At 71.8% G+C, this 112,402-nt stretch carries 104 protein-coding genes and 1 riboswitch (2 of these 105 running past the window's edge); of the genes, 45 read left to right on the top strand and 59 right to left on the bottom strand.

Going from position 1 to position 112,402, the window contains the following annotated elements:
- The 8 genes from ACZ69Q_RS14305 to ACZ69Q_RS14270 form a co-directional block, all read left to right on the top strand.
- Positions 1-431 carry the end of a bifunctional lysylphosphatidylglycerol flippase/synthetase MprF gene (locus tag ACZ69Q_RS14305; protein ID WP_471041345.1) on the top strand. 532 nt of this gene lie to the left of the window's left edge, so only the last 431 of its 963 coding nucleotides appear in the window; its start codon lies off the left edge, out of view; the stop codon is at positions 429-431.
- Between the two features lie 134 nt (positions 432-565).
- Positions 566-1,705 carry an acyl-CoA dehydrogenase gene (locus ACZ69Q_RS14300; protein WP_471041343.1) on the top strand — a complete coding sequence of 380 codons (1,140 nt, stop codon included), beginning with the start codon at positions 566-568 and terminating at the stop codon, positions 1,703-1,705.
- A gap of 56 nt (positions 1,706-1,761) precedes the next feature.
- Entirely contained in the window at positions 1,762-2,889 is a 1,128-nt protein-coding gene (locus ACZ69Q_RS14295; protein WP_471041341.1) for an SDR family oxidoreductase, read from the top strand.
- On the top strand, positions 2,886-4,277 hold the full coding sequence (locus tag ACZ69Q_RS14290) for an aspartate aminotransferase family protein (RefSeq protein WP_471041339.1): 1,392 nt from the start codon (positions 2,886-2,888) through the stop codon (positions 4,275-4,277). Before ACZ69Q_RS14295 ends, ACZ69Q_RS14290 begins: the two co-directional genes overlap by 4 nt.
- Positions 4,278-4,315: 38 nt before the next feature.
- A complete protein-coding gene (locus ACZ69Q_RS14285; RefSeq protein WP_471041338.1) occupies positions 4,316-4,780 on the top strand; it encodes a type II toxin-antitoxin system RatA family toxin in 465 nt (154 codons plus the stop codon).
- Positions 4,752-5,315, top strand: a complete 564-nt coding sequence (locus ACZ69Q_RS14280) for a flavin reductase family protein (protein ID WP_471041336.1) — start codon at positions 4,752-4,754, stop codon at positions 5,313-5,315. The genes ACZ69Q_RS14285 and ACZ69Q_RS14280 overlap by 29 nt, the downstream gene beginning before the upstream one ends.
- Positions 5,312-6,634, top strand: a complete 1,323-nt coding sequence (locus tag ACZ69Q_RS14275; protein ID WP_471041335.1) for an NAD(P)/FAD-dependent oxidoreductase — start codon at positions 5,312-5,314, stop codon at positions 6,632-6,634. Before ACZ69Q_RS14280 ends, ACZ69Q_RS14275 begins: the two co-directional genes overlap by 4 nt.
- Before the next feature lie 43 nt (positions 6,635-6,677).
- Positions 6,678-7,922, top strand: a complete 1,245-nt coding sequence (locus ACZ69Q_RS14270) for a wax ester/triacylglycerol synthase domain-containing protein (RefSeq protein ID WP_471041333.1) — start codon at positions 6,678-6,680, stop codon at positions 7,920-7,922.
- 72 nt (positions 7,923-7,994) lie between these two features.
- Here the strand turns inward: ACZ69Q_RS14270 and ACZ69Q_RS14265 are convergent, their stop codons facing one another.
- The 6 genes from ACZ69Q_RS14265 to ACZ69Q_RS14240 form a co-directional block, all read right to left on the bottom strand.
- On the bottom strand, positions 7,995-8,885 hold the full coding sequence (locus tag ACZ69Q_RS14265) for an SAM-dependent methyltransferase (protein WP_471041331.1): 891 nt from the start codon (positions 8,883-8,885) through the stop codon (positions 7,995-7,997).
- Positions 8,886-8,932: 47 nt separating this feature from the next.
- Positions 8,933-10,486, bottom strand: coding sequence for an ABC1 kinase family protein (locus ACZ69Q_RS14260; RefSeq protein WP_471041329.1), 1,554 nt, complete (start codon positions 10,484-10,486; stop codon positions 8,933-8,935).
- A 116-nt stretch (positions 10,487-10,602) separates the two neighbouring features.
- Positions 10,603-11,190 carry a hypothetical protein gene (locus ACZ69Q_RS14255; RefSeq protein WP_471041328.1) on the bottom strand — a complete coding sequence of 196 codons (588 nt, stop codon included), beginning with the start codon at positions 11,188-11,190 and terminating at the stop codon, positions 10,603-10,605.
- A gap of 22 nt (positions 11,191-11,212) precedes the next feature.
- Entirely contained in the window at positions 11,213-11,737 is a 525-nt protein-coding gene (locus ACZ69Q_RS14250; RefSeq protein ID WP_471041326.1) for an RNA polymerase sigma factor, read from the bottom strand.
- A 159-nt stretch (positions 11,738-11,896) separates the two neighbouring features.
- Positions 11,897-13,657, bottom strand: coding sequence for an NAD(P)/FAD-dependent oxidoreductase (locus ACZ69Q_RS14245; RefSeq protein ID WP_471041325.1), 1,761 nt, complete (start codon positions 13,655-13,657; stop codon positions 11,897-11,899).
- A 54-nt stretch (positions 13,658-13,711) separates the two neighbouring features.
- A complete protein-coding gene (locus ACZ69Q_RS14240; protein WP_471041323.1) occupies positions 13,712-14,368 on the bottom strand; it encodes a hypothetical protein in 657 nt (218 codons plus the stop codon).
- Positions 14,369-14,588: 220 nt separating this feature from the next.
- Here ACZ69Q_RS14240 and ACZ69Q_RS14235 point away from each other — a divergent pair, with 220 nt between their 5' ends.
- The 3 genes from ACZ69Q_RS14235 to ACZ69Q_RS14225 all read left to right on the top strand — a co-directional run bounded on the left by ACZ69Q_RS14235 (position 14,589) and on the right by ACZ69Q_RS14225 (position 17,521).
- Complete coding sequence (locus tag ACZ69Q_RS14235; protein WP_471041321.1) at positions 14,589-15,971, top strand: cation:proton antiporter domain-containing protein; 1,383 nt, start codon at positions 14,589-14,591, stop codon at positions 15,969-15,971.
- 97 nt (positions 15,972-16,068) lie between these two features.
- Positions 16,069-16,599: an SRPBCC family protein gene (locus tag ACZ69Q_RS14230; RefSeq protein ID WP_471041549.1), complete on the top strand. Its 531-nt coding sequence runs from the start codon at positions 16,069-16,071 to the stop codon at positions 16,597-16,599.
- A gap of 52 nt (positions 16,600-16,651) precedes the next feature.
- Entirely contained in the window at positions 16,652-17,521 is an 870-nt protein-coding gene (locus ACZ69Q_RS14225) for an alpha/beta fold hydrolase (protein ID WP_471041320.1), read from the top strand.
- Positions 17,522-17,534: 13 nt separating this feature from the next.
- Here ACZ69Q_RS14225 and ACZ69Q_RS14220 read toward each other — a convergent pair whose 3' ends face one another.
- Positions 17,535-18,365, bottom strand: a complete 831-nt coding sequence (locus tag ACZ69Q_RS14220; RefSeq protein ID WP_471041318.1) for an alpha/beta fold hydrolase — start codon at positions 18,363-18,365, stop codon at positions 17,535-17,537.
- 145 nt (positions 18,366-18,510) lie between these two features.
- On the opposite strand from ACZ69Q_RS14220, the gene ACZ69Q_RS14215 reads away from it, so the two are divergent.
- Both ACZ69Q_RS14215 and ACZ69Q_RS14210 read left to right on the top strand, forming a co-directional pair.
- Positions 18,511-19,395 (top strand): RNA polymerase sigma-70 factor, encoded by an 885-nt coding sequence (locus ACZ69Q_RS14215; protein ID WP_471041317.1) that lies wholly within the window; start codon positions 18,511-18,513, stop codon positions 19,393-19,395.
- 248 nt (positions 19,396-19,643) lie between these two features.
- Positions 19,644-20,405 (top strand): GntR family transcriptional regulator, encoded by a 762-nt coding sequence (locus tag ACZ69Q_RS14210; RefSeq protein ID WP_471041315.1) that lies wholly within the window; start codon positions 19,644-19,646, stop codon positions 20,403-20,405.
- Positions 20,406-20,713: 308 nt separating this feature from the next.
- Here the strand turns inward: ACZ69Q_RS14210 and ACZ69Q_RS14205 are convergent, their stop codons facing one another.
- The 3 genes from ACZ69Q_RS14205 to ACZ69Q_RS14195 all read right to left on the bottom strand — a co-directional run bounded on the left by ACZ69Q_RS14205 (position 20,714) and on the right by ACZ69Q_RS14195 (position 23,843).
- Positions 20,714-21,871, bottom strand: coding sequence for an ROK family protein (locus ACZ69Q_RS14205; protein ID WP_471041313.1), 1,158 nt, complete (start codon positions 21,869-21,871; stop codon positions 20,714-20,716).
- Between the two features lie 134 nt (positions 21,872-22,005).
- Positions 22,006-22,668, bottom strand: a complete 663-nt coding sequence (locus ACZ69Q_RS14200; RefSeq protein WP_471041311.1) for a response regulator transcription factor — start codon at positions 22,666-22,668, stop codon at positions 22,006-22,008.
- A gap of 14 nt (positions 22,669-22,682) precedes the next feature.
- Positions 22,683-23,843 (bottom strand): sensor histidine kinase, encoded by a 1,161-nt coding sequence (locus tag ACZ69Q_RS14195; protein WP_471041310.1) that lies wholly within the window; start codon positions 23,841-23,843, stop codon positions 22,683-22,685.
- A 108-nt stretch (positions 23,844-23,951) separates the two neighbouring features.
- On the opposite strand from ACZ69Q_RS14195, the gene ACZ69Q_RS14190 reads away from it, so the two are divergent.
- Together ACZ69Q_RS14190 and ACZ69Q_RS14185 are read left to right on the top strand one after the other, a co-directional pair.
- On the top strand, positions 23,952-24,872 hold the full coding sequence (locus tag ACZ69Q_RS14190) for an ABC transporter ATP-binding protein (protein ID WP_471041308.1): 921 nt from the start codon (positions 23,952-23,954) through the stop codon (positions 24,870-24,872).
- 3 nt (positions 24,873-24,875) lie between these two features.
- Positions 24,876-25,601: an ABC transporter permease gene (locus ACZ69Q_RS14185; RefSeq protein ID WP_471041306.1), complete on the top strand. Its 726-nt coding sequence runs from the start codon at positions 24,876-24,878 to the stop codon at positions 25,599-25,601.
- An 81-nt stretch (positions 25,602-25,682) separates the two neighbouring features.
- Here the strand turns inward: ACZ69Q_RS14185 and mug are convergent, their stop codons facing one another.
- Complete coding sequence (gene mug, locus ACZ69Q_RS14180; RefSeq protein WP_471041304.1) at positions 25,683-26,228, bottom strand: G/U mismatch-specific DNA glycosylase; 546 nt, start codon at positions 26,226-26,228, stop codon at positions 25,683-25,685.
- A gap of 13 nt (positions 26,229-26,241) precedes the next feature.
- Entirely contained in the window at positions 26,242-27,684 is a 1,443-nt protein-coding gene (gene purB, locus ACZ69Q_RS14175) for an adenylosuccinate lyase (RefSeq protein WP_471041302.1), read from the bottom strand.
- A gap of 326 nt (positions 27,685-28,010) precedes the next feature.
- On the opposite strand from purB, the gene ACZ69Q_RS14170 reads away from it, so the two are divergent.
- The gene (locus ACZ69Q_RS14170; protein ID WP_471041300.1) at positions 28,011-29,051 is read left to right on the top strand and encodes a hypothetical protein; all 1,041 of its coding nucleotides are present in this window, start codon (positions 28,011-28,013) and stop codon (positions 29,049-29,051) included.
- Between the two features lie 82 nt (positions 29,052-29,133).
- On the opposite strand, the gene ACZ69Q_RS14165 is transcribed toward ACZ69Q_RS14170, so the two are convergent.
- The 7 genes from ACZ69Q_RS14165 to ACZ69Q_RS14135 form a co-directional block, all read right to left on the bottom strand.
- Entirely contained in the window at positions 29,134-29,916 is a 783-nt protein-coding gene (locus ACZ69Q_RS14165) for an SGNH/GDSL hydrolase family protein (RefSeq protein WP_471041298.1), read from the bottom strand.
- Positions 29,917-29,998: 82 nt separating this feature from the next.
- Entirely contained in the window at positions 29,999-31,012 is a 1,014-nt protein-coding gene (locus tag ACZ69Q_RS14160) for a hemolysin family protein (protein WP_471041296.1), read from the bottom strand.
- Positions 31,009-32,358, bottom strand: a complete 1,350-nt coding sequence (locus ACZ69Q_RS14155) for a hemolysin family protein (protein ID WP_471041294.1) — start codon at positions 32,356-32,358, stop codon at positions 31,009-31,011. The genes ACZ69Q_RS14160 and ACZ69Q_RS14155 overlap by 4 nt, the downstream gene beginning before the upstream one ends.
- Before the next feature lie 144 nt (positions 32,359-32,502).
- Positions 32,503-32,928, bottom strand: coding sequence for a GNAT family N-acetyltransferase (locus tag ACZ69Q_RS14150; RefSeq protein ID WP_471041292.1), 426 nt, complete (start codon positions 32,926-32,928; stop codon positions 32,503-32,505).
- A gap of 56 nt (positions 32,929-32,984) precedes the next feature.
- Entirely contained in the window at positions 32,985-33,908 is a 924-nt protein-coding gene (locus ACZ69Q_RS14145; protein ID WP_471041291.1) for an LLM class F420-dependent oxidoreductase, read from the bottom strand.
- 46 nt (positions 33,909-33,954) lie between these two features.
- Positions 33,955-36,528 (bottom strand): ABC transporter permease, encoded by a 2,574-nt coding sequence (locus tag ACZ69Q_RS14140; protein WP_471041289.1) that lies wholly within the window; start codon positions 36,526-36,528, stop codon positions 33,955-33,957.
- Between the two features lie 3 nt (positions 36,529-36,531).
- Complete coding sequence (locus tag ACZ69Q_RS14135) at positions 36,532-37,356, bottom strand: ABC transporter ATP-binding protein (protein ID WP_471041287.1); 825 nt, start codon at positions 37,354-37,356, stop codon at positions 36,532-36,534.
- Between the two features lie 216 nt (positions 37,357-37,572).
- Between ACZ69Q_RS14135 and ACZ69Q_RS14130 the strand changes: the two genes are divergently transcribed.
- On the top strand, positions 37,573-37,812 hold the full coding sequence (locus ACZ69Q_RS14130) for a toxin-antitoxin system HicB family antitoxin (protein WP_471041285.1): 240 nt from the start codon (positions 37,573-37,575) through the stop codon (positions 37,810-37,812).
- A gap of 4 nt (positions 37,813-37,816) precedes the next feature.
- Positions 37,817-38,191: a fic family toxin-antitoxin system, toxin component gene (locus ACZ69Q_RS14125; RefSeq protein WP_471041284.1), complete on the top strand. Its 375-nt coding sequence runs from the start codon at positions 37,817-37,819 to the stop codon at positions 38,189-38,191.
- A 41-nt stretch (positions 38,192-38,232) separates the two neighbouring features.
- Here the strand turns inward: ACZ69Q_RS14125 and ACZ69Q_RS14120 are convergent, their stop codons facing one another.
- Positions 38,233-38,919, bottom strand: a complete 687-nt coding sequence (locus ACZ69Q_RS14120; protein ID WP_471041282.1) for a class I SAM-dependent methyltransferase — start codon at positions 38,917-38,919, stop codon at positions 38,233-38,235.
- 101 nt (positions 38,920-39,020) lie between these two features.
- A complete protein-coding gene (locus ACZ69Q_RS14115) occupies positions 39,021-39,707 on the bottom strand; it encodes an esterase/lipase family protein (RefSeq protein ID WP_471041280.1) in 687 nt (228 codons plus the stop codon).
- Between the two features lie 115 nt (positions 39,708-39,822).
- On the opposite strand from ACZ69Q_RS14115, the gene ACZ69Q_RS14110 reads away from it, so the two are divergent.
- The gene (locus ACZ69Q_RS14110) at positions 39,823-42,264 is read left to right on the top strand and encodes a helix-turn-helix transcriptional regulator (protein WP_471041278.1); all 2,442 of its coding nucleotides are present in this window, start codon (positions 39,823-39,825) and stop codon (positions 42,262-42,264) included.
- Here the strand turns inward: ACZ69Q_RS14110 and ACZ69Q_RS14105 are convergent.
- The 4 genes from ACZ69Q_RS14105 to bioB are packed head-to-tail and all read right to left on the bottom strand — an operon-like array spanning position 42,261 to position 46,079.
- On the bottom strand, positions 42,261-42,797 hold the full coding sequence (locus ACZ69Q_RS14105) for a hypothetical protein (protein ID WP_471041276.1): 537 nt from the start codon (positions 42,795-42,797) through the stop codon (positions 42,261-42,263). The two genes, ACZ69Q_RS14110 and ACZ69Q_RS14105, sit on opposite strands and share 4 nt — an antisense overlap.
- 37 nt (positions 42,798-42,834) lie before the next feature.
- On the bottom strand, positions 42,835-43,551 hold the full coding sequence (bioD, locus tag ACZ69Q_RS14100) for a dethiobiotin synthase (RefSeq protein ID WP_471041274.1): 717 nt from the start codon (positions 43,549-43,551) through the stop codon (positions 42,835-42,837).
- A gap of 1 nt (position 43,552) precedes the next feature.
- A complete protein-coding gene (locus ACZ69Q_RS14095) occupies positions 43,553-44,851 on the bottom strand; it encodes an adenosylmethionine--8-amino-7-oxononanoate transaminase (protein WP_471041272.1) in 1,299 nt (432 codons plus the stop codon).
- Positions 44,844-46,079, bottom strand: a complete 1,236-nt coding sequence (gene bioB / locus ACZ69Q_RS14090; RefSeq protein ID WP_471041270.1) for a biotin synthase BioB — start codon at positions 46,077-46,079, stop codon at positions 44,844-44,846. Before bioB ends, ACZ69Q_RS14095 begins: the two co-directional genes overlap by 8 nt.
- Before the next feature lie 173 nt (positions 46,080-46,252).
- On the opposite strand from bioB, the gene ACZ69Q_RS14085 reads away from it, so the two are divergent.
- Positions 46,253-47,380 (top strand): 8-amino-7-oxononanoate synthase, encoded by a 1,128-nt coding sequence (locus ACZ69Q_RS14085; protein ID WP_471041268.1) that lies wholly within the window; start codon positions 46,253-46,255, stop codon positions 47,378-47,380.
- Between the two features lie 80 nt (positions 47,381-47,460).
- Here ACZ69Q_RS14085 and ACZ69Q_RS14080 read toward each other — a convergent pair whose 3' ends face one another.
- A complete protein-coding gene (locus ACZ69Q_RS14080) occupies positions 47,461-47,688 on the bottom strand; it encodes a DUF397 domain-containing protein (protein WP_471041266.1) in 228 nt (75 codons plus the stop codon).
- Positions 47,689-47,697: 9 nt separating this feature from the next.
- Positions 47,698-48,567, bottom strand: a complete 870-nt coding sequence (locus ACZ69Q_RS14075; protein WP_471041264.1) for a helix-turn-helix domain-containing protein — start codon at positions 48,565-48,567, stop codon at positions 47,698-47,700.
- Between the two features lie 213 nt (positions 48,568-48,780).
- On the opposite strand from ACZ69Q_RS14075, the gene ACZ69Q_RS14070 reads away from it, so the two are divergent.
- A complete protein-coding gene (locus tag ACZ69Q_RS14070; protein ID WP_471041263.1) occupies positions 48,781-49,239 on the top strand; it encodes an ATP-binding protein in 459 nt (152 codons plus the stop codon).
- Between the two features lie 4 nt (positions 49,240-49,243).
- Here the strand turns inward: ACZ69Q_RS14070 and ACZ69Q_RS14065 are convergent, their stop codons facing one another.
- Positions 49,244-50,167, bottom strand: coding sequence for a LysR family transcriptional regulator (locus ACZ69Q_RS14065; RefSeq protein ID WP_471041261.1), 924 nt, complete (start codon positions 50,165-50,167; stop codon positions 49,244-49,246).
- Positions 50,168-50,275: 108 nt separating this feature from the next.
- Between ACZ69Q_RS14065 and ACZ69Q_RS14060 the strand changes: the two genes are divergently transcribed.
- A complete protein-coding gene (locus ACZ69Q_RS14060; protein WP_471041259.1) occupies positions 50,276-50,890 on the top strand; it encodes a LysE family translocator in 615 nt (204 codons plus the stop codon).
- Positions 50,891-50,943: 53 nt separating this feature from the next.
- On the opposite strand, the gene ACZ69Q_RS14055 is transcribed toward ACZ69Q_RS14060, so the two are convergent.
- The 3 genes from ACZ69Q_RS14055 to ACZ69Q_RS14045 all read right to left on the bottom strand — a co-directional run bounded on the left by ACZ69Q_RS14055 (position 50,944) and on the right by ACZ69Q_RS14045 (position 52,924).
- Positions 50,944-51,417: a C40 family peptidase gene (locus tag ACZ69Q_RS14055; protein WP_471041258.1), complete on the bottom strand. Its 474-nt coding sequence runs from the start codon at positions 51,415-51,417 to the stop codon at positions 50,944-50,946.
- Positions 51,418-51,420: 3 nt separating this feature from the next.
- Positions 51,421-51,553: riboswitch (cyclic di-AMP (ydaO/yuaA leader) on the bottom strand.
- 419 nt (positions 51,554-51,972) lie between these two features.
- The gene (locus ACZ69Q_RS14050; protein WP_471041257.1) at positions 51,973-52,281 is read right to left on the bottom strand and encodes a hypothetical protein; all 309 of its coding nucleotides are present in this window, start codon (positions 52,279-52,281) and stop codon (positions 51,973-51,975) included.
- A 7-nt stretch (positions 52,282-52,288) separates the two neighbouring features.
- The gene (locus tag ACZ69Q_RS14045) at positions 52,289-52,924 is read right to left on the bottom strand and encodes an ATP-dependent Clp protease proteolytic subunit (RefSeq protein WP_471041256.1); all 636 of its coding nucleotides are present in this window, start codon (positions 52,922-52,924) and stop codon (positions 52,289-52,291) included.
- Between the two features lie 69 nt (positions 52,925-52,993).
- Here ACZ69Q_RS14045 and ACZ69Q_RS14040 point away from each other — a divergent pair, with 69 nt between their 5' ends.
- The gene (locus ACZ69Q_RS14040) at positions 52,994-53,281 is read left to right on the top strand and encodes a type II toxin-antitoxin system Phd/YefM family antitoxin (protein ID WP_471041255.1); all 288 of its coding nucleotides are present in this window, start codon (positions 52,994-52,996) and stop codon (positions 53,279-53,281) included.
- 117 nt (positions 53,282-53,398) lie between these two features.
- Here the strand turns inward: ACZ69Q_RS14040 and ACZ69Q_RS14035 are convergent, their stop codons facing one another.
- Positions 53,399-54,415: an ABC transporter permease gene (locus tag ACZ69Q_RS14035; protein WP_471041254.1), complete on the bottom strand. Its 1,017-nt coding sequence runs from the start codon at positions 54,413-54,415 to the stop codon at positions 53,399-53,401.
- A gap of 112 nt (positions 54,416-54,527) precedes the next feature.
- Here ACZ69Q_RS14035 and ACZ69Q_RS14030 point away from each other — a divergent pair, with 112 nt between their 5' ends.
- From ACZ69Q_RS14030 to ACZ69Q_RS14000, 7 genes are all read left to right on the top strand, one after another.
- Positions 54,528-55,175 carry a TetR/AcrR family transcriptional regulator gene (locus ACZ69Q_RS14030; RefSeq protein ID WP_471041253.1) on the top strand — a complete coding sequence of 216 codons (648 nt, stop codon included), beginning with the start codon at positions 54,528-54,530 and terminating at the stop codon, positions 55,173-55,175.
- A 114-nt stretch (positions 55,176-55,289) separates the two neighbouring features.
- Positions 55,290-55,592, top strand: a complete 303-nt coding sequence (locus tag ACZ69Q_RS14025) for an urease subunit gamma (protein WP_030958538.1) — start codon at positions 55,290-55,292, stop codon at positions 55,590-55,592.
- 10 nt (positions 55,593-55,602) lie between these two features.
- Positions 55,603-55,914: an urease subunit beta gene (locus ACZ69Q_RS14020; RefSeq protein ID WP_471041252.1), complete on the top strand. Its 312-nt coding sequence runs from the start codon at positions 55,603-55,605 to the stop codon at positions 55,912-55,914.
- Entirely contained in the window at positions 55,907-57,628 is a 1,722-nt protein-coding gene (locus ACZ69Q_RS14015; RefSeq protein WP_471041251.1) for an urease subunit alpha, read from the top strand. Before ACZ69Q_RS14020 ends, ACZ69Q_RS14015 begins: the two co-directional genes overlap by 8 nt.
- Before the next feature lie 14 nt (positions 57,629-57,642).
- Positions 57,643-58,317 (top strand): urease accessory protein UreF, encoded by a 675-nt coding sequence (locus ACZ69Q_RS14010; protein WP_471041250.1) that lies wholly within the window; start codon positions 57,643-57,645, stop codon positions 58,315-58,317.
- A gap of 288 nt (positions 58,318-58,605) precedes the next feature.
- A complete protein-coding gene (gene ureG / locus ACZ69Q_RS14005; protein ID WP_471041249.1) occupies positions 58,606-59,283 on the top strand; it encodes an urease accessory protein UreG in 678 nt (225 codons plus the stop codon).
- Positions 59,280-60,044, top strand: a complete 765-nt coding sequence (locus ACZ69Q_RS14000; protein WP_471041248.1) for an urease accessory protein UreD — start codon at positions 59,280-59,282, stop codon at positions 60,042-60,044. The genes ureG and ACZ69Q_RS14000 overlap by 4 nt, the downstream gene beginning before the upstream one ends.
- A 31-nt stretch (positions 60,045-60,075) precedes the next feature.
- On the opposite strand, the gene ACZ69Q_RS13995 is transcribed toward ACZ69Q_RS14000, so the two are convergent.
- The 6 genes from ACZ69Q_RS13995 to ACZ69Q_RS13970 form a co-directional block, all read right to left on the bottom strand.
- Positions 60,076-60,813, bottom strand: coding sequence for a lysophospholipid acyltransferase family protein (locus tag ACZ69Q_RS13995; protein WP_471041247.1), 738 nt, complete (start codon positions 60,811-60,813; stop codon positions 60,076-60,078).
- A gap of 322 nt (positions 60,814-61,135) precedes the next feature.
- Positions 61,136-62,362 carry a PP2C family protein-serine/threonine phosphatase gene (locus ACZ69Q_RS13990; protein WP_471041246.1) on the bottom strand — a complete coding sequence of 409 codons (1,227 nt, stop codon included), beginning with the start codon at positions 62,360-62,362 and terminating at the stop codon, positions 61,136-61,138.
- A 70-nt stretch (positions 62,363-62,432) separates the two neighbouring features.
- A complete protein-coding gene (locus ACZ69Q_RS13985; protein WP_471041245.1) occupies positions 62,433-64,913 on the bottom strand; it encodes a SpoIIE family protein phosphatase in 2,481 nt (826 codons plus the stop codon).
- Positions 64,914-65,098: 185 nt separating this feature from the next.
- Complete coding sequence (gene rocD / locus ACZ69Q_RS13980) at positions 65,099-66,316, bottom strand: ornithine--oxo-acid transaminase (protein WP_471041243.1); 1,218 nt, start codon at positions 66,314-66,316, stop codon at positions 65,099-65,101.
- On the bottom strand, positions 66,313-67,125 hold the full coding sequence (gene ddaH, locus ACZ69Q_RS13975; RefSeq protein WP_471041242.1) for a dimethylargininase: 813 nt from the start codon (positions 67,123-67,125) through the stop codon (positions 66,313-66,315). The genes rocD and ddaH overlap by 4 nt, the downstream gene beginning before the upstream one ends.
- A 123-nt stretch (positions 67,126-67,248) precedes the next feature.
- Positions 67,249-67,773 (bottom strand): Lrp/AsnC family transcriptional regulator, encoded by a 525-nt coding sequence (locus tag ACZ69Q_RS13970; RefSeq protein WP_471041241.1) that lies wholly within the window; start codon positions 67,771-67,773, stop codon positions 67,249-67,251.
- Positions 67,774-67,860: 87 nt separating this feature from the next.
- Here ACZ69Q_RS13970 and ACZ69Q_RS13965 point away from each other — a divergent pair, with 87 nt between their 5' ends.
- From ACZ69Q_RS13965 to ACZ69Q_RS13950, 4 genes are all read left to right on the top strand, one after another.
- Positions 67,861-68,610, top strand: a complete 750-nt coding sequence (locus ACZ69Q_RS13965; RefSeq protein WP_471041240.1) for a LytR/AlgR family response regulator transcription factor — start codon at positions 67,861-67,863, stop codon at positions 68,608-68,610.
- A gap of 2 nt (positions 68,611-68,612) precedes the next feature.
- The gene (locus tag ACZ69Q_RS13960) at positions 68,613-68,975 is read left to right on the top strand and encodes a hypothetical protein (protein ID WP_471041238.1); all 363 of its coding nucleotides are present in this window, start codon (positions 68,613-68,615) and stop codon (positions 68,973-68,975) included.
- A 183-nt stretch (positions 68,976-69,158) separates the two neighbouring features.
- Positions 69,159-70,871, top strand: a complete 1,713-nt coding sequence (locus ACZ69Q_RS13955) for a sodium/solute symporter (RefSeq protein ID WP_471041236.1) — start codon at positions 69,159-69,161, stop codon at positions 70,869-70,871.
- Positions 70,868-72,073, top strand: a complete 1,206-nt coding sequence (locus tag ACZ69Q_RS13950; RefSeq protein WP_471041235.1) for a sensor histidine kinase — start codon at positions 70,868-70,870, stop codon at positions 72,071-72,073. Before ACZ69Q_RS13955 ends, ACZ69Q_RS13950 begins: the two co-directional genes overlap by 4 nt.
- Positions 72,074-72,076: 3 nt before the next feature.
- Here the strand turns inward: ACZ69Q_RS13950 and ACZ69Q_RS13945 are convergent, their stop codons facing one another.
- From ACZ69Q_RS13945 to ACZ69Q_RS13915, 7 genes are all read right to left on the bottom strand, one after another.
- Complete coding sequence (locus ACZ69Q_RS13945; protein ID WP_471041233.1) at positions 72,077-72,247, bottom strand: hypothetical protein; 171 nt, start codon at positions 72,245-72,247, stop codon at positions 72,077-72,079.
- A gap of 12 nt (positions 72,248-72,259) precedes the next feature.
- Positions 72,260-74,221: a serine/threonine-protein kinase gene (locus tag ACZ69Q_RS13940; RefSeq protein ID WP_471041231.1), complete on the bottom strand. Its 1,962-nt coding sequence runs from the start codon at positions 74,219-74,221 to the stop codon at positions 72,260-72,262.
- A 45-nt stretch (positions 74,222-74,266) separates the two neighbouring features.
- Entirely contained in the window at positions 74,267-75,664 is a 1,398-nt protein-coding gene (locus tag ACZ69Q_RS13935) for a DUF6777 domain-containing protein (RefSeq protein WP_471041230.1), read from the bottom strand.
- A gap of 130 nt (positions 75,665-75,794) precedes the next feature.
- On the bottom strand, positions 75,795-76,745 hold the full coding sequence (locus ACZ69Q_RS13930) for a cytochrome c oxidase assembly protein (protein WP_471041229.1): 951 nt from the start codon (positions 76,743-76,745) through the stop codon (positions 75,795-75,797).
- Positions 76,746-76,919: 174 nt separating this feature from the next.
- Positions 76,920-77,945 carry a 6-phosphofructokinase gene (locus ACZ69Q_RS13925; RefSeq protein ID WP_471041228.1) on the bottom strand — a complete coding sequence of 342 codons (1,026 nt, stop codon included), beginning with the start codon at positions 77,943-77,945 and terminating at the stop codon, positions 76,920-76,922.
- Positions 77,946-78,113: 168 nt separating this feature from the next.
- Entirely contained in the window at positions 78,114-78,842 is a 729-nt protein-coding gene (locus ACZ69Q_RS13920) for a type 1 glutamine amidotransferase (protein WP_471041226.1), read from the bottom strand.
- Between the two features lie 23 nt (positions 78,843-78,865).
- Positions 78,866-80,104, bottom strand: coding sequence for a MurT ligase domain-containing protein (locus ACZ69Q_RS13915; protein WP_471041224.1), 1,239 nt, complete (start codon positions 80,102-80,104; stop codon positions 78,866-78,868).
- Positions 80,105-80,216: 112 nt separating this feature from the next.
- On the opposite strand from ACZ69Q_RS13915, the gene def reads away from it, so the two are divergent.
- Positions 80,217-80,768 (top strand): peptide deformylase, encoded by a 552-nt coding sequence (gene def, locus ACZ69Q_RS13910; RefSeq protein ID WP_471041222.1) that lies wholly within the window; start codon positions 80,217-80,219, stop codon positions 80,766-80,768.
- 80 nt (positions 80,769-80,848) lie between these two features.
- On the opposite strand, the gene ACZ69Q_RS13905 is transcribed toward def, so the two are convergent.
- On the bottom strand, positions 80,849-81,493 hold the full coding sequence (locus ACZ69Q_RS13905; protein WP_351194128.1) for a TetR/AcrR family transcriptional regulator: 645 nt from the start codon (positions 81,491-81,493) through the stop codon (positions 80,849-80,851).
- A 170-nt stretch (positions 81,494-81,663) separates the two neighbouring features.
- Between ACZ69Q_RS13905 and ACZ69Q_RS13900 the strand changes: the two genes are divergently transcribed.
- Complete coding sequence (locus ACZ69Q_RS13900; RefSeq protein WP_471041220.1) at positions 81,664-82,893, top strand: acyl-CoA dehydrogenase family protein; 1,230 nt, start codon at positions 81,664-81,666, stop codon at positions 82,891-82,893.
- 142 nt (positions 82,894-83,035) lie between these two features.
- On the top strand, positions 83,036-83,635 hold the full coding sequence (locus ACZ69Q_RS13895) for a thiaminase II/PqqC family protein (protein WP_471041218.1): 600 nt from the start codon (positions 83,036-83,038) through the stop codon (positions 83,633-83,635).
- Positions 83,636-83,718: 83 nt separating this feature from the next.
- Here the strand turns inward: ACZ69Q_RS13895 and ACZ69Q_RS13890 are convergent, their stop codons facing one another.
- The 5 genes from ACZ69Q_RS13890 to ACZ69Q_RS13870 all read right to left on the bottom strand — a co-directional run bounded on the left by ACZ69Q_RS13890 (position 83,719) and on the right by ACZ69Q_RS13870 (position 88,561).
- On the bottom strand, positions 83,719-83,955 hold the full coding sequence (locus tag ACZ69Q_RS13890; protein WP_030054037.1) for a DUF6213 family protein: 237 nt from the start codon (positions 83,953-83,955) through the stop codon (positions 83,719-83,721).
- A 25-nt stretch (positions 83,956-83,980) separates the two neighbouring features.
- Positions 83,981-85,375 (bottom strand): NADP-dependent succinic semialdehyde dehydrogenase, encoded by a 1,395-nt coding sequence (locus ACZ69Q_RS13885; protein ID WP_471041216.1) that lies wholly within the window; start codon positions 85,373-85,375, stop codon positions 83,981-83,983.
- Between the two features lie 76 nt (positions 85,376-85,451).
- Complete coding sequence (locus ACZ69Q_RS13880) at positions 85,452-85,925, bottom strand: NUDIX hydrolase (protein ID WP_471041214.1); 474 nt, start codon at positions 85,923-85,925, stop codon at positions 85,452-85,454.
- Positions 85,922-87,460 (bottom strand): ATP-dependent DNA ligase, encoded by a 1,539-nt coding sequence (locus ACZ69Q_RS13875; protein ID WP_471041213.1) that lies wholly within the window; start codon positions 87,458-87,460, stop codon positions 85,922-85,924. Before ACZ69Q_RS13875 ends, ACZ69Q_RS13880 begins: the two co-directional genes overlap by 4 nt.
- Positions 87,461-87,619: 159 nt before the next feature.
- Positions 87,620-88,561 (bottom strand): NAD(P)/FAD-dependent oxidoreductase, encoded by a 942-nt coding sequence (locus ACZ69Q_RS13870; RefSeq protein WP_471041211.1) that lies wholly within the window; start codon positions 88,559-88,561, stop codon positions 87,620-87,622.
- Between the two features lie 75 nt (positions 88,562-88,636).
- Here ACZ69Q_RS13870 and ACZ69Q_RS13865 point away from each other — a divergent pair, with 75 nt between their 5' ends.
- The 6 genes from ACZ69Q_RS13865 to ACZ69Q_RS13840 all read left to right on the top strand — a co-directional run bounded on the left by ACZ69Q_RS13865 (position 88,637) and on the right by ACZ69Q_RS13840 (position 93,912).
- Positions 88,637-89,209, top strand: coding sequence for a helix-turn-helix domain-containing protein (locus tag ACZ69Q_RS13865; RefSeq protein ID WP_471041209.1), 573 nt, complete (start codon positions 88,637-88,639; stop codon positions 89,207-89,209).
- A gap of 104 nt (positions 89,210-89,313) precedes the next feature.
- Positions 89,314-90,291 (top strand): NADPH:quinone oxidoreductase family protein, encoded by a 978-nt coding sequence (locus tag ACZ69Q_RS13860; RefSeq protein ID WP_471041207.1) that lies wholly within the window; start codon positions 89,314-89,316, stop codon positions 90,289-90,291.
- Positions 90,288-91,469 carry an acyl-CoA dehydrogenase family protein gene (locus ACZ69Q_RS13855; RefSeq protein WP_471041206.1) on the top strand — a complete coding sequence of 394 codons (1,182 nt, stop codon included), beginning with the start codon at positions 90,288-90,290 and terminating at the stop codon, positions 91,467-91,469. The genes ACZ69Q_RS13860 and ACZ69Q_RS13855 overlap by 4 nt, the downstream gene beginning before the upstream one ends.
- Positions 91,466-92,542 carry an acyl-CoA dehydrogenase family protein gene (locus ACZ69Q_RS13850; protein WP_471041205.1) on the top strand — a complete coding sequence of 359 codons (1,077 nt, stop codon included), beginning with the start codon at positions 91,466-91,468 and terminating at the stop codon, positions 92,540-92,542. The genes ACZ69Q_RS13855 and ACZ69Q_RS13850 overlap by 4 nt, the downstream gene beginning before the upstream one ends.
- A 186-nt stretch (positions 92,543-92,728) precedes the next feature.
- The gene (locus tag ACZ69Q_RS13845; protein ID WP_471041203.1) at positions 92,729-93,592 is read left to right on the top strand and encodes a phosphatidylinositol-specific phospholipase C/glycerophosphodiester phosphodiesterase family protein; all 864 of its coding nucleotides are present in this window, start codon (positions 92,729-92,731) and stop codon (positions 93,590-93,592) included.
- A 125-nt stretch (positions 93,593-93,717) separates the two neighbouring features.
- Positions 93,718-93,912 carry a hypothetical protein gene (locus tag ACZ69Q_RS13840; protein WP_217213809.1) on the top strand — a complete coding sequence of 65 codons (195 nt, stop codon included), beginning with the start codon at positions 93,718-93,720 and terminating at the stop codon, positions 93,910-93,912.
- Positions 93,913-93,927: 15 nt separating this feature from the next.
- Here the strand turns inward: ACZ69Q_RS13840 and ACZ69Q_RS13835 are convergent, their stop codons facing one another.
- The gene (locus tag ACZ69Q_RS13835; protein ID WP_471041202.1) at positions 93,928-95,178 is read right to left on the bottom strand and encodes a phosphodiester glycosidase family protein; all 1,251 of its coding nucleotides are present in this window, start codon (positions 95,176-95,178) and stop codon (positions 93,928-93,930) included.
- A 76-nt stretch (positions 95,179-95,254) separates the two neighbouring features.
- Positions 95,255-95,614, bottom strand: coding sequence for a DUF779 domain-containing protein (locus tag ACZ69Q_RS13830; RefSeq protein ID WP_471041200.1), 360 nt, complete (start codon positions 95,612-95,614; stop codon positions 95,255-95,257).
- An 88-nt stretch (positions 95,615-95,702) separates the two neighbouring features.
- Between ACZ69Q_RS13830 and ACZ69Q_RS13825 the strand changes: the two genes are divergently transcribed.
- Positions 95,703-98,849 (top strand): ATP-binding protein, encoded by a 3,147-nt coding sequence (locus tag ACZ69Q_RS13825; RefSeq protein ID WP_471041199.1) that lies wholly within the window; start codon positions 95,703-95,705, stop codon positions 98,847-98,849.
- Positions 98,850-98,879: 30 nt separating this feature from the next.
- Here ACZ69Q_RS13825 and ACZ69Q_RS13820 read toward each other — a convergent pair whose 3' ends face one another.
- The 6 genes from ACZ69Q_RS13820 to ACZ69Q_RS13795 all read right to left on the bottom strand — a co-directional run bounded on the left by ACZ69Q_RS13820 (position 98,880) and on the right by ACZ69Q_RS13795 (position 109,703).
- Entirely contained in the window at positions 98,880-100,106 is a 1,227-nt protein-coding gene (locus ACZ69Q_RS13820) for a cytochrome P450 (protein WP_471041197.1), read from the bottom strand.
- 222 nt (positions 100,107-100,328) lie between these two features.
- Positions 100,329-105,554 (bottom strand): family 43 glycosylhydrolase, encoded by a 5,226-nt coding sequence (locus ACZ69Q_RS13815; RefSeq protein WP_471041196.1) that lies wholly within the window; start codon positions 105,552-105,554, stop codon positions 100,329-100,331.
- Positions 105,555-105,777: 223 nt separating this feature from the next.
- Positions 105,778-106,410, bottom strand: coding sequence for a DedA family protein (locus ACZ69Q_RS13810; RefSeq protein WP_471041547.1), 633 nt, complete (start codon positions 106,408-106,410; stop codon positions 105,778-105,780).
- 100 nt (positions 106,411-106,510) lie between these two features.
- Complete coding sequence (locus ACZ69Q_RS13805) at positions 106,511-107,803, bottom strand: sugar ABC transporter permease (RefSeq protein ID WP_471041194.1); 1,293 nt, start codon at positions 107,801-107,803, stop codon at positions 106,511-106,513.
- A complete protein-coding gene (locus tag ACZ69Q_RS13800; protein WP_471041192.1) occupies positions 107,797-108,570 on the bottom strand; it encodes an ATP-binding cassette domain-containing protein in 774 nt (257 codons plus the stop codon). Before ACZ69Q_RS13800 ends, ACZ69Q_RS13805 begins: the two co-directional genes overlap by 7 nt.
- A 44-nt stretch (positions 108,571-108,614) precedes the next feature.
- The gene (locus tag ACZ69Q_RS13795; protein WP_471041545.1) at positions 108,615-109,703 is read right to left on the bottom strand and encodes a sugar ABC transporter substrate-binding protein; all 1,089 of its coding nucleotides are present in this window, start codon (positions 109,701-109,703) and stop codon (positions 108,615-108,617) included.
- A 306-nt stretch (positions 109,704-110,009) separates the two neighbouring features.
- Here ACZ69Q_RS13795 and ACZ69Q_RS13790 point away from each other — a divergent pair, with 306 nt between their 5' ends.
- Positions 110,010-112,402 carry the 5' portion of a SpoIIE family protein phosphatase gene (locus ACZ69Q_RS13790; protein ID WP_471041190.1) on the top strand. The gene runs 121 nt beyond the window's last position, so the window shows 2,393 of its 2,514 coding nt (coding positions 1-2,393); it begins with the start codon at positions 110,010-110,012; its stop codon lies off the right edge, out of view.

The following is a 112,402-nucleotide window of genomic DNA, read 5'->3' as shown; positions in this document are numbered from 1 at the left end:
GGCTCTTCGTCGGCCGCGTCGACGGCGAAGCGGTCGGCTACATCAACTACTCACCCGTCTACGGCAGCCGCCCCGGCTGGCTGCACGACCTCAGCCGGCGCAGGCCCGACGCGCCGCCCGGTGTGATGGAGGCGCTCAACGCCACCGTCATGGAACACCTCGTCGCCGACGGGGCCGCCTGGCTGCACTTCGGCTTCACCCCGTTCACCGGGCTGGATCTGGAGCACGAAGTGCCCGGTCACAGCCGGATGTTCGCCCGGTTCGCCCGGCTGCTCGCCGAGCGCGGCAAGGCGGTCTACCCCGCCCTCTCCCAGCTCGAATACAAGGAGAAGTGGGCCCCGCACGCGGTCCTCCCGGAGTACATCGCCTTCCTGGGCAAGCCGCGCCTGCCCGCCGTGTGGCAACTGCTGCGCGCCACCAACGCCGTCTGACGCCGTCCGGCCCGGCGGGCGCGCGGTCGTACGGCGTACCGCCCAGCGGACGGAGCCGTGCGACCCACCCGTCAGGAGCCCGCCCGTCCCGGCGCAAGCTCGAGACCACCCCCACCCAGGAGGACCACATCCGCATGAGATTCCTCGAGCGTGAACGCACCATCCTGGCCAAGCTGCTGCCCGACCTGGACCCTGCCCTGCGCGAGACACCGCTCATGGAGCTGGAGCGGCCGGACAGCCCCGGCATCCGGTTCTTCCGGGACAGCGGCGGGCCGGGGCTGCTGGTCCCGGAGAGCCATCAGGGCCGGGGGGCCACGGCGTTGGACGCGCTGGGCGTGCAGCGGGCCATCGGCAGCCGCTCGCCTTCGCTGGCCGTGGCGACCACGATGCACCACTTCTCGATGGCCACGCTCGTCGGTCTGGGCGACCGGGGCGAGGGACAGGGACTGGAGTGGCTGCTGATCGAAGGAGTGGCGGCCGACAACCGCATCATCGCCTCCGGTTTCGCCGAAGGACGCCGCGGCGCCGGCATCCTGGATCCGACGATGACCGCCAAGGTCACCGAGGACGGCGTACGGATCAGCGGCGTCAAACGGCCCTGCAGCCTGGCCCGCTCCATGGACGTGCTCACCGCCAGTGTCCTGGTGCCGCGCGAGGACGGACAGGGGGACGAACTCGCGGTGGCCCTGGTGCCCGCCGAGAGCGAGGGCGTCAGCGTCAGCGCCTTCTGGTCCAGCGCCTTCCTGGCCGGCGCCGAGAGCGAGCAGGTGACGCTCAACGACGTCGTCGTACCGCCGGAGTTGCTGCTGCGGACCGCGGCCACCGCCGACGGGGGGATCGACGAGCTCCAGACGGCCGGGCTGATCTGGTTCCAGCTCCTGATGACGGGCAGCTATCTCGGCGCGGCCTCCGCCCTGGTCGAACGGGTGCTGCTGAACGACCGGATCCCCGAGCACGAACGGGTACGGCTCTTCGTGGAGACCGAGGCGGCGGCAGCCGCCGCCGAGGGACTCGCCCGTCGAGTCGACGCCGGCGACCTCGGCGAATCCGCGCTCGCCCAGGCGCTGTACGTCCGCTACGGCGTCCAGGACGTCATCTCCCGCGTCGCCCCACGCGCGGTCGAACTGCTCGGCGGGCTCAGCTTCATGACGTCCGACGAGGTCGGCCACCTCGCCGCCTGCGCCAACGGACTCTCCCTGCACCCACCGTCCCGGGCCAGGATGACCGGCCCATTCGCCGCCTATCTGGCCGACCGGCCGCTCGCCGTCGCCTGACCGGCGCCGCCACCCATCGCCCTGTGCCGGCCGAGACCTGTTGGGGGAGCCCACCCATGCCGCGACACCTCCCGCGTCCCACCGCCCTGCCCGCACCCAGGACCAGCGCACGCGACCGCCCCACCCTGCTGCTCACCGGAGGCAGCGGCGTCCTCGGACGGGCCCTCATCGACGAGCTGGCCGCCGACCACGACCTGCTCTGCCTGGTCCGCAAGCGCCCCTTGGGCGACCCGCGGGTGCGTGAGCTGCGCGGCGACCTCCTCGCCCCGCGCTTCGGCCTGACCCCGCTCGCCTGGCACGAACTCGCCCTCGACGTCGATGTCGTCCTGCACTCCGCCGCCGAGACCAACTGGCGCATGCGGCCGGCCGACATCGAGCGGACCAACATCCACGGCACCGAGGTCGCGCTCGACCTGGCCGCCCGCGCCGACGCGCCCCTGTACCTGGTGAGCACCGCGTTCGTGGCCAGCGCCCCGAGCGAGGAGGACGCGCGGCGGTTCCCGGGGGCCGCCGCCTATCTCGCCTCCAAGACCAGGGCCGAACAAATGGTCCGCGAAGCCCGCCTGCCCGGCGCCATCGTGCGCCCGTCCGTCGTCATGGGCGACTCCCGCACCGGTCGGATCGCCGGCCAGCAGGGCCTGACCAAGACCCTCGGCTCCATGGTCCTCGGGCAGGTGCCGGTGCTGCCCGGCGCGCCCGAGGCCCGCGTCGACATGGTCCCGCAGGACTACGTCACCCGGGCGATCGGCGACCTCGTCCGCGGCGGGGTGGGCAGCGGCGAGTTCTGGCTCACCGCCGGCAAGGAGGCACCCCGGATCAGGGAGATCGCCGACGCCTGCGCGGAGTTCGCCGTCCGCCGCGGCCTGCCCGCGCCGCAGCGGCCCCGGCTCATCCCCGTCGAAGCGGTGCACCGGCTGCTGCTGCCCATGCTGGAGGGCACCGCCCTGCCCGAGGCCACGCGCCGCAGGTTCCAGCACTACGCGGAGCTCCTGCTGGTGTTCCAGCGCGAGCTCCCCTTCGACACCTCGCTCGGCGGGCCGCACTGCGGCACCCGTCTCAGCCACGCCGACATCCGCGCGGCGCTCGTACGCAACCTGGAGAGCTGGGCCGACGACCGCCCCGCCCTCCTCACCCGCCACCGCACCGCCCGCACCGCCGCGACCCCGACCGAGGTGGCCTCATGACACGCTCACCGGACACGACGGCCGTACGGGCGCAGGAAGCGGCGACGCCGACGACGGCCGCACGGGCGCAGGAGGCCGCGCCGGCGACCGCGGCCGCACGGGTCGAGGAGGCGGCGACGGCGGCTGTACCGGCCCAGGCCACCGACCCCACCGACCCCACCGACCTCCTCGACCTCTACCTGCGCCACATCGGCTCCGGCCGCGCCGTCATGGGCCGGGTGCTCGGTGGTATGGCCGAGGTGCGTTCCGAGGGTCCCTGGATCCATACCGACGACGGCTGCAGGCTCCTCGACTTCGGTGGCTACGGCGTCTTCCTCCTCGGTCACCGGCACCCGGCCGTCGTTGCGGCCGTGCACCGGCAGATCGACGCACACCCGCTGGCCAGCCGGGTCTTCCTGGAACCGGTCGCCGCGCGCGCCGCCCAGGCGCTGGCCGCCCGTACCCCGCCCGGCCTGGACTACGTCCACTTCGTCAACTCCGGTGCCGAGGCCACGGAAGCCGCCCTCAAACTGGCCCGCGCGCACGGCCGCAACGCCATCGTCACCACCCGCAAGGGCTTCCACGGCAAGACGCTCGGCGCCCTCAGCGTCACCGCCAACGCCACCTACCAGACGCCCTTCCGGCCGTTGCTGCCCGACACCACCCAGGTCGGCTACGGGGACGCCGGCGACCTCAAGCAGGCGCTGGCCGCCCGCCGGGACCGGGCGTGCGTCATCGTCGAACCGGTGCAGGGCGAGGGCGGCGTGCACATCCCGGAACCCGGCTACCTCACCGAAGTCGCCGCCCTGTGCCAGGAGTTCGGGGCGCTGCTCGTGGTGGACGAGATCCAGACCGGGATGGGCCGGCTTGGCACCTGGTGGGGCGTGGACGCGGAGGGCGTCCGCCCGGACATGCTGCTGGCCGGCAAGGGGCTCAGCGGCGGTGTCGTACCGGTCGCCGCGATGGTCGCCACCGCCGAGGCGTACGCCCCCTTCAGCCGCGATCCCTATCTGCACACCTCCACCTTCGGCGCCTCCCCGATCGCCTGCGCCGCCGCCCTCGCCGCCGTCGAGACCATGGAGCGCGAGGACACCGTGGCCCGCGCGGCGAGCCTCGGCGCGCGCATCCTCGCCGGTGTACGGGACACCTGTGCGCCGTACCGCGAGATCCTCGTCCGGGACGTGCGCGGACGCGGGCTGCTGATCGGCATCGAGTTCACCGAGGAGCGGGCGGTCGGCGAACTCCTGCTGGAACTCATCACGCGCGGCGTCCTCGTCAACCACTCCCTCAACTCCACCCGCGTGCTGCGCCTGACCCCGCCCGCCGTGGTGGAGGACGACGCGCTCGATCTGTTCTTCACGACGCTCGCCGAGGCCCTGCACACCACGGCTGCCCGTATGGCCGGTTGATCAGAGAAGCCCAGTCCCGGAGAGGAACCGAACCCCCCATGCGTCAAGTGGTCCTGCACGCGATCGCCGACGGCTCGGAACCGGCCGCCGTCTACCACCGCATCACCGACTTCCGCCGCTACCCCGAACTCACCGACACCGTGCGCGAGGTCCGCGTCGACGCGCACCCGGACGGGTCGGTGGTGTCGGACTGGACCGTCTCCTTCCGCGGCGGACTGATGCGCTGGCGGGAACGCGACACGTTCGCACCGGACACGCTCACGCTCACCTTCGAGCAGCTCAGCGGCGACTTCCAGACCTTCGAGGGGAGTTGGCGCTGCGAGCCGCGCGACGGCGGCACGCTCGTCGTGTTCTCCGCCTCCTTCGACCTCGGCATCCCGACCCTCGCGGAGATCCTCGACCCGGTCGCCGAGTCCACCCTGCGGACCAACATCGCCCGTATCCTGGCGGGCCTGGTGGGCGCGGAGGTGATCGATGAGTGCGCCGCCACCGCTCACGGCTGACTCCTCCACGTACTACGACCCCCTGCACGACGACCCCGGCCCCGGCGCCGCCCGCTGCCTCGGCCTCTACGCCAAACTGGCCGCCGGCGTCAGCGTCGTGACGTCTCGCGGCGAGAGTGGGCCGCTCGGGATGACGGTCTCCGCCGTGACCTCGCTCTCGGCCCGGCCACCGCTGCTCCTGGCGTGTCTGCGCGACGGCTCCCGCACCCTCGACGCGGTCCGGGCCCACGGCGCGTTCGCGGTGCACCTGCTGCGCGAGGAACAGCACGACCTGGCAGGCCGGTTCGCGAGCCCGACGACGTCCGCCGCCGAACGGTTCGCGGGCACGCGGACCCGGCAGGTCCTCGGCGTCCCGGTGATCGCGGGCGCGCTGGCCTGGTCGGTGTGCCTGGTGGCGGACGTACGCCGGTACGGCGACCACCACCTGGTCGTCGGGCAGGTCGCCGCCGTGCACGTGGGCGGCGGGCGCCCGCTGCTGTGGCACGACCGTCGGTTCCGCTCGCTGTGCGACCTCGTGCCGGAGGGCACCGGATGACGCCGTCCGGCTGCGGAACCCCGGCCTGGGAGCTGCCGGACCTGCCCGCACAACCCCCGCTGCACGGCACCGTCACCGCGGACGTTGCGGTGGTCGGCGCCGGTCTGGCGGGCCTGGCATGCGCCTACCACCTCGCCGAACGCGCCCCCGGACGCGACATCGCGGTGATCGACGCCGAGGGCCCCGCGGCCGGTGCCAGCGGCCGGGGCACGGGTCTGCTGGGGCCGCGCGCCGGGCCCGCGATCGACCGTGCCGTACGCCGTCACGGGCCCTGGGCCGCGCGCCGGATGCACCTGGCGAGCGTACGGGCCGTGCAGGACGTCCTCGACCTGTGCGGACGGCTCGACGTGCCGTGCGGGCTGCGGCCCGGCGCGCAGATCATGGCGACCCGCGCACCGGCCGGCCTGGCGTCGCTCGGCCGGCAGGCCGGGGCCTACCGTGCCCTGGGTCTGGATGTCCCGGAGCTGTCCGGCGCCCAGGTATGCGCGCGCGTGGGCGTCCCGTACACCGCGGGCCTGCTGCACCGCACCGCCGCCACCCTCGACCCGGCCTCCCTCACCAGTGCCCTCGCCCGCGCCTGCGCCGCCAAGGGCGTGCGCTTCCACGGACGCAGCCCGCTGCTGTCGGTGCGCGCGGGGGAGCGGGGCGGCTGCGAGCTGGTCTTCCCGCACGGCCGGCTCCGCGCCGGTCAGGCGGTACTGGCCGTCAACTCCGCGGCGCCGTCCCTCGGGTTACCGGTCGGCACGATCCTGCCGCTGGAGGTGTACGCCGTCGCCACCGCGCCCGTGAGCGACGCGATGTACGAGGAGCTGGGCGGGTACGAGGGGTACGCCGTCGTCGACGCGCTGCCCATGGCCCCGTACTTCCGGCCGCTTCCCGACGGCGGACTGGTGGCCGGCGGCGGCACGGTCACCCTGCCCAGCGGACTAGGCGGACCCCGGCTGCGCGCCGCCCGGGAGCGGGCCTGGGCGTGGCTGGGCCGCTGGGTGCGGTCCCTGCATCCCGAGCTGGCCCACCTGCCGGTCACGCATCGCTGGTCCGGCCGCGTCGGCATGACCGGCGACGGGCTGCCGGTGGTCGGCCCCGTCCAGGGCCTGCCCGGCGTCTGGTACATCGGCGGCTGCTGCGGACACGGCCTGGCGATGTCCGTGGCCCACGGAGCCCATGTCGCAGGGGCCCTCCTGGGCGATCCGGGCCCCGGGGACCCGCTGCCCTGGCACCGGTCCGCCGCCCCGCGCATGCCCGTGCGCGGACCCGCCCGCCCCCTGCTGCGGACCTACCTGGACGCCCTCGGCCGCTCCACGCGGCGCACCTGCTGACTCCCGTCCCGTCGACACGTCCCAACGACACGGAGGTCGTTCCATGACCCGACGCCCCCTCTCCGGCGATGGCTGCCTGCCGCCGACGCTCCGGATGGGCACCGCGGACGTCGCCTACCACCTGGCCATGCGCGGCAGACCGTTGCCGGTCGCCTTCGTGTTCGCGTTCGGCGGCCGGGCACCGACCCTGGACGCCGTACGCGCGCGCGTGGCCGAACGCGCCCACCGCATCCCGTCGTTGCGCTACCGCATCGCACGGGAGCGTCCGGTGTTCCGGCGCGTCGACGGGATCGCCGTGGAGCGGCATGTGCACGAGGTGTGGCTGCCCGAGGACGCCGACGAGGCGGAGGCCGCGCGGCTGATGCTGACGCGGCCCATGAACACGGGCACACGGCCGCCGTGGGACGTGTGGCTGGTCCACGGCCCCACCGGCGGCTACAGCCTGTGCTACCGCTCCGACCACGCCGTGCAGGACGGCGTCGGCGCGGCCCACACCGCCCGGGACCTGCTCGACGACCACCCCCAGGACGGCCCTTCGGCCCATCGGCCCGCATGGCCGACCGGCGCAGGTCTGGCCGACGCCCTGGGCGACGCCGTGGGCGGCTTCCGCGCGCCCACCCCGAAACCGGCCTTCGACGGGACGAGCAGCGACCGCACCACGCTGTGCCGGGCGCACACCCCGCTGGCCAGGCTGCGGGCCATCGGCCGCGCACACGGCGGCACCGTCAACGACGTCTACCTCGCCGCCCTCTCCCACGCCGTCCACACCTGGCACATGAAGGCGACCGGAACGCCCCATCCGCCGCTGCCCGTCGCGGTCCCCATGTCGGTGCGGATGCCGGGCGAGGAGTGCGCCCCCGGCAACCGGATGGTCACCGCCCGGCTTCTGCTGCCCTGTGACGAGCCGTCAGCGCACCGGGCCCTCGCCCGCGTGATCGCTGCCACGGCCCGCTTGCGCGCGAGCCGGCGCCGCGACGCCGTCCGGCTGCTGCTGGCGGCCACGCCCCGGGCCCTGGGCGCCCGCGTCGGCACACGCATGGTCAACGGCGATGTCGTCGCAGCACCGGCCAGCAGCGTCAACTTCGGAACCGCCCTCGTCCACCAGGGGGCCGCGTCCCGCAGCGCCGCGGTCTTCGCGGGCGTCGCGGCCGGGATCCGCTGCCTGACCACGCTGACGAGCCAGCACGACACCTCCTGCCTCACGGTCGTGCACGACGCCACGCTGGCCACCGCCGACGAACTCCCGGACCTCTGGCTGGCGGCGCTGCTGGAACTGGAGCGGGCCTGACGCGCCCGCCGGGCAGGAGCCGCAGCGCAGGAGCCCCGGGCCGTATCGCCCGGGGCTCCTCCATCGCGTCGGTCACTTCGTCAGCGTGCCCGTCGTCAGGAACGCGCACTTGGCGGCGGCCTCGGTGAGCAGCGGCAGATAGGGGGAGAGCCGCTGGATCACATACGGCAGCGTGAAGAGATCGGCGACGCCGGCCTCCCAGCCCTGCTCCGCCCACCAGCCCTCGGGGTCGGCGAGCTGCCAGTGCCAGGCGATACCGGTCGTGGACAGGGCCTCCAGGAACGGCGCCACGAACGCGGTGGAGGCCGCCTCTGCGTTCACGCACTCGGCGCCGAACGTGCTGCCGGGCGCGGAGAGTTCCGTCATCGCGCCGACGACGGACATCACGGCGTCCGGCCGGAGGTGGTACAGCAGCGTCTCGGCCAGCCACGCCGTGGGCCTGCGCGGATCGAAGCCCGCCGCGAGCAGGTCCTCGGCCCAGGACCCGGCCGGGTCGACGCCGACCGTGCTGCGCCGTCCGCAGGTGGGGCCGGTCCCGTTGAGCACGCGGTCCTTGAACTCCAGTACGGCGGGGGCCTCGACCTCGAAGACGTGCACCCCGGCCGGCCAGTGCAGCCGGAAGGCCCGGGTGTCGAGACCGGCGCCGAGCAGCACCACCTGGCGGCACCCCGAGCGGGACGCGGTCACCAGGTGCTCGTCGAAGAAGCGGGTGCGCACCACGGCCCAGTCGGGCAGCAGGCGTTGCAACGGGCCGTCCCCGGGTGGCCCGCCGCCGAACCGGGCCGCGTGCAGGAAGTCCGCGGCCCAGGGGTCGAGCACGTACGGCGTGTCCCGGCCGCACTCGGCGGCGTGCGCGGCGGCCGTCCACAGCGCGACGCGCGGGAGGCCGTACGACGGTGAGATGCCCTCGGCAAGGGTGCCCTCCGGCACCGGCGCGGGCTGCGGGCGTGCGGTCTCGGGCAAGGAGAACCTCCGTATGGTCGGTGGGCACGGCGGGCGGGTCCGGCGCGTCAGGGGGTGCGGCGCCGGGCGAGCAGGTAGGCCAGCGCGCCCAGGGCGACGAGGCCGCCGGAGGGGCGCACGGGGCGTTGGCCGCCCATAGCGGCGGTGGTACGCGGCTCGTGGACCTGCAACGCGAACTGGCGGTTGGCGATGTCACCGAGCACCCCGCGCATCTGCTCGGGGCTGGTGACGGCGGCGAGCAGCAGCTCCATGGAGTTGCGGGCGAACTGATGCCGCCCGAGGAACTCACGGCCCAGCGCGAAGAGGATCTTCGTCACCTCGCCCTGGAACACCTCCGGGAGCGTGATCTCGGGGGCGAGGCAGCGCACCGAGCCGTCGAGGTTGGCGAAGGACTTGCCGAGCAGCGAGACCGCCGGCGGTGAGCCGATGCCCCGCTTGGTCGCCTTCGCGAGCACGGTCGTGAGGGACACCCCGAAGTTCAGGTCCTCCAGGGAAAGATGGGAGACCTTGGGCACGAAGGCCGCCATGTCGGCGGCGAACGCGGGCATGTTGGACCACGACGTCACCCGCCCCATCTCGGCCCAGTGGTGCGCGAGCCCGGCGCCGTCGTTCTGCGCCAAGGTCATGAACAGCGGCAGCAGTTGCAGACTCGTACGGCGGTCCAGCCGGCCCACCATGCCCCAGTCGATGAGCGTCGCGGGTCCCCCGGGCACGGCGAAGACGTTCCCCGCGTGCGGGTCGGCATGGAAGACGCGGTGCACGAAGTACCCGTGGTACATGAAGCGCAGCAGGTCCTTGCCGATCTCGATGCGCTCGTCGTCGCTGAAGTGGGCGCGGTCGATGTGCCGCACCGACTTACCCGGGGCCAGCGACTGGACCAGCACCCGGGGGCTCGCGTGCAGCACCCTGGGCACCTCCAGCGTGCGGAAGGACCGTACGTACTGCCGGGCCTCGTCCATGTTGCGGGCCTCGCCGGTGAAGTCCAGCTCCGGTTCCATCGCGTCGAAGACGGAGCCGAGCATCGCCTCGATGTCGATGACCTCGTTGAAGCGGGGCGCGACCCGGGCCACGATCCGGGAGGCCCGGCGCATCAGCGCCATGTCCGCGAGCACGCCCTCACGGATGCCGGGGCGCTGGATCTTGACCACGGCCGGGCGGCCGCCGGGCAGCGTCACCCGGTAGACCTGGGCGAGGGAGGCGGCACCGAGCGGGGCGACGGTGTCGATGTCGTCGAACCGCAGCTTCCAGTCCGGGCCCAGATCGCCGGCCAGCATGGGTTCGAACACCGAGAACGGCTGGACGTCCACCTGGTCGTGCAGGTTCTGGAGCTCGTCGCGGATGGACTGCGGCACCATGTCGGGCCGGGTGGACAGGATCTGACCGAGCTTCACATAGAAGGGGCCGAGACTCTCCAGGGCCTGCCGCACGGCCTTGGCCCGCCGTTCGTCGGCCCCGGCGGAGCCCGCGGCGGCCTCGGCCGCTCCCGCCTGCCCCTGTCTCGTACGTCTGCGCAGCCGCGTGGCCTGCCCTACCTCGTCCGCGACGAGGTTCCCCAGCACCTTGACCACCAGCCGCAGCCGATCCCCGACGACAGACGCCATCGTGCGTGATCTCCTCAGATAGAGCGGGTCGCGAGGACCGGTCCGGTGACCGGCCCAGCGGATGTACGTGCCGAGCCGGTCACCGCGATTCGAGCGAACGGGGGCCGCTCTCGGGCCTAGGCGGCCTTGCCGGCCTGGCCCTGAAGCGCCTGGATGAGCTTCGGGATCAGTTCGAGGAGCTGGGCGAGCTGGGCCGGCAGCGAGAGCAGATCGCCCACGCCCTCGGCGGCGTGTCCCACGCCACCCGCCAACTGGCCGACTCCGCCCGCCAGTTGCCCGATCCCGCCGAGCGCGTTCGCCGCACCGCCGACCGCGGCCAGGGGGTTCGCCGCGCCGGCCGCACCCGCGAGTGAGGTGAGCGCGGCGAGGGGACCGGCGGCCCCCGCGCCCCCCGCCGCCGAGGTGAGCGCGGCGAGCGGGTTGGCGGCGCCCGCCGCGCCGGCGGCACCGGCGAGCGCGGCCAGCGGATTGGCGGCGCTGCCCGCGAGCGGATTCGCGGCCCCCGCGAGCAGTGCGGCCGGGTTGGCGGCGCCGGCCAGGGCCGCCAGGACGTTCACCGGGAGCCCGGCCAGGGCCTCGACGGAACCGGTGGCGGACGACGACTTCTCGGGCCGGTTGAGAATGTCGTCGAAAGCCTCCTTTCCGCTGTCGGCCATATTGCCCATGAGGTCCTTGAGAATGTCCTGCATGTTCTTGTTGGACATGAGCGAGTTTCCCTTCGGTTGGTTATCCCGTGGCGTCTTCCATGGCCTTCACGCAGACCGTTCTGAGGCGTGCCCGCCCTCTGGTGAAAGCGGCCTCGGCTGCTTTGAGGGAGATGTTGTGCATTCGGGCGAATTCCGCCGTGGAAATTCCCTTGGACCGGGCGATTATGACTTCCTGCTCACGCCCCCTGAGCTGCTGGACCTGGTCGAGCAGCCACTTGCCGAACTCCTCGTCGCAGACGTCCTCCTCGGTCGTCCCAGGGTCGTCCAAGAAGGCCGTCCGTTGTAACAGACGTCTACGTCGCTCCAGGTCACGGTAGAAATCCGTGCACAGGCGCAGCGCCACGGAGGTGAGGAAGGGCCCCAGGCGGCTGCCGTCCAGGGCGGAGTGCGCGGCCGCCCGGGTCAGCGTCTCCTGCACGCAGTCCTCGGCGTCCTGATGGCTCGGGAGTCGTCGTCGGACCAGCCGCATGAGCCGGTCGCGGTGCTGGGATATGTCGTCCCAGGAGCATTGGGCGGGCGAGGGGCAGGTGGAATTTCGCGCCATATGGAGTGCAGCCCGTAGTCTCTCGATCGAGCAGGGGGAATGGTGGCCCAATTCAGATTTGTGGGCCCCAATTTTTTCCTACCCGAGGTGTCGGGGCGGCAAACCGTAAATCTTTCTTGCGGAATGCGCAGGAATGATTTTCCGGGCGCACGCCCGGTCTTATTTTCGGGAGGGAATCTCCCGGCGCGTCCAGTCGCGGTTCCAGTTGACCCACATGTCCCGCACGGTCTGCTGCACCAGGGAGGAGCCGCGCCGCACGTCGGTGGTGAGGGCCTGTACGGCCTCCTTGCCGACGAGCCGCGCGCCCCCCGTGAAGTACATCCCCCGGACATGCCGGGGCGAGCGGAACCTGCCCCACAGCAGGATCCGCATCAGCGGCCACAGGGTGAACACGCCGGACGGGCAGCGGTCTTGGGGGTCGAGCGTGCCCCACACCGCGGGGCACAGCCCGCTCTCCCGCAGCAGGTCGAAGATGCGTGTCACTGCCTGATCCTTCGTCAGATCGCCGCTGCCGTAGGCGAGTACGACATCCCGGGCCTGCTCGAAGAGCTGCCCGACCCACGGATTGTCGACCCCCTGCAGGCCCCGATAAGGCGCCGTCTCCAACGCGTCGAATGACGCCGGATCACCCGTTTTCTCGAATGCCACCGCGGCCTGGTTCTGCGCGTTCGTCCCGTACAGCGTCGTGATGGTCCACACCCGGTTCCACGCGTTCCACAACTCGAAGTCGTCGAACGACAGATAACTGCACGAGACCAGGTCGTCGTAGAAGCGGAACATCCGCTTGATCCACTGCTCCAGATACGCGAACCGGGCGGTGTCGAAATCATCCGCTCGCACCGCGTCGATGATCCGGTGGCTGAGCGCGTTGAGCGCCATCACCGTGACCGCCAGGCCGCTGGAGAACAGCGGGTCGATGAAATCGCTCGCGTGCGGCAGCAGGCACCACCGGTCGCCGACCACCGTCCGCGACGAGAACTGCGTCCGGTCGGTCGACACATACGGCCGCACCGCCCGTGCCCCCTCGAACTGCCGCGCCACACTGGGGAACCGCCGTACATGCCGCCAGAACTCCTCCTGCGCCGACACCCCCTCGGGACGAGGGTGCCGGTCGAGGTCGAGATTGACGCCGACGCTGCACAACTCGCTCGTGCTGGCGCTGTGGTTGTCGAACGGGATGACCCAGAACCAGCCGCCCTGGAAGAGATGGTGCAGCGTGCCCTGGCTGAACGGGCTGGGCATCCCGTGCTGTTCGCGCGGCGGCGCGACGGTGTCGAAGGGGCGCACGTTCACCATGTGCGTGAAGATGGTGCGCGAGCGCGTGCGGTACGGCGGCTCCTGCCGCAGTCCCAGCCGCTCCGGCAGCAGCGCGCGCATACCGCCGGCGTCGACGACGTAGGACGCCTGGAAGGTGCCCTTCTCCCGGGTGACCAGGGTGACCCCGTCCTCGTCGAACTTCACGTCGTCCACGACGGTGTGGGTGTGGGCGGTCGCGCCGTACGACACCGCGACGTGGAACATGTACGCGTCGACGTCCTGCCGCAGATAGTGCGAGTCGGGTCCCAGCGGTGGCCCCCAGGTGGGGTACTGGGTGCACTCCTCGGCGCGGGCGGGCTCCGATTCGCGGTGGTAGACGAAGCTGAAGTTGCGCTTGACCCCGCAGTTCGACGACACATGGCGGCGCAGTGCCCCGTTGGTCGCGAGGTGCTCGATCTCCGGGACGTCGTAGCGGCGGGCCAGGACCCGCAGGCCGAAGGTGGTCTCGGGGACGGTGGACTCTCCGATGGCGAACCGGGGGTGGCCGCTTCCCTCCAGAAGCAGCACCCGTACGCCGTGGCGGGCGAGGATCGCCGCCAGCATCGTCCCTCCGATGCCGCCTCCGACGATGGCGACATCGAAAACACGCTGGTCGTCTTGCATCTTCGTCCTTTCGCGACGGGAAATGCGCTGTGCCGGGCCGGAGCCTTGCGGCCCTCAGACCGCAACCGGACCTGGCAGTGCCCGGCGCAGCCCGCAGGCGGCCACCCGGGCGGAGAACGACAGGGCGAACCAGGGAGTGGGCGCGAGCGCGGCCAACCGCCCTCGCTCGCCCGGCAGTCGACGGCCACCGCGTCCGGTCACGTCGAGCCAGGCCCCGAAGTGCAGCAGCCGGGCCTCCGGCCCCGCGTGCCGCGCCGGCCGGGGCCGCATGTGCTCGCGGACCGCCCGGGTCAGCGCCGCGCGCCGCGCGTCGTCCACGCCGTGCCCGACGAGGAAACGGTCGAGCAACGCGGCCGAACGGACCGGGAAGCCACCGCGCACCGGCGCGCGACCCCGGGTCAGCCCGGTGTCGTGGAACGCCGTGGCGACGAACAGCCCCGCCCGGTCGTAGTGGAGCCCGCGGCTCTGCGCGTAGGCGTCCGCCAGCAGGAACGTACGCAGCGAGTGCAAGGCGGTGCTCGGCGGCACGAGCCGGTGCAGTTCGCGCAGGGCGCCGGCCACCAGCCGGTCCCCGAGCAGCCCTGCCACGGACGGCTCGGCGAGCAGCGGACGCCACGCCTCCGGCGCCGTACTCCGCGGACCGCCCTCGTCCGGACGGGGGCCTCGCACGTCGTGCGGCTGCGCTGACATGCCGTGCGGGTTCGCGGACATGACGAACTCCTCTCGCATATGCGACGTGCCGGTTGCGCCTGTCTCTTCTCTTTACGCCCGGATCCGGCACGCCCCTGCGCCCGTCCCGCCACCGCCCGGACCTTGGCCGATCTTCGCCCTCGCACCCTCGAACGCGGATACGGCGGGGCGCGAACCCGGCGAACGCGGGCAGAGATCCCCGCGCTGACCAGCCGCCACCGTGCTCGACAAGGAGCCGCCTGTGAAGGCCAGTACGTCCCACCCCGCCGAACCCCCGGCCACCCTCGCACCGCGCCGCATGCTCCTGGGGTACGGCGTGTTCGTCGGGATACCCGTCGGCGTGACGGCGCTGATCCTCGCCTCGGTCGGCTACGCCGGCCCCGCCGGCCACGCCCCCGCCGACTCCGGCGCCGTGCCCCTGTACCGGATTCTCGGCGCCCTCGCCCTGGTGACCGCCTGCGCCGCATGGGCCGGCGCCGTGGCCCGGCGGATCGGACAGCCGCGCGTGGTCGGGGAGATCGCCGTCGCGCTGCTGCTCGGCCCCTCGGTGTTCGGCGCGCTCTTACCGGACGCCCAGCGCCGGCTGCTGCCTCCCGAGGTGTTCCCGTTCCTCAACACGCTGGGCCAACTCGGCGTCACCCTCTTCATGTTCACCGTGGGACGCGAACTGTCGCTGACCGCGCTGCGCCGCGACGGTCTGTCCGCATCGACACTTATCGGCCATTCCGGCATCGCCATCCCGTTTCTGACCGGTGTGCTCGTCGCCCTGGCCCTGCCGGACTCCTACCGGCCCGACGGTGTGGGCGCCGTGCCGTTCGTGCTCTTCATGGGGCTGAGCCTGAGCATCACGGCCGTACCCGTGCTGGCCCGGCTGCTCGCCGACGAGGGCAGGCTGAACACCCGGCTCGGCACCCTTGCGATGGCCTCGGCGAGCGTCGCCGACGTGACGGCCTGGTGCCTGCTGGCCCTTGTCCTGGCGATCGCGAGCGGTGGTTCGCTGACGGCCGCGGCCGTCACGGTCGGCTGGGTCGTCCTGTTCGGCCTCGTCGTGTGGTGCGTGCTGCGTCCGCTGCTCGTGCGCCTGCTCGGCGCGCAGCGCCCCGACGGTCCGATGGCCGCGGCCCGCACGGCCTCCATCGTCCTGGTGACCGTCCTGCTGTGCGCGCTCGCCACCGAACAGATCGGTGTGCACGCGCTGTTCGGAGCCGTGGCCGCCGGCCTCGCCATGCCGCGCACGGAGGCGGTGGAGCAGATCGCCTGGCGGGTGGAGGGACTGACAAGCTGGATGCTGCTGCCCTCGTTCTTCATGGCCGTGGGCCTCAGCACCCGCCTCGGCGCGGTGCACGGGGTCACCGGCTGGCTCATCTGCCTGGCCGTTCTGGCCGTGGCGGCGGCGTCCAAGTTCGTCGGCACGGTGGTGCCCGCCCGCCTGCTGCGCTTCTCCTGGCGGGAGTCGGCGCAGCTCGGCGCGATGATGAACTGCCGGGGCCTGACCGAACTCATCATCCTCAACACGGGACTCGCGGCCGGCCTGCTGTCGCCCGCGCTGTTCGCCATGCTCGTGGTCATGGCGCTGGCAACCACCGCCATGACGGGACCACTGCTGCGGCTCATGGACGACTGACCCCGCGTGCGACGGGGGACCCGCGCGCCGGGCGTGCTCTCGGGTTCCCTGTTCGGGGGAGTTGCCGCGCACGGGGACCGGGCAGCCAGGCACCGTGATCACAGTTCTGAACGCGCACGAACGCGCCCTGCCCGCACCCCTGGAAGCCGTCGGCGCCCTGATCGACACCCTGGGCGGCGCGGAGGACCGGCTGTGGCCGCCCGACTGGCCGCCGGTGCGCTTCGACGGACCGCTGGCCGTCGGGGTGTCCGGCGGCCACGGCCCGGTGCGCTATGTGGTGAGCCACTATGTGCCGGGCTACTGGGTGCGCTTCCGGTTCACCGGACCGCGCGGATTCGACGGCTTCCACGAGTTCGGCGTCGAACCCCTCGACGACGGGCGCACCGTGCTGCGCAACACCCTGGTCCTGCGCCCGCGCGGCGTGCGCTGGCTGGTCTGGCTCCTGGTCGTCCGACCGCTGCACGACGCGGCGTTCCGGCACAGCCTGGACTGCGCCGAGCGCGCGCTGACCGGGCAGGTGGCGTGCCCTGTGCAGTGGGGTTGGTACGTCAGGCTGCTGCGCGCCGCGACCGTCCGCCCGATGCCTCGGCCGGCCGGCCGGCGCGGATCAGGGGCGGCGGGGCCCTGACCGTAACAGCGGGAGAACGAACGATGTCCGCGTGCAGGAAGGACGGATCGCCGTGAGTTTCCCGCAACCCGAGATCCCCGGCATCAACACCGACGACGTCGCCACCGACCTCGCCGAGGCACCGCACCGGCTGGCCGGACTCGGCCAGGCCGCCGTCGCCGGCGTCGTCGCCACCGTCGACGTCGAGGCGGGGGAGGACGACTGGGACCTGCCCCTGACCGAGGAGCATCCGCGCCCGGTGGTGCTCGTGCACGGCACGTTCGGCAACCGCGGCTACACCTGGACCGAGGCCACCGCGCTGCTGCGGCGGGCCGGACATCGCGTCTTCCGCCTCGACTACGGGCAGCACCTGCACCCCGTGCTCTTCGGGCTCGGCGACATCAGGGCATCGGCCGGGCAGCTCGGCCGGTTCGTCGACGAGGTACTGCACCGCACCGGGGCCGCGCAGGTGGACCTCGTCGGCTTCTCGCAGGGCGGCATGATGCCGCGCTACTACCTCAAGGCCCTCGGCGGCGCCCCCAAGGTGCACAACTTCGTCGGCATCGCCCCCAGCAACCACGGCGTCACCGCCCAGGGCCTGATGAACCTCGCGCGTCAGATCCCGGGCGCCAGGGAACTCGTCGAGCAGGGCGCCGTGGGCGCCGTCGTCCCGGCCTGGCCGCAGCTCCAGCACGACCACGCCTTCCAGCGTGAATTCGCCGCCCTCGGCGAGACCGCGGAGGGCGTCCGGCACACGGTGATCGCGACGCGCCACGACGACGTGGTCACGCCGTACACCTCCTGCGCGCTCGCCGAGACCGAGCGCTGCCACGTCAGGAACGTGGTCCTCCAGGACCTCGACCCCGACGACCACACGGCGCACGTCGCCATGCCCTACAACCCGACCGTCCTGAAGGTGGTCCTCGAAGCGCTGGCCGAGTGACGGTATGCCGCCTTCAGCGGCTGCCGTCGAGCAACACCCGGGCGACCAGGGCCGGATCGTCGCTCATCGGCACATGGCCGCAGCCGGGCAGGCGCACCAGCCGGGCCCGGGGGATGATCCGCTTCGCCCGGACGCCCTGCCGGGGCACCAGGATGCGGTCCTTGCTGCCCCATGCCACGGTGACCGGAATCCCCGACACGTCATCGGTGAACTGCACCTCCCTGCCGGAGCGGAGGGTCTCGAAGAAGCCTTCCGCGCGGGCCAGCCCGACCGTCTCGGCGACCACGGACTCGGGCGAACGGCGGCCGGGGCGGGCGTAGATGGTGCTCGTCAGGGTGGCGCGGCCGGCCGCCGAGCGGGACAGCCACTCGACGAGGGGCAGCGGCATGCGCTCGGCGGTCCGCCGCATCCCCGTCAGGACGGTGAAGGCGTACTGCCGCTCCCACTGCGACCAGAACCCGGCCGGGGACAGGGCCGTGACGGAGCGCGCGAGATTCGCGCGGCCCAGGTCCAGGGCGAGCAGTCCGCCCAGCGAGTTGCCCGCGACATGCGGCCGGTCCAGCTCCAGGGCCTCGCACAGAGCTCTGAGCACGACGCTCATCGACGCGAGGTCGTGTCCCAGGCCGTCCGGCAGCGCGGGGGACTCACCGCACCCGGGCAGATCAACGGCTATCACGTCACGCTCGCCGTCGAGGACGGGTATCACCGGGTCCCACACCTGACGGTGGTGGCCGATGCCGTGCAGCAGGAGCAGCGGTTCGCCGGTGCCCACGCGCGCGTAGGAGACGGTCATGCTCTGCGGGCCGTGCGGGGTGGGGACTTTGAAGGAGACGGTGGCGGACATGCTGCTCCTCGGCGGGGCTCACGGGCTGGCGTCGTGTAGACAGCCTGTCAGCAATTGCTACCGACGGGTAGACCCCGGGAGCGAGCCTTGCCGGCCGCGCCGATTTCGCCTGGACACGGCCCGTCGGGTGGGCTGGGATGGTGCCGTGACCACCGGAACCGAGACCGACGTCTTCGAAGAGCACCGTCCCGTCCTTCTGGGTGTCGCCTACCGCATGCTCGGCCGCGTGGCCGACGCGGAGGACGTCGTGCAGGAGGCCTGGCTGCGCTGGTCCGGCGCCGACCGGTCCGAGGTGCGCGAGCCGCGCGCCTATCTGGTGCGCGTCACCACCCGCCTCGCCATCGACCGGCTGCGCCAGGTCAAGGCGCGCGGCGAGACCTACACCGGGCCCTGGCTGCCGGAGCCGTACGTCACCGACTTCGGGGACACCGTCCCGGACACCGCCGAGCGCGCCGTCCTCGCCGACTCCGTCTCGCTCGCCGTCCTCGTCGTCCTGGAGTCGCTGTCACCGCTGGAGCGGGCGGTGTTCGTGCTCAGGGAGGCCTTCGGCTACCCGTACGGCGAGATCGCCGTCATGCTCGACCGCGGCGAGGCGGCGGTACGTCAACTGGCCGGACGTGCCCGCAAGCACGTCGACGAGCGGCGCCCGCGCTACGAGGTCGACCCCACCCAGCGACGCGATCTCACCGAGCGATTCCTGGCCGCCGCCGCGGAGGGCGACCTGGAGGGGCTCATGTCGCTGCTGGCCCCGGACGTCCGGCTGGTCGGCGACAGCGGCGGCAAGGCGAAGGCGCCGCTGCGGGTCCTGGAGACGGCCGACCACGTGGGCCGCTTCATCGTGGGCGCGGCACGCAAGGGCGCCGACGAACTGTCCTGGCGCTTCCTGGAGATCAACGGCGGCGTCGCGGTGCTGGCCCTGTCCGGCGGCAAGCCCGACTCCGTCTTCCAACTGGATGTGCTGGACGGCCGTGTCCAGGCCGTCTACATCATCCGCAACCCCGACAAGCTGCGGTCGTTGGCCTCCTCCTAGAGCGCACCGGCCGGCCCGGCCGGAGAGCCCCCTCGATGCGACGGGGGCTTTGCCGTCATGTAACAAATGCCGTTCTGTACGAACGTGCCGTGAACGTTCCCGGGCGTCACGCGCATGTGTGCACATGGGATGCAGGATTGGTATTGACCAAGGGTGGGGGTCGCCCTATGGTCGCAGATAAGTGCAACAACCTTTAATAAACAAGGGCGCTAAAACGCCGCCGGGCCACGGCGATTGCGGAGGACAGGGTGGGGACCACGCAACTGGAATCGGTGCCGGAACCGAAGTACTGGCATCTGAGGACCGTGCTCAGTGAGGCACTGGACTCGGAGTTCTCCGTGGGCGAGATCCTGCCCAACGAGCGCGACCTGGCGGCCCGCTTCGGTGTCGCCCGGGCAACGCTCCGCCAAGCCCTCGAACAGCTCGAACTGGAAGGCCGGCTCCAGCGCCGCCGCGGTGTCGGTACGACCGTCGCGCCGCCGCGCGTGGGCGTGGCCGTCGGCACCGAGCAGCACGCCTGGCCGGGTGTGGCCGGGGACGTCTGGCAGACCACGGACTGCGCGCTGGTCCTGCCGCCCGCCTCGGTGGCCGACGCCCTGGAGAGCGGCCGGGACGAGCCCGTACACATCGTGCGCCGCTCGCGCGTGACGCACGGCCAGCCCGTCGCCGCCGAGCTGCTCCACATCCCGCAGTCGTCGGTGCCCGACCTCTCCGGCATCGACGCCCCGTCCGGGGCGGCACGCGCACGTGCCGTGCTGCGCGAGCTGCACCGTCTGGAGCTTGAGGGCCAGGACAGCGCCGTCGAGCTGGGCTCGGCCCGTGCGGACGACGCCAAGGCGCTGGACCGGCTCCCGGGGGCGCCCGTCCTCGTCGTGACGACGCGCTACATCGCCGAGGGCCGCACCGCCGCGCTCTCCGTCGCCACTTATCGCGCTGACACCTGCCGGCTGACCTTCGGCGACTCCGGCGGCGTGGAGATCCACGAGGACCCGGAGCGCCGCGCATCCTGACCGCCGCACCGACCCGCACGTCCCGCGCGCCCCGGATCATGTCCGGGGCGCGTTGCTGTCACCGGTATGCGATGGCTACGAGCGCGGGCACAGCGAGGACTGGATCGGCGACGGGCCGTGTGCGAGCGGGGCGGGGCGACGCCCGCATGTAGGCGTGGCCGGGAGGGCCGGTCAGCGGCGGCCCGTCAGCGTGCCCCCACGGGGCAAGTCTGCGCCGCCTTGTCCGTGTGCCCGGGTGGGTCGGCCGGGGCTGTGCCGCCAGCGGGCCGAGGGGGGCGCCGGTTGCGTCGATGGCCCGAGTGGGCCGGTCAGCGGCGGCCCGTCACCGTGGCCTCTACCGCGAAGAGCTGTTCCTCCACGTGGTCGAGGGCGAGCCGTAGTGCGCCTGTCGCGACGGCCGCCTCGCCGAGAAGGGAGAGGGCGACGTTCGGCGGGCGCAGGCAGTAGCGGGACAGTTCGCGCCGCAGGGGCTCCAGTACGCCGTCGAGTCCGGCGGCCCAGCCGCCGACGACGACCAGCTCGGGGTCGAGGGCGAGGACGAGTGCGGCCACGTCGTGGACGAGGCGCTGGATGAAGCGGTCGACGGCCGCGAGGGCCTGCTGGTCGCCCTTGCGGGCCTGGGCGAAGACCTCCGCGACGGCGTGCTCGTCGAGGGGGCGCAGCGGTTCGTCCGTGGTCGACAGCAGGGTCTCCGGCGTCACCTCGCGGCCCAGCAGATGCAGCGCGCCGATCTCACCGGCCGCCCCGCCGTACCCCCGGTGCAACTGCCCGGCGATCAGGGAACCCGCACCCGGGCTCAGCCCGGCCAGCACCATCACCACGTCGTCGGACTCGGTGGCGGAGCCCTTCCAGTGCTCGGCGACCGCCGCCGCGTTCGCGTCGTTCTCCACCAGGACCGGGCACTTGAAGGACCTGCTCAGCCGCTCGCCGAGCCGCAGCCCCGTCCACTCCGGCAGCGCGGCGCCGAGCCGCACGGTGCCGTCCGCGTCCACGATGCCCGGCGTCGCGACCCCCACGGCCCGCAGCGAACCACGGGCGACACCGGCCCGGCGCAGCAGCTCGGCCACCGCCGTGCGCACCCGCTCCAGCCGCTCGTCGGCCGGAGCCGTCTCGTCCACATCCTTGGCGATGGAGCCGAGAACCCGGCCGTCCAGGTCGGCGAGGAGCGCGGCGACCCGGTGCGCGCCTATCTCCACGCCCAGCAGATGACCCGCCTCAGCCCGGAACCGGAACCGCCGAGCGGGCCGGCCCTGACGCCGTACGACACTCTCGTCCGCCGCCTTCTCGACGACGTACCCCGCCTCGATGAGCCCCTCGACGACGCCCTCGACGGTCGGCCGGGACAGTCCGGTCACCCGGGTGATCTCCGTCAGCGTGGCGGCGTCCGTGGCACGCAGCGCGTGCAGCACCACCGCGGAGTTGATCCTTCGCAGCAGCGAGGGATCCCCGCCGGATAGCTGCCCCAACGTCCGTCCTCCCAGCTCGTGCGCGTGTTGGGCGGATGCTACTCGCCGGTGCGAACCCCGGCGAGTGGTGGGCGGGAACGACCTGGCCCCGACGTCCGCAACCACCCGATCCGTGGCCCCGCCCTCGGTCGGGGTCACCCCGGCGCCACGAACCCCGACTCGTACGCCGTGATCACCGCCTGCGTGCGGTCGCGTGCCCCCAGTTTCGCCAGGACGCCGCTCACATGCGACTTCACCGTCTCCGTCCCGACCACGAGCCGGGTGGCGATCTCCGCGTTCGACAGGCCGCGCGCCATCAGCCGCAGAACCTCGGCCTCCCGCTCGGTCAGCCGGGCCCGCTCCAGCAGCGCACGCGCCCCGCGGTTCCCGCCGTCGTCGCCGTACCGAGCGGCGAGTTGCCGCACGGAGGACGGGAACAGCAGCGACTCGCCCTCGGCGACCAGCCGCACCGCGTGCACGATCTCGGCCGGCCGGGCCCGCTTCAGCAGGAACCCGTCGGCACCGGCCCGCAGCGCCTCGTACACGTACTCGTCGTTCTCGAAGGTGGTGACGACGAGGATCTTCGGCGGCTCGTCGACCGTCCGCAGCACCGCGCGCGTGGCCTCGATCCCGTCCAGCAGCGGCATGCGTACGTCCATGGCCACGACGTCGGGCCGCAGTTGCCGCACCAGTGGAATCACCGCGGCCCCGTCCGCCGCCTCCCCGACGACCTCGATGTCGGGCTGCGCCTCCAATACCGCCCGCAGACCCGCGCGTACCAGGGGTTCGTCGTCGACGAGGAGAACGGTGACCGGCATCCGGTCAGCCTAGATCAACTCACGGGTAGCTCCACATGTACCTGCCAGTCACCGTCGGCGGGACCGGTCAGCGCGTGTCCGCCCAGCAGGGCCGCGCGCTCGCGTATGCCACGCAGGCCGCTGCCCCTGCCGGGCCCGGGTATGTCGGCGGTCAGCGCATTGCGGACGTCGAGGGTGAGCGTGCCTTCGGCGACCGCGATACACACGCGTGCCGGGACGGAACCCGCGTGGCGCAGCACGTTCGTCAGCGACTCCTGGAGGATGCGATAGCCCTCCCGGGAGACCGGTCCCGGCACGGAGTCCAAGGGCCCCGTCATCTCGACGTCGACCTTGGTGCCGGACGCCCGCGCGGACTCCAGCAGACGGTCGGCGTCCATGAGCGTCGGCCGGCTGCTGACCGGCCGCTCCGACTCCCGCAGCACGCCGAGGACCCGCTCAAGGTCCTCCAGGGCGGCCCTGCCCGTCTCCTCGATGGCGCCCAGGGCCCGGTCGGTGAAGGCGGGATCACCGGCCGCGCGGGCCGCGCCCGCCTGTACGACCGCCACGGTCAGGGCATGGCCGATGGAGTCGTGCAGCTCGCGGGCGATACGCGTGCGTTCCAGGAGTTGCTCGGTGCGCTCCTCCAGAGCGGCGAGGCGCTCGGCCGGGGACGGGCCCAGCAGCCGCAGCGCGAGTGCGGTGACGAGACGGCCCGAGGCGACCACCGTCACCGCGAGGGCGACCAGCGCCACGGGCACGAGCAGGACGTGCCACCAGGCGTGCCCGTGGAGCACGAACAGCCCGCCCTCCGCGTCGTCCCCGCCGAACGGCGCAACCGCCAAGTCCACGATGGCGAAGAGCAGTTGAGCGGTGAGGGTCGCGGCCGCGTAGCCGAGCACCAGCCGCGCCTCCAGCCAAACGACGAGCCGTCCCCGCTCGCCCCAGGAGGCGGACGGCGCGACGACGATGTCGGTGCTCCGCTCGTCGTGCCGGTGACCGGTCAGCAGCAGCCTGGCCTGGAGCCCCTCCACGGTCCGCATCGCGGGCACCAGGGCGAGCAGCACACCGGCCGCCAACCAAGTCCACCATTCCTCCCGGATGAACAGCAGCATGCTCGGCCACACGACGCCGATGAACAGATGCAGCAGTCGTGTGTACGTCACCGCCCGGCCGAACGGGCGCAGCAAGCGGACCATTTCGTCATCGTGCCAGCCACCACTGACAACGGACCTCCCCCGCACGGGGGAGACGATCTCCACCGGCGGGGGAGGGCCCCGACCCTGTCCTACGGCCAGGCTGCTGCCATGACCAGCATCGAAGTCCAAGCCCTCACCAAGGAGTACGGCAACCGGCGAGCCGTGGACGACCTCTCCTTCACCGTCCTCCCCGGCCGGGTCACCGGCTTCCTCGGCCCCAACGGTGCCGGGAAGTCCACCACCATGCGACTCGTGCTCGGCCTCGACCGGCCGACCGCAGGCACCGCCACCATCGGCGGCCGGCCCTACGCGACCCTGAGCGAACCCCTGCGCCACGTGGGCGCGTTGCTCGACGCTCAGGCGGCACACGGCTCGCGCACCGGCCGCGACCATCTGCGAGTCCTGGCGGCGAGCAACCGCATCCCGGGCCGCCGGGTCGACGAGGTGCTGCAGGAGACGGGGCTGGCGTCGGTGGCCCGTCGCCGGGTGAAGACGTACTCCCTTGGCATGCGCCAGCGGCTCGGCATCGCGGCGGCTCTCCTCGGCGATCCCGAGGTCGTCATGCTCGACGAGCCGTCCAACGGCCTCGACCCGGAGGGCATCATCTGGATCCGCGGCCTGCTGCGCCGCCTCGCGAAGGAAGGGCGCACGGTGCTGGTCTCCAGCCACCTCATGAACGAGACCGCGTCCTTCGCCGACCACCTGGTGGTCCTCGGCCGCGGGCGCCTGCTGGCGGACACCCCGATGCGGGAATTCATCCACGCACGCGTGGAGCCCCGCGTCCGCGTCCGCACCGCTGACGCCGCCGCGCTCAGGACGGCGCTCGACCGGCACGGGCACGACGCCGTCCAGCACGAGGACGGGCACTGGACCGTGCGTCACGCACGCGTGGACGACATCGGCCGGCTCGCCTCGGAGGCGGGCGTGCCGCTCCTCGAACTCGCCGCCGAGGAAGCCACCTTGGAGCAGGCATACCTCGATCTGACGGCCACCGAGACCGAGTTCACCGCACAGCCCCAGGAGGCCTGAACCATGGCATTCGCGCCCGTACTCCACGCCGAATGGCTCAAGATCCGTACGCTCCGCTCACTGCCGGGGGCGCTGCTGGCACTGTTCGCCGTGACCACGGCGTTCTCTGCCCTGGCCGGCGCCGACGGGAGCTCCGACCCCGATTTCGATCCCCTCTTCAGCTCGCTGTCGGGGGTGCTGCCCGGCCAGATCGCCGCCGTCTCGTTCGGTGCGATGGCAATGTCGTCGGAGTACCAAGGGGGCGCGCTCCGGCTGACGCTCGCCGCGGTGCCGCAGCGCGGGCGGTGGTTCGCCGCCAAGGCGACGGCCATCGCCGTACCGGCCCTGCTCGTCGGACTGGTCACCGCCCTCGCGGCGCTCGTCGTCGCCCGCGCGGGACTCGGCACGGCGGCGAGCGGACTCACCGCGGCCCAGCAGGTGCGCGGGGTCCTGGGCTGCGGGGTCTACCTCATGCTCATGTCCCTGTTCGCGGCCGGCCTCACCGCCGTGCTGCGCAGCGGAGTGGCCACGCTGTCCGTTCTGATCCCGTTCATCCTCGTGGTGTCCTTCGTCGTCGGCGACGCAGCGGGCACCGTGGCCGACTACCTGCCCGACAAGGCCGGCCAGATCGTCCTGCACCAGACCCACGACGGCACCCTCGGACCCTGGTCGGGCCTGACGGTGACCGCCCTTTGGACCGCGGCGGCCCTGCTGGTTGGGCTCTGGAGCGTGCGACGCCGGGACGCCTGACAGCACGCCGATTGTCAGTGGGGCCGGGTTCACCGGCCCTCATGACTCGAGCCCTGGGCCCAGCTCAGCCGCGCCCCGTTCTCAGGCCTCGGCCGCCGCCCGCAACCGCCCGTACTCCTCCGCCATCGTCGCCGCCGTCCAATGCGCGTTCAGCCCGCTCGGGTTCGGCAGGACCCATACGCGCGTGTCCCCGATCGTCCGCGTCTGCGGCCCGACCTGGGCCTTGCGGTCGTCGAAAGCCGCCCGGTAAGCGGTGATCCCCACGACGGCGAGCCAACGCGGCCGCAGCCGCCGCACCTTCGTGGCGAGGAGCCGCCCGCCCTCCCGGTACTCGTCCGCGCGCAGCTCGTCGGCCCGTGCGGTCGCCCGCGCGACGACGTTCGTGATGCCGAGCCCGTACGAGAGCAACTCCTCCTGCTCCGACGGCTTCAAGAGCCTCGGTGTGAAGCCGGACAGATGCAGCACCGGCCAGAAGCGGTTGCCGGGCCGGGCGAAGTGATGGCCGGTCGCGGCCGTCATCAGACCGGGGTTGATCCCGCAGAACAGCACGTGGAGGCCGTCCGTGACGACGTCGGGGACGAGTCGGTCACGGGCGGCCGCCAACTGCTCCGGCGTGCAGCGGGTCATACGGGGACCGAGGTCAGAGGATGGCCCCGGGCGTGTAACCGGCGGCCTCCGGGCGCTGCTTCACAATCTCCTCGATCCGGGCGACCACGACGCCGACCTGGTCGGCGGCGGCGCCGGTGAAGGACAGCTTGTCGGCCATCAGCGCGTCCAGCCCGGCACGGTCGAGCGGGATGCGCTCGTCGGCGGCCAGTTTGTCGAGCAGTTCGTTGCGCTCGGCACCCTGCTCGCGCATCGCCAGCGCCGAGGCGACGGCGTTCTCCTTGATCGCCTCGTGCGCGACCTCACGGCCGACGCCCGCGCGCACCGCGCCCATCAGCACCTTGGTGGTGGCGAGGAACGGAAGGTAGCGGTCCAGTTCACGCGCCACGACCGCCGGGAACGCACCGAACTCGTCCAGCACCGTCAAGAACGTCTCCAGCAGGCCGTCCAGCGCGAAGAACGCGTCCGGCAGTGCGACCCGGCGCACCACCGAGCAGGACACGTCGCCCTCGTTCCACTGGTCGCCCGCCAGCTCGCCGGTCATCGAGGCGTAGCCGCGCAGGATGACCATCAGGCCGTTCACACGCTCGCAGGAGCGGGTGTTCATCTTGTGCGGCATCGCGGACGAGCCGACCTGGCCCGGCTTGAAGCCCTCGGTCACCAGCTCGTGCCCGGCCATCAGCCGGATCGTCTTGGCAAGCGAGGACGGCGCCGCCGCGAGCTGCACCAGCGCGGTGACGACCTCGTAGTCCAGCGAGCGCGGGTAGACCTGGCCGACCGAGGTGAACGCCTGCGAGAAGCCAAGGTGCGCGGCGATCCGCTGCTCCAGCTCCGCCAGCTTCGCCGCGTCGCCGCCGAGCAGGTCGAGCATGTCCTGCGCCGTGCCGACCGGGCCCTTGATGCCGCGCAGCGGGTAGCGGGCAAGGAGCTCCTCGACCCGGCCGTACGCGACGAGCAGCTCGTCGGCGGCGGTCGCGAACCGCTTGCCCAGCGTCGTGGCCTGCGCGGCCACGTTGTGCGAGCGGCCGGCCATGACCAGCTCGCCGTACTCACCGGCCAGCTTGCCCAGACGCGCCAGCACGGCCACCGTACGGTCCCGCACCAGCTCCAGCGAGAGCCGGACCTGGAGCTGCTCGACGTTCTCCGTGAGGTCGCGGGACGTCATGCCCTTGTGCACGTGCTCGTGCCCGGCGAGGTCGTTGAACTCCTCGATCCGCGCCTTCACGTCGTGCCGCGTGACCTTCTCGCGCTCGGCGATCGAGGCCAGGTCGACGGTGTCAAGGACGCGCTCGTAGTCGGCGATCGCCGCGTCCGGCACCTCGATGCCGAGGTCCTTCTGGGCCCGCAGTACGGCGAGCCAGAGCCGGCGCTCGAGCTTCACCTTCTCCTCGGGGGACCAGAGCGTGGCGAGCTCGGTGGAGGCGTAGCGTCCGGCGAGGACGTTCGGGATGCGGGGCTTGGCGGGCGCAGAAGTCACGTGAACGGAGTTTACCCGGCGTCCTGAGGGCCCCGGTCGGCGCCGCCGGACGGAGCGGCCCAGGTCAGCGGTGCTTCGTGTGCCGCCCTGCCGCCGGTCGGCGAGACGGACGGTATCGGCGCGGGCGATCGGGTGAATTCCCCGGCCGTCGACGCGTCCCGGTTTCCTGGGGCCTCCACATTTCGTTCATAGTCTGCAAGTCGTGGCGAGTTTGAGCGCGCGGCATCCCGACTCCTGCGACGACCTAGCCAATCCCGGCAATCGATGCCATCGCGTCAATGACCGACGTCGGCTTCCCCATTTCGCCTGAGAGAAAGAAAACGAGAATGCGACAGGCTCTGACCAGGGGATTGATCGTGGCCGCCGCCGCGACAAGCGCCCTGTCCCTGTACGGCACATGCGCGTCCGCGGCCCCACGCGTGCAGGGCGCCGTGGTGAACTCGGCCGCCGCGCTTCCGGGCCATTCGGATCCCTGGGACTCGGACGGGCTGAACGAGCAGTTGGACGAGAAAATCGGCAAGATGCACGAGCAATTCGGCGAGGCGCACGAGAAAGTCCAGGAGGTGAAGGACAAGCTCGACAACCTGAATGTGCCGCGGCCCACTTCCAGCGAGACCACCTCGGGATATGGCAACTCCGGCTACGGCTACGAGAAGCCGAGCACCCAGGGCTACGGCTACGAGAAGCCGAGCGACCACGGTTACGGCTACGGCAGCGACAAGCCGACCGGCTACGGCTCCGACAAGCCCAGTGACCACGGCTACGGCCACGACAAGCCGAGCGACCACGGCTATGGCTACGGCTCCGAGAAGCCTCGTGACCACGGGTACGGCTACGAGAAGCCGAGCGACCACGGTTACGGCTACGGCAGCGACAAGCCCAGTGACCACGGCTACGGCCACGACAAGCCGAGCGACCACGGCTATGGCTACGGCTCCGAGAAGCCTCGTGACCACGGCTACGGCCACGACAAGCCGGGCGACCACGGTTACGGCTACGGCAGCGAGAAGCCGAGCGACCACGGTTACGGCTACGGCTCCGACAAGCCCAGTGACCACGGCTATGGCTACGGCTCCGAGAAGCCTCGTGACCACGGCTACGGCCACGACAAGCCGGGCGACCACGGCTACGGGCACGACGACGACCACGGCTACGGGCACGACGACGACTGCGGCTACGGCCATGGCTACGGCTGCGACTCGCCCACGCCCAAGCCGACCAAGCCGGGGAAGCCGCACCACCCCCACATGCCCGACACCGGCGTCGGTGCCGAGACCATCATCGGCGGCGTTGCCGCCAGTGGGGCGCTGCTGGTCGCCGGAACCGTCCTGTACCGGCGCAGCCGGGCCGCGTCCCGTCAGTCGTAGTGCACGGGGCGCCGGAGTACGGCCCGCAGCGGTCGTGCGGTCCGGCGCCCTCGGGCAGGCGTAGGTCCGGTATCCAGCGGGCCTACGCCGCCGGCCCCTCGTAGGGCAGCAGCTCGGGACGCTTCGCCGGCCGTCCGTCCCCGGAGGACCGTCCCGTCAGCCGTCGGCCTATCCACGGCAGCAGGTGCTGACGCGCGAACCGCGCGTCAGTGACCCGCCGGCTGACCCAGCCAGGCGGCGCCGTGGCCGGCATCGGCGTGCGCCACTCGGTGTCCTCGGGGTCGTAGCCGAGCCCCTGCCACACGGCCTCGGCGACCCGGCGATGGCCCTCGGCCGACAGATGCAGCCGGTCCACGTCCCAGAGGCGGGGGTCGCTGAGCGAGGCGGCGCCGTACAGGTCGACGACGACCGCGCCGTGCCGCTCGGCCAGCGCGTCGACGCAGGTGAACAGCTCCTCCATGCGCGGCCGGAACCGCTCCAGGACCGGGCCCTGGCGCCCCGGGCTGCGCATCAGGACCAGTTGCCGGCACGCCGGGGCGAGCTTCTCCACGGCCTCCTCCAGCAGGCCGCGCACCCGCCCCATGTCGCACTTGGGCCGCAGGGTGTCGTTGAGCCCCCCGACGAGGGTGATCACATCGGCGCCCATCCCGGCGGCCACGTCGACCTGTTCCTCGACGATCTGCCCGATCAGCTTCCCGCGCACCGCGAGGTTGGCGTACCGGAAGCCGGGCGTGCGGGCGGCCATCCGCCCGGCGAGGAGGTCGGCCCAGCCTCGGTAGGAGCCGTCGGGGAGCAGGTCCGACATGCCCTCGGTGAAGGAGTCGCCGACCGCGACCAGGCTGCTGTATGTGGGGTTCGTCTGCATGGCGACAGAAATGGTATCCCGGCTCCATACCCGTCGGTCGGTCGGGCATGGAGGCGGGAACACCACCGACTCGGTCCCGCTGTCAGGCCCGCTGCCCGAACAGCTTCCGGAGCACGTCCTCCATGGTCACCAGCCCGGACAGGAGCCCGTCGCTGCCCAGTACGGCCGCCACATGCGTCCGGCTGCCGCGCATCGCGGTCAGCACGTCGTCCAGGGGCGTGCTCTCCCGCACCCGGGCGATGGGCCGCATGTCCGCCACCTGGAACGGGACGTCGCGCGGGGAGGCGTCCAGCGCGTCCTTCACATGCAGGTAGCCGACGATCCGGCGGCCGTCGTCGACGACCGGGAAGCGGGAGAATCCCGACTCGGCCGACAGCCGCTCCAGTTCCTCCGGTGTGACGCCCACGCGCGCGTAGACGACGCGTTCCAGCGGGAGGACCACGTCACGCACGGGCCTGCGGCCCAGTTCCAGGGCGTCGTGCAGCCGCTCCCGCGCGCGCTCGTCGATGAGGCCCGCCTCGCCGGAGTCGCGCACCAGCCGTGCCAGTTCGGCGTCCGAGAAGGTCGCCGTGACCTCGTCCTTGGTCTCGACGCGCAGCAGCTTCAGCAGGGCGTTGGCGAAGGCGTTGATGGTGAAGATCACCGGCCGTAGCGCCCGGGCCAGCGTGACCAGCGGCGGACCGAGCGCCAGGGCGCTGCGCACCGGCTCGGCCAGCGCGATGTTCTTCGGCACCATCTCGCCGAGCAGCATGTGCAGATAGGTGGCCAGTGCCAGGGCGATCGCGAAGGAGATCGCGCGCCCGGCGCCCTCCGGCAGGCCCACCGCGTGGAACACGGGCTCCAGCAGATGCTCGATGGCCGGTTCGGCGACCACACCGAGGACCAGCGTGCACAGCGTGATGCCGAGCTGCGCGGCCGCCATCAGCGCGGACACGTGCTGCAAACCCCACAGCACGCTCTTGGCGCGCCGGTCGCCCTGCTCGGCGTACGGCTCGATCTGCGAGCGGCGCACGGAGATCAGCGCGAACTCGGCGCCCACGAAGAAGGCGTTGACGACCAGCGTCAGAAAGCCGATGAATAGCTGTACGGCGGTCACCACCCGCCCTCCTTCTCGCTCTGCTCGCTCTCGGCCGTGCCGTCGAGCGGCGCGTGCAGCAGCACCCGTGCGGCCCTGCGCCCGGCGGCGTCCACGACGTCAAGCCGCCAGCCGGCGACCTCGACCCGGTCACCCACGGCGGGGATACGGCCGAGTTCGCTGGCGACGAGACCGGCCAGGGTCTCGTACGGCCCATGGGGGGCTCTGAGGCCCACGCGCGCGAGCTGGTCCACCCGGGCGGATCCGTCGGCCGAGAACAGGGCCCGGCCCTCGTCGTCGCTGCCCGCCGGGGCGAGGTCGGGCGTCTCGTGCGGGTCGTGTTCGTCCCGGACCTCGCCGACGACCTCCTCGACGATGTCCTCAAGGGTGGCCACACCGGCCGTGCCGCCGTACTCGTCGATGACGACGGCCATGGTGCGCTTGCCGGACAGCCGGTCGAGGAGCCGGTCGACGGTGAGCGTCTCGGGGACCAGGAGCGGCTCGCGCATCAGCTCGGAGACGGGGACGCGGGGCCTGCGCTCGGCAGGTACCGCGAGGATGTCCTTGATGTGGGCGGTGCCCACCACCGAGTCGAGGCCGCCGCGGTAGACGGGGAACCGGGACAGACCGGTCGCCCGGGTCGCGTTCGCCACGTCCTCGCAGGTCGCCTGGGCGTCGAGGGCGACGACCTGGACACGCGGGGTCATGACGTTCTCCGCGGTCAGGTCGGCCAGGTTCAGGGTCCGTACGAAGAGCTCGGCGGTGTCCGCCTCCAGGGCGCCCTCGCGGGCGGAGTGCCGGGCGAGGGCGGCCAGCTCCTGGGGGCCGCGGGCCGCCGCCAGCTCCTCGGTCGGCTCCACGCCGAAGCGGCGCACGATGCGGTTCGCCGTGTTGTTCAGATGCGAGATGAAGGGGCGGAAGACCGCGCTGAACCAGCGCTGGGCGTTCCCGACCCGCTTGGCCACGGCCAGCGGCGAGGAGATCGCCCAGTTCTTGGGCACCAGCTCGCCGACGACCATCAGCACGATGGTCGACAGGGCCGTGCCGATCACCAGCGCGACCGAGCTCGCGGTCGAGCGGGAGATCCCCATCGACTCCAGCGGGCCCGCGAGCAGCGAGGCGATCGACGGCTCGGCGAGCATGCCGACGACCAGGTTGGTGACGGTGATGCCGAGCTGTGCGCCGGAGAGCTGGAACGTCAGATTCCGTACGGCCTTCAGGGCGCCGGCGGCACCCCGCTCGCCGCGCTCCACGGCCCGCTCCAGCTCGCCGCGCTCGACGGTGGTCAGCGAGAACTCGGCCGCGACGAAGGCACCGCAGGCGAGCGACAGCAGGATCGCCACCAGAAGGAGGAGCACTTCGGTCATCGGGTCACCTCCGTCCCATGGTCGGACAGGGCGGGGAGGATCGCTCGATGTCTGCTACTGGGAGGCTCGCCCATGGGCGGACGCTCACACCTTTCATTGGGGGGACCGAAGTGGTTCACCAATAGTAAAGGACCGGCAAAGCAGTCAGTCCGTGAGCGGCTTCACCCACCGCCGCCAGTGTTCCTCGGGCGTGTACCCGGCTGCGCGCCAGGCATGATGCGCGGTCTCGTTCCGCTTGAGCACCATCGCGTCGCCCCGGCGACCGCCGAGCCGTACGAACCGCTCCTCCGCCGCTTCGAGCAGCGCCGCACCGATGCCCCGGCGGCGCCGCTCGGGGTGCACCGCCAGCCGGTACAGATGGCAGCGCCAGCCGTCGAAGCCCGCGATCACCGTGCCGACCAGTTCACCGTCCTGCTCGGCCAGGATCAGCGCCTCGGGGTCACGGGCGACCAGGCGTTCCACGCCGTCCCTGTCGTCGCTGATGCTGGTGCCCTCGGCTGCCGTCTTCCAGAAGGCCAGCACGGCGTCGAGGTCGTCGGCCGTCGCGGCCCGTATCCGCAGATCAGTCATGCCGCGATCCCATCACGGCCGGCGTGTCGCGGCGCCGGATTCCGGCATGCGGACGGCTACTTGCCGCGCAGCCTCTCGATCACCGGCGCGAACGCCTCCATGTACGGCTCCAGGACGGTCAGATACGAGAACCCGTACCGCTCGCGCCGGTCCAGCACCTGCGCGGTGATCTGCTCCAGGGTGCCGATCAGGAGGATGGGCAGGGCCAGCGCCTGATCGAGGGTCAGCTCCGGGACCCGGTCCAGGAGGGGCTGGACCACGGCCTCGCGGTCGTTCGTCACGGTCACCATCTGCAGGAGCAGATTCAGCTCGGCCGGCTCCGCGCGGCCCGCCGCGAAGCCGCGGTACCGGGCCACCCGCTCGTCGAGCCCCTCGGCCGTGACGGGGACCAGCCGCCCGGTCGAGCTCTTCGGGTCCGGGTACGCGCCCCCGAACGCCGCGATGTCGGCGTGCTCGGCGGTCAGCCGCAGGACCCGGTCGCCGTTGCCGCCGACCAGCAGCGGCACCCGTGGCCGCTGCGCCGGCCGGGGCTCGAACGACTCGGACCCCAGCAACCGGTCGAGCTCCTCGACGGTGCGCCGCAGATGGTCCACACGCTCGCCGGGAGTGCCGAAGGGCAGCCCCGCCGAGTCGTGCTCCGCCTGTACGTAACCCGCGCCCAGCCCGAGTTCGAGGCGCCCGCCGGTCAGGGCGTCGGTCGTGGCCACCTCGCGGGCGAGCAGCGCCGGGTTCCACAGGCCCGCGTTGAGCACGAACGTGCCCAGGCGCGGCCGTTCGGTCGCTTCCGCCGCCGCGACCAGGGCCGGGAACGGCGCGGGCATGCCCAGGTGGTCGGGGACCAGGATGACGTCGTAGCCGAGATGCTCGGCCCGGCGGCATTTGGCCCGCCACTCGGCGGCCGGGGCGGGGGTCATCAGGTTGACGCCGAAGCGGAACGGACGCGGGCTCACCGGGTGCGACGCGAACAGGGGTTGCGACATGAACTCTCCTCACTTGCGCGGGACTTGAGTACCTGCCGCGATTTCATCACTCGTGCGCGATGGCAGCCAGCACATTCATGCGTGATGCACGCAACGCGGGCAGCAGCGCCGCCACGACCCCCACGACGGCCGAGCCGATCACCACCGCGACGAGCGTGCCCCACGGGATCGCCAGCGCCGTCATGCCCTGCAGCGCCAGCACCTGCTGGGTGCACACGCCCCACACCAGCCCCAGCGCGAGCCCCAGGACCGCGCCGAACACCGCGATCACGACCGACTCCAGCCTGATCATCCGGCGGAGCTGCCGCCGGGCCAGCCCGATGGCCCGCAGCAGCCCGATCTCCCGGGTGCGCTCCACCACCGACAGGGCTAGCGTGTTGACGACCCCGAGCACCGCGATGATGATCGCGAGCCCGAGCAGGGCGTACACGAGGTACAGCAGCACGGCGATCTGGTCGTGCACCAGGTCCTTGTAGTCGGCGATGTCGCGGACCTGCACCTGCGGGTACGGGTCGAGCGTCTTCTCCAGGCCGGCCCGCAGGTCGTCGGCGCTCGTGCCGGAGGCGGCGTTGACGTACACGGCCGCGTCCTGCCCGCCCGGCGCGTACTTCTGGAGGGTGGCCAGGCCGAAGTAGATCCCGCCTTGGCTGCCGAACCCGTCGGCGGACTCCTGGTCGGTGAGGGCGCCCACCGTCAGCTCGGCCGTGCGACCGCCCTGGAACTCGACGGGGACGGTGCTGCCGACGCGTACGCCGTGGTCCTCGGCGAAGTCCTTGTCCATGGCGAGGCGTCCGTCCGCGAGCGCGGCCGCGGAGTCGCCCTGCGCGTAGGTGATGTTGGCGACCTTGTCGAGCTGCGGTTCGTAGGCCGCGGCGGTCGTCTTCACGCGGTCGCCGTCCGGGAGGCGTACGGCGATCGTCGTGAACTGCGAGCGGACGACGAGCCCCACTCCCTCGGTGTCGCGGATCCGTTCGGTGATCTCGCGCGGGAACGGCACGAAGTTGCCGTTCTGCACCACGAAGTCGGCGCCCAGCGTCTTGTCGATCTGCTGGTCGAACGACTTGGTCATCGAGGCGCTGGCCACCGACATTCCGCCGACCAGCGCGAGGCCCACCATCAGGGCGGCCGCGGTGGCGCCGGTGCGGCGGGGATTGCGCAGGGCGTTGCGCTGGCTCATCCGGCCGATCGAGCCGAACAGCGCGGGGAAGGACCCGCCCAGGACCCGGATCACGGGCCGGACGAGCAGCGGTCCCGCGATCACGGTCGCGATCAGCGTCAGCAGCACGCCGAGGCCCAGCAGCGACGCCGCCGACGATGTCTTCGACGCCACGGCACAGCCCACCAGGGCCGCCGTGCCGGCCGCCCCGATCACCGTGCCCAGGATCGCGCGCAGCCGCAGCGGCCGCCCGATCTCGGCGATCTCCGCGTCCGCGAGGGCCGCCATCGGCGAGACGCCCGCCGCGCGCCGGGCCGGGAGGTACGCCGCCACGAAGGTGACGCCCAGGCCGACCACGTACGCGGTCACCGGCGTGCCCCAGCCGATGACCATCTCGTCCGTCCGGATGTTCATGCCCATCAGACCCATCAGCTCGATGAGTCCGACGGCCAGCCCGATACCGGCCGCGAGGCCCGCCGTCGAGCCGACCAGACCGAGCAGCAGCGCCTCGGTGAGCACCGAGCGCCGCACCTGGCGCCGGTCCGCGCCGAGGGCCCGCAGCAGGCCCAGCTCACGGGTGCGCTGGGCGATCAGCATGGCGAAGGTGTTGACGATCAGGAACACGCCGACGAGGACCGCGACCCCGGCGAAGCCGAGCATGACGTACTTGATGATGTCGAGGAATCCGCCGAGCTGCTCGACGTCCGACTCGGCCTGCTCGTCGGCGGTGCGCAGCTCGTAGGCGCCGCTGTCGCCGCCGAGCGCGTCGGCCACGCGCCGCTTGAGCTCGGCGTCGGTGACGCCGTCGGCCGCGTCGAGCGAGATGCCGGTGGCGCCCTTCGGGTCGCCGATCAGCTTTGTCTGCGCGGTCGGGGTGTCGAAGAAGACCAGCGCGGCACCGGGGTTGGTGGTGGTGAAGGTGACGATGCCGACGACCTCGACCGGGAAGGAGCCCTCCTGCCCGATGACCGTCAGCCGGTCGCCGATCCGCACGTCCTTGTCGTCGGCGGTGTCCGCGTCGATCATCACCTGCCGGTCGCCCTTCGGGGCATGACCGGAGGTGAGCTCGACGGGGCTGCGTTCGGTCGGGTTCCAGGCGGTGCCGATCGTGGGGGCGCCCGTGGTCGGGCCCACCGACTCGCGGTCCTTGTCGGCGACGGTGATGCCCTCCACGTCCACGTCCGCGCGGGCCGCAGCGACGCCCGGGACCCTCGCGAGGCGGTCGGCGAGCGAGGCCGGCAGGGTCAGCGTCTGTCCTGAGGGGATCGTCTCGTCGAAGGTCTCCTTCGGGGTGACCGTGACATCGGCGGCGGTCGAGGCGAAGAGCCGGTCGAAGGTACGGCTGACGGTGTCCGAGAAGATCAGGCTGCCCGCGACGAAGGCCACGGAGAGGATCACCGCCAGGGCGGACAGCAGCAGCCGTCCCTTGTGCGCGAGGAAGCTCCTGAGCGTCGCCTTGAGCACGGGTCAGCCCTTCTCGGGCGGCTCTGGGGGAAGGGTCTGGTCGCCTGCCGTGGGGTTGGCGCCGGCGAACAGGCGCATGCGTTCCAGTACGGCCTCCGCCGTCGGGCGCTCCATCTCGTCCACGATGCGTCCGTCGCCCAGGAAGAGCACCAGGTCGGAGTGGGCGGCGGCGCCCGGGTCATGGGTGACCATCACGACGGTCTGCCCCAACTGGTCCACGGCCTCGCGCAGGAACCCGAGGACCTCCAGACCGGCCCGCGAGTCGAGGTTGCCGGTCGGCTCGTCCGCGAAGATCAGCTCCGGCCGGGAGGCGAGCGCGCGGGCGCAGGCGACGCGCTGCTGCTGGCCGCCGGAGAGCTGGGAGGGCCGGTGCTTCAGCCGGTCCCGCAGCCCCAGGGTGTCGATGACCTGGTCCAGCCACTTCTCGTCGGGCTTCTTGCCCGCGATGTCCATGGGCAGGGTGATGTTCTCTGCCGCGTTCAGGGTCGGGATGAGGTTGAACGACTGGAACATGAACCCGATCCGGTCCCGCCGCAGCCGGGTCAGCTCGCGATCCTTGAGCCCGGTGATCTCGGTGTCGCCCAGCCAGACCTGCCCCGCGGAGACGTTGTCGAGACCCGCCAGGCAGTGCATCAGTGTGGACTTCCCGGAGCCCGAGGGCCCCATGACCGCCGTGAAGCGGCCGCGCGCGATGTCGACGTCCACCGAGTCGAGGGCCAGCACGGTCGTCTCTCCCGAGCCGTACGCCTTGGTCAGGCCGCGGGCGCGGGCCGCGACCCCGTCCGCCGACGCGGGGCCCGGGACGTACGGGGCAGGTGCTGTGGACAAGACCGCCTCCTCACGGAACGCACGCAAAGACACTCATCCCCGCCGAGCGTAATGTGATCCACCACACACCGGGTATCCCTCCGAGGTCCCGGTCGCTCTCCGCCCCAGGTCGGGCCCCCGATATCGATGTAAGGGGCACTCTCCCGCGTGGGGGCGCTCTCCCGCTGTGTGGCGAAGCCCTTGCCGGTGCTAGCACTACCGCGCTAGCTTCTAGGTATGGCGAAGACCCAGTTGAACGTGAGAGTGGACGAGGGGACAGCTCGCGCCGCCCGCGAGCGCGCCCTGTCCCGCGGCATGAGCGTCAACCGCTACATCGAGGAACTCGTCAAGCAGGACACCGGCGAGGTCGGCCATACGTTCGTGGAGGCCGCCGCCGATTTCATGAAGCAGTACGAGTCGGTGTTCGTCGAGGAGTTCGGCGCGGACCGCGAGGGCTCCCGCGAAGGTGGCCACTGATCCGTTGAACGAACTGAACATCGACCTCGCCTGGCTGCTCATGCTCGCCGAGAAGAGGACGCCGGGGGACCCCCAGGTCGCCGACTGGGGAGCCCTCGTCGCCGCCGTCGCACGCCATGAGGCCCGGATATTCGACGTCCCCGTATACGACAGCCCGCACGCCCGAGCGGCCTCCCTGCTCCAACTGCTGCTCCACGTCCCCGCGTTGGAGCGCTCCAACGCCATGTTCGCCTCGGCCGTCGCCTACGCCTACCTCGTCGCCAGCGGCCTCAAGGTGGTCACCTCGGCCGAGCGGGTGCGGGACCTTGCCCGGCTGGTGAAGAGCGGCGAGGCCACGGTGCACGACATCGCGCAGGAACTGCGGCAGTGGAGCGTGTGACCACGCCCATGGGCCGGCGACCGGACCGGCGGAGCCGGTGACTACTCGCTGACCGGCGGCCGCCACGCCGTGCCGAGGAAGCAGTACGACGAGGGGAGCGTCGGCCCGTTCTCCGGCATCATCACCCGCCGGTAGGGGCCGAGTTCGAAGCCGGCCTCCCTGAGCGAGGCGACCGGGTCGCGGGACACATGGCAGCCGCCGCTCACCAGCGGCCACACCGTCCGGTCCAGCGCCCGCTGCGTGAGGTGCATCGCGCGCCCGCCGCCCCGGCCGTGCTCGAAGAACCGCACGACACCCCCGGGCCTGAGCACCCGCCGTACCTCACCGAGCGCCCGCGGTACGTCCCGGACACTGCACATCACCAGCGACAGCACCACCGCGTCGAAGGCCTCGCTCTTGACCGGCAGCGCCTCCGCCGCGCCCGGCACCACGTCCACGGGCACCTCGGCGCGCAGGGCGGAGTCCACGGCCATCGTGCGCAGCAGGCGTTCGGGTTCGATGGCGACCACCTCCGAGACGGAGCTCGGATAGTGGGCGAAGTTCAGACCGTTGCCGGCGCCGATCTCGATCACCCGGCCGGACAGCCCGGCCAGCAGCCGGTCGCGGATGTCGGCCATGCCCATCCGGGTCTCGGCGTTGACGCTGATCCGGGCGTAGAAACGGGCGAACAGCGGATGGTGCACGGCATCCCGTGACACCTTGCCGGAACCGGCGGACCGCAGGGCCATGGGGACCTCCCGGGCAGGACACGACTCACCCTGATTGTCCCCACTTACGGGGCCCGCGCACCCCCGCTGTTCGCTCCGACCGCCTTCCGGGCGGCCCGGGCTCAGCCGATGAAGTCCCGGACCTGCTCGTACACGCCGTGGTCGTTGTTCATGTCGGTGTGCGAGACGCACCCGACCTCGACGTTCGTCGCGCCGCTCAGGATCGCGGTCGTGTCGGGCGTGAGCGCGTCGTCGCAGTTCGACCAGTAGCTGGCGTACGACACACTGCCCGGGGTCTCGTCGCCGGAGTTCAGCGAGGTCAGGAACGAGCTGCCGGTGTTCATCTCCGCGCAGGAGGTGTACAGCCACGCACACCATGAGGCGGTGGACGTGCCGTGGTTCACCCCGGCGGTCGAGACGAAGTCGTCGACGTACGACGTCCCGCCGAGGTTCTTGAGGTAGTAGCGGGCGCTGAGTGTGCCCATCGAGTGGACGACCAGGTCGACCTTCGAGGCGCCGGTCCGGGCGAGCACGTTTCTGATCTCGGTCGCGAGCTGCTGGGCGGTGGTGACGTTCGACTGGGCCCAGTCGTACGACCAGGCGTCCAGCTCGGCGGCGGCGTAGCCGTCGGCCTCGAAGTAGCCGGCCCAGTCGTCCCAGCTACTCGCCGAGCTGCTCAGGCCGTGCACGAAGACGACGGGGTTGTGGGTGGCGGCCTGCGCGGGTGTGGGGGAGAGGGACAGTGCCAGAAGGAGCGAGGTGGCCAGGGCCGTGAGACCCGTGGCGATGCGACGCGTGGAGCGCTGCATGATGCCTCCTGAAACGTGTGGGGTTGTCAGGAGTGTCGAGCCGGGTCTACGCGCGCCGCATCGGTGAAATCGCCGGTCTTTACGATTCAAGTAACCCGCCAGTAACGTCATTTGTGTGGTGACTCCGGTGAACCCCCCACCTCTTGACCGCACTTCGCCACCGCAGCGCACGCACGCGTGGCGAGAGCTGGCCGCCACCCTCCCGGAGGGCGTCCGGGTGCGCGTGCTGCGTGCGGTGTACGGCGATCCGCGCGCCGCCGCCGAGCTGGTCCCGCGCCTCACCGACCGCCAGGCGACGGGCGTCGACCCGCTTCCCACCGAGCCGGCCGAACTGGCCCCGATGCTGCTGCGTGAACGCCGGGCGGAGATGCAGGCGTTGCCGGACAACACCCGCCTCCTGCTGCTCCTCGCCGCGGCCGACCAGTACCCGGTCCCCACCGACGCCTTCCTGCGCGCCGTCGTGGCGGCCCGCCTCGACACGCGGTGCCTGGACGCCGCCGAGACGGCCGGGCTCGCGCACTCCGGCGCGGGCGGGGTGGCGTTCCGCGACGCGTGGACCCGGATCGCGGCCTACGAGACGGGCACCCCGGTCGACCGCCGCGACGTCCACCGTCTGCTGGCCCGCGTGCTGCGCGGCGAGGGCGAGACGCCGTCGCGCTCCTGGCACCGGGGCGCGGGCGCGCTCGGCCCCAGCGGACGGCTGGCCGCGGAACTCTCCGCCGCCGCGGGCAGGGCGGCCGGCACGGGGCGCCTGTCGGTGGCGCGGGCGCTGGCGGAGCGGGCCGCAGCCCTGTGCCCCGACCTCTCCGAACAGGCCCGCCTGACGGCCCGAGCCGCCGCCTACGCCTGGCGATCCGGCGACGGTGACCGCGCGCGCCGACTGGCGGCGACCGTCACCGACGACGCACTGACCGGCGTGCTCGCCCTGCGGACGGGAAACGCCACGGAGGCATTCGACGCCCTGCTGACGGGCGCCGGCGCCACGGCCCCGACGGCGTCGGCCCCGACCGCGACCTCCGCCGCCGCGCACGTCCTCGCCCGCGCCACGGAGGCGGCCTCCGCGGAGGCGTGCGACGCCCTGCTGACGGGCGCCGATGCCATCGCCCCGACCGCATCGGCCCCCGCCACCACCCCCACCCCGGCCGCGCGCCCCCTCGCCCCCGCCACCCCGACCGCCTCCGCCACCCAGGCCGCGCACCCCCTCGCCCGCGCAACCCCGGATACCCCGGCCGCGCACCTCCTCGCCCGCGCCACCGAGGCCGCCATCTACACCGGAGACGTACGTCGCCTGCGTGAGGCCGTGCGGGTCGCCGACCGGATCGGTGTCGTGCCGCTCGGCACATTGGGTGGGCTCGTGGCCGCGTTCGACGGGCGGTACGCGGACGCTCGCGACCTGCTGAAGTCGGCCGCCGGGCGCTGCGGCCCCGGCGGTGACCCCACCGTCCTGATCCACGCCGCGATCGCCGCCCTGCTCCTCGGCGACCACACACGCGCGGCCACCGCGACCGTCCGCGCGGCAGCCTCCGCCCGCGCGCGGGGCACGCCGGTGACCGTGCCGCAGGCCATGGAGTTCCGGGCGTACGCCGACTTCTGGACGGGACGCCCCCGGGCCGGCGAGGCCGCCGCGACGGATGCGCTGTGGCTGGCCCACGCCACCGGTCAGGACAACGGCGCCTGCCATCTCCAGGCAGCCCTCGCCATGTTCGCGGCGCTCACCGGGGACGCCGACGTCTGCCGCGAACGCGCCGCGACCGCACGGTCGTACGCCCTCGCCCGTGGCCTCGGCCTGCCCGCCGCCCTGGCCCAGTGGGCGCTCGCCTTCCTCGACCTGAGCAGCGGCCGGTTCGCCGCGGCGGCGGCCCGGCTGCGCGCCCTCGCCGGATTCGGCCCGGGCCACGGCCACCGGGCCATCCGGCACCTGGCCACCCCGCACTACGTCGAGGCAGCCGTCCGCACCGGCGACACCCGGGTCGCCCGCGTGGCGCACGCCGACTACCACCGCTGGGCCGCCGCCGTACGCAGCCCGGACGACCTGGCCCTCAGCGCCCGCTGCCGGGCCCTGCTCGCCCCCGGCGCCGAGGCGGTGGACCACTACCGCACGGCGCTCGACCTGCACTCCCACGGCACCCGCGACTTCGAACGCGCCCGCACGGAGCTGCTGTTCGGCAGCGCCCTGCGCCGACTGCGCCACCGTACGGAGGCACGCGACCGTCTGCACAGCGCCCTGGAGGCGTTCGACTCCTTCGGCGCCCCGCACTGCGCGACACAGGCCCGCACCGAGCTGCGCGCCCTGGGCACCCCGGCCGCCCCTGCGCGGACCGCCCCCGACACACCGACCGCCCGCCTCACGGCCCAGCAACTTCTGGTCGCCCGGATGGCGGCCGAGGGCGCGACCAACCGTGAGATCGCCGTCCGCCTGGCCCTCAGCCCGCGCACGATCGACCACCACCTGCGAGGCGTCTTCACCCGCCTGGGCATCCGCTCCCGCATCGAACTGGTGCGGCTCATCGCCGAGAGCGATGCGAGCGATGCGAGCAACGCCAGTGCGGCACCCTAGACCTGGGAGAACTCACGGGCGAACCCGGCGACATTGCGCGGGCAGGCCCAGATCTCCCGTGTCGTCCGGCTCTCGAACCGGTTGTCCGACTGGTCGCCGGCGTCCCCTTCCGGACGGGCCAGCATCTCCAGCACGCCGAGAAGGTTGTCCAGCTCGTCGTCCTCCGGCATCTCGTCGCACGGATGCTCCTCATGCGCACAGTCCGCCTGCCCGAGAGCACGCTCGACGGCGGCCATCGCCTTCAGCACGCGGGCCTCGGCCGCCGCGTCCGGATCGGCGTGGATCACATAGGGGCCGATGAGCACCAGCCCGAAGGTCCACAGCGCCGTGTCCGGTCCGTCGGCCGCCACGCTCGCCTCCAGGTTTCGCGCACACGCCAGGACCGTCCCCCGGGCGTCGCCGAGGGAGTAGCCCTGCCGGATCTCGTCCCACTCCGCGATCAGGGCGTCCCACTCGGCGGGAGTCGTGGGAGCCGCCGGCGTGGAAGGCGCCTCGTCGTCGTTCAAGTCTTCTACAGCGTCCGCGTTGACCATGATCCTGAGCATGGCATGCGGGTCCGACACTCCGGCCTCAGGGCGTCTCCCGTCCCCGAAACCCCTCCGCGTCCCACGTCCCGAACAGCCGCGGTGCCAGCCAACCCGGCGCCGCCGTACGGAATTCGGCGGGCTCCAGCGCTCCCGCCCCCGCCGGCACCGCACCCAGCAGCGGCGCCCCCGCCACCTCCGGCAGATCCGCGACATTGCACCGCGACGCCAGATCGGCCGCCTCGGGCCAGCTACCGATCACGACACCGAGCAGGTCCAGCCGTCGGCGGCGTAGTTCACGTGCCGTCAGCTCGGTCGTGTTGAGTGTGCCCAGGCCCGCCGTCGCCACCACCAGGACAGGCGCCGCCATCAGCTCGGCCGCGTCGGCCAGGGTGCCGCCCGCCTCGTCGAAACGGACGAGCAGACCGCCCGCCCCCTCCACGAGCACCAGGTCGTGTTCGGTGGCCAGCTTGGCGGCGGCTTCCGCGATCTCGTGCGGGCGCACCGCCGCCCGGCCTGCCCGGCGCGCGGCCGTGCCCGGGGCCAACGGGTCGGGATAGCGCGCGAGTTCGGCGGTCCTCACCCCGCCCGCGAGGCGCGCCACCTCCTGCGCGTCGCCGTCCTCGTCCGGTCGTACGCCCGTCTGCGCGGCCTTCAGCACGGCCACCGACCGGCCCGCGCCGCGCGCAGCCGCGGCGACCGCCGCGGTCGTGACGGTCTTGCCGACCTCCGTGCCCGTGCCCGTGATCACCAGTACCGGCATGTCAGCCCTCCCGTGCCGCCGCGCACACCGCGCGGGCGATCCGTGCGACGTCCGCGTCGCCCGTGACGTACGGCGGCATCGCGTAGACGAGGTCGCGGAACGGCCGCAGCCACACACCCTCGCGCACGGCGGCCGCCGCTGCCGCGCGCATGTCCACCTCGTGGTCGAGCTGGACGACCCCGATGGCGCCGAGGACGCGTACGTCCTTCACGCCCGGAAGGTCCGACGCCGGCGCCAGTCCCTCCCGCAGTCCCGCCTCGATCCGCTTGACCTCGGCCTGCCAGTCCTGCCCGAGCAGCAGCTCGATCGAGGCACAGGCCACCGAGGCCGCCAGCGGGTTGCCCATGAAGGTCGGGCCGTGCGCGAGCACCGGCACCTCGCCGCGCGAGATGCCGTCGGCCACGCGCGCGGTGCACAGCGTGGCGGCCATCGTCAGGTAGCCGCCGGTCAGCGCCTTGCCCACGCACATCACGTCCGGCGTCACACCCGCGTGGTCCGCCGCGAACAGCGCGCCCGTGCGGCCGAACCCGGTGGCGATCTCGTCGAACACCAGCAACACGTCGTGCGCGTCGCACGCCTCGCGCAGCACCCGCAGATACGCGGGGGAGTGGAACCGCATCCCGCCCGCGCCCTGCACGACCGGCTCCACGATCACCGCCGCCAGTTCGTCGGCGTGCCGCTCGATCAGCGAGTGCAGATGCCCGGCGTACGACTCGTCGTACTCGGCCGGCGGCGGGTCCGCGAACACCTGGCGCTGGAGCACCCCGGTCCACAGCTCGTGCATGCCGCCCTCGGGGTCGCACACCGACATCGGCTGCCAGGTGTCGCCGTGGTAGCCGCCGCGCCAGGTCAGCAGGCGCTGCTTGCCGGGGCGGCCCAGCGAACGCCAGTACTGGAGGCACATCTTGACCGCGACCTCGACCGACACCGACCCGGAGTCGGCCAGGAACACATGCTCAAGCCCCTCCGGCGACATATCGACAAGGAGCTTCGCCAGGCGTACGGCGGGCTCGTGGGTGAGCCCGCCGAACATCACATGGCTCATCCGCGCCAACTGCTGCTGCGCGGCCTCGTTGAGCACCGGGTGGTTGTAGCCGTGGATCGCCGACCACCAGGACGACATGCCGTCGACCAGTTCACCCGAGCCGTCCGCGAGCCTCAGCCGCACCCCGCTCGCCGACTCCACGACCAGCGGCTCGCTGCGACCGGGCATCGGGCCGTACGGGTGCCACACATGCCGCCGGTCGAGTTCCAGCAGCTCGGGCACGGTCAGGCCGGGCGCGGCGTGCGGGTCAGGCATTGGGCGCGAGGTCCGTTCCGGCGCCCCGGCGGCGTACGGAGACCAGGTCGGTGCGCGGCTCGTTGGCCGGGGCGGCAGCGGGAGCGGCAGCAGCGGCCGTACCGCACACACCGCCCCCTTCGTGCGACCCGCACCCGGCGCTCTCGTCGGATCCGCAGCCCGCGGCCTCGTGGGACCCGCAGCCCGCGCTCGCGTGCGAACCGCAGCCGCCCCCGGCCGCCTCCGTCCGGTGCTCCGGGAGCGTCACCTGGTCGGTGCCCTCCACCTCGAAGCCGGCGTCGGCGATCATCTCCAGGTCGGCCTTGCCCGCCTGGCCCTCCGTCGTGAGGTAGTCACCGAGGAAGATCGAGTTGGCCAGGTTCAGGGCGAGCGGCTGCATGGTGCGCAGATGGACCTCGCGGCCACCGGCGATCCGTACCTCCACGTCCGGACAGACGAACCGCACCATCGCCAGGATCCTGAGGCAGCGCTGCGGGGTGAGGTTCCACTCCTTGGCCAGCGGGGTGCCCTCGACCGGGATCAGGAAGTTGACCGGCACCGAGTCCGGGTCCAGCTCACGCAGCGAGTACACGACGTCGACCAGGTCCTCGTCGCTCTCACCCATACCGGCGATGAGGCCGGAGCAAGCGGACAGCCCGGCCCCGTGCGCCTTCTGCACGGTGTCGACGCGGTCGGCGTAGGTGTGCGTGGTCGTGATGTCCCCGTACGTCTCCTCGGACGTGTTGAGGTTGTGGTTGTACGCGTCGGCGCCGGCCTCGCGCAGCCGCTCGGCCTGGCCGTCGGAGAGGAGACCGAGACAGGCGCACACCTCGACGCCCTCGTTCTGGTCCTTGATCGTCCTGATGGTCTCGGAGACCCGGTCCACGTCACGGTCGGTCGGGCCGCGCCCGGACGCCACCAGACACACCCGCTTGGCGCCACCCGCCAATCCGGCGGCCGCGGCCTGGGACGCCTGGTCCGGCTTCAGCCAGGTGTACTTCAGGATGCCGGTGGTGGAGCCGAGGCGCTGGGAACAGTAGGAGCAGTCCTCGGGGCACAGGCCCGACTTCAGGTTGACCAGATAGTTGAGTTTCACCCGTCGGCCGAACCAGTGCCGGCGCACCTTGCCGGCCGCGGCCACCACATCGAGCAGGTCGTCGTCGGAAGTGGCGAGGACGGCCAAGGCTTCCTCGCGGGTCGGCAGCTCGCGCCGAAGCCCCTTGTCCACCAGCGTGTTCAGCAGGTCCATGGAAGCTGATCCTGACGTACGGAGGGCGTTCGAGCCAAGGTGAGTTTGCACAACCCTGTCGTTTCGATGTGTGGGTATTGCCACACCGTGGGCGGGCGGCCGTACGGCTAGGGTCTGTCCACTGCCTACAAAAGCGACGTCTGCGGACCGCTCACCAAAGCCCCGGAGGAACCATGGCGTTCGGCTGGATCGACGAGCAGGCGGAGCTGCGCCGCCGCGCCGGGCTCGTACGGACCCTGCGCCCCCGGCCCGCCGAATCGCCGCTTCTCGATCTCGCGAGTAACGACTATCTGGGCCTGGCCCGCCATTCGGAGGTCACCGAGGGTGCGGCGCGGGCCGCGCGGATCTGGGGCGGCGGCGCGACCGGCTCCCGGCTCGTCACGGGCACGACTGAGCTGCACGCCGAGCTGGAGCGCGAGCTGGCCGACTTCTGCGGCTTCGAGGCGGCGCTGGTCCTCTCGTCCGGCTACGCGGCCAATCTCGCCGCGGTCACCGCACTGGCCCCGCACGGCTCGCTGATCGTGTCGGACGCCGGCAACCACGCCTCGCTGATCGACGGCTGCCGGCTGGCCCGGGGCACCACCCAGGTCGTCCCCCATTCGGAGCCGGAGGCCGTGCGCAAGGCGCTGCACACGCACGAGGGCACGGCGGTCGTCGTGTCCGACACGGTCTTCTCGGTCGACGGCGACGCCGCCCCGCTGGCGGAGTACGCCGAGGCGTGCCGGGAGCGCGGAGCGGGACTGCTGGTCGACGACGCCCACGGCCTCGGTGTACTGGGCGACGGCGGCCGTGGCGCCCCGCAGGCGGCGGGGCTCGCGGGCGCCGCCGACGTCGTCGTCACGGTCACGCTGTCCAAGTCGCTCGGCAGCCAGGGCGGCGCCGTTCTCGGCCCCGCCCGGGTGATCGAGCACCTGGTCAACACCGCCCGGACGTTCATCTTCGACACGGGGCTCGCTCCCGCGTCGGCGGGCGCGGCCCTGGCGGCGCTGGGGTTGCTGCGCCGTGAGCCGGAGCGGGCCGCGCGGGCGCGTGCGGTGGCACGCGAACTCCACGCTCGCCTGACCGCCGCGGGTCTGGAGGCGGTACGTCCGGACGCCGCGGTCGTCTCGGTGCGCGCCCCGTCCCCGGAGAAGGCCGTGCACTGGGCGGCCGAGTGCCGTACGGCCGGCCTCGCCGTGGGCTGTTTCCGTCCTCCCTCCGTGCCCGACGGCATCTCACGGCTGAGGCTGACCGCCCGCGCGGACCTCTCCGAGGCCGAGATCGAGCGCGCTGTACGAGTGATCGGCGAGACACGACCATGAGTCGGCGTGACACGGCCCTGCTCGCGCATCGGATGGAACTGATCAGAATCGATCAGGGTTGATCGGATCGGTCAGGGATGTCAGGACTGGAACGCGGCCGTGAAACCCGCCCAGCTCTCGGGGGAGAAGAGCAGCGCGGGTCCGGCCGGGTCCTTGGAGTCGCGCACCGCGAGCAGTCCGGCCCAGGGGCCGGAGTGCGGCCGTGCCGTCTCGACGCAGTTGTTCGCTCCTGTGCTGTAGCTGCTGCGCAGCCATCGCTCACCTGGTAGTTCGGTGCTCGACATGACGTTCCGAGGCAGTGCGGTCATGGTGCCTCCTTACGCGCCGCCACCTAGCGCGGCGATGTAATCCAACGATTCCTCGGGCGAAAGGGCGTGGATCCGAAGGGCGTTGAAGGCCTCCGTGTAGGCCCGGAGGTCTTCTTTCCGTTCGAGATAGAGGCTACTCGTCAAGTGGTCGAGAACAACCACATCCAGATCAGAAGTGCTCGAAAATGAGAAGATAACGAAAGGGCCAGTCAGGCCGATATGCTCACCGGCCCTGAACGGCAGCACCTGAAGGCGGACTTGGGGCAGCCGCGCCGCCTCCATCAGCCGGCTCAACTGCCGCGCCATCACCTCGGGCCCGCCGATCTCCCGGCGCAGCACCGCCTCGTCCAGCACCGCGCTCAGCTTCAGCGGCGGATCCGCGCGCAGCACGTCCTGCCTGGCCAGACGCACCGCGACCAGCGCGTCGAGGCGTTCGTCGGCATCGCCGTCCAGCCCGCCGACCGCGGCCCGGGTCACCGCCCGGGCGTACTCGGGCGTCTGGAGCAGTCCGGGCACCACCGACGTCTCCAGCGTGCGCATCGCCCTTGCCTGGGACTCCAGGCTGATGAAGTCCCGGTACGTCGGCGGCAGCACTCCGCGGTACGCGTGCCACCAGTGGTGCCGGCCACCACCCTCGTCGGAGCCCGCCAACACCAGCAGTAACTCCCGTAGTTGTGCATCCCGTACGCCGTAGACGTCGAGCAGTAACCGCACATCGGCCGGTTTCACCCCGCTGGCGCCGGTTTCGATCCGGCTCACCTTGGACTGGTGCCAGCCCGCCAGCCGGGCCGCCTCACCGCTGGTGAGCCCCGCCCCGGTGCGTAACGCACGCAGTTCTGCGCCCAGTTTCCGGCGACGCACTGCGGGACCGTGCTGCATGGGCTACTCCTTACTCCAACTGAGTCGCCCAAATACGGTCTGCCGTCGCAGAGTTCACCGCTTCGAGCGACAGATATATGCATATCTTGGTGGATCGGCACCCTGACGGCCCTGATAATGGCAGTCTGGCGGCGAAGCACCAGTCCGGGACCGTACTCGAACCATCCTCTCCGTGTCGGACTGCGCTCCCGTTGGGAAAGGGACGACCTCGCCATGGCAGATCATCTGGAAGCATCCGTAACTCTGCCGAGCGATCCCGCTTCGGTCTCCGCGGCCCGGGTCTATGTGCTCACCACCCTCGCGGAATGGGGCCTGCCGCCAGACACGGAAGTCGCCGACACCATCCGTCTGATCGTCTCCGAACTCACCACCAACGCCGTACAGCACACCCTGGGCCAGTCACCCACCTTCACGGTGGACCTCGTGCTCGACCGTGACGAACACCTGCGCATCGGCGTCACCGACAGCCATCCGCGTTTCCCCAAGCGTCTGCCGGCCGCCGTGCAGCAGGACAACGGACGCGGCATGGTCATCATCCGCTGGCTGACCGCGGAGTGCGGCGGCAAGCTGAGAGTGCGCCCCACGCGCGAGGGCGGCAAGACCGTCTCCATCGAACTGCCGTGGACGGTGCCCGCCGCACCGGTCGCCGCCGCGGGACCGCAGGAGTCCTAGCCCTTCACAGCGGCTGCGCCTGCCCGGAGCGGGCGAACGTGCCGCGCAACAGAGCCCGGAAGGCGTCCGCGGCGGGAGCCGCCTCCTCGCCGCGATAGGCGACCGAGATCGTACGGCGCAACTGCCCGCCTTCCAACGCGCGCACCCCCACCGGAGCGACCGACGTGCGCGCCACCATCTCCGGTACGACCGCCACCCCGAGCCCCGCACTGGCCAGCGCGCACACCAGCAGGTACCCCGGCGTCGCCACCACCACCGACGGCATGGCCCCGGCCCCGGTCAGCGCCGCCTCCACACCCCGCCGCGCCGGAGCGTCCGGCGCCATGCTGATCAGCGGCTGCCCGGCGAGCTCGGTCAACGGCAGCCGTGTGGCGCCGCTGGTGAGCACATGGCCCGGAGCGGACACCAGCACCAGCTCCTCGACGAGGATCGGCTCGATGCCGACGGACGCGGGCAGCGGCGTCGGTTCCCCCGGCTCGTAGGTGTGCGTCAGCGCGAGATCGACCTCGCCCGCCGCCACCGCTGCGACACCGGCCGACGGCTCGTAGTCGGCGACCGTCAGCTCCACGTCCGGATGCGCCCGGCGGAAGGCGCTGAGGGCCGGCGGCAGCAGATGGATGCCCGCCGTCTGGAAGGTGCCGAGCCGCAGGGTGCCCCCGGACAGGCCGGTCAGGCGGGCCAGCTCGTGCCGGGCCCGATCCAGCTCGTCGAGCACCAGCCGTGCCCGGGCCACCAGCAGCTCGCCCGCACCCGTCAGCCGCGCTCCTCGGTGGTGCCGTACCAGAAGGGCCGTGCCCGCCTCGCGCTCCAGCTTGGAAAGCTGCTGGGAAAGCGCGGGAGTGGTGTACCCGAGCCGTTCGGCCGCCCGGGTGATCGAGCCCGCCTCCGCGACCGCCACCAGGGCGGCGAGCCGGACCGGGTCGTACATGCGGGCCCTCCGTCCGCCTCAGTCGCATGGCTGCCTTAAGCAATGCTTTAGGACTTCCCATGATATTCGAAATACCTGCTGAAGGCTTGCGCGCGGCAGGCTGGGTCCATGGACGCTCAGCTCATCGCCTTCACCGGGGTCTCCGCCGGCCTGGTCGCCATGCCCGGTGCCGACTTCACCGTCGTCGTACGCAATGCCCTCGTCTCCCGCCGGGCCGGTATCGCCTGCGCGCTCGGGATCGGGGCGGGGCTGCTGGTGCATGTGACGCTGGCGGTGGTGGGGGTCGCCGCGGTCCTCGCCGCCATGCCGGCGCTGTTCCGTGCGCTGCAGGTCGTCGGCGGTGTCTATGTGCTGTACCTGGGCGTGCAGACCCTGCGGCAGCGGCACACCGAAGTGGTGGACGCGCCCGAGGAGTCCGCCGCGCGACCGCTGCGGCAGGGCTTCGTGACCAACGCCCTCAACCCGAAGGCGTCGCTCACGTTCCTCAGCGTGCTGCCGCAGTTCGTGCCCGCGGGCTCTCCCGCGATGCCCAGGACGCTGCTGCTCGCCCTGATCGTGCTGGCGATCGCGCTGGTGTGGTTCCAGGTGGTCGCCCTGCTGGTGGACCGGCTCGGCAGGTGGCTGCGCCGGCCGCTCGCCGCACGTGCGGTCACGCTCGCCACCGGCGCGGCACTGACGGCCTTCGGCGCGGCCCTGCTCGCGGGACCGCTGCTCGCTCTCTGAGGCCCCGGGAACGGTGACGGCGCGTCAGGACGCCGCCACCGTCCCCGGGAAGGTCACTTGACCCGGCCGTACCAGACGCTCCTGGTCCAGATCTTCTGCAACTTGACCACGTCCCCGGTCTTCGGGGAGTGCCAGATCTTTCCCTTCCCGGCGTAGATGCCGACGTGGTAGACGTACGACCCCGAGTGGAAGAACACCAGGTCTCCGGCCTTGCGGTTCTTGCCGGAGATGTGGCGGGTCTTGTTGTACTGCTGGGCAGCCGTGCGGGGCAGCTTCTTGCCCGCCTTCTTGTACGAGTACAGCGTGAGCCCCGAGCAGTCGAACCGGTTCGGCCCGGTGGCGCCCCACCTGTACGGGGAGCCCTTCTTGGAGGCCGCGACCTGAAGTGCCTTCGACGCCGGCGTGGCGGCTTCCGCCTCTGAGGTGAAGCCCGGTGCCACGATCGAGCCGCCCACTGCGGCGATGGTGAGGGCCGAAGCCGTACCGGCCCGGACCATCAGCGACGGGACACGATTGAGCGCAGTCATGCGCAACCCTTCGTCAGCCGCCTGAGAAGGATGACCTGTCGGATTCGGGCTGGCGAAGTTGCCCGGCCGCGTTGCCACGGCTTCACCCCAAGGGTTGCTCGGCTCGAACGAACGTCCGCTCCGGCGACCCGTCTTGCCTGGGTCCTCCACTCCTGCCGATCCACTCCTGTCGACCGGTCATCCGGGCGGCGGCAGGACTCGGCGTCCGCCCGGACCGCCCCGCCGCTGCGGCGGGGGCTTGTCGTCAGACAGGGATCTTGACGCACGGATGAGCGAAATACCCAACGGAATCGGGGGTTTGTGGTGTTACTCACCACTCACCCGTTCGGGTGGGTGGCCCTGTGTTCGAGGGGGTGTCCAGGTGCCCGAGGAGTCCCGGACCAGGGACGGAGCGTCTGATTCCGCCTGGCGGTCATGCCTGTTGCGCAACCCTGACGGCCGCGCAAAAGGAGGGCCGACTACGCCGAAAGGGGGTACGCCGTTTGGTCCGTTTCAGCTCCGTTCCGGACGCCTCGTCAGTGGGTCGGGGCGTCCGGAATCCTGCTGTAGGGGGCGTCAACTGTCGGAGCGCGGGGGAAGCGTGACGCGAGCCGTGCGGCGCTCTCCGTCCAGCACGCGCAACGCACGCGCCAGCGTGGGAGCGTGCAGCTCCGTCTCACCCCGCTGGTGCATCAGCGCCAGCGCGTCCCGCAGCTCGGCCGCCCTGCTCACGAGCGCCTGGGCGGCCCGCAGTCCGCGATAGGTGTCACCGTCCTGCGCCGGGTTGATCCGGCCGAGCAGGTCCACGACGTCGAGATACCGGTCGATCAACTCGCCCTCCGCGCGCGTCAGTGCGGGCAGTGGCGGCAATTCGGGTGGAAGCACCGGCCGCTCACCTCCCTGTCGGCGGAGCGAGCGTTTCCCTGCGGCTGGGGATGATCCGGTCCACCAGTCCGTACTCCAGCGCCTCCTGGGCGTTCAGGATCTTGTCCCGCTCGATGTCCTTCGACACCTGCTCGCAACTGCGCCCGGTGTGACGGGCGAGCATCTCCTCCAGGCGGGCCCGAATCCGCGTCAGTTCGTCGGCCTGGATGGCCAGATCGCTGGCCTGGCCCTCGACCGGCTCGGGCAGCCCCGGCTGATGGATCACCATCCGGGCCCCGGGCAGGGCGAACCGCTTCCCCGGCGTGCCCGCGGCGAGCAGCACCGCGCCGGACGCGCCGGCCTGGCCCAGGCAGATCGTCTCCACGTCGCAGGTGACGTACTGCATCGTGTCGTAGATCGCCGACATGGAGCTGAACGAGCCGCCGGGCGAATTGATGTACAGCGAGATGTCCTGGTCGGGGTCCTTGTGCTCCAGGTACATGAACTGGGCCATCACGTCGTTCGCCGAGGTGTCGTCGATCGGCGTGCCGAGAAAGACGATCCGCTCCTCCAGCAGCTTCGAGTACGGATCCTGCGTCCTGACTCCGGAACTCGTGCGTTCGGTGAACTCGGGCAGTACATAGCGGGCTGACGGTCGGGTCATGGCTCACGCCTCCCTTGCCGGGGTGCCTGTAAAAAATGTACAGGACGTACATGACGTAATGTGGGGAGCATGGCCTACGAGATTCCGGTGACGCAAGCCAGGGCTGAGCTCGCCGATCTGATCAATCGCGTGGTGTACGGCGGTGAGCGCGTCGTCGTGACGCGCCACGGCAAGCCCCTCGTTGCCCTTGTCTCCGCCTCTGACCTCGAACGACTGGAAAAGCTCGGGGAGCCGTCGGAGCTCGCCGAGGATCAGGTGATCAGCGCGGTCTCCAGCGTCCGCGAGGTCGCTTCCGCTCCCCGCGAACGGCAGCGCTTCGGCATCGCCGCCGAGCATCGCCGGTCGAGCCCCTCCTAGTACGGGCCGCCACCGGCTCCGGACATGACGAGACCGTGCACCCCCGTCCGCTACAGCGGGGGTGCACGGTCGGTTCGGTGTGACCGCGGGCGGTGTTCCTCGTGCGCCGGCCGATGGTCAGCCGACGGTGGTCAGTTCCCGCTCCGGTGCGGGCACGCTGCCCGTCGCGCGCGCCTTGAGCGTGCTCCCGAGCAGTACGGCGCCCAGGCCCAGCGCGGCCCACCAGGTCAGGGTCATGGCCGGGCCGATCGCCGCCGCGCCGTCGAAGAAGGACACCGAGCGCAGCAGGGTCGTCCCCGCCCCCGGCGGCAGCCACTGACCGATCGCGCCGACCGGCTCCGGCAGCATCTGCGGTGCCGAGGCGGCTCCCGAGAACGGGTTGCCGATCAGCATGATCGTGGCCGCGGTGACGCCGATGCCGGCGGTGCCGACGAGGGCGGCGAGCCCCGCGACGGCCGCGCTCACGGCCAGCGTCGTCAGGGCGAACACCCCGGCCTCCGCCCACCAGTCCCCGGCGAGCACCCCCAGCCAACTGTGCGCGATCGACGCCGCGACCACGCCGATCAGGGTGGCGACACCGGCCAGGGCGCCGACGGCGCGGATGCCGCGCAGCCCGAGCAGGGTCACCGCCGCACCCGCCGCCATGCCGGCCAGGGCGAGCGGCAGCACGCTGGAGGTCAGGGCCGCGCCGCGCGGGTCGTTCTCCGGCGCGGCCACGACGTCGACGGTCTTGACCTGGGCGCCCTCGGCGGCGGCCTGCCGGGCCACCGCCTGCTGGAGGAGCTGGGCGACGGCCGGGCTCGCCGCCGACGCGGTCAGCAGCTCCGGGCCCTGGGGGGTCACCACGACGGCGCCGTATACGGTCCGGTCCTCGATGGCCTCGCGGGCGGCCGCCTCGTCGGCGTAGCGGTGGATGTCGAAGGCGCCCTCGTGCCGGCCGAGCTGCTGCTCCACCTGTGCGGTGGCGGCGGCCGGTCCCGCGACGCCCAGCGGCAGGTCGCGCGGAGCGGTGCGAGCGGCCGGCCAGGCGAAGGCCCACAGGGCGAGGGCGGCGAGGAGCGGAACGAGGACGACGACCGCGACCAGGCGCCGGGACGCGGCGTTCCTGGGTGGCGTAGCGGACCGGGTGGACATGGGGGCTCCCTGAGGAAACTAAAAAGAATGATCGTTCGTTTTCTCTGTGTCACCACCGTGCTCGCAGCAGCCCGTCCTTGTCAAGAAGGAATGTTCGTTTTAGTTTTGGAGCATGGCCCGCGTATCCCAGGAACACCTCGACGCCCGCCGCCGGCAGATCCTCGACGGCGCCGCGATCTGCTTCGCCCGCAACGGCTTCCACGCCACGTCCATGCAGGACGTGCTGAAGGAGGTCGACCTGTCGGCGGGGGCGGTGTACCGGTACTTCAGCGGCAAGGAGGAGCTGATCGGCGCGATCGTCGCCGAGGTGCTCGGCTCGGTCCGCGAGGCCTTCGAGGAGGCGGCGCGGCAGAGCCCGCCCCCGCCACCGGACGAGCTCGTCGCCTCGGTCCTCGGCCGGACCCTCGCCGCCCGCGAGTCCCTCGTCGTCGACGGCAGGCCCGCCTTCCCGCGGCTCGTCGTCCAGGTGTGGACCGAGACGCTGCGCAACGAGGACCTGGCGGCCGTCCTGCGCGAGGGCTACCTCTCGGTGCGCGCGGCCTGGGCGCAGATCGTCGAGGGCTACCAGAAGGCCGGGATGATGCGGACCGACGTGCAGCCGGACCACGTGGCCCGCACGATGATCGCCGCCGTGCTGGGCTTCATCGCCCAGCAGTCCCTCTTCGGGCCCGCCCCGGTCGAGGTGCTGCGGGACGGACTGCGGGCGCTGACGAGTATGCGTGACGACGACGGCACGACCGGTGGATCACAGCTTGGTTAACGTCCCCGAAACGCGGTCCAACTAGCCTGCCGATCCACGCCACCAGGCACTTTTGCCCGGTGGCCGCGGCAACCGGACCCCGCACGGTCCGGAGCGAGGACTGTGAGGTGGGACGTGCAACTGACCCCGCACGAGCAAGAGAGGCTGCTCATCCACGTGGCGGCCGATGTCGCCGACAAGCGCAGGGCCCGCGGGCTGAAGCTGAACCACCCCGAGGCCGTCGCCCTCATCACGTCGCACATCCTCGAGGGCGCACGGGACGGCCGTACGGTCGCCGAGCTCATGTCCTCCGGACGCAAGCTGCTCACCCGCGACGACGTCATGGAGGGCATCCCCGAGATGATCCACGACGTCCAGGTCGAGGCGACCTTCCCCGACGGCACCAAGCTGGTCACCGTCCACGACCCGATCGTCTGAGGGGGCCTCGATGATTCCCGGAGAGATCCTGTTCGCCGACGGGCCGATCGTCTACAACGAAGGCCGCGCGGTCACCCGGCTCACCGTCCTCAACGCCGCCGACCGGCCCGTCCAGGTCGGCTCCCACTACCACTTCGCCGAGGCCAACCCCGGCCTGGACTTCGACCGCGCGGCGGCCCGCGGCAAGCGGCTGAACATCGCCGCCGGCACCGCCGTGCGCTTCGAACCCGGCATCCCCGTCGACGTCGAACTCGTCCCGCTCGCCGGCGCCCGTGTGGTGCCCGGACTGCGCGGGGAGACCGGAGGTGCCCTCGATGCCTGAGATCTCCCGCGCCGCGTATGCCGACCTGTTCGGCCCGACCGCCGGTGACCGCATTCGGCTCGCGGACACCGACCTGCTGGTCGAGATCGAGGAGGATCGTTCCGGCGGTCCCGGACTCGCCGGGGACGAGGCCGTGTTCGGCGGCGGCAAGGTCATCCGCGAGTCCATGGGCCAGTCGCGGGCCACGCGTGCCGAAGGCACCCCGGACACCGTCATCACCGGTGTCGTGATCATCGACCACTGGGGCATCGTCAAGGCCGACGTCGGCATCCGCGACGGCCGGATCACCGGCATCGGCAAGGCGGGCAACCCCGACACCATGGACGGGGTGCACCCGGACCTGGTCATCGGCCCCGAGACCGAGATCATCGCGGGCAACGGACGGATCGTCACCGCCGGCGCCATCGACGCGCACGTCCACTTCATCTGCCCCCAGATCGCCGACGAGGCGCTGGCCTCCGGCATCACGACGCTCATCGGCGGCGGCACCGGACCCGCCGAGGGCTCCAAGGCGACCACCGTCACGCCCGGACCCTGGCATCTGGCCCGGATGCTGGAGGCGATGGAGGGCCACCCCGTCAACTTCGGTCTGCTGGGCAAGGGCAACACCGTCTCCCACGAGGCGATGCTGTCCCAGATCCGCGGCGGCGCGCTCGGCCTGAAGCTGCACGAGGACTGGGGCTCCACCCCGGCCGTCATCGACGCCTCGCTGACCGTCGCCGACCGGACCGGCATCCAGGTCGCGATCCACACGGACACCCTGAACGAGGCCGGCTTCGTCGGCGACACGCTCGCCGCCATCGCCGGCCGGGGCATCCACGCCTACCACACCGAGGGTGCGGGCGGCGGACACGCGCCGGACATCATGAGCGTCGTCTCCGAGTCGCACGTGCTGCCGAGCTCGACGAACCCGACCCGGCCGTTCACCGTCAACACCGCCGAGGAACACCTCGACATGCTGATGGTGTGCCACCACCTGAACGCGGCCGTGCCCGAGGACCTCGCCTTCGCCGAGTCGCGGATCCGGCCGTCGACCATCGGGGCCGAGGACATACTCCACGACCTGGGCGCGATCTCGATCATCTCGTCGGACTCGCAGGCCATGGGGCGCGTGGGCGAGGTCGTCATGCGGACCTGGCAGACCGCCCATGTGATGAAGCGGCGGCGCGGTGCGCTGCCGGGGGACGGGCGGGCCGACAACCAGCGGGTGCGGCGATACGTGGCCAAGTACACGATCAACCCCGCGCTCGCGCAGGGCCTCGCTCGTGAGATCGGCTCCGTGGAGACCGGCAAGCTCGCCGACCTGGTGCTGTGGGAACCGGCGTTCTTCGGTGTGAAGCCGCAGCTCGTGATCAAGGGCGGGCAGATCGCCTACGCGCAGATGGGCGATGCCAACGCGTCCATCCCGACGCCGCAGCCGATCCTGCCCCGGCCGATGTTCGGCGCGATCGGACGGGCACCGGCCGCGAACTCGGTCAACTTCGTCGCCCCGCTCGCGATCGAGGACGGGCTTCCGGAGCGGCTCCGGCTCGGCAAGCGGTTCGTGGCCATCGACTCCACGCGCGCGGTCACCAAGGCCGACATGCGGGAGAACGACGCGCGGCCCGACGTACGGATCGACCCCGACAGTTTCGCCGTGCACATCGACGGGGAGCTGGTGGAGGCCACACCCGCCGCCGAACTGCCCATGGCACAGCGGTACTTCCTCTTCTGACGGCCGGGACCGCGATGACACGAGCAGCACTTCTCGTCCTGGCCGACGGCCGCTTTCCCGCCGGGGGGCACGCGCACTCCGGCGGGGCCGAGGCGGCCGTCAAGGCGGGACGGATCACCGGGGCCGCGAGCCTGGAGGACTTCTGCCGGGGGCGACTGTACACGGCCGGGCTGGTCGCGGCCGCGCTCGCGGCGGCGGCCGCGTGCGGGGGCGACGCCGTGGAGCTGGACGCCGCCGCCGACGCCCGTACGCCGTCGCCCGCCCTGCGGGTCGCCGCGCGGAAGCTGGGGCGGCAGTTGATGCGGGCCGCCCGGGCCACGTGGCCTTCGGCGGAGCTGGATGAGCTGGCCCGGCGGTTTCCCAAGGGGGCCCATCAGCCGGTCGTGCTGGGGGTCGCCGCTCGGGCGGCGGGGCTGGGGGCCGTCGAGGCGGCGTACTGCGCGGCGTACGAGAGTGTGAGCGGGCCGGCGAGTGCGACGGTGCGGTTGCTGAGCCTGGACCCCTTCGACGCCACGGCCGTGCTGGCCCGGTTGGCGCCGGAGATGGACCGGGTGGTGGATCGGGCCGTGGAGGCGGGGCGAGGCGTTGTCGCGGGTGGGGTCGACGCGTTGCCGGCGGCTTCGGGGCCGTTGCTGGAGATCGGGGCGGAGGTGCATGCCGCTTGGGCCGTGCGGCTGTTCGCGTCGTGATTTCCTCGCCCCCGCCGCCCCTACCCGTCCCTTCCTGAAGGGGCTCCGCCCCTTCGACCCCACCGGGGCTGCCGCCCCGGACCCCGCATCGGCCTGAACGGCCTCGTCCTCAAACGCCGGACGGGCTGAAAGGGCCGCCGAACCCGTCAAGTTCGGCCCGAACGGTCTCGTCCTTAAACCCCGGACAGGCTGGAAGGGCCGCCGAACCGGTCAAGTTCGGCCCGAACGGCCTCGACTTCACAGGCCGGACGGGCTGGAAGGCCGCCGAGTCATCCAAGGAGCCGCCCCATGCATCTCGACCACTCCCACGACGGTCCCTCTGCCGTCAGTGCTGACGCCCGGCGGCCCGACGGGTCGCGGCGGGCGCTGCGTATCGGGCTCGGCGGGCCAGTTGGGTCCGGGAAGACGGCCACCGTCGCCGCGCTCTGCCGGGCGCTGCGCGAGGAGCTGTCCCTCGCCGTCGTCACCAATGACATCTACACGCGCGAGGACGCCGAGTTCCTGCTGCGGGAGGCCGTGTTGCCGCCCGAGCGGATCACCGCCGTGGAGACGGGGGCGTGCCCGCACACCGCGATCCGGGACGACATCTCCGCGAACCTGGAAGCCGTGGAGGACCTGGAGGACGAGGTCGGGCCCCTCGATCTGATCCTCGTCGAGTCCGGTGGCGACAACCTCACCGCCACGTTCTCCAAGGGGCTCGTCGACGCGCAGATCTTCGTGATCGACGTGGCCGGAGGGGACGACATCCCCCGCAAGGGCGGACCCGGCGTCACCACGGCCGACCTGCTCGTCGTCAACAAGACCGACCTCGCGCCGTACGTCGGCTCCGACCTGGCCCGGATGGCGGCCGACGCCAAGGCGCAGCGCGCCGAACTGCCGGTCGTCTTCCAGTCGCTGAGGAGCGAGCCCGGGGTGACGGACGTCGCCGCCTGGGTGCGGGCCCAACTCATGGCGTGGACCGCATGACGACCGCGGCCGGTGGCGTACGGGCGCACGCCCGGATCGTCGCCCGGGACGACGGCCGGGGCGGTACGTCGCTGCCGGTGCTCGACGGCGACGGGCCGCTGGCGCTCAGACGGACCCGGGGCAGCGGGGCCGAGGCGCGGGTCGTGCTCGTCGGCGCGATGAGCGGGCCGCTCGGCGGAGACCACTTCACCGTCGAGGCCGACGTCGAGGACGGCGCCAGGCTGCACGTCGGGTCGGCGGCCGCCACGATCGCGCTGCCGGGCCAGGGCAAGGGCGAGGCCCGCTACGACGTACGGCTGTCCGTGGCGGACGGCGGCGAACTGCGCTGGCTGCCCGAGCAGTTGATCTCCGCCCGGGGCAGCGACCTGCACGTCACGACCCACGTCGACGTCGGTGCGGCCGGGCGGCTGGTGCTGCGTGAGGAGCAGGTGCTCGGGCGGGTGGGGGAGGAGCCCGGACGGCTCGGCAGCCGGATCCGCGTGCGTGTGGCGGGACGCCTGGTGCTCGACCAGGAGCTGGCCTGCGGGCCCGGAGCGCCGGGTGGCTGGGACGGGCCCGCAGGGCTCGGTGGCTGCCGGGCGGTCGGGCAACTCGTCGTCGTACGGCCCGAGTTCGGTGAGAACCCGGTGGCGGCCCGGGTGCTGGGAGAGAACGCCGCGGTGCTGCCCCTGGCCGGGCCCGCCGCCCTGGTGAGCGCGGTGGCGGCCGACGCGCTGCGGCTGCGCGGACTGCTCGACGAGGCGCTCGACGCCCTCGCCTGAGCAGCGCCGCGCCGCTCGGCCGGATGCCGCGTCAGCTTATGGGCAGCCTCGGGAACCTGCGCTCCTTGTCCGCCTTGGCGGCCTTCGCCGCCGCTTCCTCCTCGGCCTTGACGACGGCCGCGTACTGGTCGACGTACTCCTGCTCGGACAGCGACAGGATCGCGTACATGATCTCGTCGGTCACCGCCCGCAGGATCGCCTTCTCGTTCTCCATGCCTTCGTAGCGGGAGAAGTCGAGGGGCTTGCCGAAGCGGATCTTCACCGGGTGGATGTTGGGGATGACCTTGCCGGGCGGCTGGGCCTCGAACGTGCCGATCATCGCGCAGGGGACGACCGGGACCCCCGCCTTGAGGGCCATCACGGCGACGCCGACCTTGCCCTTGTAGAGGCGGCCGTCGTGCGAGCGGGTGCCTTCGGGATAGATGCCGAGCAGCTCGTCCTTGCTCAGGACCCCGAGCCCCTCGCGGATCGCGGCCTGGCCCGCCTCCTTGCCGGTGCGGTCGACCGGGATCTGGCCGGCGCTGCGGAAGAACGCCGCGGTGAGGCGGCCCCTGATGCCGGGGCCGGTGAAGTACTCCTTCTTCGCCAGGAAGGTGATGCGCCGCTTGAGTATCGCCGGCATCAGGAAGTGGTCGGAGAACGACAGGTGGTTGCCGGCGACGATGGCCGCGCCCGTGGCCGGTACGTGCTCAAGGCCTTCTATTCGCGGCCGGAAGACCAGTCTCAGCAGCGGTCCCAACAATACGTATTTGAGTACGTAGTAGAACAAAGGGGCGCTCCTCACTCAGGGGGATCAGCTCGGGCCGCCGCGTTCTGGCAGGTCAACCAGCGTGCCATGGGGAGGCCAGTGTAGGCGCAGGGTTGAGCGGCCGGAACCGGGCCGGTTCGGACCGATACCGACTCATGCCGACTTTCCTGACCGGGTGTCAGGGGGTCGGTGGGCGGCGTCGTTTGCGGGCGGGGAGGACCGCCGGACCAGCCTGGTGTCCGGGACGGGCGCGCGGCAACCGGATGGCCGCGTTTGGCGTGATCACGATCGCGGGGCGGCAGGTGGTCCGTCCTCGCGGGCGGCCGTCGCCGCTGCCCGTCCATCACAGGCGCACGATGATCAGTGCCGTGTCATCGGTCGCGCCGCCCGGTGGCAGCAGCTCCAGCAGGACGGCGTCGGCGAGATCCTCCGGGTCGGCGGTGCGATGGCGGACCAGGGAGTCGGCGAGACGTCCCAGCCCGGTGTCGATGTCCTCGTGACGGCGTTCCACCAGGCCGTCCGTGTACAGCACGAGGGTGGCGCCGCTCGTGTAGGTGGTGACCGCCTGAGGTCGCGGAATCGGCTCGGGGCGGGCGTCCAGCGGCGGGTCGGTGGCCTGGTCGAGGAACTCCACCCGGCCGTCGGGATGGACCAGCACGGGCGGCGGATGACCCGCGCTGCTGTAGGTGATGGTGCAGGCGTCGAAGTCGATGAACGTCGTGACCGCGGTGGCCGATTCGGCGCCGTCGACGACATGGGCGTAGCGTCCCAGCACGTTCAGGGCCTGGGCCGGGCCGTCGGCGACCCGGGAGGCGGCGCTCAGCGCGCTGCGCAACTGCCCCATCACGCCGGCCGCGCCGAGTCCGTGCCCGACCACGTCGCCCACGGATACGCCGATGCGGTCGCCGCCGACCAGGTCGACCATGTCGTACCAGTCGCCGCACACGTTCAGCGCGCCGACCGCGGGCCGGTAGCGCACGGCGGCCCGGCGGGTGCGTACCTGCCGGCGCGGCGGCAGCATCGCCTCCTGGAGGGCGAGGGCCACCTCGCGCTCGCGGGCGTGGGACTGCCGCAGCCGTTCGTTGACCTCCTGGAGCTCACGTGCCCGCGTGTACAGCTCGGCCTCCAGCACCCGCGCCCGGCTGTTGCTGCCCGTGCCGCCGCGCAGCCGGATGAGTTCGGTGACCTCCTCCACCCGGTGCACGACGAGGGTCACCTTTCCGTCGGGGCCGAAGACGGGTGCGTTGACCGGGCTCCAGTAGCGCTCCGACCACTCACCGGGGGCATCCTCGACGTCGTAGCGCTGCAGCGCCATGGCGTCCCGTTCGCCGGTGGTCACCACGCGCATCATCGACGCCTGGAGGTTGCGCATGCCGGTGGCCGTGGTGTCGTTGGGGTTGTCTGGGAAGACGTCGAAGAGGTACCGGCCCACCAGCTCCGCCCGGGGGCGTCCGGACAGGCGCTGGAAGTCCTCGTTGGCATCGACGTAGACCAGCTCCGGGGTCAGCAGTGCCACCATTCCGGGCAGGCACTGGAAGACCGCCTCGTAGTCGACGGCCGTCTCGTTCATGGCTCCCGCCTCACCACCGGGGTCTGACCAGTTTTCCACGTGATATCGCGTATGTATCGATGTACTACATCTATGCCGGTTCGTCAGGTCGAGGTGGTTGATCCGTCAGCGGCTGCTCGGCCCAGATGATCTTCCCTTCGGGGACGAAGCGCGTGCCCCAGCGCTGGGTGAACTGGGACACCAGCAGCAGGCCGCGGCCACCCTCGTCCGTGGTGCGCGGATGGCGCAGGTGCGGGGCGGTCGCGCCGCCGTCGAAGACCTCGCAGACCAGCGCGCGCTCTCTGATCAGGCGCAGCCTGATGGGGCCGACGGCGTACCGGATCGCGTTGGTGACCAGCTCGCTGACCACCAGTTCCGTGGTGAACGCCAGATCGGCCAGGCCCCACTCCGCCAGCAGCCGGGCGGCCGTCTTACGGGCGTCGGCGACGGCCGCCGGATCCGCGGGCAGGTCCCAGTCGGCGACCTGCTCGGTGCCGAGCACCCGGGTGCGGGCCATCAGCAGCGCCACGTCGTCGTGCGGGCGGGCCGGCACCAGGGCGTCCACCACGGTCCGGCACCGGAGGTCGAGCGAGTCCGCGGGCGCCTCGAGGGCGCGCCGCAACCGGTCCCGGTCGCTGTCCCCGGAACAGTCGTCATCCTCCCGCGCCAGCAGCCCGTCGGTGTGCAGGACGAGCGTGCTGCCGGCCGCGAGTGCCAGCTCGACCGCCTCGAACGGCGGGCCGCCGACCCCGAGGGGCGCTCCCTGCGGAAGATCCACGAAGCTGACCTCGCCGTCGGGCATCACCACGGCGGGAGCCGGATGCCCCGCGGCCGCCATCGTGCACTGCCCGTCGACGGGGTCGTAGACGACGTACAGGCACCCGGACCCCACGGACTGGGCGACGGCGTCCTCCTCCGTGCTCGCCTCGACGCCCTCCTCGCGGGCCGACCGTGCGACCAGGTCGTCGAGATGGGCCAGCACCTCGTCCGGCGGCAGATCCAGCGCGGCGAGGGTCCGTACGGCGGTCCGCAGCCGTCCCATCGCCGCGGCGGCGTCGATGCCGTGCCCGGGCACCTCTCCCACCACCAGCGCGACGCGCCCGCCGGACAGTGTGATCAGGTCGTACCAGTCACCGCCGAGGCCGGTCAGCTCGTCGGCCGGGCGGTAGCAGGCGGCGACGTCCACCGCGTCCTGCTCCGGCAGTTGGTGGGGGAGCAGGCTGCGTTGCAGGACCAGTGCGGCGTCGCGCTCCCGTGTGTAGCGGCGGGCGTTGTCGACACAGACGGCCGCGCGCGCGACCAGGTCCTCCGCCAGGGTCAGGTCGTCCTCGTCGAAGGGGTCCCGGCGGCGGTGCCGGAAGAAGGTGGTGACGCCGAGGGTCACTCCCCGCGCGCGGATCGGCACGATCATCACGCTCTGCAGCCCCAGCTCCAGGAAGGTCGACGCCCGGCCGCCGGAGCCGCCGTCCGCCCAGTCCTCGGCGAGCGGGTCGAGACGTGCCTGACGCCAGGGCAAGGCCGTCATCAGGACCCGCATCGGCGGGGATCCGGCGGCATAGGCGGCCACGTCACCGACGGCGAAGGACGCCTCCGGCGCGTTCTCGTTCACCGACTGCTGCCCGGCGCGGCGCAGCGGAACCCCGGCCGGGTCGCCGGACGGCCCGGCGGTGAGCTCGGCGCCCGCCAGCACCGGTTCCAGCAGGTCCACCGAGACGAAGTCGGCGAACATCGGGACCGCCACGTCGGACAGCTCCTGCGCGGTCTGCATGATGTCCAGGCTGCGACCGATGTGCTCGCCGGCCCGGTCGAGCAGGGCGAGCCGCTGCCGGGCGCGATGCCGCTCGCTGACGTCGACAACCGTGTAGTAGACGCCCATCGGGTGCCCGTGCTCGTCCTCGAGCCGGGTGAACGACATCATGTGGGCCGTCTCCCGGTGCGGTGCGGACCGGACCAGACCCACGTGCTCGTAGCCCACCACCGGCTCGCCGGTCTCCAGCACACGGCGCATCTGCGCCTCGATCGACCGGGAGTTCAGACCCGGCTGGACGCTGGCGAGCCGCCGCCCCAGCCGGGTCCGCGCCGGGCCGCCGCCGAACTGCTCCAGGGCGGCGTTCGACCAGACGTACCGCAGATCGGTGTCCACGATCGCTATCCCGACGGGGGACCCGGTGACCATCTGCTCCAGCACGGTCCGGCTCATCGCCCACCCCGGGGCGTCACCCATCTCGGACAGCAGCACCAGCCAGCGCGACGGGCCGGGCGCCTCCTGGGCCGAGGTCACCCGCACCATCACCCTGACCTGCTCCCCGCCCCTGCGCACCGCGGCCAGCAGCCCCGACCAGCCGCCGTCCCTGCGGCACTGGCGCCCGAGGTCGGGCACGCGCAGGGCGTCCTCGGCCGACAGCAGCATCCCGGCCTTCGTGCCGACCACCTCGGCGGCGGAGTACTTCAGCAGCCTCTGCGCGTCCCTGGTCCAGCCCGTCACCCGCCCCTGCGCATCGAGCAGCACAGCCGCGGCGTCAGCCACGCCGAACCACTGCCGGGCAACGTCCTGCTCCTCGTATGTGCCCACGGCCGACCTCTCTGTCGCTGAGAGCGGTCTACCACCTCTTGTCCCCATCTTCACCCTTCAGCTCACACCTGCCTCTCTGCGAGGGCCGGGAGTGTGCGGGGGAGTGGGGTGGGGGCGGTGGGGCGGGGTGGAGTGCCGACAGCCCGGCCTCCGCTCGGAGAACCGGGCTGCCGGGCGGTGGTCCCCTAGCCGAGCACGCTCTCCAGCGCCCCCAGCGCCTCCGTCAGCTCCTGCGCGGTGATCGTCAGCGGGGGAGCGAGGCGGATCGTGGAGCCGTGGGTGTCCTTCACCAGGACGCCCTCGCGCATCAGGCGCTCGCCGATCTCGCGGCCCGTGCCGACCGCCGGGTCGATGTCGACGCCGGCCCACAGGCCGCGCGCCCGGAAGCCGACGACGCCCTTGCCGAGCAGCGCCGACAGACCGCCGCGCAGCACGACGCCCAGCTCGGTGGCCCGGCGCTGGAACTCGCCCGTCTCCAGCAACTCGACCACGGCCGTGCCGACCGCGGCGGCCAGCGGGTTGCCGCCGAACGTCGAGCCGTGCTCGCCCGGCCGCAGCACACCGAGCACCTCCCGGCGTGCCACCACCGCCGACACCGGCACGATGCCGCCGCCCAAGGCCTTGCCCAGCAGCAGCACGTCAGGCACGACCGACTCGTGCTCGACGGCGAGCGTACGGCCCGTGCGGCCGAGGCCCGACTGGATCTCGTCCGCGATGAAGAGGCAGCCCTTGCGGCCGGTCAGCTCGCGCACGCCGGCGAGGTAGCCGTTGTCCGGGATCAGCACACCCGCCTCGCCCTGGATGGGCTCCAGCAGCACCGCCGCCGTCGTCTCGTCGACCGCGGCCTCCAGCGCCGCCAGGTCGTTGTACGGCACGACCCGGAAGCCCGGTGTGAAGGGGCCGAAGCCCTGACGCGCGGTCTCGTCCGTGGAGAACGACACGATCGTCGTCGTACGGCCGTGGAAGTTGTCCGCGGCCACCACGATCGTCGCCTGATCGGCCGGGACGCCCTTCACCTCGTACGCCCACTTGCGGGCCACCTTGATGCCGCTCTCCACGGCCTCGGCGCCCGTGTTCATCGGCAGCACCATGTCCAGGCCGGTCAGCGCCGCCAGCCGCTCGGCGAACTCGGCCAGCCGGTCGTTGTGGAAGGCCCGGGACGTCAGCGTCAGCCGGTCGAGCTGGGCGTGCGCCGCCTCGATCAGCGCCGGATGGCGGTGGCCGAAGTTCAGCGCCGAGTAACCCGCCAGCATGTCGAGGTAGCGGCGGCCCTCGACGTCCTCCACCCAGGTGCCCTCGGCGCGGGAGACGACCACCGGCAGCGGATGGTAGTTGTGCGCCAGGACCGGTTCCTCGGCGCGGATCAGATCGGCTGACGAACGGGTCTGCGCGGGCGCGGTCATGAGCGGATCTCCTGAGTGCAGCACTTGATGCCACCGCCGGCCTTGCGGAACTCCGAAAGGTCGACGGAGACGGGGACATAGCCACGCTCGTCCAGTTGGGCGGCGAGCGCCTCGGCCTGGGGCGCGATGAAGACGTGCCGGCCGTCGGACACGGAGTTCAGGCCGAAGGCCGAGGCGTCGTCGCGGGTCGCGAGCACCGCGTCCGGGTACAGCTTCGCGAGCACCTCACGGCTGCCCGGCGAGAAGGCCTCCGGGTAGTAGGCGATGTTGTCGTCGTCGAGCACGAACAGCGCCGTGTCCAGGTGGTAGAAGTACGGATCCACCAGCGTCAGGCTGACCACGGGGTGGCCGAAGAACTCCTGCGCCTCCCGGTGCGCCTCACGGGTGGTGCGGAAACCGGTGCCGGCGAGCACGTAGCGGCCGGTCCACACCAGATCGCCCTCGCCCTCGCACACGGACTCCGGCCGGTACACGTCGAAGCCCGCCGTCTTGAACCACGTCTCGTAGTGCGTGGACTCCGGACGGCGCTCGGGCGCGTGGAAGAAGGAGCCGAAGACCCGGCCGCCGACGACGACCGCCGAGTTCGCGGCGAACACCATGTCGGGCAGACCGGCGACCGGCTCCAGCGTGTCGACCGCGTGACCGTGGGCACGGTAGGCGCGGATCAGCGACTGCCACTGATCCCGCGCCAGGTCGACGTCGACCTGGACGTCGGGTTGCATCCAGGGGTTGATCGCGTACTGCACGGCGAAATGTCTCGGTTCGCAGACCAGGAAGCGCCGCCGGCGCGGCACACGGGTTTCGGGCACAGAGGGGTTCCTCCGCTTCCTACGGTGTCGATGAGGATTGAGACCAAGGTAGGAAGACACGCCGACGCCCGACAAGAAACAAGAATTGCGTGTTCACGCAGGAATGCTGCGAATTCTGCGGCTTCAGCGCACGTCTGCTGCGTGATTCGCCGGACCGGTGTCCTCCGGCGGGACGGCCTGGGTGGCGCCCGCCTCCGGACTGTCCGGGATCAGGTGCGACAGCACCATCACGCTGATCGTCTTGCGGATGAACGGCTCGACACGAATGCGCTCCAGCACCTCCTCGAAGTGCTCCACGTCCCGCGCCCGCACATGCAGCAGCGCGTCCGCGCCCCCGGTCACCGTCATCGCCGCGGTGATCTCCGGATGGTTGCGGACCACCTCCGCGAGCCGCCGCGGCGGCGCCGCGCCCTCGCAGTACACCTCGACGTACGCCTCCGTACGCCAGCCGAGCGCCGACGGCTTGACCGTGGCCGTGAAGCCGGTGATCACGCCGGTCTCGCGCAGTCGGTCCACGCGCCGTTTGACCGCCGTCGCCGACAGCCCGACGCTCGAACCGATCTCCGCGAAACTCGTCCTGGCGTTCGCCATCAGAGCGGTGATGATCTTCCGGTCGAGTTCGTCGAAGGAGGCCGCGCCGCTGTTCATGAGGGCACTGTAAGCGGCACGGCACCCAGCGGAGACGTCCACGCAGGGCGCATGTCCAGGTGTGCCCACAGCTCTTACACTCCCGTCATGCTGCGCGCCCTGGCTGTCGACGACGAACGCCCCTCGCTGGAGGAGCTGCTGTACCTCCTGAACGCGGACCCGCGCATCGGCAGCGCGGAAGGCGCCGGCGACGCGACCGAGGCGCTGCGGCGGATCAACCGCGCCCTGGAGTCGGGGCCGCACGGCCCGGAGTCGATCGACGTCGTCTTCCTCGACATCAACATGCCCGGACTGGACGGCCTCGACCTGGCCCGCCTGCTCACCGGTCTCGCCAAGCCGCCGCTCGTCGTGTTCGTCACCGCCCACGAGGACTTCGCCGTCCAGGCCTTCGATCTCAAGGCCGTCGACTACGTCCTCAAGCCGGTGCGCAAGGAACGCCTCGCGGAAGCCGTACGCCGCGCCGCCGAGCTCCGCGACGCCGCTCCCCGAATACCCGTGAGCGAACCCGACCCCGACCACATCCCGGTCGAGCTGGGCGGCGTCACCCGCTTCGTCGCCGTCGAGGACATCACCCATGTCGAGGCTCAGGGCGACTACGCCCGCCTGCACACCGACAAGGGCAGCCACCTCGTCCGCATCCCCCTGTCGACCCTGGAGGAGCGCTGGCGCTCCCGCGGCTTCGTCCGCATCCACCGCCGCCACCTCGTCGCCCTGCGCCACATCGGCGAACTCCGCCTGGACGCGGGCACCGTCAGCGTCATGGTCGGCGCCGAGGAACTCCAGGTCAGCAGGCGCCACGCGCGCGAGCTGCGGGACCTGCTGATGAGGAGGTCGTAGCCGTGCCCAACCAGGACCCCGCCGAGCGCCGCGTCGTCGTCACCGGCCCGCCCCGCCGCAGCCGCCCCGCCTCCGGCTACTACCGCCCCCGCACCGAGATCGACGAGCAGACGACGCTGGGCCACACCTACGTACGGTCGCTGATGCGCACCCAGCTCCGCGCCGGCCTGACCGTGTTCGCGGTCCTCGGCCTGCTCATCGGCCCGCTGCCGCTGCTGTTCGCCGCCATGCCGGACGCCCGCGGCCTGGAGTGGCTCGTCCTCGGCTTCTGCCTCTACGCCCCGATGGTCCTCCTCGCCTGCTGGTACGTGCGGCGGGCCGAACGCAACGAGCGGGACTTCGTGCGCCTCGTCGAAGACCGCTGAGCGCTCCGCTGGAGGTGCCGCGATGCCCCGTCGATCGTCCGCCGCGCCGTCGTGGCCGGTCGCGCCCACGCGGCGGCAGCCGCACATAGAACACAGCCCCGCGCCCCCTCGGGGGCGCTGCCCCACCGGATCGGACTCTGCCCGACCTCCCAGACCGCTCGAGCCCGAGGAACGGACCCGGCCGTGAACTCCAGCTACGCCGTCCCCGCCGTCGCCCTGGTGGTCCTGGCGACCATCCTCGTCGGCGCCTTCGGCCTGCGCATATCCCGCACCACCTCCGACTTCTACGTCGCCTCCCGCACCGTCGGCCCCCGCCTCAACGCGGCCGCCATCAGCGGCGAGTACCTCTCCGCCGCGTCCTTCCTCGGCATCGCGGGCCTCCTGCTGGTCCAGGGCCCCGACATGCTCTGGTACCCGGTCGGCTACACCGCCGGATACCTCGTCCTGCTGCTGTTCGTCGCCGCCCCGCTGCGCCGCTCCGGCGCCTACACCCTGCCCGACTTCGCCGAGGCCCGGCTGTCCTCGCAGGCCGTGCGCCGGCTCGCGGGCGCCTTCGTCGTCGGCACCGGCTGGCTGTATCTCCTGCCCCAACTCCAGGGCGCCGGGCTGACGCTGACCGTGCTGACCGGCGCCCCCGACTCGCTCGGCGGGCTGATCGTCGCGGTCGTCGTCGTCGCCATCGTCGCCGCCGGCGGCATGCGCAGCATCACCTTCGTGCAGGCCTTCCAGTACTGGCTGAAACTGACCGCGCTGCTCGTCCCCGCCCTCTTCCTGATCCTCGCCTGGCAGGGCGACGGCGCCCCCCGGCACGCCTTCGACGAACCGGCGACCTTCCGCGAACAAAGCGTCGTCCGCGTCGACGACAGCATCAAGCTCAAGCTCGACCGGCCGCTCGACGTCACCGTGAGCGGCACGATCGACGGCCGCGACCACGAGGAGCAGAAACTCGAACTCCCCGCCGGCACCCACCACATCGAGGCCGGCACCCGGCTCACCTTCGCCAAGGGCGCCGAGGTCCCCGAACGCGACCGCGGCGCGGGTGGCGGCCTGTCCCCCTCGCAGGCCGAGAGCCGCGGCGAACGCCCGCTGTACGCCACGTACGGACTGATCCTCGCCACCTTCCTCGGCACCATGGGCCTGCCGCACGTCGTCGTCCGCTTCTACACCAGCCCGCACGGCGTCGCCGCCCGCCGCACCACCGTCGCCGTACTCGGCCTGATCGGCGCCTTCTACCTGCTGCCCCCGGTCTACGGCGCCCTCGGCCGCCTGTACGCCCCCGAACTCACCCTCACCGGCGACGCCGATGCGGCCGCCCTGCTGCTGCCCGACCGCATGATCGGCGGCCTCGGCGGCGACCTGCTCGGCGCGCTGGTCGCGGGCGGCGCCTTCGCCGCGTTCCTGTCCACGGCGTCCGGCCTGACCATGGCCGTCGCGGGCGTGCTCACCCAGGACGTCCTCCCGTCCCGCGGCGTACGCCACTTCCGGCTCGGCACGGTCCTCGCCATGGCCGTCCCGCTCGCCGCGAGCGTCCTGGTCGGCGGACTGCCGGTGGCCGACGCGGTGGGCCTCGCCTTCGCCGTGTCGGCGTCCTCGTTCTGCCCGCTCCTCGTCCTCGGCATCTGGTGGCGCCGGCTCACCCCGCCCGGCGCCGCGGCCGGGATGCTGGTCGGCGGCGGCTCCGCGCTGCTCGCCGTCGCAGCGACGATGGCCGGCTTCCCGGGCTCCGGCGCGGCCCACGCGCTGCTCGCCTGGCCCGCGCTCTGGTCGGTGCCGCTGGGCTTCCTCACGATGATCCTGGTGTCCCTGGCCACCCCGGGCCGGGTGCCGCCCGGTACGGCGGCGATCCTGGCCCGGTTCCATCTGCCGGAGGAACTGCGGGCGGAGGCGAAGGCATGAGCGGATTCCTCGCAGGCCTGTGCGTGGCGATCCTGCCGTTGCTCGCCGCCGGCTTCTGGCTCGGCCGCCGCACCGCCCGCCCCCAGAACCTCGGCGACCTCGGCACCCCCGTCGAGCACGCCACCTTCGAGACCCTGCACACCGCGTCCCTCGCCGCACCCCCGCTGCGGGCGGGACTCACCGAGGAGACCGCCCGCAAGTCCGCCCGTCGGCTGCGCTCACTCCTCGGCACCGACGCGCTGTGCCTGACCGACGAGCGGGACGTCCTGGTCTGGGACGGGGTCGGCGGCCATCACCGTACGGAGATCATGGAACTCCTCGCCGGGCCCCTGGAGTCCGGCCGCGGCGAGGCTTTCCCGCTCACCTGCGCCGCCCCCGACTGCCCCGTGCGCTGGGCGGTCGTCGCCCCGCTCACCGTCGACGACCGCGTCCACGGCGCCCTCGTCGCCTGCGCGCCCCGTGAGTCGGCGGTCCTGGTGCGGGCGGCGGGCGAGGTCGCCCGCTGGGTCTCCGTGCAACTGGAGCTGGCCGACCTCGACCGGTCCCGCACCCGGCTGATCGAGGCCGAGATCAAGGCGCTGCGGGCCCAGATCTCCCCGCACTTCATCTTCAACTCGCTCGCGGTCATCGCCAGCTTCGTGCGCACCGACCCCGAGCGCGCCCGTGAACTGCTCCTGGAGTTCGCCGACTTCACCCGCTACTCCTTCCGCAGGCACGGCGACTTCACCACCCTCGCCGACGAACTCCACGCCATCGACCACTACTTGGCACTCGTCCGGGCCCGCTTCGGCGACCGTCTCTCGGTGACCTTGCAGATCGCCCCGGAGGTGCTGCCGGTCGCCCTGCCCTTCCTGTGTCTCCAGCCGCTGGTGGAGAACGCGGTCAAGCACGGCCTGGAGGGCAAGGCCGACAAGTGCCACATCCAGATCACCGCACAGGACGCCGGCGCCGAGGCCCTCGTCGTCATCGAGGACGACGGCGCCGGCATGGACCCCGCGCTGCTGCGCCGCATCCTCGCGGGCGAGGACAGCCCGTCGGGCGGCATCGGACTGTCGAACGTCGACGACCGGCTCCGCCAGGTCTACGGCGACGACTACGGCCTCGTCATCGAGACCGCCCCGGGCGCGGGCATGAAAGTGACCGCCCGGCTGCCGAAGTACCAGCCGGGCGTGCACTCCGCCGGGCGACTCACCCGGCAGTGAGGCTCAGCTACCGCGGCTGGCGACCATCCCCAGGGTGATCAGCCCCAGCACCACCCACCCGAACCACAGCCAGCCATTGCTCCCGAGCGCCACCGTGTAGGCCGTCACCACGACTAGGCCGCCGACGGTGAGCACTCCCATCGCCTTCGTAGAACCGTCCGTAGAACCGGGCATCGCAACACCCTCCTAGGGTTCGTCCCCCTCCATGGTGCCCCCGTTCTGCCTCCGAACGGTGCACACGACGAAATGGGTGCCGTTCTTCCAGGGCCCCTCGCTCGTCCAGGAACCCGCCGTATAGACGGAAGGATCGAATCCGTAGTCGCGCGGCGGCACCTCGCGGGCGCACGCCGTGTCCGACTCCGTGCGCGCCTCGCTCAGCGTGACGTCGGCGCCCAACCGGGTGAATCCGAGCACCTGCTCGTCGTGCGGCTTCGCGCACGACACCAGGCGGGCGTCCCGGTGCGAGCGGACGTCCAGACAGTCCCGGCGCTGCATCGTCGCCGTGTCCGCGAACGCCGCCCCCGGCTTGCGATGCCCGCCCAGCGGCCCGTACACCGGCCCGTGCGCCCCGAGCACGAGACAAGCGGTACGCCGCCCGGCCGCCTCGAACCCGGCCTCGGTCGGCACGACGGCGAAGCTGCGCACGTCCGCGAGCCGCCCGCGCAGCTCCCGCGTCCGCTCCTCGCACGCAGCCGGCCCGTCCCGCCGCGCCTCGGCCGCCGACGCGGTCGCGACGAACGCCATCACCTGCCCGTCGGGTGCGTTCTCGCCGCAACCGGAGTCGAGGCTCAGCCGGGGCGTGCCCTGGAAGGCAGCCGTGCCGGTCCAGTCGGCGAGCACGCAGTCGCCGCCCTTCAGCGGTGCCCCGAGCCCCACGGCGGCCCCATACGGCCGCTGCGTGCCGCCGGAGTCCGACTCCCGGGACATGGCGTACCAGACGCCGGCCCCCGCGAGCGCCAGCCCGAGCAGGCCGGCGAGGACCGCGTGCAGGACGCGAGGGCGGGTCCGGTGACCGGCACCGGACCCGGGAACCAAGCCCAGCGGCCCACCGGGAGGCTGCGTCGGTGAACCGCCGGGCTTTGCGCCCACCGTGCCGGAGCCTGGGCCGTGCGGCGCGCCGGGACGTCCGGACGGGGGACTGAAGCCCTGAACACCACCCGGCCGCCCGGACCCCGGCGGCGAGCCGAACCCCACCGGATCGGGCGCCGGCCCCGCAGGCGGCGCACCGCCCCAGTGCGGCAGTGAACCGAGGTCGGTCTGCGTCCGCGCGTACGCGTCGGCCTCCGGCGTGACGATCCGTGAGAGCGCCGCCTCCGTCTCCGCGGCCGGCATGCGCCGCGCCGGATCCTTCTCCAGCAGCGCCCACAGGACGGGCCCCAGCGCCCCTGCCCGCCCGGCCGCGCCGGGTTCCTCCATGACCACCGCCGTCAGCTCCGCCAGATGCGACTCGCGGTCGAATGGACCGTGGCCCTCGACGGCGTAGTACAGCGTGCAGCCCAGCGAGAACAGGTCGGTGGCCGGCGTGGGCGCCCCACCCGTGACCCGCTCCGGCGCCAGATAGCCCGACGTCCCCACGAGCACCGACGCCAGCGTGTACCGCGTCTCACCGGCGTCCGGCTGCACCGAGATGCCGTAGTCGGTGAGCAGCACCCGTCCGTACGGTGCCCCGGTGCGGTCCGGCGCCAGCAGGATGTTCGCCGGTTTCACGTCCCGGTGCAGGACGCCCCGCTCGTGCCCGGCGGTCAGCGCGTCCAGCACGGCGAGCCCGATGCGGGCGCACTCCGCGGGCGCCAGCGGGCCGCGCCGGTCGACCAGATCACGCAGGTTGACGGCGCCCTCGACGTACTCCATGACGATCCACGGCAGGCCTTCGTGCTCCAGCACGTCGTGCACGGTCACCACATGCGGATGCCCGCGCAGCCCCGCCGCGTGCCTGGCCTCGGCGCGGGCCCTGGCCACCCGGGCCTCGAGCTCGTCGGCCTCGGCCGGGTCCCGGAACACGATCTCCTTGAGCGCGACCTCGCAGGCGAGTCTGCGGTCGTGGGCGAGCCAGACATGGCCCATTCCGCCGCTGCCGAGCGGGTTCAGCAGCAGATAACGGCCGGCGATGACCCGGCCCACTCCCGACGTCGGTGATCCTGAGGGCATCCGGTGACTCCCGGGTTCTGCGGGTGTGCGCTGAGCGCGTGGAGGCTAGGCGGAGGTGCTCGCGGTGTTCGGGGCACCGCTCGCGGGCGGACTCGTGGCGGGCCCGTCGGTGCCGGGTCGGCTTGTGGCGGGCTCGCCGGTCCCGGGCGGCGGTGCGCTGCTGGTGACCGTCGGCGGCGGTGTGCTGGTCTGCGGCGGGGTGCTGGGCGGTGACGGAGGTGCCGAGCTCGTCGTGGGCGACTTGGTCGACGCGGGCGGCGAGGAGCCGGCCGGCGGCGCCGTGGACGAGGTACCCGAGGACGGGGGCCCGCTCGTGGGGCCCGGACCGGAGGTGTCGGAGCTGCTGGGCCCGGAACCGCTCGGGCCGGAGCCACCGGGCCCTGAGCTGCTGGGGCCGGAGCCGCTCGGCCCGGGACTTCCCGAGCCCGAGGCGGAGCCGGACGGCGACGAGCCCGAGGGTGGTGCCGGCGTCGAGGCCGACGGATCCCGCGTCGAAGGGGACGACCCCGAGCCCGGGGGAGTGGACGTCGACCCGTCGGAGCTGCCCCCGGCCACGCTCAGCGTCACGTACTCGCCGAACCGCAGCTCGGTCCCGGCCGGCGGATCCGACGCCGTCACCCGGGCGCCGTCCGGCGGCAGCCCCCCGCCCGCGAAGGCGACGGCCAGCCCCTGGTCGGCCAGCTTCCGGCTCGCCTGCCCGAACGTCGCCCCCGCGAGAGCGGGCACCGCGCGGCGCTCGCGCGTGTCGAAGGCGGTGTCCTTCTCGCCGGTGGTGCCGACGGGACGGGTGATGCCGCGGTCCGGTTCATGGACGTCGACGAGGGCGAGCCGTTCCACTTTCCGCGTCGCGGGCCGCACGGCCACCACGGAGGACTCCTCGTAGCCCTTCCACTCCTCGTTGCGGTCGTCGAACTCGACCTTTATCCGGGTCGTGTCACCCTCGAAGGGCCGCAGTGGATTTCCGCACGAACACTTCACCGCGGGAAGCCCCTGCTCGTCGACGAGAATGGCGATTCCCGTCTGGAGCAGCGCGTTGAAGGGGGCGGCCTTTCCCTTTTTGTAGTCGTGGTTCTTCACGAGCGTGTCGTGACGCAGGAGAACCGGAGTGAGGCGATCGAGATATCTGGGAATCTCGTCCGTGTTGATGGAGAGCGCGGTTGCCCACGCCTGTGCCTTGCGGTCATTTGCGGGATCGGTGAGAAACTCCTTGAGCCGTTCGACATCACAGACCGTCGGCTGCTTGGATCCCCCGTACAGACCCGGCGTGTCCCCCTGCTGCAGACCGCCGTGCGCCGTCTGCGCCGTGACCTGCGCGTCGTCCCGCCCGAGCCCCTGGTTCTCGTCGAAGAAGGGGGCCAGCGAGGGAACTCCCGCGGCCACTGCCTTCACCAGGAACAGCGGTGTGTCCCGATCGCACGCACCGAGCGCCAGAACGAGGACCAATAGGACGGCGATCCTCCGAATCACCGCTATTGAGGACCTGTGTACGAAAACATGAAACGCCATGACCGCTCCCCCCGGCGGTTCCCCCGACGCGCTTCATGCTACTGAAAGGTGAAGCCTTTCGGTTTCGTCAGTTCCCGCGTGCGTTCAATGAGGCCAAATAGGCGTTGTACGCCTCGAGTTCCTTGTCGCCGTCGCGGTCGGCGGCCCGGTCCTTGCGCTTGGCCTGCCGCTGCTCGGAGCCGTACCACTGGAACAGCAGCGCGATCAGCACCAGCACGGACGGAATCTCACTGAACGCCCAGGCGATACCGCCGGCCGCGTTCTGGTCGGAGAGCGCGTCGATGCCGAGCGAGGCGGGCGGGTTCTTGAACGTCTCGACCATCGGCTCCGTCGCCATCATCAACGCGATACCGAAGAACGCGTGGAAGGGCATTCCGGCGAACAGCTCCAGCATCCGCATCAGATACCCCGGCCGGTGCGGACCGGGATCCACGCCGATGATCGGCCAGAAGAACACCACGCCCACGGCCAGGAAGTGCACCATCATCGCGATGTGCCCCGTCTTCGAGCCCATCAGGAAGTCGAAGATCGGCGTGAAGTACAGCGCGTAAAGGCTGGCGATGAACAGTGGAATGGTGAACGCCGGATGCGTGATGATCCGCATGTAGCGGCTGTGCAGCAGGGCCAGGAGCCATTCCCGCGGCCCCTTGCGCCCCCGCCCGGCGGGTGGCATCGCGCGCAGTGCCAGTGTGATGGGCGCACCGAGCAGGATCAGGATCGGCGACAGCATGCTGATCACCATGTGCTGCACCATGTGCACGCTGAACATGACCATTCCGTAGTCATTCAGCCCGGTGCACATCACGAGCATCACGGACAGCACTCCGACGACATAGGAGACGGTCCGCCCCACGGGCCATTTGTCCCCACGCCGGCGCAACCGCACGACCCCCCACGCATAGAGCGCGAGCCCCGCAAGACAGGCGACGAGAAAGAACGGGTCCGCTGACCACACAAGCCCCCGCCCCAGCGTGAACGGCGGCAGATCCATCATCATGCCGTGCCCGCCGTGATCCATCCTGCGGCTCCTGTTTCGTGGGGGTTGTGCAAGTCTGTCCGCCCCAGACTAGAACTACCCCCGGCCACCTTTGTGACCGGGGGTAGGACAGCCGACCAGGGTGCGGGGAACTGCGCGGCAAGCCACGAAGCACCCGCACCCGGCGACTAGACAGAACCCCTTACGGCGAGGCCCTTACAGCACGCACTCAGCCTCTTCGTACCGATTCGCCGGCACAGTCTTCAACGTCTCCACGGCCTCGGCCAGCGGCACCATCACGATGTCCGTCCCCTGGAGCGCCGTCATATGACCGAACTCCCCGCGATGCACGGCCTCCACCGCATGCCACCCGAACCGAGTGGCCAGCACCCTGTCGTACGCCGTGGGCGTCCCACCGCGCTGCACATGCCCCAGAATCACCGGCCGCGCTTCCTTGCCGAGCCGTTCCTCCAGCTCGATCGAGAGCTGACGGGCGATCCCGGCGAACCGCTCGTGCCCGTAGATGTCCTTGCCGCCCTCGTCGAACGCCATGGATCCGGGCCGCGGCTTGGCGCCCTCGGCAGCCACGACGATCGCGAAGCGCTTGCCCGCCTGGAACCGCTCCCCGACGACCCGGGTCAACTCGTCGATGTCGAAGGGCCGTTCCGGTACGACGACGGCGTGCGCGCCGGCCGCCATGCCGGAGTGCAGCGCGATCCAGCCGGTGTGCCGGCCCATGACCTCGACCACCAGGACGCGCTGGTGGGACTCGGCGGTGGTCTTGAGCCGGTCCAGGGCCTCGGTCGCCACGGTCACCGCCGTGTCGAAGCCGAAGGTCACGTCGGTGACGGCGATGTCGTTGTCGATGGTCTTGGGCACACCCACCACGGGCAGGCCGCTGTCCGACATCAGCCGGGCCGCCTTCAGCGTGCCCTCACCGCCGATCGGGATGATCGCGTCGAGGCCTAGTTCCTCGACATGGCCCTTGGCCCGCTCCACACCGTCCCGCAGATGGGACGGCTGGACCCGGGAGGAACCGAGGATCGTGCCGCCGCGGGCGAGGATGCCGCCCACCGCGTCGAGGTCGAGCTTGAGGTAGTCGCACTCCAAGAGGCCCTTCCAGCCGTCCCGGAAGCCGATGACCTCGTCGCCGTGGTCGACGACGGCACGGTGCACGACGGACCGGATGACGGCGTTCAGGCCGGGGCAGTCGCCGCCGGACGTGAGGACACCAATGCGCATAGCCCGAAAAACCTTCTCAACGTGGGCCGGGACCGGACCACGCTGTCCGGCTCGAATCCCCGCCACCCTAGCGGCATCGAGGGGCGGGGCCGAACCGTGCGTCCGCCTGCTGGACGACCCCGCTCACCTGTGCGGACGTGCCGTCAGACGGGCTGCCGGCGAGTGTGTTCAGGCAGGCTGCTGCGCGGCCGAGATGCGCTCGCTGCGCAGCGCCTCGTACCACCGGTCGTCGGTCGGCGGCAGCGCGTTCACGTCGAGCGCCAGCTTCAGCAGCAGGTCGGCGATCAGCGGATTGCGCGCGAGCACCGGACCGTGCATGTACGTACCGAAGACGGTGTCGTTGTACGCGCCCTCCGTGCCGTCACCCGTACCGTTGCCGTTGCCGAGGCGGACCTGGGCGAAGGGGCGGGCGGTCGGGCCGAGGTGGGTGACGCCCTGGTGGTTCTCGAATCCGGTCAGCGGCGGCAGACCCAGGCGCGGGTCGATGTCGCCGAGCACGTCACCGACGCACCGGGCCCCTTCACCGCGCACGGACACCACGTCGATCAGCCCGAGGCCGGGCTCGCGCTGACCGAGGTCGTTGATGAACTCGTGGCCGAGGATCTGGTAGCCGGCGCAGACCGAGAACACGATGGCGCCGTTCTCCACGGCCCGGTGCAGACCGCCGTCCCGGCGCAGCCGCTCGGCCGCCAGCCGCTGCGGACGGTCCTCACCGCCGCCGATCAGGTAGATGTCGCCGGACGTCGGGATCGGCTGGTCGCTGCGCACGTCGAGGCGGGCCACGTCGAGGCCGCGCTGGCGGGCACGGCGCTCCACGACGAGGACGTTGCCCTGGTCGCCGTAGGTGCTGAGCAGGTCCGGGTAGATCCAGACGACCCGCAGTTGGTTGTCGCTCACTTAAGTCCCCTGAAGTCTCGTGCTCAGTTGCCGACCCGGCGGCGCAGGTCCTGGAACGCGGTGTAGTTGGCGATGACCTCGATCCGGCCCGGCGGGCACTTCTGCACGGCCTGGTCGAGGTTCTCGCACACCTGGAACTGCTGGTTGGCAACCTCCAGGCGGACCGCGAGGTCGAGCCTGCGGTCGCCGATGACGCAGATCGGGTGCCCGGTCAGCCGCGTGTAGTCGACGTCCCACAGCCAGGAGGTGTCCGTGCCGTCGGCTCCGCGCGCGTTCACCGAGAGGATCACCGGGGTCGGCGGCGGGTCGATGAGGGAGAACGTCTCCAGCCAGCCGGCCGGGTTCTTGGCCAGCAGCAGGCGCAGATCCCGCCCCTCGAACTGCACGACGTCATAGCGCCCGGCGACGGCCTGCACCTGGTACATGCGCTCAAGGGCCACCTGCGGCGGCACCCCGAAGACGGCGGCGACGGCGGCCGAGGAGGTGGCGTTGGCCTTGTTGGCACGCCCCGGCAACTGGAGATGGATCGGCCAGGCCGAGCCGTGCGGGTCCAGGACATGGTCGCCGGACAGGGCCCAGCTCGGCGTCGGACGGCGGAAGCCGCACTCGCCGCAGAACCAGTCGTCCCCGGGCCGCTGCATCACACCGCCGCAGGACGGGCAGGACCAGGCGTCGTCTTTCCACATCTGCCCGGCGGCGACCCAGATCACGTTGGGGGACGACGACGCGGCCCACACGACCAGCGGGTCATCCGCGTTGGCCACGATCACGGCCTTCGAACCCGACAGCCCCTCGCGCCAGTTCTCGGCGAGCATCCGGGTCTCGGCGGCCCGGTCGAGCTGGTCGCGCGAGAGGTTGAGCAGCGCGATGCACTTCGGGTCCGTGTCCCGGGCGACGCCGGCGAGGTACTTCTCGTCGACCTCGATGACGCCGTAGCGGGCTTCCGAGCCGCCGGCGAGCGCCGAGGTGATGCCCGCGGGCATGTTGGCGCCCAGGGCGTTGGAGACGACCGGTCCGGCGGCCCGCAGGGCCTCCGCGATCAGCCGGGTCGTGGTGGTCTTGCCGTTGGTCGCCGAGACCAGGACCACGTCCAGGTTCTGCGCGAGCCTGGCGAGGAGGTCGGGGTCGAGTTTGAGCGCCACCCGGCCGCCGATCACCGAACCGCTGCCGCGCCCTGCGGCGCGCGATGCCGCCGCGACCGCCTTGCCCGCGGTCACGGCGATCTTGGCCCGCGGCGTGAGCGGGTCCGAGTTGCCTGCCATCAGTTCTCGATCCTCCTTGCGTACGCGCCGCGCCTGAAGCCCTACGGCAACGTGGTGGTGGTCAGCCTATCGAGATCCATTCGCACTCCCGAATCGCCGTACCCTTGCCGCCATGCGCAACGCCTCCATTCCGGGCACTCACGGACGTGTTCGGCCCCTGACCCTGCTCGGAAACCCCGTCCTGCACGCCCCCTGCGAGGAGGTCACCGACTTCGGCCCGGAACTGGCGAGGCTCGTGGACGACTTGTTCGCGACGATGTACGCCGCGCAGGGCGTGGGCCTCGCCGCCAACCAGGTGGGGGAGTCGCTGCGGGTCTTCGTATACGACTGTCCCGACGACGAGGACGTACGACACCTCGGGCATGTGGTGAACCCACGGCTGGTGGAGGCGGACGGTGTGGTGATCCGAGGGCCGGAGGGGTGCCTGTCCCTGCCGGGTCTGGAGGCGGGGACGGAGCGGTACGACCATGCGGTGGTCGAGGGTTTCACGGTGACGGGGGAGCCGGTGACGATCCACGGGACGGGTTTCTTCGCGAGGTGCTTGCAGCATGAGTGCGACCACTTGGACGGGAGGGTCTACGCGGACCGCGTGGCGGGCTGGCGCCACAGACGCTTGATGCGACAAGTGGCGCGAGCCTCTTGGCGGGCGGACGCACCCGCCTAGGGGCACGGGGCTGTATCAATTTGCGGCTCCGCCGCGCGGGCGCGACCAGCCCCCAGGAACCCGCACCCGGAACACCACGGTCAGAACCCCGGACCGCCGATCTTGTCCCCCGCAGCAGCAAGCCGTCCCCACAACAGGTCGGCCAGACTGCGCACCAACTCCGCCCGCGAGCAGGGCCGTTCGCCCAGCCACCAGTCCCCGGCGGCATGCATCATCCCGACTATCCCGTGCCCCCAGACCCGGGCGAGCTGCTGACTCCCGGGTCCGAGATCCAGCCGCTCCTCGATCACGGTGGCCAGTTCCTCGCCCATCGTGCGGAGCAACGGCATCGAGTGCTTGCCGACGTCGAATCCCTGATCCGCCGTCTGACCCCCCTCGGTCGGATGCATCAGAAACCGATACACCTGAGGCCGGGCCTCGATCGCCGCGAGGTACGTGTCCAACGTGGACTCGACCCGCTCACGCCGGTCCGCGGGAGCGTCCAGCGCGGCCCGCAACGAAGCCAGCAGCGCATCCGTGTGACGCTTGGCCAACGCCGCGTAGAGTCCGCTCTTGTCGCCGAAGTGCCGGTACAGAATCGGCTTCGTGATACCGGCTTCCGCGGCGATGGCGTTCATCGAGGCCTGTGGGCCGTCGCGCAGCACCACCCGGTCGGCGGCCTCCAGCAGCTCTCGCCGCCGGCGGTCGGCGGATCGTTGCTGATCGGTCCGCTGCGTGGTGTCCATTCGTTCTCCCCACCCGTGCTCGATCGATGACGCCTGCGCAAACTAACACTCAACATGCTCCATCCATCGAATGGGCTGTCGATGGGTCATCGGGAGTTGACTTTACCTACTAGCCAGTAACAAACTAGGGTTACCGCTAGTAACACGCACGTACCGCCGCTGGAGGGGACATGGCCGAGTTCACCATGGAGCTCAACGACGAACAGAAGGAGGTCCGGGACTGGCTGCACGGTTTCGCCGCCGATGTGATCCGCCCCGCGGCCGCCGAATGGGACGAGCGTGAGGAGACTCCCTGGCCGGTCATCCAGGAAGCCGCGAAGGTCGGCATCTACTCACTCGACTTCTACGCCCAGCAGTACTTCGACCAGACCGGCCTCGGCATTCCGATGGCCATGGAGGAACTGTTCTGGGGTGACGCGGGCATCGCCCTGTCGATCGTCGGCACCGGTCTCGCCGCCGTAGGCGTCCTCGCCAACGGCACCGAGGAGCAGATCGGCACCTGGGTGCCCCAGATGTACGGCGACGCCAACGACGTCAAGCTCGCCGCCTTCTGCTCCTCCGAGCCCGACGCCGGCTCCGACGTGGCCTCGATGCGCACGCGTGCCGTGTACGACGAGGCCAAGGACGAGTGGGTGATCAACGGCACGAAGACCTGGGCGACCAACGGCGGTATCGCCAACGTCCACGTCGTCGTCGCGGTCGTCGACGCCGAGCTCGGCTCCAAGGGCCACGCGTCCTTCATCATCCCGCCGAACACGCCGGGCCTGGCCCAGGGGCAGAAGTTCAAGAAGCACGGCATCCGCGCCTCGCACACCGCCGAGGTCATCCTGGACAACGTGCGCGTGCCCGGCTCCTGCCTGCTGGGCGGCAAGGAGAAGCTGGACGAGCGTCTGGCGCGGGCCCGGGAGCGGGCCAGGGCGGGTGGCGGCGAGCGCGTGAAGAACGCGGCGATGGCCACGTTCGAGGCCTCGCGGCCGGCGGTCGGCGCCATGGCCGTCGGCACCGCCCGTGCCGCCTACGAGGTCGCCCTCGACTACGCGATGACGCGCGAGCAGTTCGGGCGCCCGATCATCGACAACCAGGGCGTGGCCTTCCAGATCGCCGAGATGCGGACGCAGATCGACGCGGCGCGGCTGCTGGTGTGGCGCGCGTCCTGGATGGCGGTCAACGGCAAGCCGTTCACGGCGGCCGAGGGGTCGATGTCGAAGCTGTTCGCGAGCGAGACGTCGAAGAAGGTCACCGCTCAGGCCATACAGATTCTCGGCGGCAACGGCTACACGCGGGAGTACCCCGTGGAGCGTATGCACCGCGACAGCGCGATCTACACGATCTTCGAGGGGACGAGTGAGATCCAGCGGCTGGTGATCGCCCGTACGTTGTCGGGTATGCCGATTCGGTAAGCGCCGCAGGGGTTGCTGCGCGACGCGGTCCGCGGCTTCGTGGGGGCTGGTCGCGCCCGCGCGGCGGAGCCGCAAATTGATACAGCCCCGCGCCCCTGGTCGGCTGCGGCGAGCCGCGTTGCCGAGGTGATGGAGGACGTCGATGACGGACAACCCGCTTGTGTCGCTGATCGCCCGCGGAGAGGCCGGTCTCGGCACCCTCGGCGCACTCGCGCTCGAGCAGGGCTGGGTGATCCCCGCGGATCGTCGCGCCTTCCTCCATCTGGCCGAACGGGCCACGCCCGACGCTCCCGGGTCCGCCGCCTTCTTCACCTTCCTGGCCGAGGGTGAGTCGCTGGCCGAGGAGCGTCTGGGCGTGTTCGCCGCCGCCTGTGGAGTGACCGGGGCGCAGGCGGCCGGCCACACACCGCTCCCGGGCTGCCAGGCATACCCCGCGTACGTCGCTTGGCTGGCCCTCAACGCATCACCGGCGGAGGCCGTGTTCGCGCTCACGGCCAACTTCGCGGCCTGGGGCGATTACTGCGGGACGATCGCCGAGGCCCTGCGCCGCCACTACGGCTTCACGGACGAGGCGTGCGGCTTCTTCGACTTCTTCGCGGAACCGTCCCCGGAACTGGACCGGCTGGCCCGAGCGGCCCTGGAGGCGAGCGAACTGGATGAGCCACGAGCGCACCGGTACGCCCGCTTGCTCCAGTCCTACGAGGACCAGTTCTGGTCAACGCTGTACGGGCCGACCCCCTAGGGGCGCGGCTGTATCAATTTGCGGCTCCGCCGCGCGGGCGCGACCAGCCCCCACGAACCCGCACCGGCACCGAACGGCCCCCCTTACGGAGTCGTCCCGCTGCTGTGCGCGATGCACGCCACGTCGATCCGGTCGGCGAGCTTCGCCAGCTCGATCGTCAACGCAGCCACCGTGTCCTCGTCGAGCCCGTCCTCCCCGGCCTCGACAAGGTGCAGCCATCGACCGCCCACCGTACGCAGCAGCTTGCTCACGTCGGCGGCAGCAACCTGCAAGGTCCCCCGGTCATCGACGATCAGCGGCAGAGTAACTTCGCGGTTCACACCCGGGATCGTAACCGCGCAGCGCTCACGCACCCTGCCAAACCGTAGTGATGTTGCAGAACTCGCGGATTCCGTGCCCCGACAGCTCACGGCCGAATCCGGACCGCTTCACTCCGCCGAACGGGAACGCCGGATGGGACGCCGTCATCCCGTTGACGTACACGCTTCCGGCCTCCAGGTCGCGTACGAAACGGTCGACCTCGGCCTCGTCACGGGTCCACACGTTCGAACTCAGTCCGAAGGGTGAGTCGTTGGCGATCAGTACCGCCTCGTCCAGATCGGCCGCCCGGTAGAGCGTGGCGACCGGACCGAACGCCTCCTCGCGATGGATCCGCATCTCGCGGGTGATGTCGGCGAGGACCGTGGGCGGGTAGTACCAGCCGGGCAGCTCGGGCCGGCGCAGCCGGTGGCCGCCGCACAGCACGGTCGCCCCGCTGCGCTTGGCGTCGTCGACCAGTTCCTCCAGGTCCGCCCGGCCCTGCTCGCTCGACAGCGGGCCGACGTCCGTCTCGTCCAGCATCGGGTCGCCGACCACCAGCGCCTTCATGCCCTCGACGAAGCGCTCGGCGAAGGCGTCGTAGACGTCGGTGTGCACGATGAACCGCTTGGCGGCGATGCAGGACTGCCCGTTGTTCTGCACCCGCGCGGTCACCGCGATCCGCGCGGCGCGGTCGATGTCGGCCGAGGGCATGACGACGTACGGGTCGCTGCCGCCCAGTTCCAGCACCGTCTTCTTGATCATCTCCCCGGCGGTGGAGGCGACCGCGCGGCCCGCGGGCTCGCTGCCGGTCAGGGTCGCCGCCCTGACACGTTCGTCGCGCAGGACCTCGTCGACCTGCCCGGCGCCGATCAGCAGCGTCTGGAAGCAGCCCTCGGTGTAGCCCGCACGGTGGAACAGGTCCTCGATGTAGAGGGCGGTCTGGGGGACGTTCGAGGCGTGCTTCAGCAGGCCGACATTGCCCGCCATCAGCGCCGGCGCCGCGAAGCGCATCACCTGCCAGAGCGGGAAGTTCCACGGCATGACCGCGAGGACCGGCCCGAGCGGGCGGTAGCGCACCCGCACGCGCGAGGCGCCCGAATCCTTCACGTCCGAGTCGGCCGGCTCCTCGTCGGCGAGCAGCCCCTCGGCGCGTTCGGCGTACCAGCGCATCGCCTTGGCGCACTTGGCGGCCTCCGCGCGGGCCTGCTTGATGGGCTTGCCCATCTCGGTGGTCATGACCCGGGCGATGTCCTCCTGGTCGGCGTCCAGATGGTTCGCGGCCTGGATCAGCAGGCGGCCGCGGTCGACGAAGCTCGTCGTCCGGTAGGTGCGGAAGGTGGCCTCGGCGAGCTGGAGCCTGCGCTCGATCTCTTCGGCGCCCATGGCCTCGTACGTTTTGAGCGTCTCGCCGTTCGCAGGGTTGACCGTCGCGATGGGCATGACCGACCTCCTGGAAGCGGACTGATGCTTCGAGATTCCCGCGCGGCGGTGGGTATCGCAACGCGTGCACGGCTGCTCAGGCCGAGTGCTCCGCCAGCCGGTCGAGAAACGCGGCCTGGGCCTTGACGATGACCTCGCGCGCCCGGTCGACGGCCAGCCAGCGCACCCGGTCCAGTTCCGGGAACTCCTGGGTGCGGCCCGAGCGCGGCGGCCACTCCATCCGGAAGGTGCCCGGGACGACCGTCGCCGGGTCGAGGTCGGCCTCGATCGCCCACACCGTGACGATCTTGCCGCCGGACTGCTTGACCTCGCCGAGCGGTACGGCCTCCCCGTCGGGCGGAGGCAGCCCCAGCTCCTCCTGGAACTCGCGGCGAGCGGCGTCCCAGGCGGGCTCGTCGGGTTCGTACTCGCCCTTGGGGACCGTCCACGCCCCGGCGTCGCGCTTGGCGAAGAACGGGCCGCCCATATGGCCGAGCAACACCTCCAGGCCGTGGTCGGTGCGGCGGAAGAGCAGCAGGCCCGCGCTGCGGCGCTCGCGGGACGGCGTCATGGGCGTACCTCCGGGTGGGCGGCCAGCAAAGTCTCGACCGTGTCGGCCTCCTCCGGCCGTTTGTCCTCGCGGTAGCGGACCACGCGGGCGAAGCGGAGGGTTACGCCGGCCGGGTAACGGGTGGAGCGCTGGAGGCCGTCGTAGGCGATCTCGACGACGAGTTCCGGGCGTACGGTCACCACCCAGTCGTCGCTGCGCACGGCGAGCTCCTGGAGCCGCTCGGTCTGCCAGGTCAGCATCGCGTCGGTCATGCCCTTGAAGGTCTTGCCGAGCATGGCGAAGCCGCCGTCCGCCGTGCGCGCCCCCAGGTGGAGGTTGGAGAGCTTGCCGGTCCTGCGGCCGTGGCCCCATTCGGCGGCGAGCACCACCAGGTCGAGGGTGTGCACGGGCTTGACCTTCAGCCAGGAGGCGCCGCGCCGGCCGGCGCTGTAGGGGGCGTCGAGGGCCTTGACGACCACGCCCTCGTGGCCGCGCTCCAGGGTCTCGGCGAGGAAGTCCTCGGCCCGCGTGAGGTCCTCGGGGCCGGACACCAGCGCGCGGCGCACCCGCATCGGCTCGGGGACCAGGCGGGCCAGCTCCGCGTGCCGCTCGGTGAACGGCAGGTCGAGCAGGTCGTGGCCGTCGACGGACAGGGCGTCGAAGAAGACGGGGGAGACGGGGATCTCTTGGGCCGCCGTCGCCACGTCCACGCGGGAGCCGACGCGGCCGGCGGTCTCCTGGAAGGAGCGAGGGAGGCCGATGTCGTCGAAGGCTATGACCTCGCCGTCCAGGATGAACCGCTCGCCCCTCAACTCCAGTGCGGCGGCGGTGACTTCGGGCAGGCGGTCGGTGATGTCGTCGAGGGTGCGGGTGTAGAGCCGTACCGAGTCGCCGTCGCGGTGGACCTGGACGCGGATTCCGTCCAGCTTCTCCTCGACCGCGCACGCGCCGAGCTTGTCGACCGCCTCGGACACCGAGGACGCGGTGTGCGCCAGCATCGGCAGGACCGGGCGGCCCACGGTGAGCCGGAAGCGCTCCAGTGACCCGGGTCCGTCCGCGAGCAGCGCCCGGGCGACGTCCTGGAGGGATCCGGCGAGCATGACCGCCCGTCGCACGTCCGCCGGTGGCGCTTCCGTCGCCTGGGCCAGGCCCTCCACCGCCACCGCGTCCAGCGCGCCCTGCCGGACCTCGCCGGTGATCAGCCCGAACAGGAACCGCTGCTCGTCCTCGGTGGCCGCACCCATCAACTCGCCGACGAGCCGCGCGCGTTCGGCCTGCGAGCCGGTGCCGGAGACCTTGCCGAGTTCGGTGAGCCGGGCGTCCACCTCGCGGACGGTGAGGGTCGGATCGGTGGCCGGTGGGACCGGGCGGCTCAGCACCTTCCAGCCGATGCCGAGCCGGCCCTGCGGGAGGCGGCCCGCCAGATACGGGATGACGATCGGCACGTCGTCCGCCTCGGCGTCCCGGAACAGCTCCGCCAGCAGAGCGATCTTCCGGGAGCGCGCCGAGGTCGCGGCGACCTCCTGGGACACACGGGCGAGCCGGGTCAGCAGCATGCAGCCATCGTGCGACGGGCTCCGCCGGTTTACACCCCGACGAACGGTGATTGCCGCGACGGGCCGTCGTCCGACTGCGGCGCTGTCGTGGCTCGTCGCGCAGTTCCCCGCGCCCCTTTCGGGGCGTTGCCGAACCGCAGATGACCAGGGCAGGCACCTTCAGCGGGGGATCGCCGCGTCCAGGTCCGCCATCAGCAGCTCCCCGTTGATGAAGGCCCCTGCCCGGTAGCCGCCCGACGCCGCGTTGATGACCTGCTCCGAGAAGCCCATCGCGTTGCCGGCCGCCCAGACGCCCGGCACGGAGGTCAGTCCCGTCGGGTCGACCACCGGGTACGAGCCGAAGGGGGTTTCCTGGAACTCGGCGCCGAGCTTTTCAAAGAGGCCGGTCTGCGGAACCGCTCGGGGTGCCGTGAAGACGACCTCGCGCGCGTGGACCGTGCCGTCTGCGAGACGTACGCCCGTCAGCCGGTCGTCCTCGATCACCAGACCGGCCACCGCTCCCGGAACCACCTTCACGCCGGCAGCCGCGAGCCTGCGCAGGTCGTCGTCCGAGAGGTCGGACTCGGCGACCTCGTGCAGGAAGAAGGTCACGTCCTTCGACCACTGCGACACCATCAGCGCCTGGTGCACGCTCAGCGGTGTGGTGGCGAGCACACCGAACGCCCGGTCGCGGACCTCCCAGCCGTGGCAGTACGGGCAGTGCAGCACGTCCTTGCCGAAGCGCTCGGCGACGCCGGGGACCTCGGGCAGCTCGTCCTTGAGGCCGGTGGCGACGACCAGCCGCCGGGCCCGGACGCTGCGTCCGCTCGCCAGCGCCACCGTGAAGTCGCCGTCGCGGGTGACGTCGACCGCGCGGTCCCGGACCAGCTCGACGCCGTACCGCGCGATCTCCTCCCGCCCGACGGCCAGGAACTCGGCGGGTGACATGCCGTCCCGGGACAGATAGCCCTGCATATGGGCGGCGGGCGCGTTGCGTGGCTCGCCGGCGTCGACGACCAGGGTCCGGCGCCGGGCGCGGCCCAGGACCAGGGCGGCGGACAGGCCGGCCGCGCCGCCTCCGACGACTACGACCTCGTACTGCTCGGTGTGCTTCTCGGTCATGGTGACACCTCCACCATGACCGTCCCTCCGAGGCGCGGGATTGACAAATCAACTTGCCGATTCTGCAATACAGGCATGAGTACCGACGACGTTCTCGCCGAAGTGGGCCCACGGCTCAGGAGGCTGCGCAAGGACCGGGAGGTGACCCTCGCCGCGCTGTCCGAGACGACCGGCATCTCCGTCAGCACCCTGTCCCGGCTGGAGTCCGGCCTGCGCAAGCCCAGCCTGGAGCTGCTGCTGCCGATCGCGCAGGCGCACCAGGTGCCGCTGGACGAACTGGTCGGCGCCCCTCCGGTCGACGATCCGCGCGTGCGCTCCCAGCCGATCGTGCAGCACGGCCGCACCTTCTGGCCGCTCACCCGGCAACCCGGCGGCCTCCAGGCGTTCAAGATCCTCTCTCCCCGGCGCAGGGAGGAACCGGAACAGCGCACCCACGAGGGCTACGAGTGGCTCTATGTGCTGTCCGGGCGGCTGCGGCTGGTGCTGGGGGAGCATGACCTGGTGCTGGAGCCGGGGGAGGCGGCCGAGTTCGACACCCGGGTGCCGCACTGGTTCGGGTCGACGGGGGAGGGTCCGGTGGAGTGCCTCAGCCTGTTCGGGCCGCAGGGGGAGCGCATGCATGTGCGGGCGCGTCCCCGGAAGGCGTGACGGACGCGACTGTTCCGCCGCGGACTGTTCCCTGATCGGCAAGCGACCGCTTAGTATGCGAACCGACCCCGGTCAGACGAAGCAGTCCCCCGTGGAGGCACCGCATGCAGGCATGGCAAGTGCACGAGAACGGCGAGCCGAGCGAGGTGATGCGTCTCGACGAGGTCGACACGCCCACCCCCGGTGACGGCCAGGTCCTGCTGAAGGTGCGTGCCGCGAACATCAACTTCCCGGACGCGCTGATGTGCCGGGGGCACTACCAGGTCCGGCCGCCGTTGCCGTTCACGCCGGGCGTGGAGATCTGCGGCGAGACCGAGGACGGGCGCCGCGTCATCGCCAACCCGGCGCTGCCGTTCGGCGGCTTCGCCGAGTACGCCGTCGCGGACGCCGCCGCCGTCCTGCCCGCACCCGAGTCGCTGGACGACGCCGAGGCCGCCGCCCTGCACATCGGCTACCAGACCGGCTGGTTCGGCCTGCACCGCCGGGCCGGCCTGGAGGCCGGGGAGACGCTGCTCGTCCACGCTGCCGCAGGAGGGGTCGGCAGCGCGGCCGTGCAGCTCGGCAAGGCGGCCGGCGCGCGGGTCATCGGTGTCGTGGGCGGCGCCGACAAGGTGGCCGTGGCGCGGGAGCTGGGCTGCGACGTCGTCGTCGACCGGCGCTCCGAGGACGTCATCGGTGCCGTCAAGGAGGCCACCGGCGGCCGGGGCGCCGACGTCATCTACGACCCCGTCGGCGGCGAGGCCTACACCCAGTCCGCCAAGGTCGTCGCCTTCGAGGGCCGGATCGTGGTCGTCGGCTTCGCGAGCGGCCAGATCCCCAGCCCGGCGCTGAACCACGCCCTGGTGAAGAACTACTCGATCCTCGGCCTGCACTGGGGCCTGTACAACACCAAGAACCCGAAGCTGATCATGCACTGCCACGAGCAGCTCACCGAGCTGGCCGCCCGGGGCGCCATCAAGCCGCTGGTGAGCGAGCGCGTCCTGCTGGGCGGCGCCGCGGCCGCCGTGCAGCGGGTCGCCGACGGCGTCACCACGGGGCGCGTCGCCGTGATCCCGGGACTCACCGAAGGAGGAGCGGCATGACCGACGCCGCCGAACTGCGCCGCCGTACGGCCGAGTTGCTGGCCGCGCACCCGCCGGCCACGACCGACCGGCTCGACTTCCTGCGCGCCCGCTTCGACGCCGGTCTGGCCTGGGTGCACTATCCGGAGGGCCTCGGCGGCCTCGGCGCGCCCCGCTCCCTCCAGGTCGTCGTGGACACCGAGCTGGAGGCCGCGGGCGCCCCCGACAACGAGCCGCGGCGCATCGGCATCGGCCTCGGCATGGCCGCGCCGACGATCCTGAAGTACGGCACCGAGGAGCAGAAGCAGCGCTTTCTGCGGCCCCTGTGGACCGGCGAGGAGGTCTGGTGCCAGCTCTTCAGCGAGCCCGGCGCCGGATCCGACCTCGCGGCGCTCGGCACCCGGGCCGTGCGGGAGGGCGACGACTGGGTCGTCAACGGGCAGAAGGTGTGGACGTCCAGCGCCCACATCGCCCGCTGGGCCATCCTCATCGCCCGCACCGACCCGGACGTGCCCAAGCACGCAGGCATCACTTACTTCCTGTGCGACATGACCGACCCCGGCGTCGAGGTCCGGCCGCTGCGCCAGATCACCGGCGAGGCCGAGTTCAACGAGGTGTTCCTGACCGGCGTCCGCATCCCGGACTCCCGGCGCCTCGGCGAGATCGGCGACGGCTGGAAGGTCGCGCAGACCACGCTGAACAACGAGCGCGTCGCCATCGGCGGCATGCGGCTGCCCCGCGAGGGCGGCATGATCGGCCCGGTCGCCAAGACCTGGCGTGAACGCCCCGAATTGCGCACGCACGACCTGCATCAGCGGCTGCTGAAGCTGTGGGTCGAGTCCGAGGTCTCCCGCCTCACCGCCGAACGGCTGCGCCAGCAGCTCGTCGCCGGACAGCCCGGCCCCGAGGGCGCCGGCATGAAGCTCGCCTTCGCCCGGCTCAACCAGGAGATCAGCGGCCTGGAGGTCGAACTGCGCGGCGAGGAGGGCCTGTTGTACGACGACTGGACCATGCGCCGCCCGGAGCTGGTGGACTTCACCGGCCGCGACGCCGGCTACCGCTACCTGCGCTCCAAGGGCAACAGCATCGAGGGCGGGACCAGCGAGGTCCTGCTGAACATCGTCGCCGAACGCGTCCTCGGCCTGCCCGCCGAGCCGCGCACCGACAAGGACGTCGCCTGGAAGGACCTGTCCCGATGACCGATCTTCTCTACTCCGAGGAGGAAGAGGCGCTGCGGGCCGCCGTACGGGACCTGCTCACCGACCACTGCGACGCGCCCGGCGTCATCGCGCGCACCGAGTCGGGCGCCCCGCACGACCTGGAGGCATGGAAGGCGCTCGCCGACGGCATGGGCCTGGCCGGGCTCCTGGTCCCGGAGGACAGGGGCGGCCAGGGTGCCACGCACCGCGAGGCCGCCGTCGTCCTGGAGGAGCTAGGGCGCGCGGTCGCCCCGGTGCCGTACCTGACGAGCGCCGTGGTCGCCACGGAGGCACTGCTGGCCGGCGACGCCGAAGGGGTCCTGCTCGCCGAGCTGGCATCCGGGCGGCGCATCGGCGCCCTCGCCGTCGCGCTGAACGTCTCCCCGGGCGGCGCCTACAAGGTCGTACGGCATGAGGGCGGCGCCCTGCACGGGGAGTTGACCGGCATCGCGGACGCCGCCGTCGCCGATGTGCTGCTCGTGCCCGCGGACGACGGCGGGCTGTACGCGGTGGACGCCGACGCCGTGACCGTCACCCCGCAGACGTCCCTGGACCTGACCCGGCCCCTTGCCACGGTCACCCTGGACGGTGCGCCCGGCCGGCTGCTGGGCGACGCCGAGCCCGCCGTACGACGCGCCCTGCGGGCCGGCGCCGGACTGCTCGCCTCCGAGCAACTCGGCCTCGCCGAATGGACGTTGACCGAGACGGTCCGCTATCTGAAGGACCGCAAGCAGTTCAACCGGCCCGTCGGCGGATTCCAGGCCCTCAAGCACCGGCTCGCCCAGTTGTGGCTGGAGGTCGTCAACCTGCGCGCCGCCGCCCGCAACGCCGCCGACGCGCTCGCGACCGGCGAGGACGTCGAGGTGGCGGTCGCCGTCGCCCAGGGCTACGCGGCGCAGGTCGCCGTGCACGCCGCCGAGGAGGCCCTCCAACTGCACGCCGGTATCGGGATGACCTGGGAACACCCCGTGCATCTGTATCTGAAGCGGGCCAAGGCCGACTCGATCGCCTACGGCACCGCGGGCGCACACCGCGAGGCACTGGCCGAAATCGTCGACCTCCGAGCACCCTGACGTACACCTGAGCAAAGCCCGCGAGAAGCCCGCCCCACCTGGGGCGGGCTTTTTCGTGCGCCCTGCACGGAGGAAGTGAACGAACGACGGCGGTCCGGCCAACTCCCCGCAAGGGCACTGCTGTTCGGGGCCTTCGGAATCGCATACTCGCAGCGGTTCCATCCGACCCTGTCAGGGAGGCAGAGCATGGCCCTCACCACCCGTCGCAGAGCCCTCACCACCCTCGGCGCCGCCCTCGCGGGCGCGGTCGCCCTGCCCGCCGCCCAGGCGCTGGCGGGCGAACGAGGGCACGGCCCGCGCCCGTTGTGGCGGGCCCACGCCCACAACGACTACGAGCACCCGCGCCCTCTCCTCGACGCCCTCGACCACCGCTTCGGCAGCCTCGAAGCCGACATCTACCTGGTCGGCGACCAGCTCCTGGTCGCCCACGACCCCGAGGACCTCGACCCCCGCCGCACCCTGGAGTCCCTCTACCTCGACCCGCTGGCCGCCCGCGTCAAGGCCAACCACGGCTCCGTCTACCGGGGATACCGCAAGTCCATCCAGCTCCTCATCGACATCAAGACCGAGGGCTCCTCGACGTACCTCGAACTCGACAAGCACCTGGCGCGCTACAAGCACCTGTTCACGACATACGCCCACGGCCGCGTCCTCGCGGGCCCGGTCACCGCCGTGATCTCCGGCGACCGTGCCGCCCGTGCGCCGATGGAGGCCCAGAAGCTCCGCCGCGCCTTCTACGACGGCCGCCTCGCCGACCTCGGCACCTCGGCGCCCGCCTCCTTCGTCCCGCTGATCAGCGACAACTGGACGCTGAACTTCACCTGGCTCGGTGTGGGCGCCTTCCCGGACGCCGAACGGCGCAAGCTGCGCGGCATCGTCCAGGCGGCGCACTCGCGCGGACAGAAGGTGCGCTTCTGGGCCACCCCGGACGTGGCGGGCGCCGCGCGCGACGCCCTGTGGGGCGAGTTGCTCGCCGCCGACGTCGACTTCCTGAACACCGACGACCTCGCCGGTCTGGAGGCGTTCCTCGACGCCCACCGGACGGTCTAGCCGCGCCTCGCGGAACACCACTCGTTCGGAGTACAGGTCAGCCGCCCGGACGAACCCTCCGCTACGCCACACTTACGGCCGAACGCCGTGAACCGGGCAAGGCGGCGTGGCGGAGGAGGTTGACGATGGCCATTTCCATCTCTGTGGTGCTGCTGCTGTTCATCCTGGCGGTGATCTTCGTCCGCAACGGCGGGCTGAAGGTCACCCATGCTCTGGTGTGTCTGCTGCTCGGCTTCTATCTGGCAAGCACGAGCATGGCGCCCACCATCAACAGCGGCCTGACGGCCACGGCGGACATCGTGAGCAGTCTCAGACCGTGACCGTCAGGAAGCCGGTCAGGGGGTCGGCCGAGGGACCGAGAAGACCCCGATGCCGTTGGGGACGGGGCGTTCCCTGCCGTCGGAGGGGTGGTTGCGCACGGACACCGCCGCCTCACCCGGCTCACGCGCGACCAGCGTCGAGGAGCCGCCGCCGTCCAGGCTGAAGGCGTCGGCCGAGCCCAGATCCCGCATCACGGAGGCCACCTCGGCGATGGTCAGGCCGGTGCGGTACTCGGGTGCGCCGTCCAGTGCGAGCAGCACCAGACGACGGCCCCGGTCCGCGATGCCCACGGCGGTCCGCACGGCCGAGGCCCGGTCGTCCAGGCCGGGCAGCGGCTGCCCGTCGTCCAGCACCGGATAGCCGCCGAGCGCGAAGAGGTACGGGATCCGGGACGACGACGCCACCAGCCGGTGCCGCACCGACACCGGCTCGCCCGCGAAGAACTTCCGCAGTTGCTGCGCGCCCGCCTCCCGGCCCACCAGCACGGTGGTGTCCGCGGCGATCGGACCGCTGCCGGGGTTGTCGGCCGTCGACACGACCCGTCCGTGACGGACCGTCACCTCGTAGGTGTCCGTGCTGCACGGAGCCGCCCGGTCGGTGTCCGTGCCGCAGGTGGCGCGCACCCGGGAGACGCTGCCCCACTTGGAGGTGAACGCCCCGATGGTGCCCACCGGCAGCGCGTACTGGTTGAGCCCGCCCAGCGGCAGGCGGCCCTCGGGAGTGCGGATCGAGCCGTCGATGCTCAGTCCGTCCAGCCGGGCCCGGCGGTCCACGCCCACCCCGAACACGTCCTCGGTGCTCGTGCCGGGCGGCAGCGCGGGTCCGAAGCGCTGGCCGTTCGGCACCGCAGCCTTCAGGGCCCGGCCGCGCGCGATCACCGGTCCGACGCTCGCGCCGGTCGCCTCGACGCCGGGGTGCTGGGTCTCGCTGATGTTGAAGAAGTCGCCGTTCACGCCCGCCACCGCACCCTGCGCGGTGGCCTGCTGCGAGACGGTGGCCCGTGCCGCGACCGCGCCCGGGTACAGCAGGTCGAGCCGGACGCGTGGATCGCGGAGGTCGACGGTGAGGACGTGGGCGTGCGCCGTGCCCCTGGCTGCCGGGATGTCGAACTCGTCGTAGCCGACGCCGGGCGCGATCGGAGTGGGCTGCCGCGCGGCGCCGGCCGGTGCCGCCCCCACCAGGGCCGCACCGGCCAGCGCGCCGAGTGCCGTGAACAGCGTGAGCGCCGCTCTCGCTGATGCGAATCGTTTCTGACGAAGCGTCACGAATTCCCCCTGAGGTCTCGTCAAATGTCGCAGGACTCAGGGGAAGTGCACCAGACGGCGATGACCAGCCGGGGATCTAGGCGCCGACGACGCGAGAACGGGTGAGGAAACGGACCCCCTCGGGTGCCTCCAGCGAGAAGCCGCTGCCCCGCCCCTCGACCACGTCGACGATCAGCCGGGTGTGGCTCCACACCTCGTACTGACTGCGCGACATCCAGAAGGTCACGGGCTCCACCACCCCCTCCACGTGCAGCTCCGCGAGCAGGACGTCCGAGTCGCCCGTGCGGAACTCGCCCTCCGGGTAGCACATGGGCGCGCTGCCGTCGCAGCAGCCGCCCGACTGGTGGAACATCAGCGGGCCGTGCGTCGCGCGCAGACGGCGCAGCAGGTCGGCGGCCGCGGGGGTGAGTTCGACACGCGGGGTCTCCTCATACATGACAGCAAGGGCAGCACGGGCAACGTTGCAAAAGGGTTGCACCCTTGTGGCCACCCTTCTCACCACCCGTTCTGACTAACCTGCACGGGTGACCATCGAGTTGACGCTGCTGACCTCCGTCTCCCACCAGGGAAAGGAGATCACCGCACCCCGGCTGCGCGGCCTGCTCGCGCTGCTGGCCGGGGAGCCGCGGGCGGGATGCAGCACGGGACGGCTCGTGGCCGGGCTGTGGCCGGACCAGCAGCCGGAGAACCCGACCAAGGCGTTGCAGATCCTGGTCTCCAGGGCCCGGACCCTGCTGGGCGGCGGGGTCATCGCCAGCACGCCCACCGGCTACCGCATCGCCCTGCGCGAGGACCAGGTCGACGCCTGGGCCGTGCCGCTCCACGTCGCCGCGAGCACGGAGAAGGCGCGGGCCGGCGACCATCACGGAGCGGTCGCCGAGGCCGAGGCGGGGCTCGCTCTGTGGGACACCGGCCCGGCGGAAGGGAGTTCCCTCGACGACCCCGTACGGGGTCTGCGCCTCGAACTCGCCGCCGCGCACACGGCGTTGAGCCGGCTGCGGGCGCTCTCGCTGGCCCGTTCCGGTCGTCGGCAGGATGCGGTGGGGCCGCTCGGCGAGCTGGTGGACGCCCACCCGCTGGACGAGGAACAGTTGCTGGAGCTGATGCGTTGTCAGGCGGCCACCGCCGGAGCGGCCGTCGCGCTGGCGGCGTACGACACCTACCGGCGCCGCCTGCGGGACGAGCTCGGCACCGACCCCGGCCCTGCCCTGCAGGAGCTGCACCAGGAACTGCTGCGCGGGCAGGCGCCCGTCGTGCGGCGCGGCGTGCCGCACGAGCCGAACCCGCTGCTCGGGCGGGAGGCCGACATAGCCGCCGTGACCCGGCTGATCCACAGCTCCCGGGTCACCTCGATCGTCGGGCCGGGCGGGCTCGGCAAGACCCGCCTCGCAGGCGCCGTGGCCCGGGAGGCCGAGCACCGGGTCGTGCACCTGGTGCCGCTCGCCGGGGTCGGCCGCGACGCGGACGTGGCCGCCGAGGTCGCCTCGGCGCTCGGCGCGGGGGAGGGCCCGCGCGACGCCGGACCGCTCGCCGGCATCGTCGGCGCCCTCGGCCCCGGGCCCGCGCTGCTCGTCCTGGACAACTGCGAGCAGGTCGTCTCCGGCGTCGCCGACCTCGTGCGGGCCCTGGTGTCGATGACCCGGAACGTCAGCGTCCTGACCACGAGCCGCGCCCCGCTCGGGCTGTCCTCCGAGGCCGTCCACCCGCTGCCCGAGCTGGACCAGCGCACCACCGTCGAGCTGTTCGAACAGCGAGCCCGCGCCGCCCGGCCCGACGCCGAACTGCCCGCCGACGCCGTCGCCGCCCTGTGCCGCCGCCTCGACGGGCTGCCGCTCGCCACCGAGCTCGCCGCCGCCCGGGTACGCGTGATGTCGGTCGCCGAGATCGCCCGCCGCCTCGAGGACCGGTTCGCGCTGCTGCGCGGCGGACCGCGGGACGCGCCCCGGCGGCACCGCACCCTGCACGCCGTGGTCGACTGGAGCTGGAACCTGCTCGAACCCGACGGCCGGGCGGCCCTGCGCGCCCTGTCCGTCTTCCCCGGCGGCTTCACCACCGAAGCCGCCGAACACCTCCTCGGCGGCCATGACGTACTGGATGTGCTGGACGTCCTGGCGGACCTCGTCGACCAGTCCCTGCTCAAGGTCACCGACACCGCGCACGGCACACGCTTTTGGATGCTGGAGACCGTACGGGAGTTCGCCGCCGCGCATCGGGAGCAGGCCGGGGAGGAGGGCATGGTCGCGGACCGGTTCATCGGATGGGCGCGGGAGTTCGGGGCCACGCACCACGACGCGCCGTTCGGCCCCGACCCGGTCGGGTCCTGGAAGCTGATCCGCGCCGAGCAGGACAACCTCGTCCAGGCACTGCGGCTCGCGCTCGCCCGCGACGACGCCGGCACGGTCGCCGCCGTGGCCGCCGCACTGAGCGCCCTGTGGACCACCGAGGCCAACTACACGCGGCTGATGGCCCTGGCCGACGACACCGCCCCGCTGCTCACCCGCCACCGGCCGGCTCCCGCGTACGTCGAGCCGACCCGTACCGCCCTCGCCCTGATGACCGCCACCCTCTTCCTCGCCCTCGGAGCCGGTGCCGTGCGCCCGCTGGCCGGCCTGCGCAAGCTGCCGTCCGCGCCGCCCGACACCCTGGTCCGCGCCGCGTCGACGGTGCTGTGCGCCCTGCCGGAGGTGCTCGCGTCCGGTGACCGTGAACGGCTGAAGGCACTCTGCGACAGCGATGCGCCCCTGCTCGCGGGCGTCGCCAACTGCGTGGCGAGCTATGTGTGGGAGAGCGAGCACGACCCGGAACGGGCCCTGGAGGCCGCCCGAGGGATGCTCGACGCCTTCACGGACCGGGAGGTCCCGCTGCTGCGGTACTGGCCGCAGGCCCGGATCGGTGAGCTGTGCCTGCGCATGGAGCGCGGCGCGGAGGCGATCGGCCCCATGGAGAGCGCGATGGCGGAGCTGGGGCACTTCGGTGAGGGTCAGGACCCGCTCGGACTGAGCTGGGGGCTGATGCTCGCCCACCTCCAGACCGGCGACCTCGAATCGGCCGAGCACTGGCTCGAACACGCCCTGCGGCACCAGCCCGAGAGCATGACACCGGACGCGTACGCCCCCGACCTGGGCGCCCGCGCCGAGATCGCTCTCGCCCGGGGGGACATCGACACCGGCCTCGGGCTGTGGCGCCGCGCCGTCGCACGCATGGAGCGCGCGGCGAGTCCCGTCCGAGGCGGCGAACCCCTGCTGGAGGGCTGGCGCCTGGAGTTGCAGGCCGTCGCCCTCACGGCCCATGCCCGGCAGGGCCGCACCGACCTCGTGGCACCCCTCGCCGGCGCGCTCCCCGAGCGTCTGACGACCCTGCTGACCCGGCAGCCGATCGCCGCGCACCCCACGACCGCGGACCTCCCCGTCCAGGGCGCGCTGCTGCTCGCGCTCGGCACCGCCGACCTGGCCGACGGGGATCCCGCCCGCGGCGTACGGCTGATCGCGCTGGCCGAGCGCTTCCGCTGCCTGCGCAACTTCCAGCCGACGATGTCCTCCGCCCGCGCCCGGCAGGACGCGCAGGACGCCGATCGGGCGGCGTACGCGGACGCGGTGAACGAGTACGCCGCCCTGGATCCGGACGCGCTGCGCGAGGCCGCGCTCGGGTTGCTGGGGGAGCGGACCGGCTGAGGCCAGGCGCCGGCCCCCACGTCGGCACGGTCAGAGCCGGACCGGCAGGCTCAGCAGGTGGAAGCCGTCACCGGGCCAGTGGCCGAAGGGGACGTCGGCCCTGTCCACGGCCAGGACCGGCGCCGGCCGCCGGACGAGCAGCTCGTCGAGCACGACGCCCGTCACCAGCCGGCCCATCGCCGCGCCGATGCAGTAGTGCGGGCCGTGCCCGAAGGCGAGATGGCCGTCACCGCGCCCGAACTCCCGCGTGATGTCGAGTCGTTCCGGCTCCTCGAACGCGGCGGGGTCGTGGTTGGCGCCGAACAGCGCGATCGTCACGGCCTCGCCCTTGCGCAGCGGGGAACCGGCGAACTCGAAGTCCTCGGCGGCGTACAGGGTGGCGCCGATGCGCACCAGCGTGACGTACCGCAGGAGTTCGGGCACCGCGCGGGCGAGCAGCTCCGGCTCGTCGTGCAGCCGCCGAAGCTGTTCCGGGTGGTCGAGCAGGGCGAGCAGACCGTGGGCGAGGAACAGGGCGGGCGGGGTGATGCCCGTGTTGATGAGCAGGAAGAAGACGGTCACGATCTCGTCGTCGTTCATCCCGCCGTCCGCCAGCAGGGCCGAGACCAGATCGTCGGCGGGCTCCGCGCGGCGGCGGGTCACCAGGTCCTTGGTGTACTCCACGATGCCGGCCAGCCCCTCGGCGATCCGGCTGCCGTCGCCGTACGCGAAGTCCCGGATCCACCCGCACACCCGGTCCTGGTCGGCAGCGTCCACACCGACCAGCTCGCAGATCACGGCCGTGCACAGCGGGTAGGCGAACTCGCCCAGCAGATCGGCCTGTTCCCGGTCGGCGAGGCCGGCGATCAGCTCACGGGCGGCCTTCTCCACGAAGGGACGCAGCGCTAAGACGCGGCGGGCGGTGAAGGCGCGGGTGAGGGGGTTGCGGCGCCGGGTGTGCTCGTCCCCGTCGAACAGCGAAAGGTGCCCGGACAGGTACTTGAGGTACTCCTGCGGGAAGCCCTCGATGCCTTGGGCCAGCAACTCGGCCTGCGGGTCCGGCATGTCGGAGCCGCCGGGCACGGCCGAGCGGTCCCGGATCAGCCGCGGCTCGCTGAGCGCGTCCCGCGCGTCCTCGTGGCGGGTGACCAGCCGCACGGGGGTGTCCAGACCCGGCAGGACCGCGTGCCCGAGGCCGGCGCGCGAGCGCAGGCCGGCGTAGCCGCGGACGGGATCCTCGACGAGCTCGGGGGTCAGGTGGAGGGGGGTGGCGTCCATGGCGTGTGCCTCTCTGGCTCCGGGGAGTTCGTGTGACCAGAGCGTGCGGGAGGCCGCCTTCGGCGCGGTTTCAGGGCGGTTTCAGAGGGGGCGGGTGGCCGGAAGCGGCTGTTGTCTTCCCCGCGTACGGCAGTGCCCTGAGCCGGGCCGAGGCGTCGGCGCCGGCTCAGGGCATGGGGAGCGCCGGGGTGTCGGCGTCGGCTCAGGGCACGGTGAGGGCCGCTAGCGTCGGCCGTCGCCGACGGTGACGAAGCCCGCGGGGCGCGCGCCGGTGAGGTTGTCGTAGACGACATCGCCGGTGGACTTCTGCCAGATCCTGATCCGGAAGGTGTCCGGGGCGTCGGTCGCGGTGACGCGGAAGCCGTAGCCGGCGTTGCCGTTCACCTTGCCGGTGCCTTGGTAGACGGCCCGGGACCCGCTGACGACGAGCCAGTCGGAGCCGGTGGAGCGGAACTTCAGCCCGGCCCGGCCGAGGTCGAAGTCGGCCTTTCCGGTCGGGACGACGGCCCCCTTCGCGTAGGTGGCGGCGAGGGAGAACACGGCCGGGCCGGTCAGGTCCGGCTTGGCCGGGTAGGCGCCGGCCGGCGAGGTGATCACGCCGGTGCCGAGTGCCGGGCCCGCCGCGCGGTCGTAGACGATCAGCTCGGGGAGGGTGGCGTCGTCCGAGGCGCCGTCGTCGTCCTTGACCGTGACCACCGGGCGGTGGATGCCGGCCTTGGCGTAGGTGTGTGCGGCCCGGCAGGTGGTGCCGCTCACCGTGCCGTCGGCGGGTTGCGTGCCGTCCTTCCAGTCGACCCGGCAGGTGAGGGTGTCGCCGGTGCCGGGGTCGCTGACCTCCGCCGTGACCACCGTGGGCCTTCCGACCGGGACCGGGGACGCCGGCCCGCTCGCGGCGCCGATCGCCGGTGCCGCGTTGGCGACCTTCACGATGGCCGAGTCGCTGGCCCGGCCGCCGGTCAGCGTGACCGTGTAGGTGCCGTCGTCCGTGCAGGTGAGGGTGGTCCTCGCCGCCCCGGCATCGGCGAACGAACAGGGAGCGCCCTCCTCGGCCGTCCACTTCGGGCTCCCCGCGCCGGAGACGGTGCCGTGCAGCGCGATCCGGTCGCCCTCCGAGCCCGCGGAGTCCGGGCCGGCGTGCACGACGGTGACCGGATCGATGCTCGTGAGGGTGGGCACGACCTTCTTGATCAGCCCGTCCGCGCCGAACTCCAGCTTGTCCACGGTCGTTTCGCGATGGGTGCCGTCACCGCCGGGGAGCGCGAACCGGTGATAGGCGATGTACCAGTCGTCGGTGTTCGGGACCTGGACCACCGAGTGATGGCCGGGCCCCTTGATGCCGAGCGACAGGTCCTTGTCCAGGATCACGCCGTGCTTGGTCCACGGGCCGGTGGGCGAGGGACCGGTGGCGTAGGCGACCCGGTAGTTCTCGTCGCGGGTGTCGTTCTCCGACCACATGAAGTAGTAGGTGCCCGCGCGCTTGATGACGAAGGAGCCCTCGTTGTAGCCGCTCGGCGTGATGTCCTGAACCTTCGCGGTGTCGATGGACGTCATGTCGGCGTTGAGGGGCGCGACGTACGCGTGCCCGTTGCCCCAGTAGAGATACGACTGCCCGTCGTCGTCGGTGAAGACCGCCGGGTCGATCATCTGGCCGCTGAACTGCCCCGCCTTGAGCAGCGGTCGGCCGAGCGCGTCCTTGAAGGGCCCCGTGGGCGAGTCCGACACGGCGACGCCGATGTTGGCGTCGGCGCAGAAGTAGAAGTAGTACTTCCCGTCCTTCTCGGCGATCGTCGGAGCCCAGGCCCTGCTGTCGGCCCAGGAGACGTCGGGACCGAGGTCGAGAATGACGCCGTGGTCCGTCCAGTGGACCAGGTCGGTGGAGGAGTACGCCTTGAACCGCGTACCGCTCCAGCCCTCGAAGCCGTCGGTGGTCGGGTACAGGTAGAAGGTGTCGCCGAAGCGGACGATGTTCGGGTCGGCGTTGAGACCCGGCAGGACCGGGCTCTTCATCACCAGCGCCGAGACCGTCCAGGTCCGCTTCGTGCCGTCGGAGCCCGTCACCTCGTACGTCACCGGCTCGCTGAAGTCCCGCACACTGCCGGAGGCCGGGCTGATCGCCGCACCGTGGGCGAGGGTGAACTCCGGGGCGAGGGCCGTGAGATCGGTGCCCTCCCGCATCGGAAGGGTGATCCTGCCGCTCGCGTTGTCGATGAGCGCGTCGACCTTCAGCGCTGGGTGCGTCGCCCTGGTGATGCCCGCGGTGTTGCCGCTGAGCTCCATCACCTCGGCGGCCGTGAGCGCCCGGTCGTAGACGCGGAAGTCGTCGACCTCGCCGCCGAAGTACGGGTCGGCCGCGTACAGGGACCTGCCGATGTAGCCGCTGTAGTCCTTGTCCGCGTCGTACAGCTCGGACGGCTTGACGGTGGTCGTCGTACGGGCCGCCTCGATGCCGTCCACGTAGAGGACCATCGCGCCGGTGGAGCCGTCGAGGGTGACCGTGACGTGCCGCCACTCGCCGGGCGTGAGCCGCGAGCCGGCCGTCAGCTTCGACTCCGCCGACCAACTCGCCTTCGTGATGGCCGAGTAGAGGCTGGAGCCGCCGTTGGACGGGGTGGCGAATAGGTACTTGTCGCTGTCCGGCCCGAGCCCGAACAGCCACTGGAAGTTGTCGCCACCCTTCCACTTGGCGTACGTCGAGACGGTGACGCTGCCGGCGTTCTTGAGCACGCCGTTCGGGATCCTCACGTACGGCGAGTTCGCGTCGCCGGACATCTTGAACGAGCCGCCCTCGACGCCCGTGCCGAAGTCGGGCGTACGGACGTAGGTGCCGTGGTGGCCGTGCCCGCTGGAGTCACGGGCGATGCTGCCGCCGGTCTCGTCGAAGCCGTAGTGCAGGAGCAGGTCGGCAGGGACGTCTGGGCCTGCCTCCGACACGGTGACCTCGGCCCGGACCGGTATCGCGGCGCCGTCCGGGAGGCGGCCGGTGACGGTGAAGGTGCCGGCCTGCGCGTACTGCGACGCCGGGACTTCCTCCCATGCCACCGCGACCGGACGCTTGACGCCGTCGGCGTACGTGGCGATGACGGTGGCCGGCAGGACGGGTGCCCGGCCGACGCCGGTCTTCACCTCGACGTCCTCGACGCCCTGCACCAGTTGGTCCGGCTGGTAGGCGCGCAGCAGACGGTCGTACTCGGCCTGGGTGACGGGGAGCACCGTGCCGTGGCGGGGCTTGGCCGGGAGGTCGTAGCCGGTGGACGGCGTCCAGGTGCCGGAGGCGAGGTCGGTCGTCTCGAAGGGGATGTAGCCGCGCCCGCCGAACTCGTCGAGGAACGCGTACCACTTGTCCTCGGTGTTCGACTTGAACACCAGCGGGCCCTCCGCCGCGCTCATCGCGCCCTTGCCGATGCCCTCGGCGACGGCGCTCCAGGACAGGTTCAGCAGCGAGTCGCTCTTCTCCTCGAAGATGAACTTGCTGTTGGGCGTGGAGGAGGAGTTGTTGCGCTCGTCCTTGGAGAGGCGGAAGTACGTTCCGTCGTGCCGGATCACCGTGGAGTCGATGACCGAGTAGCCGCGGTCGATCCAGACCTTGGGCTCGCTGAAGGTGTAGAAGTCGCGGGTGGTCGCGTACATCATGCGGTTGTACGTGTCGCCGGAGTGCGCCTCGTTGTCGTACAGCTTCGACGCCCAGAAGACGACGTACTCACCGCGCTCCGCGTCGTAGAACGCCTCCGGCGCCCAGGTGTTGCCCGCGCTGTCCGGCGAGACCTTCACCAGCCGCTGGTTCGTCCAGTGGACGAGGTCGGTGGACTCCCACACCATGATGGACTTGCTGCCGCTGCGCTGGGCGGCGTCCCAGTCGCCGTTGCCGTAGATCCTGAGGTCGGTGGCGATCTGGTAGAACTTGTCGCCCTCCGGGGAGCGGATGATGAACGGGTCGCGCAGGCCCTTCTCGCCGAGCGTGGACGTCAGGACCGGCTTGCCGTCGTTCAACTCCCGCCAGTGCAGCGGGTCGTCGCCCTTGCTGAGGGCGGCGTAGAGCTGCTCGCCGTCGGCGGTGCCCTCGCCGGTGAAGTAGCTGAACATGTAGCCCTTGAGGGCCTCGCTCTTCGGCAGTTCGGGCACCTTGGCGGTGAAGGCGCGGGTCGTGCTCGCGGCGCCCTTGGTGACGGTGGCGGTCAGCTCGACGGTGGTGGTGCCGTCGCCGTGCGCGGGGCGGTGGACCAGGCCCCCTGAGGAGATGACGTCGGGCTCGGCGGAGGACCAGGCGACGTCGGTGCCGTACGCGCCGGTCGTCGGGAGGGTGAGGTTGCCGCGGACGTCGTCGAGGTTGTGGACGCCGAGAGCCGCGGCGGCCTGTTCGGTGGCGGTCCGGTCGTCGAAGTCGGGGAGCACCGTGACGTCGAAGGTCTTGGTGTCGGTCACGGCGCCCTTCCTGAGGGTCGCGGTGAGGGTGGCGTGGGCCTCGGGCTCACCGGCGGCAGGGCGCGTGACCTCGCCGGTGTCCGAGACGACCGACGGGGCGTCGCTGGACCAGCCGATCGAGGAGCCGCCGGCCGTGCCGGTCCTCGGCAGGTCGAGGTCGGCCGTGACGGCGCCGGTGTCACCGAGGCTCAGCGCGGCCTTGTCGTCGGCGACGCCCTGCGTGGCGACGGGAAGGGCGAGTTGCCCCACCTCGGCGGCGGCGAGCGCGCGGTCGTAGACCCGGAAGTCGCGGATGCGGCCCTTGAAGAGCCTGTCGCCGGAGTAGACGGACTTGCCGATGTAGTTGGCGGTGGTGGTGCCGGAGCCGATGGAGCCGGGGGTGGTCGTGACGGCCGTGTTGCGCCCGACCTCGACGCCGTCCTCGTACAGGACGCCCGTGGTGCCGGTCTGCGTGTAGGTGAGGTGCTTCCAGACCGAGCGGGTCAGGTTGTGTGAGTCGGCGGGCTTCGTCGTCTGCTCGGTCGACCAGTTGCCGGTCGCGATGGACGTGCGCAGGGAGTTGCCGGTGGTGAAGAGGTAGCCGTTGCCGTTGCCGCCGCTGGTGTTGCCGAAGCCGTAGACGAAGTACGGCGTGCTCTGGGCGGAGTCGACCATCACGTCCAGCGAGACGGAGATCGAGTCCATGCCCTTCATCACGTCGTCCGGCACCTTGAGGTAGGTGTCGGAGCCGTTGAAGGCGAGCCCCTGACCGGCGCCCGGCCAGTCGGCGGTGCCGCTCACGGTCGCGTCCCGGCCGTGGCCGGAGGCGTCGGCGACCGTGCCGCCGGAGGCTGCGTCGAGCTTGTACCAAAGGGCGAGACCGTCGGTGATGTCCGCGGCGTCGGCCACTTCGCCGGCGTCGGCGGATTCGGCGGCCTGCGCGTGGGGGACGGGCGCGGCCAGTCCCAGCAACAGCGCCGCGACGGTGGGCCCGGCGAGTCGGACCGCCCGGCGTCTCGCTCGGACACGGACACGTGCGATGTACGGCATGTCGAGTTCCCTGCTGACGCATGGCGGGGCCTCGGCCGCGGGCACCCTGCCGTTTCGGCTGTGTGACGTCGTGTTGCGAGAGTGTCAAACGGGGTGTGGCACAGCGTCAAGAGTTTTCGAACAATGTCCGATGGGTCGAACAGAACTTCCGAAGATCTCGGCCTCACCGGGAACCCCCATGCGCGAGCGCTAGTTGGGGACGCTCGGCGGTTCCGGTCCGGCGTCAGCGGTCGCGCTTCGAACGGCGTGCCTCGTTCAGCACGGGCAGCATCGGCAGCAGGGAGACGATGACGACCAGGGCGACCAGTGGCAGCAGGTAGTCGTCGATGCCGGGAACGGAGGCTCCGAGCGTGTAGCCGAGCAGGACCAGGGCCTGCGACCAGAGCAGGCCGCCCACGATCTGCCAGATGGTGAAGGTCCGGGTGGGTACGCCCAGCGCACCGGCCGCCGGGTGCAGGACCGTGCGGACCATCGGGATGAAACGGCCGATCACCAGGGCCTTTCCATAGCCGTAGCGGGCCAGGAGCTTCTCCGCGCGCGCCGCCGCATCCCGTACGCCTCGTTTCGAGGTGCGGGCCAGCAGTGCCCGGCCGCCGTGCCGGCCCAGCAGGAATCCGACCTGGCCCCCCACCACCGCCCCGACCGCCGCGCACAGCAGCACCTGCCACAGCACCAGCCGTGGTGCCTGGTCGGCGCTCGCCGCGCACAGGACGCCCGCCGGGAAGAGGAGCGTGTCACCGGGCAGGAAGAAGCCGACCACGAGCAGGCCCGACTCCGCGAAGATCACCACGAGGACCCCGAGGGCGCCGAAGGTCGCCAGCACCGAGTCGCTGTCCATCGGGTTGACGGCGATCACCGCGATCACCTCCCGGCCCTCCTCGTCCCGCGCCCTGACTCCAGCATCCCGTGCGGGTGGCGCGGGCGCCTGTTCCGGTGGGGCCGGCAACCCCTGTCGTTCAAGCCCGTCCGTGCGCCTCCTGCGAGCGTCTCGACAACGCGTCGATGACCACCGCGGCGAACAGCACCCCACCCGTGATCATGAACTGGACGGCGGCGGGTGTGTCCGTGAGGGACATGCCCGAGGCGATCGACTGGATCACCAGCATGCCGAGCACCGCCGACCACGTCGAACCTCGCCCGCCGAACAGGCTGGTGCCGCCGATGACGGCCGCCGCGATGGCGTTGAGCAGCAGCACGCCCGAGCCCGAACTCTGACTCACCGAGGTGATGCGCGAGGCCAGGAACAGGCCACCGACCGCGGCCATCGTGCCCGAGACCGCGAGTACGGCGGTCTGCACCCGCGTCACATGGAGGCTGGCGCGCCGGGCCGCCTCGACGCCGCCGCCGAGGGCGTACACCTGGCGGCCGTAGTGCGTGCGGCGCAGCACGATGTCGAGGCCGCCGACCACCACGAGGAAGATCAGGAGAGCGAGCGGCAGCCCCTGGAACCGGTTGAGGAGATAGGCGGCGGCGAACGCGATCACCGCGAGCCCGCCGGCGCGCACCGCGATGATCTGGAGCGAGCGGTGGGGCATGCCGGCGGCCGTCCGGCGCCGTCGGTCCAGGTACGACACCAGGAACACGAGGCCCGTGGCGAGCGCGGCCAGCCCGTAGGCGACGGCGTCGTCGGTGAAGTAGTAGCTGGTCAGATCGGCGACGAGCCCGTTCTCGTCGAGGTTGATCGTGCCGCTGCTGCCCAGGATGTAGAGCATCAGGCCGTTCCAGGTGAGCAGCCCCGCGAGCGTGACGACGAACGCCGGCACCCGGGTTCTGGCGAAGGAGTAGCCCTGCACGGTGCCCGCCGCCGCGCCGGCCAGCACCGCGATGATCAGCGCGAGCCACTCGTGCACGCCGTTGTTCACGTTCAGCACGGCGAACACGGCCGCCGCGAGCCCGCTGATCGAGCCGACCGAGAGGTCGAGCTCACCGAGCAGCAGCACGAACACGATGCCGACGGCGATCAGCCCCGTGCCGACGATGTCCACGCTGAGATTCGACAGGTTGCGCGGCGAGAGGAAGTTGGAGTTCAGGGACTGGAAGGTGATCCAGACGACGGCGAGGACGACGACGACGGGAAGCGAGCCGACGTCCCCGGCCCGCAGCTTGCGCCTGGCGAAGGCGAGCGAGCTCTCCATCGCCCGCCCGGCGGCAGACCCGCGCGGCGCCTTGCGGGTCTCGGCGCCGGGCGCGTCGGGCTGGGCGGATTCGGCCTGCGGGGTGTCCGCGATGTCGTGCGTTCCTTTCACCACGCCGCCTCCTGGTGGGCCGGTCGGCGGGGCGTGCTCTCCGTCGCCCCGGTGATGGAGGAGATGATCTGTTCCTGGGAGACGGTGTTCACGTCGAAGAAGCCGTTGTTGCGACCGAGTCGCAGCACGACGGCACGGTCCGCGAGCGCCTTCACGTCGCCCATGTTGTGGCTGATCAGAAGGACGCCCAGGCCCCGGTCCCGTAGCTCGTCGACCAGGTCGAGGACCTCGGTGGTCTGCTGGAGTCCCAGTGCGGCGGTCGGCTCGTCCAGCAGCAGCAGCCGTGGCTCGCCGAGGAGGGAGCGGGCGATGGCGACCGTCTGCCGCTGACCGCTGGACAGCGACACGACGGGCGCGCGCAGCTCGGGGACGCGCTTGGTCAGGCGCTCCAGGAGCTGAGCGGTGCGGCGCTCCATCTCCATCTCGTCGAGGAAGCCGAATCTGCGGATCTCACGGCCGAGGAACAGATTGCCGACGACGTCGAGGTTCCCGCACAGCGCGAGGTCCTGGTAGACGGTGGCGATGCCGAGGTCCCTGGCGTCGTTGGGGCGTCTGATGTGGACGGGCCGGCCGTCCCAGGTGATGTCGCCCCGGTCGGCGGGCGCGACCCCGGAGATCACCTTGATCAGGGTGGACTTGCCCGCTCCGTTGTCGCCCAGCAGTGCCACGACCTGGCCGGCCCGGACCTCCAGTTCGATGTCCATGAGGACCTCGACGGCGCCGTACCGCTTGCACACGCCGTGCAGTGCCAGCAGGGGGGCAGCAGGCACGAACACCATCTCCTTCCCGTGGCCCGGACGGGTCCGGGCCGAGGTCAGGTCAGCCCGGCCGTTTCGCAGTCGGCGGCAAGATCGGGGACGCAGATCTGCCGGACCGTGTACACGCCGTCCTTCACCAAGGTGTCGTCGATGTTGCCGACGGTGACGGAAACCGGCGTGAGCATGACCGCCGGCACCGTCTTGCCCTCGCTCGTGCGCACCTTGTCCTTGGCGACCCGGTCCAGGTTCTCCCCGCGGGCCGCGGCCACGGCCATGGCGGCGCCGGCGGCGGCCTCGGGCGGGAAGGGCTTGTAGACGGTCATGTACTGGTCGCCGCGGACGATGCGCCGTACGGCGGCGAGTTCGGCGTCCTGCCCCGTGACCGGGGGCAGCGGGTCCACCTTGTTCGCCTTCAGGGCGGCGATGCTGCCGGCGGCGAGGCTGTCGTTGGCGGCATAGACCCCCTGGATGTTGTCGACGCCGAGGGCGGCGATGGCGCCGGCCATGTTCAGGTTGGCGGCCTCGGTCCGCCACTGGATGGTGTCGTAGGCCTTGCCGATCTTCACCTGCCCGGTCAGGACGGACAGCGCGCCCTCCTTGAACAGCACCGCGTTGGGGTCGCTGGGGTCGCCGTTCATCATCACGATCTCGGCCCCGGGCACCTCGTCGCCCATGGCCTTCAGCAGCGCCCGGCCCTGGAGCCTGCCGACCTCCTGGCCGTCGAAGGAGACATGGCCCGCGATCGGGCCCTCGGCGAGGCGGTCGTAGGCGATGACCGGGATGCCGGCCTCCTCCGCCTGCCTGACCGAGGCGGCCAGGGCCCGGGAGTCCACCGCGACCAGGAGGATGGCGTCGACGCCCTCGGCGATCATCGCGTCCATCTGCTGCTGTTGCATCGCGACGTCGCCCTTGGCGTTGCCGTGCTCGATCGTGCACGTGTCGCACAGCTCCTGGATGTTCTTCTCCAGCAGCCGCCGGTCGTTGGTCTCCCAGCGGGCCGTGGTCGCGTCCGGCAGCAGCACACCGATCTGGGGCCCGTTCTCCGTGCCGGAGGCGCTCCCGCCGTCCGTCCCGCAGGCGGCGAGTCCAACGGCCGTGAGGATCGCGATCATGGAGAGGGCCGCGTTGCGTATGGAGGCCTTCATACGAGGGATCTCTCTGGCGAGCATGGCGACACCTGGCCTTCTCACATGCCGACCACCTGGTCAGTGTGACACCGGGCGGGGTGATCTGCGAACGCAGCGAGGGCCCTTCGCCCGGTGCGGCGAGGGCCCGTCACCCGGCGGTGGGCAGGGCGGCGCGCGACGCGTCCAGGAGCGACGACCGGGCGGATATGTCCGGCTCATCCATATATGCGATTCTGGTGTTCGGGCGCCCGAACAGCGCTGGGAGTCGGGGTTGCCCCGAGCTCCCTCGGCACCTCCGGCAGGAACGGGAGGAAGGTTGCGGACATGCCTCATGACGGCCGTGCCCGAACCGGATATCCGGTTCCGGAGGCATCCGAGGCCGGCACCGCCGACACCGGTTCACCGCCTACGGCGCCGCAGGCCGCCACGAGTGACCGCGCCCTGATCTTCGCCGGAGCGGCAATGACGGCGCTCTACACGACTGTCGCAGGCGTCGACGAGCTCCGGCTGCTGGAATCGGCCGCCGGTGTCACCCCCGAGTACCGGCTGCCGCAGCGGCTGTCCATGTCGGGCGGCTCGGCCGCAGCCCAGGCCTTCCGCACCGACCGGCCGCTCTGGCTCGACGCCGCCGCCCTCGCCTCCTACCCCGAGGGCGCGCCCACGCCGCCGCGGGCCAGAACCGCCTCGCTCGGCGCCCTGCCACTGGGTGCCGACGGCACCAGGCTGGGCTGTCTCGTCGTCGTGGGCGCCTCGGCGGACGGCTTCGACGCCGGGCAACAGCGCTTCCTGGAGCGCTACGCCGACGCCGTCACCTGCGTGCTGACCGCCGAGGAGGGCCGGCCACCGGGCGCGTCCGCGCTGAGCCGGGCCCTGCGCGGGCTGCGCGTCGGCTCGTTCGTCCTGGTGCCCGACACCGGTCTGATCGAGGCGGACGAGGCGCTCTTGGAACTGGTCGGCATCACACCGGACGACTTCGACGGCAAGACCGACACCCTGCTCGCGCACGCGCTCCCGGAGGACATCCCCGCGCTGATGTCCGTCCTGGAGCCGTCCCTGCACGCGCTGGGCCGACGGGAGCTGGAGTTCCGCGTCCGCCGCCCCACCGGCGAGGTGCGCTGGCTGAGCCTGAGCTGCCGGGTGCTCGCGGGCACCGCCGACGAGCCCGGGCAGTTGCTCGGCGTGGTGACCGCGACACAGGTCAAGAGCCGCAGCGCCGACGACGTGTCCCGGATCCAGTGGCTGACCGCCGCCCTCGACGACGCGGTGACGGTCCAGGACGTCGGACGGGTGGCACTCACCGCGCTGCGCGAGCCACTCGGCGCCGACCGGGTGGCGCTCGCCGACATCCGGGACGAACGGCTGATGGTCACGCTGCTCGACCCGCCGGAGCCCGACGCCTGGCCGGAGTTGTGGCGCGCCCAGTGGCGTTCGGAGTGGCCCGACGCACCGGTCAGCGCCCTGCCCACGCTTCAACTGGCCCTGGGGGACGGCCGGATGGATCTGTGGCCCGCGGGCACCGCACTCGAACCGGGACTCGCGGGCGTCGGCCCCGGGGGCCTCGCCGTCCTGCCGCTCCCGGCGAAGGGCAGCGTCGCCGGCCTGTGCGTGGTCGGCTGGGACCGGCCGCACGAGTTCCTCCCCGAGGAACGGTCCCTGCTGACCGCCACCGCCGCGCTCGTCGGGCAGGCCCTCAATCGCGCGCACGCCCATGACGCCGAGGAGGAACTCGCGACGATGCTCCAGCGCAGCCTGCTGCCCAGGCGGCTGCCCGAACTGCCCGGCGGCACGGCCGTCGCCCGCTATCTGCCCGCCCGGCGCGGGCTGCAGGTGGGCGGCGACTGGTACGACGTCATCGCGCTGTCCGAGGACCGTGTCGCGCTCGTCATCGGTGACGTGCAGGGACACAGCGCCGGAGCCGCGACGATCATGGGCCAGATGCGCACCGCGGTCAGGGCGTACGCGGTGGAGGGCCACCCGCCCGACGTGGTCGTCTCGCACGCCAACCGCCTCCTCGTCGGCATGGAGACCGACCTGTTCGCCACCTGCTGCTACGTCGAATTGGACATGGAGGAGGGCACCACCCTCTTCGTCCGGGCGGGACACCTCTCGCCGCTACTGCGCCACCCCGACGGCAGGACCGAGGAGGTGCAGGTCGAGGGCGGGCCCCCGCTGGGCATCCTCGCCGACGCGGAGTTCCCCCTCACCTCCGTCGCGCTGACCCCCGGCACGGTCCTCGCCCTGGTCACCGACGGCCTGGTCGAGGCCGCCGATCTGCCCCTGGACGCCGGCATGGAACGGACCCGCGCCGCGCTCGCCGCCGCCGATCCGGTGGACCCGGCGCGGATGGCCGACGCCCTGCTCGGCGACATCGGCCGGCGCGAGGACGACGTGGCGCTGCTGCTCCTGCGCTACGACGGCATGAAGACCAAGCCGATCCGGGCCGGCTGGGTGGTGTGGCGGCTGCCCGACGCCGTCATGCACGCCCGCCGCTTCACCGCGCGCACCCTGCGCCGCTGGAACGTCCAGCAAGCCGCCGACGCGGTGCTGCTCGTCGTGTCCGAACTGGTCACCAACGCCCTGGTGCACACGCAGGGATCGGTACGACTCGACCTGGTGCTGCGCGGCAACCGGGTCCGGGTCAGCGTGAGCGACTCCTCGCCGCGCGCGCCCGCCAAGCCCGTGATCGTGGACTGGGAGTCGACGGGCGGCCGGGGCCT

This window comes from Streptomyces sp. NPDC036764 (assembly GCF_055609385.1).
This window is presented reverse-complemented; position numbering and strand designations above follow the sequence as displayed.

Excerpts from the sequence above, each read along its gene's own strand:
- rocD (WP_471041243.1), bottom strand. The coding sequence starts at position 66,316 with ATGACCGCGCCCGCGCAGACCCGTTCGTCAGCCGATCTGATCCGCGCC.
- ACZ69Q_RS13845 (WP_471041203.1), top strand. The coding sequence starts at position 92,729 with ATGGCCCTCACCACCCGTCGCAGAGCCCTCACCACCCTCGGCGCCGCC.
- ureG (WP_471041249.1), top strand. The coding sequence starts at position 58,606 with ATGCATCTCGACCACTCCCACGACGGTCCCTCTGCCGTCAGTGCTGAC.
- ACZ69Q_RS13930 (WP_471041229.1), bottom strand. The coding sequence starts at position 76,745 with ATGGATCACGGCGGGCACGGCATGATGATGGATCTGCCGCCGTTCACG.
- ACZ69Q_RS13830 (WP_471041200.1), bottom strand. The coding sequence starts at position 95,614 with ATGTATGAGGAGACCCCGCGTGTCGAACTCACCCCCGCGGCCGCCGAC.
- ACZ69Q_RS13900 (WP_471041220.1), top strand. The coding sequence starts at position 81,664 with ATGGCCGAGTTCACCATGGAGCTCAACGACGAACAGAAGGAGGTCCGG.
- bioB (WP_471041270.1), bottom strand. The coding sequence starts at position 46,079 with ATGGACCTGCTGAACACGCTGGTGGACAAGGGGCTTCGGCGCGAGCTG.
- ACZ69Q_RS13820 (WP_471041197.1), bottom strand. The coding sequence starts at position 100,106 with ATGGACGCCACCCCCCTCCACCTGACCCCCGAGCTCGTCGAGGATCCC.
- ACZ69Q_RS13870 (WP_471041211.1), bottom strand. The coding sequence starts at position 88,561 with ATGACCGAGAAGCACACCGAGCAGTACGAGGTCGTAGTCGTCGGAGGC.
- ACZ69Q_RS14045 (WP_471041256.1), bottom strand. The coding sequence starts at position 52,924 with ATGACCCGACCGTCAGCCCGCTATGTACTGCCCGAGTTCACCGAACGC.
- ACZ69Q_RS13895 (WP_471041218.1), top strand. The coding sequence starts at position 83,036 with ATGACGGACAACCCGCTTGTGTCGCTGATCGCCCGCGGAGAGGCCGGT.
- ACZ69Q_RS14085 (WP_471041268.1), top strand. The coding sequence starts at position 46,253 with ATGGCGTTCGGCTGGATCGACGAGCAGGCGGAGCTGCGCCGCCGCGCC.
- ACZ69Q_RS14115 (WP_471041280.1), bottom strand. The coding sequence starts at position 39,707 with ATGCAGCGCTCCACGCGTCGCATCGCCACGGGTCTCACGGCCCTGGCC.
- ACZ69Q_RS13950 (WP_471041235.1), top strand. The coding sequence starts at position 70,868 with ATGAGCGGATTCCTCGCAGGCCTGTGCGTGGCGATCCTGCCGTTGCTC.
- ACZ69Q_RS13880 (WP_471041214.1), bottom strand. The coding sequence starts at position 85,925 with ATGACGCCGTCCCGCGAGCGCCGCAGCGCGGGCCTGCTGCTCTTCCGC.
- ACZ69Q_RS13840 (WP_217213809.1), top strand. The coding sequence starts at position 93,718 with ATGGCCATTTCCATCTCTGTGGTGCTGCTGCTGTTCATCCTGGCGGTG.
- ACZ69Q_RS13850 (WP_471041205.1), top strand. The coding sequence starts at position 91,466 with ATGACCGATCTTCTCTACTCCGAGGAGGAAGAGGCGCTGCGGGCCGCC.
- ACZ69Q_RS14155 (WP_471041294.1), bottom strand. The coding sequence starts at position 32,358 with ATGACCGAAGTGCTCCTCCTTCTGGTGGCGATCCTGCTGTCGCTCGCC.
- ACZ69Q_RS13940 (WP_471041231.1), bottom strand. The coding sequence starts at position 74,221 with ATGCCCTCAGGATCACCGACGTCGGGAGTGGGCCGGGTCATCGCCGGC.
- ACZ69Q_RS13925 (WP_471041228.1), bottom strand. The coding sequence starts at position 77,945 with ATGCGCATTGGTGTCCTCACGTCCGGCGGCGACTGCCCCGGCCTGAAC.
- ACZ69Q_RS14240 (WP_471041323.1), bottom strand. The coding sequence starts at position 14,368 with ATGTCCGCGAACCCGCACGGCATGTCAGCGCAGCCGCACGACGTGCGA.
- ACZ69Q_RS13860 (WP_471041207.1), top strand. The coding sequence starts at position 89,314 with ATGCAGGCATGGCAAGTGCACGAGAACGGCGAGCCGAGCGAGGTGATG.
- ACZ69Q_RS13945 (WP_471041233.1), bottom strand. The coding sequence starts at position 72,247 with ATGCCCGGTTCTACGGACGGTTCTACGAAGGCGATGGGAGTGCTCACC.
- ACZ69Q_RS14095 (WP_471041272.1), bottom strand. The coding sequence starts at position 44,851 with ATGCCTGACCCGCACGCCGCGCCCGGCCTGACCGTGCCCGAGCTGCTG.
- ACZ69Q_RS13865 (WP_471041209.1), top strand. The coding sequence starts at position 88,637 with ATGAGTACCGACGACGTTCTCGCCGAAGTGGGCCCACGGCTCAGGAGG.
- ACZ69Q_RS14055 (WP_471041258.1), bottom strand. The coding sequence starts at position 51,417 with ATGACTGCGCTCAATCGTGTCCCGTCGCTGATGGTCCGGGCCGGTACG.
- ACZ69Q_RS14300 (WP_471041343.1), top strand. The coding sequence starts at position 566 with ATGAGATTCCTCGAGCGTGAACGCACCATCCTGGCCAAGCTGCTGCCC.
- ACZ69Q_RS14165 (WP_471041298.1), bottom strand. The coding sequence starts at position 29,916 with ATGCAGACGAACCCCACATACAGCAGCCTGGTCGCGGTCGGCGACTCC.
- ACZ69Q_RS14220 (WP_471041318.1), bottom strand. The coding sequence starts at position 18,365 with ATGTCCGCCACCGTCTCCTTCAAAGTCCCCACCCCGCACGGCCCGCAG.
- def (WP_471041222.1), top strand. The coding sequence starts at position 80,217 with ATGCGCAACGCCTCCATTCCGGGCACTCACGGACGTGTTCGGCCCCTG.
- ACZ69Q_RS13855 (WP_471041206.1), top strand. The coding sequence starts at position 90,288 with ATGACCGACGCCGCCGAACTGCGCCGCCGTACGGCCGAGTTGCTGGCC.
- ACZ69Q_RS14020 (WP_471041252.1), top strand. The coding sequence starts at position 55,603 with ATGATTCCCGGAGAGATCCTGTTCGCCGACGGGCCGATCGTCTACAAC.
- ACZ69Q_RS14075 (WP_471041264.1), bottom strand. The coding sequence starts at position 48,567 with ATGCAGCACGGTCCCGCAGTGCGTCGCCGGAAACTGGGCGCAGAACTG.
- ACZ69Q_RS14000 (WP_471041248.1), top strand. The coding sequence starts at position 59,280 with ATGACGACCGCGGCCGGTGGCGTACGGGCGCACGCCCGGATCGTCGCC.
- ACZ69Q_RS14065 (WP_471041261.1), bottom strand. The coding sequence starts at position 50,167 with ATGTACGACCCGGTCCGGCTCGCCGCCCTGGTGGCGGTCGCGGAGGCG.
- ACZ69Q_RS14035 (WP_471041254.1), bottom strand. The coding sequence starts at position 54,415 with ATGTCCACCCGGTCCGCTACGCCACCCAGGAACGCCGCGTCCCGGCGC.
- ACZ69Q_RS14060 (WP_471041259.1), top strand. The coding sequence starts at position 50,276 with ATGGACGCTCAGCTCATCGCCTTCACCGGGGTCTCCGCCGGCCTGGTC.
- ACZ69Q_RS14295 (WP_471041341.1), top strand. The coding sequence starts at position 1,762 with ATGCCGCGACACCTCCCGCGTCCCACCGCCCTGCCCGCACCCAGGACC.
- mug (WP_471041304.1), bottom strand. The coding sequence starts at position 26,228 with ATGACCCGCTGCACGCCGGAGCAGTTGGCGGCCGCCCGTGACCGACTC.
- ACZ69Q_RS13885 (WP_471041216.1), bottom strand. The coding sequence starts at position 85,375 with ATGCCCATCGCGACGGTCAACCCTGCGAACGGCGAGACGCTCAAAACG.
- ACZ69Q_RS14130 (WP_471041285.1), top strand. The coding sequence starts at position 37,573 with ATGGCGAAGACCCAGTTGAACGTGAGAGTGGACGAGGGGACAGCTCGC.
- ACZ69Q_RS13965 (WP_471041240.1), top strand. The coding sequence starts at position 67,861 with ATGCTGCGCGCCCTGGCTGTCGACGACGAACGCCCCTCGCTGGAGGAG.
- ACZ69Q_RS14190 (WP_471041308.1), top strand. The coding sequence starts at position 23,952 with ATGACCAGCATCGAAGTCCAAGCCCTCACCAAGGAGTACGGCAACCGG.
- ACZ69Q_RS13905 (WP_351194128.1), bottom strand. The coding sequence starts at position 81,493 with ATGGACACCACGCAGCGGACCGATCAGCAACGATCCGCCGACCGCCGG.
- ACZ69Q_RS14200 (WP_471041311.1), bottom strand. The coding sequence starts at position 22,668 with ATGCCGGTCACCGTTCTCCTCGTCGACGACGAACCCCTGGTACGCGCG.
- ACZ69Q_RS14040 (WP_471041255.1), top strand. The coding sequence starts at position 52,994 with ATGGCCTACGAGATTCCGGTGACGCAAGCCAGGGCTGAGCTCGCCGAT.
- ACZ69Q_RS14255 (WP_471041328.1), bottom strand. The coding sequence starts at position 11,190 with ATGTCCAACAAGAACATGCAGGACATTCTCAAGGACCTCATGGGCAAT.
- ACZ69Q_RS14150 (WP_471041292.1), bottom strand. The coding sequence starts at position 32,928 with ATGACTGATCTGCGGATACGGGCCGCGACGGCCGACGACCTCGACGCC.
- ACZ69Q_RS14195 (WP_471041310.1), bottom strand. The coding sequence starts at position 23,843 with ATGGTCCGCTTGCTGCGCCCGTTCGGCCGGGCGGTGACGTACACACGA.
- ACZ69Q_RS14185 (WP_471041306.1), top strand. The coding sequence starts at position 24,876 with ATGGCATTCGCGCCCGTACTCCACGCCGAATGGCTCAAGATCCGTACG.
- ACZ69Q_RS14285 (WP_471041338.1), top strand. The coding sequence starts at position 4,316 with ATGCGTCAAGTGGTCCTGCACGCGATCGCCGACGGCTCGGAACCGGCC.
- ACZ69Q_RS14030 (WP_471041253.1), top strand. The coding sequence starts at position 54,528 with ATGGCCCGCGTATCCCAGGAACACCTCGACGCCCGCCGCCGGCAGATC.
- ACZ69Q_RS14145 (WP_471041291.1), bottom strand. The coding sequence starts at position 33,908 with ATGTCGCAACCCCTGTTCGCGTCGCACCCGGTGAGCCCGCGTCCGTTC.
- ACZ69Q_RS14105 (WP_471041276.1), bottom strand. The coding sequence starts at position 42,797 with ATGGTCAACGCGGACGCTGTAGAAGACTTGAACGACGACGAGGCGCCT.
- ACZ69Q_RS14250 (WP_471041326.1), bottom strand. The coding sequence starts at position 11,737 with ATGGCGCGAAATTCCACCTGCCCCTCGCCCGCCCAATGCTCCTGGGAC.
- ACZ69Q_RS14070 (WP_471041263.1), top strand. The coding sequence starts at position 48,781 with ATGGCAGATCATCTGGAAGCATCCGTAACTCTGCCGAGCGATCCCGCT.
- ACZ69Q_RS14275 (WP_471041335.1), top strand. The coding sequence starts at position 5,312 with ATGACGCCGTCCGGCTGCGGAACCCCGGCCTGGGAGCTGCCGGACCTG.
- ACZ69Q_RS13815 (WP_471041196.1), bottom strand. The coding sequence starts at position 105,554 with ATGCCGTACATCGCACGTGTCCGTGTCCGAGCGAGACGCCGGGCGGTC.
- ACZ69Q_RS14280 (WP_471041336.1), top strand. The coding sequence starts at position 4,752 with ATGAGTGCGCCGCCACCGCTCACGGCTGACTCCTCCACGTACTACGAC.
- ACZ69Q_RS14290 (WP_471041339.1), top strand. The coding sequence starts at position 2,886 with ATGACACGCTCACCGGACACGACGGCCGTACGGGCGCAGGAAGCGGCG.
- ACZ69Q_RS13795 (WP_471041545.1), bottom strand. The coding sequence starts at position 109,703 with ATGAAGGCCTCCATACGCAACGCGGCCCTCTCCATGATCGCGATCCTC.
- ACZ69Q_RS14010 (WP_471041250.1), top strand. The coding sequence starts at position 57,643 with ATGACACGAGCAGCACTTCTCGTCCTGGCCGACGGCCGCTTTCCCGCC.
- ACZ69Q_RS14245 (WP_471041325.1), bottom strand. The coding sequence starts at position 13,657 with ATGCAAGACGACCAGCGTGTTTTCGATGTCGCCATCGTCGGAGGCGGC.
- ACZ69Q_RS13875 (WP_471041213.1), bottom strand. The coding sequence starts at position 87,460 with ATGCTGCTGACCCGGCTCGCCCGTGTGTCCCAGGAGGTCGCCGCGACC.
- ACZ69Q_RS13990 (WP_471041246.1), bottom strand. The coding sequence starts at position 62,362 with ATGAACGAGACGGCCGTCGACTACGAGGCGGTCTTCCAGTGCCTGCCC.
- bioD (WP_471041274.1), bottom strand. The coding sequence starts at position 43,551 with ATGCCGGTACTGGTGATCACGGGCACGGGCACGGAGGTCGGCAAGACC.
- ACZ69Q_RS14120 (WP_471041282.1), bottom strand. The coding sequence starts at position 38,919 with ATGGCCCTGCGGTCCGCCGGTTCCGGCAAGGTGTCACGGGATGCCGTG.
- ACZ69Q_RS14015 (WP_471041251.1), top strand. The coding sequence starts at position 55,907 with ATGCCTGAGATCTCCCGCGCCGCGTATGCCGACCTGTTCGGCCCGACC.
- ACZ69Q_RS13915 (WP_471041224.1), bottom strand. The coding sequence starts at position 80,104 with ATGGCAGGCAACTCGGACCCGCTCACGCCGCGGGCCAAGATCGCCGTG.
- ACZ69Q_RS14170 (WP_471041300.1), top strand. The coding sequence starts at position 28,011 with ATGCGACAGGCTCTGACCAGGGGATTGATCGTGGCCGCCGCCGCGACA.
- ACZ69Q_RS14260 (WP_471041329.1), bottom strand. The coding sequence starts at position 10,486 with ATGGCGTCTGTCGTCGGGGATCGGCTGCGGCTGGTGGTCAAGGTGCTG.
- ACZ69Q_RS13970 (WP_471041241.1), bottom strand. The coding sequence starts at position 67,773 with ATGAACAGCGGCGCGGCCTCCTTCGACGAACTCGACCGGAAGATCATC.
- ACZ69Q_RS14270 (WP_471041333.1), top strand. The coding sequence starts at position 6,678 with ATGACCCGACGCCCCCTCTCCGGCGATGGCTGCCTGCCGCCGACGCTC.
- ACZ69Q_RS14080 (WP_471041266.1), bottom strand. The coding sequence starts at position 47,688 with ATGACCGCACTGCCTCGGAACGTCATGTCGAGCACCGAACTACCAGGT.